Source organism: Bradyrhizobium sp. CCBAU 51627 (genome assembly GCF_028128765.1).
Classification (GTDB): Bacteria; Pseudomonadota; Alphaproteobacteria; order Rhizobiales; family Xanthobacteraceae; genus Bradyrhizobium.
In genome coordinates this window covers 1082790-1198132 of record NZ_LBJG01000024.1, presented here as the reverse complement: position 1 = coordinate 1198132, position 115343 = coordinate 1082790, and the positions used below count along the sequence as shown (strand labels likewise).

Genomic DNA, 115343 nt, shown 5'->3' with positions numbered 1-115343 from the left:
GGGTTTCTTTTTTGTTTTGTGATTTCAGTACTGGCAGCAATCCCGACTATGAACAACTAGACCTAAGCCCAATTTGCCACAGCGGAGTTATGCCGCAGCCAGCCTAGCTTGGCGGCGGTCGCATGCGCAACCCGGCGCCCGCTTCCCCGAGGGAGCGAGCGCTTATGTCGCATCGCCGAAGGGTGTTAACCTTTGCGCTGCGCCACCATGAACAGCCGCCGGAACGGAAACAGGGTCTGCCCCGCTGCATTCTTCGGATAGGCCTTTGCAACCCGCATCCCATAGGCCGCTTCGAACGCGACCTTCTCGTCGCCCTCGAGCACGTCGAGATAGCGCGTCAGCCAGGTGCCCTTGGTCCATTCCTTCACGGGATTTTCGCCTTCCAGCACCTGAAGATATTCGGTCTCCCAGATGTCGATATTCCCGGACAGCGGCGCGAGCACGTCGTGATAGAAGGCCGGTCCCTCGACCGGCGGCGGGGTGACGAGATGCTCGAGCTTGGAGCGCCACGGTCCGTCCAGGGCGGTCTCGCCGATCAGGACATGCGATGGTGCCAGGAAATTGCGCGGCATCTGCACGGCAAGTATCCCGCCTGGTGCGACCTTCTCCATGACCGACGGAAACAGTGCCGCATGATTGGGCAGCCAGTGCAGTGCGGCATTGGAATAGACGATGTCGTATTGCTTCGCGGGATGCCAATGGCCGAGATCTTCATGTGACCATTCCACATCGGGCGCGGCTTTGCGCCCGGCGGCAACCATTTCGGCCGAGCCCTCGACACCGGTCACCGCGGCCGAGGGCCAGCGCTCCTTGACCAGCTTGGTGACATTGCCGGCGCCGGCGCCAAGATCAGCGATCGTGCGGGGACCGATATCGGGAATCCGCATCAACAGGTCGACCGCGGGCCGGAGCCGGTGGCCGGAGAATTTCAGATATTGCTGCGGATCCCAGACCATTGGTCGAGCCTTTTCTTTTTGGTGTTTCCTTCACAGTCGCTCTTGGTTACCACTGCTCGTCCCGCCCAGGCAATTCGCAAAGCCGGCGAGAGGGACGGGAAACGAAAGCAAAAAGCAAGAACCACGAAGAGAGCGTGCAACCATGGACCTCGGCCTCAAATCGAAAACCGCTGTCGTCACCGGAGCGAGCATCGGCATCGGCCGTGCCATCGCCAAGGGCCTGGCGGCCGAAGGCGTCCGCGTCGTCGGCGTGGCGCGCCGCACCGACCTGCTGGCCGAGCTGGTGAAGGAGGTCGGAGGCGACCTGATCACCCCGTTCGAGCAGGACGTGATGGCCAAGGACGCCGCGGACAGGATCGCCGCCTTCGCGCTGAAGGAGCTCGGCCATGTCGACATTCTCATCAATAATGCCGGTGGCAGCCGCCCCCTCCCCGTCGATGCGCCCGACAGCAAATGGGACGAGGCGATCGCGCTCAACTTCACCAGCTACCGCCGCATCGCGCATGCGCTGTTGCCGCAGATGATCGAACGCAAATGGGGGCGCATCGTCAACATCACCGGCAAGTCCGAGCCGGAAGGCCTCAACGCCGCCTTCGCGGCGAAGGCTGCCGTTCACGCCTGGGCCAAGGGCTTGTCGCGCGAGATCGGCGAGCACGGCATCACCATCAACTGCATCCCGCCTGGCCGCATCATGAGCGAGCAGATCCGCCGCAACTATCCGCCTGACTATCGCGAGCGTTTCGCGGAGGAAGAGATTCCGGTCGGCTATTGGGGCGAACCCGAGGATCTGGCCGCACTCGCGGTATTCCTGGCCTCGCCGGTGGCGCGCTACATCACGGGGACGGTGATCCCGGTGGATGGAGGACTGAGAAGGTATCAGTTCTAGAGACTTCGTCTCCGGTCGGACCGGTGGAGCGCAACCCATCGAGAGTATCCCATATAAACGTGATGGGCTTCGCAAGTGCCCTGCCCAACCTACGGGCTGACGTGTCGCCGATCGGGCAACGTCCGCCCCTTTGGGAGCGAACGAGCCCGTCTCTCGTCGCAAGGAGCGATGCAGGGAAGCTGAGTTCTACACGATCACAAAGTTCGATGCGTGCAATTGGCTGATCGCGGTATCGACGAAATCGATGGACCCCGCGTTAGGCGCAATGCCCAGGGCCAGCACGGTTCCGCCATGACCATCGCCCTTGAGCGCGTTCATGATGTCGGCGACGGAGTGGTAATTGCCCACGCCGCTTGCAAGATCGACGACGCCGTGCAGGTCATTCCCGAATCCGGAGATCGTATCGATCTGGGTGCCGGAGTTGATCGAGATGGTCAGACCCGTGCTGTGATCGTCGATATTGACATGGGCAACACCATTGATGATCGCCTGGTTGCCGAACCCGACAAAATTGAACTGGTCTGATCCGCCATTGGCCGTCATGACGTCGAGGCCAATCTGGTTTGTCACGGTCGCCTGAGAGCCATTGAGGACCACGTGGTTGCCGACCCCACCCAGTGTGATCGTATCGTGGCCGGCGCCCGCGACGACGCTGTCCGCTCCGTTGCCGGCGATGACAGTGTTTGTTCCTGAACCGACGGAGATCTGGTTGACCATCCCGCCGAGATTCACGGTGTTGTTGCCATCGCCGAGCGTGACACTATTGGCGCCGCCTCCGCCCGTGACGAGGTCGTTTCCATTTCCAAGTATGACCGTGTTGCCAAACCCGGACAGCGTCACCTGGTCGTTGCCGTTGCCGGCTGTCGTTGTGCTGGCGCCGTCACCCGGGTGGACAACATTGTTGCCGTTGCCCAGCGTGATGAAGTCTCCGTATCCACCGGCGTCGATGATGTTGTTGCCGTTCCCGAGCGTCATCATGGTAGCGCCCGTCGATCCCGTCACCGTGATGTTGCCGTCGCCACCTGTTACGCGGTTGCCGAACCCCTCCAGATGGACGGCGCTGTCGCCGCTCGACACGTCAACCGTCCCGTACAGCCCGGCATAGATCGTGTCGTCGCCGCCATTACTGTGGATGATGTTGAACATGCCATAGGCGTGGATGATGTCGTTGCCCGTCGTGCCCTGAATGGTCGCATAGCCGGACGCCGGGCCGTTGATCACAGTGGGACCGGCCTGATGTGTGTCTATGACGGACGTGTCGATGTCGCTGACGCTCAAGCCAACGCTGCTGGTGTCGCTCAGCTTGAACGTGGTCGTCGCGCTGCCGTCGCCGTGAGGCGAGGCGACGAAGGTGAGGTCGTGCAGCTCGGCGGTGAGCTGGCCAGCACTGGTCGCCGCAAGTTCGTAGGTTCCGCTTCCGAGCGAGATCAATCCTGCCCCCGACAGGATACCAGCCGCGCCCGCAAGAGTGATGATCAGGCTATCCGTTGCCGCTGCGTTCGGATCTGCGATCGTGACGGTTGCGAACGGATTGATCGCAGCCTCGTTGCTGATGGTCTGCCCGGATATCGCGCCCGCGATGGACGGCAGAGCCGCGGCCGTCAGCAGAATGCCGCCGGAGCTGTCTTGCACGATGCCGAAGTGCGTGACCGAGGTATCCGCCAGTGCGAAGATCTCGCTGGCCATGCCGTTGCTGACCGTGAGCTTCGAGCCGGATATAGTCGCGGTTGCACCGGTGGTATAGGCCAGTCCGGAAAGATCGATCCGGTCGCCGAGCGAGACGCCCTTGATCTGGCTGGCAAAGGTCGCCGGCCCCGAAACCAGCTTCTGCTCGAGCTTGAGTGTGCCTTGCCCGGAGAAGGTGATCGCGTCGTCGGAGATCGCGCCGGCCTTGAGATCGAGCGTGCCGCCAGCGAGCGTGGTCGCGCCGGCAATGCCGCCGGTCTCGACGAGTTCTGTGGCGCCAAGGTGAATCGTCGAAGCGTTCGCGGTGCCCTGATCAAGCACGTCGAGCGTGCCGCCGTTCAGGGTCGTGAAGGTAACGATGCCGCCGTCCGAGACGGAAAGGCTTCCTGAGTTGAGGATTGTCCCGCTCGCCGCGCTGGCATCGACCGCCGGTTGGCTTGGGTCGTTCGTGGGGTCCGGTGTCGATCCTGAAACAGTCATCACGCCACCGTTGATGATGGCGTCCTTGGCAATCCCCGCCGCGGTCAGGTGCAATTGGCCACCGCTGCCGACAACGGCCGCATCGACTTCGCTCCTGATGACGACGCCGTATGGTCCCCCGGACGAATAATAGATGGTCTCTCCCGAAGCGTTGATGACACCGCCCGAATTGACGACGGTGTCGCTGGCGCGGCCTCCATGGGTGACATTCTGGACCCCGCCGGCATTGACGGTAGTTGACGTCGCAATGCCAGTATCGACGTCCTGCTCGCCGCCATGATTGACGGTGGTGTGATCGGCCCGTCCTGGCCCCGGCTCATCGTGCACATAAAGGCCGGTGATATGCTGAACGCCGCCCATGTTGATGGTGGTGTAGCTCGCGGTGGACTGAAGCCCCACGTCTTGTTCGCCGCCATTGATGATCGTGTGGCTGGCGATTCCGCTCAACTCGTACTCGCCTACGACTTGCTTGCCGCCGGCCAATATCGTCGTATTCGTGGCCGTGCCGAACACCTTGAACACGATGCCATCCGACACCGTGAAGTCGTTTTCCGTGTAGCCGTAGTCGACGACAAACGTTGCGCCACTCTGGAACGTGATGTTCGATAACGTCGCGCCGGCTTCAGCGACCAGAGTTCCGCCTGCCGAGACAATGCTGTTATCGAGGATACCGCCGTGCAGAACGTCCAGCTTCACCCCGCTTGCAACGGTAAATCCGTTTTCAATCGCGCCGTCACCGATTTCGAAGGTGCTGCCCGCGTTGAAGACCGTCCCGGAAAAATGGGCGTTGCCCAGCACGATGAAAACGCCGAATTGATTGACGATTGTATTGGTCGCCGTCGCGCCGGCAGCCAGCTGCATCGTGCCATAATTGACTGTCGTGCCGGTCGCGGTGCCACCTGTACCTACGTTCAGCCTGCCGAAGTTTTGCAGCACTGTTCCTGATACCGATGCTCCGTTCGAGACCGTCAGCAGCCCAAAGCCTTCGACGGTGGTGCCAGTCGCCATGCTGGCGTCGACGGCCGGCTGACCGGGAACATTGGCAAACGGGTCCGGTATCGATCCCGAGACAGTCATTGTGCCGCCGTTGACGGTTGCGTTCACTGCAGTCCCGCCGCCGGTGACGTTGAATTTGCCTCCGTAGTTGATGGTTGCACCGGTCGCCACGCTCGGGATAACCGGCGGCGGATATACGGGGGCGATTTCTATGGTTTCGCCCGAAACGTTGAGGACACCGCCGGACATGACAATAGTGCCGCTGGCGCTGCCGCCGTGCGTCACGTTCTGGACGCCGCCGGAATTGACAGTCGTCGCCGTTGCGGTGCCCGTATCGAGGTCCTGCTCACCGCCGCTATTGATCGTGGTGTGATCGGCAGCGCCGGGCGTCGGACCTTCATGGGCGAATTCGCCAGTGACCCGCTGCACGCCGCCCGCGTTGATGGTGGTATAGCTGGCGACGCCATCGAGGATGACGTCCTGCTCTCCGCCATCGATGAGGGTGTGGGTTGCCGTGCTTGTTCCGAAAGATCCGCCGACCGTCTGCAAGCCGCCAGTCAGGATCGTCGTGCTGTCGACGGAAGCGCCGTAACTGACGTCCATCGTGTCGCCATTGTGGAGGGTGACTCCACTGGCGGGAGGAACAACCGTCATATGAATGCTCCGCGTTTGGTGCCTTGAAAATCAAACGAGCAAAGCAAAATCATGCGAAGGTTATTCAACCTAAAACTGCAGTAGTTCAGAATGCCTGTCAAGCAGCTGAAGTCTTTCACCGAAATTTTGAACGGATGCTCGCGCGATTGCAGCTATTGAAAAACGTGACGTGTATGCGGGTGCATATTGCTGGATGAATTTATCAGCAGCGTGACGCGCCGGCGTCGCGTGAACGGGCAAGATTGGGAAAGGTGACCGCGCCAGTGTGCGCATCGCCGCCATGTTGACATCGTGCCGGTGTTTTGCCCGACGTGTCAACTTTGCCGGGGCGACGAGGATCGGATCGGAGCGGGTCGGAAAATCCTTTGTCGATCAAGAGGCCTTCTACTGTGCATGGGGTTGTTTTCGCGCTTTGGCTTCGAGCGCGAAAGAAAAGTGCGGGAGAAAGCTCACTCGGCTTGCATGATCTCCGCGATCGCAGCGCTGCGGTCGGCGTAGAACCCTTCGGTGTTCTCGCGGACGACAACGAGATCGAAATCGCCGAGCCTGCCGGGCCGCCCGGCATAGGGCGGGCCTGATGTTGGCGTAGAGGTCGAGCCGTCTCCCGGCAGAACGACGATGTGCATGGTGATCCCCCGCAACAGCGGCAGTTGGCGCGATCATACGTCAGGCCATCGCAACAGCGCCTGCCGCTCGCGCATACAGTGCATGCAAGCGCGTGTCTGTGGAAGCCGCCGCAAGCGTAGTACATGACCTGAGATCATCGACGCCAGACCGCCGGAGCGACGCGCTGAGGCAATGACATCAACGTTACCTGCCGCAACGCGCGAGCCCGATCATCCCGTTGCCGACGGCCTGCCGGCCGAGCAGCGCCGCTGGGCGATTGCCGCGATCTTCACGGCACTGGCGATGGCCTCGCTCGACACCGCGATCGCCAACATCGCCCTGCCCGCCATTGCCGCCGACCTGCATGTCAGCCCGGAGCAGTCGGTCTGGGTGGTCAATGTCTACCAGATCGCGCTGGTCGCGACCCTGCTGCCGCTCGGGGCGCTCGGCGAGATCGTCGGGCACCAGCGCATCTATCTCGGCGGCCTCATGCTGTTCACCATCGCCTCGCTGTTCTGCGCGGTTGCGTGGTCGCTGGACAGCCTGCTGGTCGCGCGCACGCTGCAGGGCTTAGGGGCCAGCGGCATCATGAGCGTCAACACCGCACTGGTGCGCTTCGTCTATCCCGGCCGGATGCAGGGCCGCGGCTTCGGCCACAATGCGCTCGTGGTCGCGACCGCCTTCACCTTCGGGCCGTCGATTGCGTCCGCGATCCTTGCCGTCGGCCCGTGGCCATGGCTGTTCGCGGTCAACATCCCGTTCGGCCTCGTCGCAACCGGCATCGGCTTTGCGATGCTGCCGAAGACGCCACGCGCCGATCACGGTTTTGATTTCCTCGGCGCGCTGCTCGCCGCCATCTGCCTCGGCCTGTTCATCACGGGCATCGGCAGCGCCGCGCACAATCTGTCGCCGGCTCTTGTGGGCGTCGAGCTGGTCACGGCGCTCGCGCTCGGCTTCATCCTGACGCGCCGTCACGCCGCTCATCCAGCGCCGATGCTGCCGATCGATTTGTTCAGCCGCCCGATGTTCGCGCTGTCGGCGGCGACCGCGGTCTGCTCCTTCGCGGTGCAGGGCCTCGCCTTCGTCTCGCTACCGTTCTATTTCGAGGACGTGCTCGGCCGCTCGCAGGTCGAGACCGGCTTCTTCATGACGCCGTGGCCGCTGGTGGTCGGCATCATGGCCCCGATTGCGGGGCGCCTTTCCGATCGCCATCCGGTCGGTCTTCTTGGCGGAGTCGGCCTGATCCTGCTCGGCCTCGGCATGGCGCTGCTTGCGCTGCTTCCGGCAAACCCGAGCATCCCTGATATCGTCTGGAGGATCGTGATCTGCGGGATGGGGTTTGGCTTCTTCCAGGCTCCAAACATGAAGGCGATCATGTCAAGCGCGCCGCCGCACCGCGGCGGCAGCGCCTCGGGCATCGTCGCCACCGCACGCCTGACCGGACAGACGACCGGCGCAGCACTCGCCGCAGCGTGCTTTGCCCTCGCCGGCCACAACGGCGCCACCGTGGCGCTGGCGTTAGGCGCAGGCTTTGCCGTGCTCGGCAGCGTGATGAGCTTTTTGCGGCTGGCGGTGAAGTGACGCCCTACGCGAGATGCTGTGCTGCGGTCACGTCGATGGCCGCTGCCGGGATCACGGTATTGTCGTCGAGCGCGGCAAGGCGCGCGTCGATGGCATCGATGACCTTGCGCGAGAACGGGCCGAGATGGGCATAGGCCGCAATCATCTGCACCGCGATCCGCGCCGAGGAACTATCGCGCTTGGCGCAGTTCATGAAGGTCTGCCAGAGCGGTCCGCGCGCCTCGGGGATCGCGGTCACCACGCGGTGCACCGTCTCCATCGCCCCGACCCGCGCGCGGATGTCGCCCTCGGCGAGTTCGCGGCGCTGCCGCGAACGGTCGAGCAAGGTCATCAACTTGTCGACCCTCCCGGCATAGGCGGCAGGACTGTAAATCCGCTCCAGCACGTTCTTGTAGTCCATCAGGATCTCGCGCAGCGGGCGCACCGGATCGAAATTGATACCGCCGGTGCATTGGTCGCCGCCTGTGGTCGAGGCGAGATCGTGATCCGGATGCAGACGGCCTTCCTTGGCGAGACGCCGCGTGAGCTGCGTGTTCGGCAAGGCATAGAGCAGGCCGACCATGGCGACGGGAATCGCGGCCTCCTCGATGAAGCCCACCATGGCATCCGCCATCGAGACCTTCTCATTGTCGAAGCCGACGATGAAGCCGGCGGTGACGAGCATGCCGGCGGCATAGATCTTGTGGATGCTCTCCGCGATGTTGCGCCGCGTGTTCTGCTTCTTTCGCATCGCGACCAACGTCGCAGGATCCGGACTTTCGATGCCGACGAAAATGCCGAAGAAATTCGCCGCCCCCATCAGCTCCAGCAATTCGGGATCGTCAGCCAGATTGACGGAGGCTTCGGTCGACAATTCGAAGGGGTAGCCGTGCGCGCGCTGCCATTCCGCGAGCCGGGGCAGGAACTGGCGCAGCGACTTCTTGTTGCCGATGAAATTGTCGTCGACGAAGTCGAGATGGCCGCGATAGCCCATCTCGTAGAGCCGATCGAGCTCGACGAACATCTGCTCGGTCGTCTTGGTGCGCGGCACGCGCCCGTAGAGCTCGATGATGTCGCAGAACTCGCAGGTGAACGGACAGCCGCGCGAATATTGCACGCCGAGATAGAGATAGTCCTCGAATCTGAGCAGATCGAAGCGCGGCACCGGCGTCTTGGTGACATCGGCCTGGAATTTAGGCGCGGTGAAGACGCCGGAGCGCTTCCCGCTGTCCCAGGCGGCGATGAACTCGTCGATGATGCCCTCGGCTTCGCCGAGCACCTGGAAATCGGCCTTCTGGTAAATGTGGGGGCTTGACGTCGGATCGGGCCCGCCGACCACCACCGGCTTGCCCGCCGCACGACACTTGTCGATCAGCCGCAGCGTATCGGCCTGCTGCGGCAGCATGCCACCGGTGAAGATCACGTCGGCCCAGGCGAGATCCTCATCACCAAAGGGTTGCGTATTGCAGTCGATGAGCTTGACCGTCCAGCTCTCCGGCAACATCGCCGCAACGGTGATCAGCCCCAGCGGCGCGGCAGGACGCCGCACACCCATCAGCTTGCAGGACTCGCCAAAACTCCAGAAGGACTCCGCGGTGAACAGCGGATAGAGCATGAGCACGTTGCAGGGCTGCGGCACGTTCACGGAACCCCCAGGGAACTTTTCGAATGCTTTACCTCAGTGTAGCAAAGCGGCGCGGCGTTGCACCTCGGTAAAAGGGACGAACTGTCGCGCGTCGCTCGCGCCCGGACGTCGTCCCAGACCATGTCGCTGGCATTCAGGGAGATGGCGCGACCCAGTCCCGCGGCGTCGCAATTACGGCGGGGGACGATCCGCAGCTGAAGCCTTTTGTCGAACGGGGCCGACATCTTTTCATGCAGCGTGAAGGTCAACTCAACCTTGCCTGCACCAACTGCCACGACGACAACTTCGACAAGCGCCTCGCGGGCTCACCGATCACGCAAGGACAGCCGACCGGCTATCCAATCTATCGGCTGGAATGGCGAACGCTGGGATCGCTGGAGCAGCGCTTGCGAAGCTGCATGACCGGAGTTCGCGCCCAGGCCTATGGTTATGGCACGCCCGAACTGGTCGCGCTCGAGCTCTATCTGATGTCGCGAGCCCGCGGAATGCCGATGGAAACGCCGGGTGCGCGACCCTAATGCCCAAATTAGGGCTAGGCAGGCGCGGAACGGTCGCTAGTATCCCCCAAAATGAGTCACAGGGAGGGACTAAAGTGGCTGACCACAAAATCTCGCGCCGTGCGCTTCTGACGGGCACTGCCGCAGCTGGCGCGCTCGGCCTGACAGGATTGCCGGCGCGCGCCGAGGTGAACTGGAAGAAGTACGCCGGGACCAAGCTGGAGGTGATCCTCGCCAAGGGACCGCGCGGCGATAATCTGCAGAAATACGTCAAGGAATTCACCGAGCTCACCGGGATCCAGGTCGAATCCGAGCAGATCCCCGAGCAGCAGCAGCGGCAGAAATGCGTGATCGAGCTGACCTCGGGGCGGCCGAGCTTCGACGTCGTCCATCTCAGCTATCACGTGCAGAAGCGGCAATTCGAGAAGGCCGGCTGGCTCGCCGACATGACGCCCTTCATGAAGGACCCGACGCTGACAGCGCCTGATCTTGTCGAGAGCGATTTCTCGGCCGCCGGCCTACAATACGCCAAGAACGACAAGGGACAAATGTTGTCGCTGCCCTGGTCCGTCGACTATTTCATCCTCTACTACAACAAGGAGTTGTTCCAGAAGAAGGGCGTCGCCGTTCCGAAGACGCTCGATGAAATGGTCGCCGTTGCCGAAAAGCTCACCGATCCGAAGGAAGGCACCTTCGGCTTCGTCGGACGCGGCCTGCGCAATGCCAATATGACATTGTGGACCAACTTCTTCCTCGACTATGGCGGCGAATTCCTCGACGCCAAGGGCAACATCCTGACCGATGGCCCGGAGGCTATCGCCGCGACCAAGCTCTACCAGACGCTGCTGACGAAGGTCGCGCCGCCCGGCGTGGCCGGCTTCAACTGGATGGAGTCCATGGCCTCATTCACGCAAGGACGCTCGGCGATGTGGATCGACGGCGTCGGCTGGGCGCCGCCGCTCGAGGATCCCGCCGCCTCGCGCGTGGTCGGCAAGGTCGGCTACACCGTCGTGCCCGCCGGACCGAAAGGACAATATTCGGCGACCTACGGTGACGGCGTCGGCATTCCAGCCGCCAGCAAGAACAAGGAAGCCGCCTACCTGCTGTGCCAGTGGATGGTCTCGAAGCAGCAAGGCGCCCGGCTGCTGCAAGCCGGCGGCGGCGTGCCGTTCCGCAACTCGATCCTGAACGATCCCGAAATCCAGAAGGGCGTGAAGATGCCCAAGGAATGGCTGCAATCGGTGATCGATTCCGCCAAGATCAGCAAGCTCGGCCTTCCCGTGGTGATCCCGGTCGCAGAATTCCGCGACATCGTCGGCGCGGCGCTCACAGCTACACTGTCGGGTGCCGATCCTGCCACCGAGTTGAAGAAGGCCAACGATCAGTTCAGGCCGATCCTGGAGCGCAGCGAAAAGGCGTGAGTGCGTTGACACAATCTGCTCCGGCCGCGGCACAGTCTGATGTCGCGCCGGAGAAGGAATTGCGGCCGCCGTCCTACTGGCCGTTCGTGGTGCCGGCGCTGGTCGTCGTGCTCGCGATCATCATCTTCCCGTGGGTCTTCACCATCTGGATGAGCCTGAACGAGTGGAAAGTCGGCTCGCCGACCACCTTCGTCGGGTTCTCCAACTATCTGCGATTGACCAGCGATCCCCGCTTCATCGAAGCGATCGGGCATACCCTCGTCTATACCGTGCTTTCCGTGCTGTTGCCGCTCGTGTTCGGCACGTTCGCGGCTGTGGTCTTTCACCAGAAGTTCGCCGGCCGTGGCTTCCTGCGCGGCATCTTCATCATGCCGATGATGGCAACGCCGGTGGCGATCGCGCTGGTCTGGACCATGATGTTCCACCCGCAGCTCGGCGTGCTGAACTATCTGCTGTCGCTGGTGGGTATCCCCGCGCAGCTCTGGGTGTTTCATCCGGCAACGGTGATCCCCTCGCTGGTGCTCGTCGAGACCTGGCAATGGACGCCGCTGGTGATGCTGATCGTGCTTGGCGGGCTCGCCGCGATCCCGACCGAGCCCTATGAGAGCGCGCAGATCGACGGCGCCAGCCTGTGGCAGGTCTTCCGCTTCATCACCCTGCCGCTGATCATGCCATTCCTGTTTATCGCAGGCATGATCCGCATGATCGACGCTGTGAAGAGCTTCGACATCATCTTCGCGATCACGCAAGGTGGACCGGGCTCGGCATCCGAGACGATCAACATCTATCTCTACAGCGTCGCCTTCACCTATTACGACCTCGGCTACGGTTCGGCGATCGCGGTGGTGTTCTTCCTCCTGATCGTCGCCCTCGCGGCTCTGATGCTCTACATGCGCCAGCGCATGCTGTGGAGCGAGATCGCGAGCGACGCATGACCGCGAAGCAAATCATCAGCAGGATCAGCCTGTGGTTCGCGGTGCTCGTCATCGTGTCGCCGGCCATCCTGTTCTTCCTCTGGATGCTGTCGCTGTCGCTCAAATTCGAGGTCGACAACGCCGCCTACCCGCCGGTGTTCATCCCTGAGCACGTCGCCTGGAAGAACTATGCCGACGTGCTCGCCTCAAACCGCTTCGTAACCTATTTCTTCAACAGCCTGATCGTTACCGGGGGCGCGACCGCGCTTGCGCTGATGGTTGGCGTTCCCGCCGGCTACGGCATCGCACGCATGGCCGCGCACAAATCCGCGATCGTCATCCTGATCGCCCGAATCACACCCGGCCTGTCCTATTTGATCCCGCTGTTCCTGCTGTTCCAGTGGCTCGGCCTGCTCGGCACGCTGGTGCCGCAGATCATCATCCATCTCGTGGTGACGGTGCCGATCGTGATCTGGATCATGATCGGCTATTTCGAAACGACGCCGCTGGAGCTGGAGGAAGCCGCACTCATTGACGGGGCAGGCCGCTGGCAGGTGTTCCGGCACGTCGCGCTGCCGATCGCAAAGCCCGGCATCGCGGTTGCTTTCATCCTGTCCGTGATCTTCTCCTGGAACAATTTTGTGTTCGGCATCGTGCTGGCGGGACGCGAGACCCGCACCCTGCCCGTCGCCGTCTACAATATGATCTCGTTCGACCAGCTGAGCTGGGGCCCGCTGGCCGCCGCCGCGCTGATCGTCACCCTCCCGGTGCTGCTGCTCACGGTGTTCGCCCAGCGACAGATCGTGGCTGGGCTCACGGCCGGGGCCGTCAAGGGCGGGTAGTCACAGCGTAAATGAAATGGCCGGGCCAAACAATGTGGCCCGGCCATTTGTTCATATTGGCCTACTCCGCCGGCGCGGCGCGCATCTCCGGATGCGCGGCATAATGTTCGCTGGCGCCGACCTTACTAGCGGCGAACAGGCCCGCCGCCATCACGGCGTAGGCGAACGCCACGGCGGGCGTCACACCAAAGCCGCCGCCGATACCGACCGCCTCGCCGTGCATGAAGCCAAAATAAGTCAGCACGGCTCCGACGAGCGCGAAGGCCGACGCCTTCTCGAAATCACGCTCGATGACGAAGACGCCGATTGCGCCCAGGATGAGGCCGGCGAGGATGGAGCCGCCGCCCATCACTTCGAGACCATGATAGAACACACCCTGCTGCGGCAGCGCGGCGATCGCGGCAGCCTTGACGGCGTCGGCCTTGTCGGCGGCGAGGCCGCCGACGCTGGTCGCGGCCATCATGGTCGAGCCAAGCATGGTGTCGATCTGGAGCTTGGCCCAGGCGGCGAGGTGCGGCGTCAGCGCCAGCACGATCGCGGGCGCGTGCTTGACCGGCGTGGTCTGGAACGCCTGCGCGCCGATCAGCATGCCGATATAGAGCAGGATCGGCGAAATCGCGACGACAGGCACCAAGGCCAGCAGCACCGAGATGATGCCGAACCAGGCCAGCACCACCACCATGATGCCGGTCGCGGCCGAATAACCGATGCGACCGCCCATCGCCTTCCAGCCGGGATGACCGATATAGACGGCGTTGATGAAGGGATTGCCCATCAGGCAGCCGATCAGGCTGACGACGCCGTCTGCGGTGAGCACGCGCGTGGTCGGATATTCGTCGCCGGCCGCCTCCGCACTCTCGACATTGTCCATAGCCTCGACGAGGTCATAAATGCCGAACGGAATGGCGGTGACGAGGATGACGCCGAGGAATTCAAAGCCCGAGAAGACGTAGCCCACGGCGGGAAGCGGCACCGAGAAGCCGAAATTGGCGAACGCGGCGCCGACACCCGCGACGCTCAACCCGCCAAGACCAAGCCCGAACAGGTTCGAGCCCCACGCGATGATCATGCCGGCCGCGATGGCAACGAGCCCCGCGGGAATGCCGCGCCAATATTTCACGCCGCCGAACCAGCTCACCAGGATGATGGCAAAGCAGACCAGACCGATCTGCGGCGTCATGTACATCTCCAGCGCAGGCCGCATCGAGATGAAGGTGACGGAGACGCCGGCAAGCGTGCCAAGCAGGGCCGCGCGCGGCGTGATCTTGCGGATGAACGGCGCGATGAAGCCGCCGATCATCAGGATGAAGCTCTGGAAGAACACCCAGACGAGGCCCGCCGACCAGCCCTTCATGGGGTCGCCGGTCTTCAGCGTGATCGGCAGCATGATCACGAAAGTGACGATGAACATGTGCGGTACGCTGACGCCCGACGGCAGCGCGCAGACATCGCTGCGGCCAGTCTTTTTCGCGAGCCGATAGGCGAGGTAAGCGTAATAGAAGGTCGAGAGGCACATCATCAGCCCGAGCGCGGGCAGGATGCGGCCGAACACGAGACTGTCCGGCATCTTCAACACGAAGCGCAGCAGGCCCGTGAGCACCAGCATGTTGACGAGGATGTTGGTCCCGAAGCCGAAAAACGCGTTCCAGTCGCCCGATGTCCATAGCGCCGGCTTGAACTCGGACTTGCCGGCCGTCCCCGTCAATGTGCTCATGATAGTACCCCTGTGTGGTCTAAACCTTCATTGCCTCCAAGACTGCGGCTGAGGTTGCGACCCAGCCGAAGATGCCGCCTTGGGCCTTGATCATCTTCAGGCCCATCTCGTGAAATTCGGGGAAGTAGGATGCGCAGCCGTCCGAGATGACGACGCAGCGATAGCCGCGGTCATTGGCCTCGCGCACGGTGGTGTTGACGCACACTTCGGTGGTGACGCCGCACACGAGCAGATTCTCGATGCCGTATTTCTCCAGCACATCGGTCAGTTCGGTGGCGTAGAACGCACCCTTGCCAGGCTTGTCGATCACGACCTCGCTGTCGAGCGGATAGAGCTCGGGGATGATGTCGTGGCCGGCCTCGCCACGAATGAGGATGCGGCCCATCGGACCGGGATCGCCGATCCGCAAAGACGGCGCGCCGCGCTCGACTTTCGCTGGTGGCGCATCGGAGAGATCGGGCAGATGGCCTTCGCGGGTATGGATCACCAGCATGCCGGTGTCGCGCGCGGCCTTCAGCACCGCGCCGATCGGCTTTACCGCACGCGCGAGCTGGCTGACGTCGTTGCCGAGCGTCTCGCCGAAGCCGCCGGGCTCCATGAAGTCGCGCTGCATGTCGATGATCACGAGCGCGGTCGACGACCAATCGAGCTTGATCGGCTCAGGCTCGGCGCTGATGACGCCCTGTGTCGGCTTGGTTGAGTTCAACATGACGCAGGCCCCCGCGAGAACTCTCTTTGCACGGAGTTCTGCAAGCGCCGTGCCATTGTGTACAATTGCGGTCGAGCGTGGGCGGCGAGAGAATTCGCAGCACACTCAAAATGTTACGATGGAGATGGCTGTCTGCTTATTCCCTGTGCGACGGCTTGGCGACGGGCACTTGCACAAAGGATGAGCGGCTTCAGTGGTCATTCCGGAGTGCGACAAAGTCGGGGGCCCGGAATCCATCAGGCAGCAAAACGCGTGGTGAAATGGATTCCGGGTGCGCGCTACGCGCGCCCCGGCATGATGGCTGTGGTGTTACCGTCCCGCCCCATAGAGTCGCCGATGCTCCTCTTCATACGGCGCATAGGAATCCTTCAGCGTCGCCATGTTGAGCAGCATCGTCGCGACCAACGCGCCCGCCTTGTCGAACACGCGCGTCTTCACCCAGGCGCTCTCGGTCCGGCGGCTGCCCGACAACGCGACCACCTCGCGCTCGATCTCGTACTCCTCGTCGACGAAGATCGGTCCCCTCAACAGCCTGATCTCCTGGTCGGCAAACAGGCCGACCGCCGGCCCCTTCGCGGGCAGCGGATCGTCCTTGGAGCGGTATTGGAACAGCACGCTCAACATCTCCATCGGGATGATCGCTTTGCCCCACGGATTGTCAGCGCCGGAATAGTAAGGGGAGTTCTCGGTGATGACGGCCAGTTTCTGCCGCAGCGAGAACGGATAGAGGTCCCCCATGTTCTGGTCGAACGCCATCCGCACCGTTTGCCGCTTGCTGGTGCGAGCCACCTGCACGTCGCGCAGGATGACGGGATTGGCAAGCGGCTTAAGTTCGGTGAGGCGCGTCTCGAGCGCTGTGGCCGCGCCTGGATCGCCGACTGAGGCCGTGCCACGCAGCACCTCGGTGCCGTCGCGCTTCACCATCTGGATTTGGCACTGGCGCGTTCCGGGCAAAGGTTTTGACAGGATCGCCTGCACCTCCTCGCCCTCATAGCAGACGCTGCGGTAGTGCGCGGAGAGACAGCCGCTCTCGAACCAGGCCTGTCCCCACAGCCGCGCGCCGAGCGGGGCGAACTGGCTAAAATGCGTGGGACCTTCGATGGTGCCGCCCTTGAAGCCGAGCTTCTGCGCGGTGACATCGTCGTGGATCGACGCATGCGCGTCGTAAACCTGCGCGTGCAGCATCTGGTGCGGCTGACGCCACGGGCCGATCAGTGCCTCGGCGGTTTCGGTGATGTCGGTATCGAACGCTCTTGCAGTCATGGGCTCCTCCACAGGCAGCCATGACTAGCAGGCCCGCCACGGATGCGGCCAGCGATATTGACTTCGGTGCTCCATGCTTTTGACTGCCAGCATCCGCTTCGCAGGTCGCCCCACTTTCCGCGGCGCAAAATTCCCACCGGTCACGACGACGAGGACTCCTGAAATGACGCTGTTGCAGGTCGAGCTGGATGATAAATACCGGCTCGAATCGAAGCGGATCTTCCTGTCCGGGACGCAGGCCCTGGTTCGCCTGCCCATGTTGCAGCGCGAACGCGACCGGCTCCGGGGGCTCAACACCGGCGGCTTCATCTCCGGCTATCGCGGTTCCCCGCTCGGCATGTACGACCACGCGCTGTGGCGCGCCAAGTCGCACCTTCAGCAGCACGACATCGCCTTTGTGCCCGGCTTGAATGAGGACCTTGCCGCAACTGCAGTCTGGGGCAGCCAGCAGGTCGGCCTGTTTCCCGGCGCCAAGGTCGATGGCGTGTTCGGCATCTGGTACGGCAAGGGCCCCGGCGTCGACCGCTCGGTCGATGCGCTCAAGCATGCCAATGCGGCCGGCACCTCCTTGAACGGCGGCGTGCTGGCGCTCGCCGGCGACGACCATGGCTGCCAATCCTCGACGCTCGCGCATCAGAGCGAGCAGGTGTTCGCCGCGGCGCTGATTCCCGTGATCAATCCGGCAACACTGCAGGACTATCTCGACCTCGGCCTCTACGGTTTTGCGCTGTCGCGCTTCTCCGGCTGCTGGGTCGGCTTCAAGGCGATCAGCGAAACCGTAGAGAGCTCGGCTTCCATCTACAGCGACCCTGAGCGCATCCAGATCAAGCTGCCCGAGGATTTCGAGATGCCGCCCGGCGGCCTCAACATCCGCTGGCCCGATCCGCCGCTGGAGGCCGAGCGACGCCTGTTCGGCCCGAAGATGGAAGCGGTGCAGGCTTTTGCCCGCGCCAACCAGCTCGACCGCATCGTGCTCGATTCCAAGCCGGCCCGGCTCGGCATCGTCGCGACCGGCAAGGCCTATCTCGATCTGCGCCAGGCGCTCGCCGATCTCGGCATTACCGATCAGGACGCGCAGGATCTGGGCTTGCGCATCTACAAGGTGGCCCTCACCTGGCCGCTGGAGGAAAGCGGCGCCAGGCGTTTCGCCGAAGGCCTTCGGGACGTGCTGGTGGTCGAGGAGAAGCGCGGCTTCATCGAAGACCAGCTCATGCGCGTCCTCTACAACATCGATGCGTCGAAGCGTCCGACCGTCACCGGAAAACGCGACGAGCGCGGTGCGCCACTGCTGCCGAGCGAGGGCGAACTGACGCCGACCATCGTTGCTGGCGCGCTCGTGGCACGCTTGCGCAAGCTCGGCCACCACAGCCCGGTGCTGGAGCAGCGCCTCGCCCGGCTCGAGGCGTTCGACGAACCCGTCACGTCAAGTGCGCCGATCAAGCTCGCGCGCACGCCGTTCTTCTGCTCCGGCTGTCCGCACAACACCTCGACACGCGTGCCCGAGGGCAGCCGCGCCATGGCCGGCATCGGCTGCCACGGCATGGCCCTGAGCATGCCGACCCGCCGCACCGATCTGATCTCGCATATGGGCGCCGAGGGCGTGAACTGGATCGGCCAGTCGCCCTTCACCACCGAGAAACACATCTTCCAGAACCTCGGCGACGGCACCTACACCCATTCCGGCCTGCTTGCGCTGCGCGCCGCTTCCGCCGCGGGCATCAACATCACCTACAAGATCCTCTACAACGATGCCGTCGCGATGACGGGCGGGCAGCCCGCAGAGGGCAGTTTCAATGTCGCGCAGATCGCACACCAGGTCTGGGCCGAAGGCGTCAAGCGGCTCGCGATCGTCTCCGACGATCCGGGCAAATATCCTGACGGCAATTACTTCCCGCAGGGCGCGACCATCCATCATCGCCGCGAGCTCGACGCCGTGCAGCGCGAGCTGCGCGACATCAAGGGCCTCACCGTCATCATCTACGACCAGACCTGCGCCGCGGAAAAACGCCGGCGTCGCAAGCGCGGGCTCTATCCCGATCCCGCCAAGCGCGCCTTCATCAATGAGCTCGTCTGCGAAGGCTGCGGCGATTGCTCGCAGGCCTCCAACTGCGTCTCGGTGCAGCCTCTGGAGACCGAGTTCGGCCGCAAGCGTCAGATCGATCAGTCGAACTGCAACAAGGACTTTTCCTGCGTCGAAGGCTTTTGCCCGAGTTTTGTGACGGTGCATGGCGGCAGTCTGAAGCGGATGAAAACATCGGGGGTGGATTCCGGCCAACTGTTCGCCGACTTGCCGCTGCCGCCCGCGCGTGAGCTGGACAGCCCCTACAGCATCCTCGTCACCGGCATCGGCGGCACCGGCGTCATTACCATCGGCGCGCTGCTCGGCATGGCCGCCCATGTCGACGGCCGCGGCTGCTCGGCGCTGGACTTCACCGGCCTGTCGCAGAAGAACGGCGCGGTGATGAGCCATGTGCGCATTGCGCCGAAACCGGAGGATATCTCGGCCGTCCGCATCACCACAGGCGGCGCCGACGTCATCCTCGGCTGCGACATGATCGTCTCGGCGGGCCCCGCCGCACTCAGCCGCGCCGAGCGCGGGCTGACCAAGGCCTATATCAACGCCGATCTGCAGCCCACCGCCAGCTTCGTGCAAAATCCTGATATCGATTTCGAGATGGGCACGATGCAGACCGTGCTGCGCGACGCCGTCGGCGACAAGAATCTCGACATCATCGACGCGACGGGTATTGCTGCGGCGCTCATGGGCGATAGCATCGCGACCAATCCCTTCATGCTCGGCTTCGCCTTCCAGAATGGTGCGATCCCGCTGTCACTGGAGGCGCTGCTCCGCGCCATCGAGATCAACGGCGCCGCGATCGAGATGAACAAGCTCGCCTTCACCTGGGGCCGCCTCGCCGCCCACGACATGTCGCGGGTGCGCAGCGTGCTCCAATTCAAGAGCCGGGCCTCCGCGCCGACCAGGTCGCTCGACGACATCATCGCGACCCGCGCCGAGTTCCTGACCGGCTATCAGGACAAGGCCTATGCCGACCGCTATCTCGAGGCCATCGCCAAGGTGCGGAAGGCAGAAGCGACTGCCTCGCCCACATCCACGGAGCTGACCGAGGCGGTCGCGAAGAACCTGTTCAAGCTGATGTCCTACAAGGACGAATACGAAGTGGCGCGGCTCTACACCGACGGCAGCTTTGCGAAGAAAGTGTCGGAGAAGTTCGATGGCGACTTTACGCTGAAGTACCATCTGGCCCCGCCGATCTTTGCAAAACGCGACAAAAAGACGGGGCGGCTTCAGAAGCAGGAGTTCGGCGGCTGGATGATCCATGCCTTCCGCGTGCTGGCCAAGCTGAAATTCCTGCGCGGCGGCGCGTTCGATCCGTTCGGCCGCACCGAGGAACGGCGGACCGAGCGGAAGCTGATCGCGGATTATCTCGCCATGATCGATCAGCGGATCGCCGGGCTGAAGGCGGAGCAAATTCCGCTGCTGGCCAGGCTCGCGCGCGTGCCGGAGACGATCCGCGGATTCGGCCACGTCAAGGAAGCCAACGTCAAGCTGGCGGCAGCGGAGACGGCGCGGCTGGAGGCCGAACTTGAGAATAGCCGCTTTGCCGCAGCGGCGGAGTAATGGTTAGGGCCACACTCTCTCCACGTCGTTGCGAGGAGCTCGCGACAAAATTGCGTAGCAATTTTGCGCTGAAGCGACAAAGCAATCCAGGACTGCCTCCGTGGAAAGATTCTGGATTGCTCGCTCGCAATGGCGGAAGCCGCTGATAAAGCTTACCACTACGAGGAAGCGTTCGCTGCGGCAGCAGACATCACCACCGCCCCCTCTGCCAGGTGCCGTCCCGCAATATACCCGAACGTCAGTGCCGGCCCGAGCATGATTCCCGGCCCCGGATAATTCCCATTCAGGATCGAGCCCATGTCGTTGCCACACGCGTAGAGTCCCGCGATCGGCGAGCCGTCCTCACGCAGCACGCGCGCCTGCGCGTCGACCTTCATGCCGATCGCGGTACCGAGATCGGCCGGATAGATCCGCATCGCGAAGAACGGCGCACTGACAATCGGCGCAACGCAGGGGTTGGGCCTGTGGCTGATATCACCGAGGTAGCGCTGGTAGATGGTGCTGCCACGGCCGAATTCGGGATCGCGCCCCTCTTTCGCACCGGAATTGTAACTCGCAATCGTCGCTGTGAGCACAGCCGGCTTGATGCCGATCCTGGCCGCAAGCCCCGCGAAGTCAGGCGCCTCGATCAGCTCGCCAGCCGCCACAAAGCGCCGGATATTGCGCGTGAACGGCTTGATACGGCCGAGCCCGTAAGTCCAGAGGAACTGTCGATCGCAGATCAGATGGAACGGCCGGTCCGGCTCACCATCGCGATCGCGCAGCATGGCGAGCACGAACTCATGGTACGGCAGCGCTTCATTGACGAAACGACGCCCCGCGGCGTCGACGGCGATCACGCCGGGCTTGGCGCGATCGGTCATATGCGGAAAGACGCCACGGCTGCCGTCAGCGCGCCGGAACAGAGAGGCTGGCACCCAATAGGCCGGGCTCGTCGCATCTGTAGTGAGGGCAGCTCCGCTTGCGATCGCAAGACGAATGCCGTCGCCCGTACCTGATTTATTGGTGGCTGAGACCGACCGAGCCGCCGCAGGGAAAAATCGCTTGCGCAAAATTGCATCGTGCGAAAAGCCACCGGTTGCGAGCACCACACCACGGCGCGCCCCGATCAGGCGATCGCGTGAGCCATCACGAATAATGACGCCGCTGACGCGATCGCCCTGCATCGACAAATCCGCGACGTCGGCACTGAAGAGGATTTCGACCTGCCTCGCCAGCAACGACGCGTAGAGCTGCGCAGCAAGCGCATTGCCGAGATGCACCGTCGTGCCGCGCGGACTATGCAGCCGCTGCAGCGCGTATTCGGAAACGAGCCGCGCCGCGCGTAGGGTCGAGCGCAATGATCTTCCGATCCGGCGCAGATGCGGGATGTCGAGACGGTTGACCATCATCCCGCCGAGCAGCGTAGATTCCGGCAACGGTGCGCGCAGCCGCGCGAAAGCTTGACCCAGCCGCGAGCCGTCGAACGCAGCCGGCTCCAGTACGCGCCCGCCGGATGTAGCTCCCAGCCGCTCCGGATAGTGGTCCGGATGGGCCTTCACCGGCTGAAGGCGCACTTCCGTCTTGGCCTCGAGATAGGCGATCGCCTCCGGCCCGCGCGCAAGAAAGGCCGCGCGCAAGCCCGCATTGGCGGACTCGGGCACCGTGCTTGACAGATACTGGACGGCATCAGTGATGCTGTCGGAGAGCCCGGCTTCCCTCATCTTGGAATTGGCGGGAATCCAGACCTGGCCGTCCGACCACGCCGTGGTGCCGCCGACGACGGCGGTCTTCTCGATCACCAGCACGCGCAGGCCTTCGGCGGCCGCGACGGCCGCAGCCGTCATGCCGCCGGCGCCGGCACCGATGACAATGACGTCGTAGATCTGATGCGCCGGCATCATGCGGCGGGGGTCCGGAGGCGAGGCATGACACTGTCATACCCCGCCTCGCCGGCCCAGCGCTAGCGCTGCGGCTTCCGCTCTACGGGGCCGATGTCAACCGCTCGCAGCCGGCCGAGCCGCAGCACGTCCATGGCGAGCCGCCGGCCGATCCGGTCGCGGTCGAGCACGCGGATCAGATCGTCCACGCCGTTAATGTCGACGCCGTCCAGCTTGATCACAACATCGCCGGGCAACAGGCCCGCCTTGGCCGCGGGTCCCTCAGGCTCGATCTGCATCAACAGCGCGCCCATCTTGTTCTCGACGCCGGCCAGCACCGCATGCCGCCGCGGAATCGGCGCGGTCTGCCCGGCAACGCCGATGAAGGCACGGCGGACGTAACCGTGCCGGATGATCTCCGACAGCACGAATTGCGCGGTGTTGCTGGCGACCGCAAAGCAGATGCCTTGCGCACCATTGATGATCGCCGTGTTGATGCCGATCACCTCGGCATTCGACGACACCAGCGGCCCGCCGGAATTGCCGGGATTGAGCGCCGCGTCGGTCTGGATCACGTCCTCGATGGTGCGGCCGCTGACCGAGCGGATCGAGCGCCCGAGCGCCGAAACCACGCCGGCGGTCACGGTCGATTCAAAACCGAGCGGATTGCCGATCGCGATCACGAGTTGGCCGCGCCGCAAACTCTTGGAATTGCCGAGCGCGGCATAGGGCAGATCGCGCACGCCGTTAGCGCGCAGCAGCGCCAGATCCGTGTCCGGATCGACACCGAGCACCCGGGCGTCGCCGACATGGCCCTCGACGTCGCGCAGCCGAATCTCCTTGGCCGAGCCAACCACGTGGCTATTGGTGAGCACGAGGCCATCAGGCGAGATCACGATGCCCGAGCCGAGCCCGCCGCGCTCGCGACCGTTCGGCACCTTTGGTCCGGTCTCGACGCGCACGACGGCGGGACCGACGCGGTCGGTCACATCGATCACGGCCTTGGAATAGGCGTCCAGCAACGCCCGATCATCGACCGGCGCAGATTCTGTCGTTCCCGATGACGGTGCGTCATCGACGATATCCGAAGTGAAATCCAGCATGGCAAAAGTCCTTGAGGCTCACACAGATGGTGGCCTGTTCCATCGGGCGCAAGGTGCCTGCCGGGAGCACAAGGCTGGACTACCCAATTGGCTAGGGCGCGCGCCGCAGCGTGCCGCCCCTTGCCTTGACCGGGTCGAGCAGCGCCCAGTCACCATCCGGGAGCACATGACCCTTGGGGAACGGCGCGCGCAGCTCGAGCCCGAGCGAGCGCAGCACGCGGTCGTCGCGGTAGTAGCATTGCAGGACCACGCGAACGAGCGTTGCCGCGGCCGCGCCGCCATTCTTGCGAAACTCCTGCGCCACAGCATCGCGCTTCGTCGCGTCGAGCTCGGCGAGCGGCCCGCCGGCCAGCCGCACCAGATGGTCGAGCGCCGCCGAGACCAGTCTGATGTCGCGACCGAGCGTCGCCAACATATCGGCCTGGATCGCGGCATCGTCGGCGCCGGGCACCTTGTACTCGTCGCTGGCGGGCACGATCATCGCGGCGATGGTGCGGAGGTCGTCGCGTTGAGCGCGCGTGAGTTGAAGGCTTTCGGACATAGCGGCCTCAGTCGAACAGATTGGCCAGACGCTGCTTCATCTGATCGGCGATGTAGAGCGCAAGGGCCTGGATGGTGGAGGTCGGATTCACACCGCCCGAGGTGACGAAGATGCTCCCGTCAACGATGAAGAGATTCTTGACGTCGTGCGTGCGGCCCCATTCATTGACGACGGATTTTTTTGGGTCGATGCCCATCCGCGCAGTGCCGAGCAAATGCCAGCCGCCCCACGGGATCGGCGAGTTGATGCAGATGTCGGTCGCGCCCGCCATTTCCAGCACCTCGCGGCCGCGAGCGAGCGCATGGTCCATCATTTTCTGGCTGTTCTCGCTGATCGTGTAGTCGATCTTGGGCGCGGGGATACCATGGCTGTCCTTCAGCACGGGATCGAGCGTGACCCGGTTGTGCTCCTCTGGCAGATCCTCGCAGATCGCGGAGAACCCGAGCCGGTGGCCATTGAGCTTGCGGAAGACGCGATGATGATCTTCGCCCCACGGCAGAATGCCCTTCTGCTCGCTGACGACAGCCTCGAACACCGGCCCGGCGCCGCGCACGAACTGGACCCCATAGCCGCGCACGAAGCCGCGCGACAGATCCGTGTCGTACCACTGCTTGCTCCACAGGCAGGTCGGCGGCGCGCGATTGCTGTCGGTCGGCTCCTTCACATAACCGTAGATCTGCGCGTAAGGGTGGAACATCAGGTTCTTGCCGACGAGACCGGATGAGTTGGCAAGACCATTTGGAAAGCGGTCGGATTTCGAATTGAGCAGCAGCCGCGGCGTGCCGACGCCGTTGCAGGCGATGATGACGACATGCGCCGGCTGGAACTGTTCGACACCATCCTTGTCGTAGTAGACCACGCCGGAGGCCATGCCGTTCTCGTCGGTGGTGATCTCGCGCACCCGGCAGTGCGTGCGCAGCTCGGCGCCGGCGCGGATCGCATGCGGCCAATAGGTGATGTCGGTGGAAGACTTCGCACCTTGTGCGCAGGCCGGCGTGCAATGGCCGAGATTGATGCAGCGCGCGCGGCCCTCATAGTCCATGGTGGCGACCGTCGTGTCCGACGGCCACCAGTGCCAGCCGAGCTTGTTCATGGCCTTGCCGATGATCGCGCCGGACAATCCCAGCGGCTGCTGCGGCATCGGCGGATGCGTCAGCGGCGAGAGCGGATCGCCTGACAGGCCCGACGTGCCCATCATCCGGTCGTTCTCTTCGTAGAAGGGCGTCAGCGCGTCGTAGTCGACCGGCCAGTCGTCGGCGACGCCATCAAGCGTCTTCACCTTGAAATCGGAGGGGTGCAGCCGCGGCCAGTGGGCGGTGTACATCACGGTCGAGCCGCCGACGGCGTTATAGTTCACGACCTTGATCGGGGAATTGTCGTCGTTAACAGGATAGTCCTCGGGACGGCCGCGAACGTTGGGGCTCGACGACCACTCGCCGAAGAACTTGGCTTCCCAGTCGCGGCCGGTGCTGGGATATTCGGCGGGGTTCATCCAGCCGCCCTGCTCGAGACAGAGGATGTGCATCTTGGTTTCGGCCAACGACCATGCGACCGCCGCGCCCGAAGCGCCGGCGCCGATGATCAGGACGTCCACGGGGTCCTTTATCAAAGCTTCTTCCTCCCGCCCTCGCCGCTTTCCGGGCGATTCGGCCATCACGGCTTGCAAAGCCGCAGAACGATAGGGGCAGACTGGCCAGCGAGTAAAGGCTTGCGGGCGAATGTCGTACTTCGCACAGCGCAGACCATTGGTCTTGCGACTGCCGGATGCTAGGAACGAGGGGCAAGAGCAATCGATAGCGAGAAGTTATGTCCTTCGAGAATTCATTTGCCGTCGCCCGCGCCTGCGCACTTTTTATGTTGCTCGCTCTGCCCGGACTTCTGGGGACTTCAAATCCCGCCACCGCGCTGACGGCGGCCGCGACGGTCCGGGACGCCAATTCGATCCAGCTCGGCGACGTCACCTATCGGCTCGACGGCGTCGACGCGCCCGAGCTGGACCAGATCTGCATCGACGACCATGCCGATCCCTGGACCTGCGGCATCGAGGCCCGCGACCAACTCGCCAAACTGATCGGTGGAAAGCCGGTGCGTTGCGACGATGTCGGTCCCGAGAAAAACTTTGGCAAGCGCCATCGCGCGATCTGCACGGTCGAGGGGGACAAGGTTTCGTTGAATGAGCGACTGGTCAGGCTGGGCTTTGCCATCGCGCGCGAGCCCCTCAAGGCCAACGTGAAGCCCGCCGCCGCCGAGGCCAAGACCGCATCGGCCGGCATCTGGAAGGGTTGCTTTGTTGCACCGCAAGAATTCCGCACCGGCAAGAAGGACGGCGCATTGCTGGGCGCCGCCTGCCGCGCCGATCGCGACAAGGAGATTCGCGCGGTGCTGTTTCCGGAGGAGCTGACGGCGCCACCCAACTGCGCCATCAAGGGCAAGCTCGCGGTGCGCGCGCGTGTCACCGGCAATATCGGCATCTATCATCTGCGCGGCTGCCCGAGCTACGCCGCTACCACCAAGCCGGACCGCTGGTTCTGCTCGGAGGACGACGCCCAGGCCTCAGGCTTCCGCAAGGCCTATAATTGCCGCCGGCCAAAGTGAACCAGCGGCTTCACTCACCCGTGAGTGGTAGTCCGAGACCGTATTGATCCGGAATTGAACTGAAACGGGAGTTGCTGCACCTATATGTGTACGCAAGCGCTTCGCGCGAGCGTTTCCTTGGCGGCAATTCGGCCTCGGTCCGATTGCTTTGCTCGGGCGTTTCCTCCCTAGACTTGGGCCGCTTGCCACAAACAAGCGGCTCTTCTTTTTTGTGCTGATCTAGCTGTGCATCCGAATGAACTGATCCATCGGCGGCATGTTTTGGTTGAGATGCGCCATGATCCAGACGGTACCACCGACCACCAGAAAGACGATCAGCAGGCCGAAAGCCAGCGCCAGCACGTTGTTGGTGTTATCAGGCCCCGTCGTGATGTGCAGGAAGAAGACGAGATGCACACCCATCTGCGCGATCGCGAGCACGATCAGCGCAACGGGAATCGAGGGCTGCCAGACCAGATTGGTGCCCGCGATGAAGAACGAGGTCGCGGTGAGCAGCAGCGCAAGGCCGAGACCGACCACATAGCCGAGAATGCGCTCGCCGACGCTGTGTTGCTCTTCTTCGCCCGGCGCGAGGTCGTGTTCGACATGCATGTGCGTCTGATCGCTCATGCGCCACCTCCAAGCAGGTAGACGACGGAAAACACGCCGACCCAGATGATGTCGAGCGCGTGCCAGAACAGCGCAAAGCACATCATCCGGCGCAGGACGTCGGCGCGAAAGCCCTTGGCGAAGACCTGGGCCATCATGGTGAGGAGCCACAGCACGCCGGCAGAGACGTGCAGGCCGTGACAACCGACCAGCGAAAAGAAGGCGGTCAGGAAAGCGCTGCGCGAGGGGCCGTAACCGCGGGCAACGAGGTCGGCAAACTCCCTGAACTCGATGGCGAGGAAGATCAGCCCAAGCACGCAGGTCACGGCCATGCCGAGATAGAACCAGAACCGGTTGCGGACATCGGCCGCGATGCTCGCCATGCCGCAAGTAAAACTCGAGAGCAGCAGGCAGATTGTCTCGATCGCGACGTTGCGCTGCTCGAAGATCTCCGATCCCTTGGGCCCACCAGCGGTCTGGCCAGACAGCACCGCGTAGGCCGCAAAGAAGCAGGAGAACATCACGATGTCGGAGAGCAGGAATACCCAGAAGCCGTAAGCGGTGACGATCCGCTTCGGCGCGGGCCCGGGGTGCTCGGCGGCGCGGCCGATGTGATGGGGATCGGCATGCGCGTGGGCTACTGTTGCGGTCATCGACATCAGACAGCTCCCGCCATGCTGACGAGGCTGCGCCGCTCCTCGATATTGATGCGATCGATCCGTTCGACCTCTGCCGCCGGAATGACGTACTCATCATGGTCGCGCCAGGCGAACACGACGAAGGTCGCGAACGCGCCGACGCCGCCAAGGATGACCATCCACCAGATGTGCCAGATCAGCGCAAAGCCCATGACGGTGGCAAAGAACGCGCAGACGAACCCGGTCGGCGAGTTCCTGGGCATCTCGATGTCCTGATATTCCGGCCCTGGATGGTCCCCGAGCTGCTGCTCCTTCGCATGCTGCTTCAGCGCCCAATAGGCATCCTCGCCACGGACATCGGGATAGAAGGCGAAGTTAAAGACGGGTGGGGGGGACGAGGTCGCCCATTCGAGCGAACGGCCGTCCCAGGGGTCTCCGGTGCGGTCGCGCAACGCGTCGCGATTCCTGACACTGACCACGACTTGCGTGATCTGCGCGAGCACGCCGATCGTCAGCAACAACATGCCGAACGCGGCCACCAGCATCCAGGGTCGCCACTCCGCGACATCGTAATGCTGCATGCGCCGGGTCATGCCCAACATGCCCACGATGTAGAGCGGCATGAAGGTGACCCAGAAGCCGACAAAGGTGAACCAGAATCCCACCTTGCCCCAGCGTTCGTCGAGACGGAAGCCGAACGCCTTTGGGAACCAGTACTCGAAGCCAGCGAAAGCCGCAAATAGCACGCCGCCGATGATGACATTGTGAAAGTGCGCGACCAGAAACATGCTGTTGTGGAGCATGAAGTCGGCCGGCGGCACCGCCACCAGGACGCCTGTCAGCCCACCGATGATGAAGGTCACCATGAAGCCGACAGACCACAGCATCGGCGTCGCGAAGCGGATCCGGCCACCATACATCGTGAACAGCCAGTTGTAGATTTTCACCCCGGTCGGCACTGCGATAATCATGCTGGCAATGCCGAAGATGGCGTTGACGTCTGGGCCGGCTCCCATCGTGAAGAAGTGATGCAGCCAGACCATGAAGGAGATGATGCAGATCGCCATGGTCGCGAGCACCATGGAGCGATAGCCGAACAGCGGCTTGCTGGAGAAGGTCGACACCACCTCGGAGTAGATGCCGAAGGCCGGCAGCACCAGGATGTAGACCTCCGGATGTCCCCAGGCCCAGATCAGGTTCATGAACATCATCACGTTGCCGCCGGCCTCATTGGTGAAAAAGTGGAAGCCGAGGTAACGGTCGAGCAGCAGCATCGCGAGCGTTGCAGTGAGAATCGGAAACGCCGCGACGATCAAAAGGTTCGAGGCCAGCGTCGTCCAGCAGAACATCGGCATGCGCAGATAATTCATGCCCTTGGTGCGCAGCTTCAGGACAGTTGTGACCAGATTGATGCCTGCGACCAGCGTTCCGACGCCGGAGATCTGCAGCGACCAGGCGTAATAATCGACGCCGACACCGGGCGAATAGGACAGCTCCGACAGCGGCGGGAAGGCGAGCCAGCCCGTGCGGGCGAACTCGCCGATCACCAGCGACAGATTGACAAGCAGCGCGCCGGTCGCAGTCAGCCAGAAGCCGACGGAATTGAGCGTTGGGAAAGCCACGTCGCGCACCCCGAGCTGAAGCGGCACGACGAGGTTCATCAGCCCGATCACGAACGGCATCGCCACGAAGAAGATCATGATGGTGCCGTGCGCCGAGAAAATCTGGTTGTAGTGTTCCGGCGGCAGATACCCCTGCGACTGATAGGCGATCGCCTGCTGGATCCGCATCATGATGGCGTCGCTGCCGCCGCGCAGCAGCATCACCGAGGCCAGCAGGATGTACATCGCGCCGATCCGCTTGTGATCGACGCTGGTGATCCATTCGTGCCAGAGATAGGGCAGATGCCCCTTCACCACGACCCAGATCAGCACGGCGAGGATCCCTGCCAGCACAACGCCACCTGCGATGAGCGGAATGGGCTGATCGAACGGGATGGCCGACCAGTCGAGCTTACCGAGCATCGTGGCCTCCACTCTGCGACCGGCCGGCTTCGGATGCGAGCTGCGGCCCTGGCCCTGGGGGAATGTGCTGGGTCGCGATCAGGTCGAACAGACGCGGATCTTCCAGGCGATAGGTCGGCCTGCCCTTCTCGATGCCCTGCTGCATCAGCTTCTTGTAGCTATCCTCGTTCAGCACAGCGTCGGTCTTCGCCGTGGTCGCAACCCAGTCCGGAAATGACAGTGGCGAGATCACGTTGACGTCGAACATCATGTCCGGAAAGCCGTCGCCGGAGAAGTGCGCCGACAAACCCTTGAGCTTCCCCTCATTGTCGGCGCGCAGGTTCAGCTTCGTCACCATGCCGTTCATGGTGTAGATCATGCTGCCGAGCTGCGGGATGAAGAACGTGTTCATCACGCTCGACGACGTCAGCTGGATGTTCAGCTCGGCTCCCGCCGGCACCGTCAGCATATTGACGGTGGCAATGCGCTGGTCCGGATAGATGAAGAGCCACTTCCAATCGAGCGAGACCGCCTGGATGCGCACCGGGCTGCCGGTGCCCGGCACGGGTGCTGCGGGATCGAGCTGGTGTGAGCCGATCCAGGCGACACCGCCGAGAAGGATGACGGTCAGCGCTGGAATCGCCCACACCACCATCTCGACGCGACCGGAATAGACGAAATCTGGCTGAAAGTTCGCTTTCGGGTTGGATGCGCGAAACCAGAACGCAAAGGCCAGGATTGCGACAATGGTCGGCACCACGATCGCCAGCATGATGAAGACGGAATCGACCAAAATGGTGCTGTTGGCCGCAGCCACGGGGCCTTGTGGATCGAGCAGATTCATCGGCAAGCCACTGGCGGTTGGAAGCCCCGGGCGACAGCCTAACGTGGAGAAAGGCTCCGCAACAAACGCGATCACGTGAAGACGGTTCCTAGAGCTGGTAGACCGACCGGCCCCAATCTCGCCGGCGGCATGCAAATTCATGCGATGTCAATGACATGAGCGCGGAGCGCCCGGCCTTCTCACCCTCGCCCCGTGTTGCTATCGTTGCGAAAAACAACGGGGATGAAACGAGGTACTCCAGCAGTACCCGATCCCGGGAGTGGACTAGCATGCGCTTGCAGGACAAGATTGCGATCGTCGTGGGTGCCGGCCAGAGCCCCGGCGAAGGCATGGGCAATGGCCGCGCCACCGCGCTGACCTTTGCGCGCGAGGGCGCGAAGGTGCTGTGCGTCGACCATCATCTGGAATCAGCGCAGGAGACCGTGAACCTGATCGCGGCGACAAAAGGCACCGCCGCAGCTTTCAGAGCCGACGTGACCAAGTCAGGCGACATCAAGGCGATGGTCGCCGACGCCAAATCGCGCTGGGGCCGCATCGACGTGCTGCACAACAATGTCGGCGTCAGCCTGTCCGGCGGCGATGCCGAACTGCTGGAAATCACCGAGGAGGCGTTCGACCGTGTCGTCGCCATCAATCTGAAAAGCTGTATCCTCGCGGCGAAAGAGGTGATCCCGATCATGCGCGCGCAGAAGAGCGGCGCCATTATCAACATCTCGTCGATGGCGGCGATCATCACCTATCCCTACGTCGCCTACAAGGCGACAAAGTCGGCGATGATCGCTTTCACCGAACAGCTCGCTTATCAGAACGCCGAATACGGCATCCGCGCCAATGTCATCCTGCCCGGCCTGATGAACACCCCGATGGCCGTCGACACCCGCGCCCGCGAGTGGCACAAGACCCGCGCCGAGGTCGAAGCCGAACGCGACAGCAAGGTGCCGCTGCGCAAGAAGATGGGTACCGGCTGGGACGTCGCGAATGCCGCGCTGTTCCTCGCGTCGGACGAGGCGAACTTCATTACGGGGGTGACGCTGCCGGTCGATGGCGGGGCGAGCGTGAGGCGGGGCTAGCGCATTCTTCTCCTTCTCCCCGCTTGCGGACAGAGGCGAAAGGGCTCGTTCAGTGCGAATACGTCACCCGCCAGACCGTGCCGCCAGTATCCTCCGAAATCAGCAGCGATCCATCCCTGGCAACTGCGATGCCGACCGGCCGTCCCCAGACCTGCGCGTCGTTCACGACAAAGCCGGTGACGAAATCCTCGTACTCGCCGGTTGGCTTGCCATCCTTCATCTTGATACGGATTACCTTATAGCCGGTGCGCTTCGACCTGTTCCAGGAGCCGTGCTCGGCGGCGAAGGCGTCACCCTGGTATTCAGATGGAAATTGTGTGCCCTGATAGAAGGTCATGCCGAGCGAGGCCGAATGCGGCTGCACCAGCACGTCCGGCACCGTCACCTTGTCCTTTAGATCCGGTCGTGCACCGGCGTGACGCGGATCTTCGTTGTTGCCGATATAGAACCAGGGCCAGCCGTAGAAGGCGCCTTCCTTCACGCTCGTGACGTAGTCGGGCACGAGATCATCGCCGAGGCCATCGCGTTCGTTGGTCGAGCACCAGGGCCGCCCGGTCTGCGGCTGGATCGCGAGGCCGACGCAGTTGCGAATGCCGGTGGCATAGAGCTTGCGGTCCTTGCCCTCGGGATTGAAGCTGAGCACCGCGGCACGCTCCGCCTCATAGCCCCAGGACGCGCCAAGGGCTTGCGTGCGCGACCAGGTCTCGAGGCCGCCGGGCGGGCTTCCCATACCTTCGGCGACATTGCTGGCGGAGCCGACCGACACCAGCATGCGCTTGCCGTCGGGCGTGAACACGATATCGCGGGTGGAATGGCCCGATCCGTGCGCAAGGTTCGCCACCACGATTTCAGGCTTACCCGACGCCTTCAGGTCGCCGACGCGATAGGGAAAGCGGGCGACGTTGCCGGCATTGGAGACATAGATCCATTGCGGATTGTCGCCGTTCGGAAAGAAAGCGATTCCAAACGGGCGGTTGAGACCGCTGGCAAAGACCTCGTTGGTCGCAACCTTGGCTCCGCCCTCCTCGAGGCGCAGCACGCGAACGCGCCCAGGTCCAGTCTCGGCAACGAAGATGTCGCCGTTCGGCGCGACGCGCAGCACGCGTGCGTCGGACAAGCCATCAACCAAAAGCTCGCTCTTGAATCCCTCCGGCACAAGCGGCGTGGCGCCACCACGCGCCGTCACACGCGTGGGGTTGGAGACCGAACGCGAGGCGCCGGGCATCGGCAAGTCCTGCGGTCGGATCAGCCTGATTGTACCGGGCTTGTCCGCATGCCAGTCGCCAAAAGCGTCCTTTCCTTGCAGCACGGGATCCGCTTGCGCGCCAACGCAAACAACCCACAGCCATGCGGCCAGCGCAATGTGCGGAACACGAGATATCACGTTGCCTTCCTCCCGGACTTGGCCTGCCGTATCCCACGTCAGCTCATGCCCGCACGATGTGCATTTGCTGCGACCCATCGTACTGGAAAACGGCGCGGATCGGTGCAACACATTGTAGGGACTCGACCGCCGGTTGCGGTCATCAAAGTTGCGGCATCTGCGTCGCGATTGATGGGGTGATCATGTGGGGATCAATCGTATCGGAATGGGCGAGCCTGCTGCTGCGCTGGCTGCACGTGGTGGCCGCGATCGCCTGGATCGGCAGCTCGTTCTATTTCATCGCCCTCGACCTCAGCCTCAACCCCAGGGGCGATCTGCCAGATGGAGTGCAGGGTGAGGCCTGGCAGGTCCATGGCGGCGGCTTCTACCGGATCATGAAATATCTGGTCGCACCGACCCGGATGCCGGACGAACTGACATGGTTCAAGTGGGAGGCCTATACGACCTGGCTATCCGGCTTCGCGCTGATGGTGGTGGTGTATTATCTCGACGCCGATCTGTTCCTGATCGATAGATCGATCCTCGACCTCACGCCGGTTCAGGCTGGATTGTTCAGCCTCTGCAGCCTCGCGCTGGCCTGGTTGCTTTACGAAGCCGCCTGCCGCACTGGCCTCGCGCAGCGCGAGCTGCCCTTCGCCGTCGGCGGCTATCTGTTCCTGGTCGCCCTCACATACGCCTTCACCCATGTGCTGAGCGGCCGCGGTGCCTTCAACCAGATCGCCGCGATCATCGGCACCATCATGGTCGCCAACGTCTTCGCCGTGATCATCCCGAACCAGAAGAAGATCGTCGCAAGCCTGATCGCCGGAGAGGCGCCCGACCCGAAGCTCGGCAAGACCAGCAAGGAACGCTCGGTTCACAACAACTATCTGACGCTGCCGGTCGTCGTGCTGATGATCAGCAACCATTATCCCCTGCTCTACGCCACGCGCTTCAACTGGATCATCGTTGCGATCGTGCTGGCGCTGGGGCCGGTGATCCGCCATTTCTTCAACGAGGGCCATGCCGGGCGCAAATCGCCGTGGTGGATGTGGGGCGTCGCGGCAGCAGGCGCGATCGCGATCCTCTTCCTCTCCGCTGCCGGTCCGCGCGAGATCAAGGCAGGCGCGCTCTCGACACAACCGACCCTCGCCAATGTCGAGGAGATCGTGATGTCCCGCTGCAGCATGTGCCACGCGGCCGAGCCGGTCTGGGATGGGATCGTGACGGCACCGAAGGGAATTCTGCTCGATGCGCCCGAGCACATCCATCGCAACATCCGCCTGATCGGCCGCGTCGCGGCCTGGTCCAATGCGATGCCGCCGGGCAATATCACCGAAATGACCAGCGAGGAGCGCGCCGTCCTCGCCGCCTATATCAGCGGGCAGGATCGCTGATCATAGTGCGCCGACGTCGCGCTCTGCGGAATGAAATTCCTGATCTCCCCTCGATTTGAAAATGACTTGAGCGCCTATCCGTCGTAGACAGGACCGGCGGCCGTGGGCCGTCCAAAGTCAGTTCGCAATTGCCGGGGAAATCACAGTGGCCCTCAAGAACGTCATCGGTATCGACCACGCCGTGGTCATGGTGAAAGATCTCGATAGCGCTGCCGAAAACTATCGCCAGCTCGGCTTCACGCTCTCGCCGCGCGGCACTCACAGCGCGCATATGGGCACCGGCAACTACACCATCATGTTCGATCCCGATTATATGGAGCTGCTCGGCGTGCTGGTCGCAACCGAGCACAACGCGCCGGCGCGCGCCTTTGTCGAGCGGCAGGGCGAGGGCATCGAACGCATCGCCTTCACCGCGATCGATTCTGCTGAAGGCGCCGAAGAGATCCGCGCACGCGGCTTCGCGCCGATCGGCCCGACCGATTTCGAGCGGCCGGTGAGGCTGCCCGATGGCACGGTCTCGGCCGCCAAATTCCGCACCTTCATGTGGCCGACAGCCGAAGCACCGGGCGGCGTGCGCATCTTCGCCTGCCAACACAAGACGCGCGAGACGGTGTGGATTCCAGAATTGATGACCCACGCCAATGCGGCGAAGCGGATCAGCGAGGTGCTGATCGCAACACCCGAGCCCGCGAAGGAAGCGGCGCATCTGGCGCGGCTGATCGATCGCGATCCGAAAGCGGAGGACAACGGCGCGGTAACGGTGGCCTCGGGCGGCGACCGCGCGGCCTTCGTCTATCTGACGCTGGAGCAACTCAGCAAACGCTATCCCGGCGTGCCGCTCACCGGCCTCTCCGAACGCGGCGGCGCGGCGCTGGTGCTCGTCAGCGGCGATCTCGCGGCGACGGCGAAGGTACTCGGCTCCGCGGGTTTGCGCAGTGAAGCTGCGATCGTCGTGCCTCCCGCCAAGGCCAACGGTACCCTGCTCGCCTTCATTGCCGGCTGATACAACCCAATTCCTAGACGTGCCTTCGCCGAACTCCTGCACCCGCTGCGGTTCCCCCGGAAACGCGGGAGCCATTTCGCGTTCCTGCGGCGGAACACCGTACTGACACCGGCGCTCTTCCAAGATCGCAGCTTCGCCGCAATTGCGGTTAAGAAGTCCTTTCACCGGCGTGCCGCTGGTCGTTCTCCCACAGTTCGAGGACTCTTACCGAGATGCGATTTCTCGTCGCGGCTTGCGCTGCGTTCCTGATTCTGATGTGCGACGTCAGCTCTCCGCCGGCCCAAAGTCCCTATTTCGACAGCGCGACACCAAAGTCCGATCGCGCGCCCTCGCTGGTTCCCCTCGTCGAAATGTTCCTCGCAAGCGTGCAGGCGATCGAGCTCGCCAATGCGCGCGCGTCGTACGAGGAGACCATCGAGCCGCCCCCCGTGCTCGAAACGGCCGAACAGGCTCCGGCTTCACCGACCGAGCAATTCTGCCGCGCTCTCAAGGAAGCGGCCGAGGCAAGCGGCATTCCCGTGCCGTTCTTCGCCCGCCTGCTCTGGCAAGAGAGCCGCTTCAAATCCAACGAGGTCAGCCAGGCCGGTGCGCAAGGAGTTGCGCAATTCATGCCGGAGACCGCCGCAGAGGTCGGGCTCGATGATCCCTTCGACCCCATGAAGGCGCTGCCCGCGTCGGCGAAGTTCCTGCGCAAGCTCCGCGACGATTTCGGCAATCTCGGCCTTGCCGCGGCCGCTTACAACGCCGGCCCCGGCCGGATCCAGAAATGGCTCGCCAGGGAGAGCGACTTGCCGCGCGAGACGCGCGACTATGTCCGCATCATCACCGGCACCAGGGCCGAGGACTGGATCGAACGCTCGGACGCCCTCGCGATCCGGATCGACCTGCCGCGCGAGGCGCCTTGTGAAGGTGTTGGCAGCCTGTCCAAGAGCAAGGACGTCGCCTGGGTGCCCGCGAATCTTGCGCCTTCGACCGTCACCATCATCCGCAGGGCCGAGCAATTGGCTGCGCGGCTCTCGGCAAACCGAGCCCGCAAGCGTCTCGTTGCCCTGCTCCACAAGGGCGCAGCATCCCACGGCAAGGCACGCAGCATGATCGCGGCCCGCGCGAAAGGAGCAAAGACGCACGCCATCCGAGTCGCGGCACGCGAGTCGAACTGATAAACAGACTGAAAGAACCCCGCCTGCACGGAATCTTGCGATGCCATCGAGAAGCGCCGGCATCCTTGCCTATCGAAAACGCCGCATATGCGAGGTGCTCCTCGTCCATCCCGGAGGACCTTTCTGGCGCAACAAGGATCTTGGCGCGTGGTCGATTCCCAAAGGCGAATATGTCGAGGACGAGGACGCCGAGGTTGCAGCACGCCGAGAGTTTGCCGAAGAACTCGGATTTGAAGTATTGGTGCCGCTGACCTTGCTCGGTCAGGTCAAACAGCGCGGCGGGAAAATCGTCACCGCCTTCGCAGCCGAGCTGGACGTCGAGGTAGCCGGCATCCATAGCAACACATTTGAGATCGAATGGCCGCCCCGGAGCGGCAACCGGCAGTGTTTCCCGGAGGTCGACCGCGCCGAATGGTTTACACTCGCGCAGGCGTACGAGAAGATCAACGAAGGACAACGACCGCTGCTCGACCTGCTGGCACAGCTGGGCCGCAGCGGAAAGGCACCTTGATCTTCCCGGGCGCCGCCCGTAGCGCCATCCTCCAGATCAAATTCCGAAAACAACCTCATGCACAGTAGCGCAGTCCTGTCGAAACAAGGACTTACGCAAAGGCAACTACGGAATTCCAGAATACCGGTTGACCCGTCGGGCAAAACAGGAGCATGATGGCATCATCGCGAGTTCGGCCATCGCCACGCCACGTCCGGTCATGGACGCCTCGGCCCGGCCGCGCGAAAACGCCTCATCGACATCTGACAATCTCAACCGCCGCACGGCAGGTGCGCGATCGGCTTTGCTCGCCGCGAGCCATTGCGCCTGCGCCCGGAAGGACACATCGCATGACGACATCCCTGACGCATCACGAGACAGCGATCGCGGCCAGCGCTCCCGCCGCGATCATCGCAAGCCCGAAGGTCAAGCTCCGCCGCAGCCGCATCGTGATCGAGCATCCCGATACGCGCGCCGGCGAAAAGCTGTTGGCCGAGGCACTCGGCGCCGTCGATCGCGATGCGCTGCATGGCCTGCTCAGCCAGTTGGTCAAGGCCAGCGCGGTTGCGCGCAAGCCGGACCAGGGCAATCTGTCGTTCATGGTCTCGATGCTGAAGAGCATCGCACCAAAGGATTCGCTCGAAGCCATGCTGGCGGCGCAGATAGTGAGCATCCACGTCGCGTCGATGCGCTGCGCCTGTCGTCTCGCCTGCACTGACGACGTGCCGCAGCAGGAGAGCCTCACGCGCGCACTGACCCGGCTGGCTCGCACCTACGCAGCGCAGATGGAGGCGCTGAACCGGCATCGCAGCAACGGCGCCTGCGCGATCACTGTGCAGAACCTGTCAGTGCAGGACGGCGGCAAGGCGGTCGTCGGCCATTTCACCCAGCACGCGAATCTGATCGCGGCGCAGCCGGGACTGGCGGAAGCGGTCACACCGTGAGCCACACCCGCAACACCGGTCCCATGCGGGCAAGCGCGCGCTGCGGCGCCCGGACGCGCAATGGTGAAACCTGCCGCGCGCCGGCACTGCGCGGCAAAACACGCTGCCGCATGCATGGCGGCACCGCGGGATCAGGAGCGCCAGTTGGGAACGGCAATGCCGTCAAGCACGGCTATTTCACCAGCGAGGCCATCGACGAACGCAAGTTCGTTCGCGCGATACTGATCCAATCGGAGACTTTTCTGCGCGAACTGCCCGCGGGATCGCTGACAAACTGCAACCCCGACGTGAGCGGAACACCAGAGAGCGCACCGGGAACGGATTCACCTCTTCCGCGCTTAACAAATGCTGGGAAGTGAGGTGCAATCATGGCCCAATCGAAGCCGATCCGGCCGATCGCCATCGTCGTCGAGGATGACGACATTCAGCGCGAAATGCTTACGATGCTGCTCGAGGACAACAACTTCGACGTGCTCCAGTGCGAGGACGCCGAAACAGCTGCTCTGGCCGTGAAGGCACGGCACCCGTCCCTGATCGTCACCGACATCAGCCTGGTCGGGAAGATGAATGGCGTCGATCTCGCACACTTTGCCCAACAGCAGAACGCCGGCATACGGATCATCGTGATCTCGGGTCGTCCGCTGCCCCGGCCCCTGCCGCCCGGGGCAAGGTTCATCATCAAGCCGGTCTATCCGACGGCACTGCTCGCAGAGGCTGCGCAATAGCAGCGGTCTGCTGCCGCGCATCCTCGCAAGCTCACCGTTGAACCCAGCCACTGGCAATCGCGCTGGCCCAGCTCGGCATGCCCTTGTCGCGCGCGAGTGCAGCCATGGCCGTGCCGTCGTAGGGCACGTAGCGCATCGTCGCGGACCAGCCTGCGCGGGTCCGCTCCAGAATTGCGTAGCAGGCCTGGGGCGCGCCGACCTCGACGACATAGGGAACGGGCGTCCGCCCATCGTAACCGGGCAGCCCGACGCTGCCGGGATTGACGATCATGCGCCCGTCCCTCAGGCGGACCACACGCGGGATATGCGTGTGTCCGCAGAGAATCAGTTCTGCGGCGATGCCTGCAGCGCCAGCTTCAATCATGGCGACCGAACTGGCGCGGACGCTGCCGTCGGCAGCGACGTGATCGAGCCAGAAGGCCGCATCGTCCTTCGGAGATGCATGGCAGAGAAACACGTTCTCGCGATAGACGAGCGTCGGCGGCATGCCGGCCATCCAGTCGAAATGCCTGCGCTCCAGCTGCCGGAAATCGCTCCTCGCCGATTGCCCGCCCCGCCAGAGCTCGACGAGAATGCGATCCTGGTCGCCCTGCACCGATGGAAAGCCCCGCTCCATCAGCAGGTCCGCAGTCCTGACGGCCTCGAGCGGGCCGCTGACGTGATCGCCGAGATTGACGATTTCACTGACGCCGAGCTCGGCGATGTCGGCGAGCACGGCTTCAAGCGCCGGGCAATTGCCATGGATGTCCGCGATCGCAGCAAATTTCATCTCGCCCTCCCCATGCGGGACGACCGACGATGCTCTTGTTGCGGGAGGATGCAGGACTGGCCATTCGCTTTAGCTGCATTTTGAGAAGCGCCCGCAAGCTGAGTGTCAAATCGGCGCCGTGTGGAAACGTAGCACCGCCTTGATGGCGCGAGCAAGTGACGGCTTCGACGGCTCCGGCACTAGCCCGAAAGCGCCGTGCCGCTGATCGCGGCACAGCGCGGCAGTTCACGCTGCTGCATGCATGGATGACGCACGGAGGTTTCTGAACCAGTGCAAGCAAGTTGGCGCACGAGATGCGGGTCGAGATCACCGTCGTCAGCAAGCCGCCCTTCCCGGATGACCGCGTCTTGCCGCCTCGACGCAGGGTGATGGGCCGGAAGTGAAAGAGGCCGCCAGCTGAGGCGGCCTCCCATTCGCGAGCAGCTCGGAAAACGGGCTCAGAACGGCGGCTGTCCCGGGCCCGATCCCGGGCCAAACGGGCCGCGCAGGTTGCCCGGTCCCTGCAAGCCGCCAAAGATGAGTCCGCCGACCCATAGGGCGGCGTCCTTGATGGCGCCGCCGATGGCGCGGAGGGCGTCGCCGAGCCAGTTGCCGCCGACGACCGCTTCAAGCTCCGCGTCGTTCAGTTCGATGATGTCCGGGTTGGCCTGTTTCAGGTTCAGCATTGTGGTCGCTCCTCTCGATGTGTGATGGAACGGTTTGAACGTGTGGTTCTCAGCGGTGGAAGATGCCGCCAGGCAGCCAGGGGTTCGGGCCGGGGGGCTGCTGCGTCGTGATCTTTCCATTCACAATCCACGGCCCGATGCAGCCTCCATCATTGAAGAAGCCGCCGCACACGGATTCCAGTTCACGGTCGTCCAGCTCTCTGCGGTCTTGATTGCTGCGCTCGGTCATTTGCGTCTCCCGCTGTGAAGGAAGGGGCCATCCCCTCTCATCTGGTGGTCGCAGGAGTACCGCGGGCGGTCTGGTTGGACTGTGATGCCCCTCACAGAGGCAAGCGGCTGCCTTTTTTGCTCGAATTGATGGCCAGTTTCGCACCTGCTGCTGCGTTTCCAGAGCCTGCAGATATCGATTGAGACGGCCGTCAGAGCAATTGCCGCTGCGCAAACGCCGCAAAAGCACCAGCAGCGGCGATCAACTCCTCGAACGTCCCGCTTTCGACGATCTTGCCGTCGACCAGCACGATGATCCGGTCCGCCGTCTTGACGGTGCTCAGCCGGTGAGCAATGACGACCCGGGTGACGTTCAGATTTTCCAACGCATCACTGACGATGGCCTGGGATCGATTGTCGAGCGAGCTCGTCGCCTCGTCGAACAGCAGGACGCGTGGGCGTCGCGCGATGGCACGCGCGATCATGATGCGCTGACGTTGCCCTCCGGAAAGCGTACTGACACCTTCGGATATCTGGGTCAGCATCCCCATCGGCATCGCCTTGATGTCCTCTTCAATTCCGGCAAGCCGGGCGGCTTCCCACACCTGGTCGAGCGAAAGCCGCAGTCCACCGCAGATATTCTCATAGATGTTCCCGTTCGCGAGCCGGGCGCTCTGCAGGACGACGCCGAGCTGGCGCCGCAAAGCACTCAGATCCAGCGTCTCGATTGATTTCCCGTCGTAGAACACCGCGCCCGATTCCGGCCGCTCGAATCCCAGCAGGAGCCGGAACAAGGATGATTTGCCGCTTCCCGATGGACCGACGATCGCGACGTATTCGCCTGGCGCTATCTTCAACGAGACATTGTCGAGCACCAGAGGGCCGCTCGACAGATAGCGGAAGGAGACGCGCGCGAGCTCGATCGAGCCGGACAGTTCTCCCGGCGCCTTGCGGTCGTCCGAAACCTCGGTCAGGCTCGCAATCAGAGGCCGCAACCGAAGCAGCGGCGGGATCGCAATCAGCGCCTCGCTGACACCGCCGGCCCAGGAGCCGACGGCGCCCATCGATTGCCCGAAGGCGGAAAAGAACGCGAAGAACGTGCCGAGATCCGTGAGCAGGTTGCTGTTCGAATAGGATGCGTAGGCAAAGATGATCAGCGTCGCGATCGTCGGAAAGGCCGCCTCGAACGCGCCCAGGCCGTTGCTGGCAATTTGCGAGGACACGAAATACTGCTTTTGCGTCGCGAACTGCTTCGACCAGATTCCGAGCGCGCGCCCGGTCGCCCCCGATACCCGCAACTTGCCGACACCCGTCAGCAACTGCAGGACGAATCCGCTGACCTTGCCCTGCTGATTGAAGTGCTTGTTCTCGTAATACAACCGCAGCAGGTTGGTGGAGATGATGGCGGCTGCCCTGACCAATGTCAGCCCGATCGCCAGCAACGCCAGCTTCGGGCTGTAGTAGACCATCAGGCCGAGGCTGAAGATACAGAACAGGCCGGCGATCATGCCCCGCAATGCGTGGCCCGTCAGGGCACGCCGCGCGGCGTCGATGCCCATTGCGCGGTCGACCAGCTCGCCCGCCGTGAATTCCCGAAAGATCGCGGTCGGCAGCCTGAGCAGGCGATCGATCATCGCCGACTGCAATCGCCAGTCGATCATCGCTTCCATGCGAAGCATGACCAGACCCTGCATGACCTGGACGCTGGCAACCGCCAGTGCCGTCAGGCCGAGCGCGAGAGCGCAGAAAACGAGCTGATCGAGCTCCGATCTCGGAATGATCGAGCTGATCAGCAGATTGGTGACAAAGGGCGTCACCAGCGACAGAAGTCCGATCACCACGACCGCCAGAGCGATGCGCAGACCGCTGCCGCGCGCATAACGCAGGGAAAATTGCAGAAGGTCCCGAAACTTAAGGACGCGTGACGGTAACGGCGGATAGAACGTCGCCGCTTCCGGAGCGATCTGCGCCGCCACCGCGCGATCGACCGGCAGGCGCGCTTTCGTCAGCGGATCGATCATGATGTAGCCGCGGCGCGGCTCGTAGACCAGAGCGACCGGTTCGCGCTTCTCGCCGAACCAGCCGACCAGCGGACCGGCATCGGTTCGCCACCAGCCCGACCGGAGCAGGACCTGCCGCAGTCGCAGACGGGCATCGAGTGCAATTCGCGTCAGTCCAGCGAATTCCTGCCGGCTGCTGTCGACGCGGCTGGAGATCGTTATCGGCGCGCGCATCGCGCTTCCGACCAGCTGGCAGGCGCCGGCCAGCCGGTCGGAATACGATGCGTCGACTGCATCATGATCGAACCGTCGCCCGATGATGCCGGAGAGGCGATCAAAGGCTTCGACGGACTGCGAGGTCGCGAGAGCGTTCCGACTCGCCAGACGTTCGCTCTCTCCCACTCCTTCATGAGCCAGAATGCGCTGGACGCAGGCCACGAAGCTTTGGTGGAACTGATCGATTGCCGGCCAGATCGAGGCCGGCGTAACGCCGCTTGTGACTCCGCCACACCCTTGCGCGCCCGCCTCGACCCACAGGCCGCCGGTGAGCGGCAGCGGCTGACTTCCCGCCGCGTAGGAAGCGCCAGCGCCCATCAGCCTGAGGTCGCCGCGCTCCACGGTCAGCCAAAGCAGCCCGCGCATGGGTCCCCTGACGCACTGATTTGCACGCAACTGCGCTTCGCCCTCCGGCAGTTCGTCCATCTGCCACAGCGGCGCAGGTCCGGCGACGAAACGCGCCATGCGTTCGATCCAGCGCGTGGCCTGAGCTGCCGACGTCAGATCCGTCCTGGAGCGCGCAGATGTTCGCGTGCCGTCGGTACCCACCGCGATGAAGCTCACGCCGCGACCTGCAGGGGCCACGAGCGCCGGGAGATCGGGGACGACATCGCCGCTTTCGATCCGAAACAAATGGTGTCTGCGCCCGTATTCGCCACCGTCGACATCGACGGCGAAGACGTCGAGATAACCGGCGACCACCTCCAGCACATGGCCGTGGTGATCGAGCAGGATGGGCCTGCGACCATCGAGCGTCATGTCGAACGGAAGCTCCGCCGGGACGAGCCTCGCGCACGACAAGATGTTTTCAGCCGAACGGGTCATTGCTGGGACACCAGCCTTGCATATTCGCCGTCGAGAGCCAGCAGGCTCTCGTGTGTCCCGCGCTCGACGACCTTTCCCTGACGCAACACGAGGATCTCGTCGCAATCCCTGATCGTGCTCAGACGATGCGCGATGATGATGCAGGTGCAGCCGGATCGGCGCAGATTATCGTCAATCGCCTTCTCGGTGATCGGATCGAGCGCAGCCGTGGCTTCATCGAGAACGATGACCGAGGGGCGGCCGACGAGAGCGCGCGCGATCTCGATGCGCTGACGCTGCCCGCCGCTGAAATTCGTCCCTCCCTCGCTGACGTAAGTCTCGTAATTGCCGGCCCTGATGGCGATCTCATCCTGGATCTGCCCGTCTTGCAGCGCCCTCGTCAGATCGACGTCCGGCGTCGTCCGGTCCCAAAGGGTGAGATTGTCGCGCACCGTGCCCTCGAACAGGAAGATATCCTGGTCGACATAGGCGATGGAGTTGGCGAGGATCTCGGGCGGAACGTCCCCAAGCGGGACGCCGTCGATCAGGATATCTCCAGCCCACGGCTTGTTGAGGCCGCAAATCAGGCGACCCAGCGTCGATTTACCGCTTCCGGACGCGCCGACAAGCGCCACGCGCGATCCCGGACTGACAGCGACGGAAAGGTCCGCGATCAGGGGAGCCTCGAGCAGCGAATAGCCGAACTGCACGTTCCTCAGTTCGAGGCCTCCGGCGAGCTTGGCGGGGAATGGCCTGTCGGCTCTACCCGTCTTCGGCTTGTCACCGAGCGGATAATTGTAGACGTCTTCAAGGCGGTCGAGCGCGCCCCTGATCACTTGAAAGCCGCTGGCCTGATTGACCAGCGCAGCGACGGGCTCCGAGAAGCTTGCCATCAGCGCCTGGAAGGCAACGAGGCTGCCGAGCGTCAGCGAACCTTCAATCACCCGCAAACCCCCAAGGACGAGAATCGCCGTCATGGTCAGTCCGGAGATCAGGGTCGGGATCATGTCGAGCAAGATCGAAGACGACGCAAGGTCGCGCTCTGCATTGAGAAGCTTGGCCTGAACGCCGGACCATTGTCCGAAAGCCTCGTCCTCGAGCCCGCTTGCCTTGATCGTTTCGATGCTCCTGACGATGCTGATCACCGCTCCCAGCGACTTTCCGCGTTCTTGCGAGAGCCCGCGACTGAGGTCCTCCCGCCGCCGGTGAGACAGGCGCAGGCACAGGACGTTGAGCAGCGACAGGGCGATGCAGATCGCGGCGAGCCACTGATCGTAGACCGCCATCGCGAACGCAAAGAACACGACGGAGGTGAGGTTGAGCGCGTTCGTGGCAATGCCGCCTGCAAGCAGCCGGGCAATCTGCTCGTTGGCCGCAACGCGCGTCGCGATATCGCCGGCGTGGCGCTGGGTGAAGAATTCCATCGGCAATGCCATCACCCGCCAGAGGAACCGACTGATCATCACGACCGACAGCTTCGTCTGCAGCCGCAGCAGCAGGGATTGCTGGAGCAGCACCAGAATTGTGCGGATCAGCGCGGTTGCGGCCATGCCGACCAGGAGCGGGCGCAACCATCCATCCAGATGCTGAATGAGAATGTCGTCGATGAAGATCTTCGAAAAGCTCGCGGCGACGAGACCGGGAAGAACCATGACGAAGCTGAGCAGGACGAGCAGCCAGACAGCGGCCTTCGATCCGCGCAGCTCACGGATGAGCAGGCGCAGTCCTCCAGGCTTGCTTCCTTGCGCGACGAAGCCCGAGGTCGGCTCCATGACGAGCACGACGCCGGTAAAGCTCCTGTCGAGTTCGTCCAATCCGACCCGCCTTCGCCCGATGGCCGGGTCGTTGATGTAGGCGAACTTTCCGTCGAGCCCCTCGAGAACGACGAAATGATTGAGGTTCCAGTGAATGATGCACGGCGTCGGCGTCGCGCGCAGCGTCGAGACCTCTTGCCGAAAGCCTTTTGCGGACAGGCCGAAGCGCCGCGCCGCCCTGACGACATTGCTCGCCTTGCTGCCGTCGCGCGACACGCCGCATTCGACGCGTAACTGCTCGAGCGGCACCCACCGGCCATAATGAGCCAGCACCATGGCGAGACAGGCCGCGCCGCATTCCGCCGCCTCCATCTGCAGGACGGTAGGTGTTTTCTTGACTCCCGGAGCAGGCTTGGCAGGACTATCCATCGATCCCGGTCAGCTTCCTGATGAGAGGAACAACAAGATCCAGCGGACGCCGGTTTCGGGTGGTGATTTCGGCCTGGACCAGCGTGCCGCTGGTCAGATGAACCTGCGGCCCCTTGCCGACAGCCCATCGATAGCCGCTCGTCGTCGTGTCGTCCCGCTCGAGGGACACGGCGACGGCGTAGGGCGCGCCGTCGTGAGAGAACACCTTGACCAGCTGGTCGTTGTGGAGCACCGCAGTCATGCCCTGCGGCGTGACGGGAAAATCCGACACGCTGGACACGGTCCCGATCATCGTGCCGAACTCCTCGCGCTTGACAGTGCTGGGCGCGAGGCGCACCTGCGAGCCCAGCTTGACGCTCTTGCCCTGCTCGGCAGGGATATAGACCATCGCCTCGAGCTTCGAGCCCTCGTCTTCAATCAGGACGACCGGAGTGCCGACCGCGAGCACCGAACCGGTCGATATCTTGATCTCGACCACTCGCCCTGCGATCGGACTGAGAATCTGCGAATTTCGACCCAGCGTTCCGGCGAGTGCCTGCATCTCACGGCGCGCATTGTTGGCGGCGAACTCGGCCTGCTGCAATTCATGCTCGCGCTGGGTTTCGAGATCGGATTTCTGTGCGTGCAGCTTGAGGATCTCGTTTTGCGAATCCATCCGGCGCTGCTGCGCCTCGGTCAACTCGAGCCGGCGATCATCCAGCGTCTTCCGCGTGGTCAGCCCTTTGGCCATGAGCTGCTCGAGATTCCTCACGTCGACATCCAGGGACTGAACGCGCTGCCCGGTCGCTTCGATGACCTTGTTGAAGGCGGCCTCGAGCTTTTCGAAATTCGAGGCCTTGGCCGCGAGCTCCGACCTGACCTTGGCAGCCATGTCGTCATGCTCGCGCTGACGCTCTTTGTAGGTCTCCACCGCATTTGCGTACTTCTGCTCGATGTCGGTCTGCGAGATCTGGGCAATCAACTGCCCGCGTTCGACATGATCGCCGACGGAAACGCCGAGCGAAGCGAGCCGTCCCTCCGCGGCAGAGACTGCATCGACGACACGTCCGCTGCCGACCAGAATTCCCTGTCCCGACACGCGCGAGGGAATCCGGCCGTAAACTCCCCAGATCAGCGCCGCAACGAGTGCGACCGTGACGACGGCGGCCAGGATCCAGTCGGCCGGCTTGGTGATCGCGACGAGATGGTCGAGCTCTTCCGGAGATGCCGCGCGCTGCAACGCGCTGGCACGAAAAATCTGTTCGGGACCGTCGGCCATGCTTCAAGTCTCCGCGAATGCTTTCGGCACAATCACTTTCTGTTTTTCAAAAATCAGCTTGGAACTTCCGGAGTATAGCCCGATGATACATACGAGCCAATTTTCCCACAACGGGTCGCGACCAATGCTTGCGTCTGAGGTAGCCGCCGGCGAAAATGCGATTGAGCGATCTGTCGTGCGGCGCTAAGCTATTGGCGATGGCGACTGCCGGCGGATGTTTCGAGCGCGTCAAATGAGATCGCAACCGGATCACGTGACACCTGCCGCGGCAGCTCGTGCGGTTGCAACTCGGCTGGCGTTGCAATGCCTGGGGGTGCTGCTCGCGACGAATATGTGCATGGCCGGAATCCTCAGTCCCGCCGACTTGAAGCGAGTCGAAGATCTCAGGCCAATGTTCGGAGGCTTGATGGCGGACCTCGTCCAAACCTCCCAACGGACCGATATCCCCCCTGCGGATGCAAATTGCGTCAAGGCGACGGTTCAAAATCTGGTCGAGATTTCGCAAGAGCTGTCCAGTTTCGAATATCTGATCACGATCGAGAAGGAGTTGACGAGCGTCGGCGACAACGACCCCACTCGCGATGTGGTGAAATTTGCCATCGAGCAGTCGACCAATATCCTGACGAGCCAGCGCAAAAAGATCGCGCAACTTCCCGATCAGTGCGCGAGGTCGGCTCTGGCTTTGGCCAAGTCCCAGCAAGCCGTGCAGGTCATCGACGCGACGACCGGGATATTGAGTTCCATTCGCTCCCGGCTTTGAGGCGTCTGCGCGCGAGCCGCAATCTCTTCAGCGATATTCTCGAGAATTGCCCCCTGTCCCGCGACGCAATTCGCCCTGCGGCGGTTCCTGTGATTCGTATCACAGTCCAACCAGACCGCCCGCGGTACTCCTGCGACCACCAGATGAGAGGGGATGGCCCCTTCCTTCACAGCGGGAGACGCAAATGACCGAGCGCAGCAATCAAGACCGCAGAGAGCTGGACGACCGTGAACTGGAATCCGTGTGCGGCGGCTTCTTCAATGATGGAGGCTGCATCGGGCCGTGGATTGTGAATGGAAAGATCACGACGCAGCAGCCCCCCGGCCCGAACCCCTGGCTGCCTGGCGGCATCTTCCACCGCTGAGAACCACACGTTCAAACCGTTCCATCACACATCGAGAGGAGCGACCACAATGCTGAACCTGAAGCAGGCCAACCCGGACATCATCGAACTGAACGACGCGGAGCTTGAAGCGGTCGTCGGCGGCAACTGGCTCGGCGACGCCCTCCGCGCCATCGGCGGCGCCATCAAGGACGCCGCCCTGTGGGTCGGCGGACTCATCTTTGGCGGCTTGCAGGGACCGGGCAACCTGCGCGGCCCGTTTGGCCCGGGGTCGGGCCCGGGACAGCCGCCGTTCTGAGCCCGTTTTCCGAGCTGCTCGCGAATGGGAGGCCGCCTCAGCTGGCGGCCTCTTTCACTTCCGGCCCATCACCCTGCGTCGAGGCGGCACGGCTTGTCCGGATCAAATGGCTCGCAAGACGGGAACTTCCCGCGCTTGTGCCGCTTTGGTTGGCTACGGAAAGAGCTCGCCATGAACGCAGAGACGGAACTGAAATTCCGGATTGCGCCGCGACAGATGTCCTCAGTGTTGAGGGATCACGGCTTGCGCGGGCGCCGCCGCGACCGGTCCGAGCAAACGCTCGTGTCGACCTACTTCGATACGACCAAGCACAAGCTCAGGCACCACGGCCTGACGCTGCGGGTGCGCAGGATGGACGGCCGCTATTTGCAAACCGTCAAGGCTGGCGGGACGGCGATACGGCGCGGCGAATGGGAGCATGAGGTTTCCAGTGCAAGCCCTGACCTCAAGAAGACGGAAGATACGCCTCTACGGCGGCTTGCGACCGCGAAACTTCCGCGCAAGCTGAAACCGGTTTTCCAGACCGACATTCATCGCACGGCGCAGGCGCAACGAGTCGGGAACAGCGAGATCGAACTCGCGCTCGATCGCGGCCGGATCCGTGCAGGGCGCCGGTCGCGACCCGTCTCCGAGCTCGAGCTGGAATTGAAGTCCGGGCGCATCGCAGATCTGTTCCACCTGGCGCGGCGACTCGAGCGCAGCACGGAGGCCGAGCTCGACCTGCGTTCGAAATCCGAACGAGGCTTCGGGCTGGTCGCGGGAGGCGGCGGCAGCGCACAGCACGCCGAACCGATCGCGCTGGAGACCACGCTGTCTCCGCGCGAGGCGTTTTCCATCATCGCACATTCGACGCTGCGGCAGATCACGGCGAACGCCGATCCGGTGCGCGCGATGGACTCCGAAGGTGTCCATCAGATGCGTGTCGGCTTGCGGCGGTTGCGGGCCGCGATCTCCCTCTTCAAGGAGGTGCTGCCGCGCGCGAGCACTGCGCGGATCAAGAGCGAGCTCAAATGGCTCACGAACGAGCTTGCGCCGGCGCGCGAGATCGACGTGTTTCTGACGGAGAGCATCGCGCCGGTTTCCGGCCAGGACATCCCGAAGCGCGGCGTTCGCGCGATCCGCAGAAGATTTGCCCAGCAGAGAGCGGAGGCCTTCGTCCGCGCCCGTAACGCAATCGGGTCTGCGCGGTACCGCCGCATGCTGATTGACCTCGTTGAGTGGATCGAAACCGGACGTCCTCGCGCCGACGACGACCGATCGATCGCGGCCTATGCCGCCGAGGCGCTCGGGCGGCGGATCAGGAAGGCGCGGAAGCAGGGCAAGCAATTGACCCGCCTCGATCCGAGCCAGCGCCACAAGCTGCGAATCCGGATCAAGAAAATCCGCTATGCCATCGATTTCTTCGCGAGCCTCTATCGCGACCGCGATCAGGGGACGCTCGATTCTCTGTCCGATCGCCTGAAGCGGATTCAATCCGCGCTGGGATCGCTCAACGACTTCATGGCACATCGCGAGCTGGCAAGGGAGGCGGCGCTTACGGCGCCCCCGGCCAACCGCCGCGCGCAGGCTTTTGCATCGGGGTTCATCGTCGGCCAGGAGCGCAAGGCAACTCACGACCTGCTGAAAGGTGCCGCGAAAGAACTGCATCGGCTGCACCGGCTGAGCATCGCGCCGGGCAAATGATCCTGGAGAAGCAGCATGGGATGGGTTGGCACCTGGCGAAACCAATTCGGCTCGATCTTGCGCATCATCAGCGATGCTGAGGGCCGCGTCGAAGGCACGTTCGAGACCGCGCTCGAGGACAGCGGCTTCTATGGACAAACGGTGCACGTCACCGGATTTCACAGGGGCAATTGCATCGGCTTTGTCGCCGTGGGTTCGTCCGCCGCGGGCGACCGTGTCGTGTCCTACACGGGATTGCTACGCCACGGCAGAATGGAGACGGCCTGGTTCGTGGTCGCCGACCAGGCCCTGAGCGCCGCCAGGGAGGGCGATCCCGCAAAGCTCAAGCCGCTGAACTGGTGGCGCGCCGTGACCACCAATGTCGACACCTTCGAGCGGACCTAAACGCATTGAGATTTGGATCAATCGTCATCGCGCCTTGGGTTGTTGTTTGCGCTTGGTCGTTTCGGAAGATCGCGGTGCACCTTTCCGGACCACGGGACGTCCGGCCCGGTCGGACTTGTCGAGCCGGCCAAGACCTTCCCAACGAGAGGTCTAGGTGCCGCCCGATCCTCGCACCATTGTTGTCGCTGGCGCGCGCACGCTCTCGACGTTGCTACGCTGCAACGTGGCCCGCCTCTCGGCGATGGCGTTGCTCAACAGCTCAAGCACCAGGCTGAATGCCGCGAGCTCCTCTTCCTCGATCGTGCCGTCGTCGTAGCACGTGAGTGTTTCACGGATGATCCCGTCGGCCTCGCGCTGGAGGGTCAGAAGCTCCTGGTTGGACTCCGCGGTCCGCGCGCTCGATACCATGGCCAGGATTCTCTTGCGATGGCTGGTGTTTTCCTCCCTTTCATCGCGGTTCAGGTAGCGGCGCAACCAGGCGGCGGCCGAGCCGATACCGGAGAGAAGCAGCAGCCCGAACCAGAAATAATCGCCGTAGCGGTCGAGAAAGGTGCGTTCGTTGCCATCGATCACGGCCGCCGCTCCGCGATGGACCGGCAACTCGGTGTCTTTCTCGAGGTCCGGCTTGCTGATGTGAGCGGCGCCGGGGACCTGCCTCGCGATCGCCTGACGAACGGCAAAGAGCTCGCGAAAGAATGTGGCCACGGTGGTTTCCGACAGGGCCTTTCTCGCCACGATGAGATGGCTGACGCTGACCGTCTCGACCTTGTCATCCGGCCAGGCTGGATCCGCATTGAAGACGCTGGGCGGAATCTCCTCGGACTCGTAGCGGGGATGCTTCAAGGCGATCGCTTCCGAGGTGTCGACGGCGAGAAACTTCGGCTCGCCTCGCAGGCGCGCCGTCGCAGCGATCGCGTCCGACGTGATCTTGCTGTCGAGCGGACCGACCGCCATGAATGCATCGAGATGACGATCGCGCCCCAACTCCTCGAGTTGATCCGTGCCGAAGTGCGTGACCACGATCTTGTCCGCGTTCACCCCTGAGGCGCTCAGGATGATCCGCAACAATGCGGCATTCGCCGGGGTCTTCCCGATGATGCCGACATGATGCCCTGCCAGATCGGCAACCTCCTTGATTTTCGGCGTCGGCTTTTTCTTCGATTTCTTGGCCGCAAGCCCGGAGGGCGCCCACAGCACGACGAAGTTCTTGCGCACGACCGCGACTTGCTGCGCCTCGGCAGGCATCTCCAGGTCGCCGCGGCCAACGGCGAGGTCGGCCTTGCCGGCTCCAAGCAGGGCAAGGGACTGCGTCGCCCCCTCGGTCCTGACCGGCGACAGCCTGACCGTTCGGCTCTCGGCAGCGAAGGCATCGGCCATCGCCTGGATGACCTTGTCGTCGTCGCTGCCCGGCGGTCCGACGGCGATCCGGAGCGTGGCCGGCCGCAAGGCGTAATAGAGTGCCCCCGACGCGGCGCCAAAGACAAGAAATCCAACCGCGAGAACCAGCAAGAAGGAATTGCTTCTTCTCCGCGCTCGGCGGGCCGCGTCACTGGCCGTCTGGCTTGTACCCTCGGACAAAGACATTGCCGCTGCCAATCGCAGATCCGGAGCGTCTGCCATCATACCACGTTTTCCCGAGAACAACGTCTTGACCGCCGGGCCGGTTCATCGGCCCGAGGCCTGAAATGGACCGAGTTCGCCGGAGGTCGGCCGCGCCGGAACGGCGCGCAAACCCTTGCCGGCGTGATCTGTCCCCAGCTCTGGCCCGCCCTGCGCCGACGCCTCCCTCCGGCTGTTGGCACGGGCCGTTCCATCGTGTAACGGCACGAAAAAGCTTGTTGGGACGGGACGCTGATGAGTGCGCTTGCCACGGAAGAAGCGGGACATGGCACCCGCGCCCTGATCTTTGCGCTGCTCGCGCTCGCCTGCGGGCACATGCTCTCGACCTTGCTGCGCACGATCCCGGCGCTCAGCCTCGATCTGATGGCTGCGGATTTCCAGGTGCAGCCGCAGGCGCTGGCGAGCCTCACCTCGGTCTATCATTTCGCCTTTGCGGCCTCGCAGATCCCGGTCGGCGCGGCGATGGACCGCTTCGGCGTGCGGCCGGTGTCGCTGAGCCTGCTCGCAGGCACCGTGATCGGCGCGATCGCCTCGGGCTTTGCGACGGGGCCTTCGAGCTTTGCCTTCGGGCAGTTGCTGCTCGGCGTTGCCACCTCCGGCATGCTGATGTGCCCGATGACGTTAGCTGCCAAGCAATTGTCGGCGGCACGCTTCGGGCTGTGGTCCGGCGCGATCCTCTCGATCGGCAATATCGGCATGCTGTTGTCCTCGAGCCCGCTCGCCTTCGTGGTCGATCAATACGGCTGGCGCGCCGGATTCTGGATCGCGGCAGCTGGCGGCGTCATGGTGGCGCTCGCGGTGTTCGCGCTGGTGCCGAACCAGCCGGCCGAGCACAAGGACGACTCCTCGCCGTTATCGCAGATGATCGAGGTGCTCAGGCTCGGGCTGTCGCGGCCCTTGCGCGGCCTCATCGCGTTGGCGCTGGTGTCGCTCGCGACATCGCTGGTGCTGCGCGGGCTGTGGGGCGGACCGTGGCTGATGCAGATCAAGGGACTGACGCGGGTCGAGGCCGGCAACCAGCTCGGCGCCTATACGCTGGCGATGATCGCAGGTCCCCTGTGCATGGGCATGGTCGACCGCAGGATCGGCCGCCGCAGGAAGCTTGTGGCCGCCGCGCACACGCTGGCGGCGCTGCTGGTCGCGCTGATGGCGTTAGGGGCTCCGCACTATGCGGTTGCATGGCTGTTCGGCGTGGCGGTCATGCCGCCGCAATACGACCTGACGCTATTCGTCCTGATCGGGCTTTCGACCTCGGCCCAGCCGCTGCTGTTCGGCATGTGCCGGCAGCTCGTCGACGCGCACGTCGCGGGCAAGGCACTGGCGGCCGTGAACCTCGCCTTCTTCCTCGGTACCGCCTTGATGCAGTCGCTCACCGGCGCGGTCGCCGCGTTCGCAGGATTGCCGGCGGTGCTGCTGTTCATGGCGGCGGCCTTGCTCGTCGGGGTGATGATCTTTCTGGCCTGCACGCGGGCCTCCTGATGAGGCGGCATCCCGCGCCACGGAACAAACAAAAGCCGCATCGGTTGGCCATGGAGCATGACCATCTCGTTTTTCGAGGGGCGAGATTGCCAAGCTGCTTTCGCCTCGCATTGTTTCGTGATCCGAATGGCCACAGCAATTGTATCCGAAACAGGCAAGCTTATTGCACCCAGGAGCGGCAAGAGGCTTTCCGAGGAGCGGCGCGTAAGCCTTCTCGTTCTCTGCGGCCTCGCGCTGGTGATCGGGGTCTTGACCGGGCTGGGCGCCGTCCTGTTTCGAGCCCTGATCGGGTTGGTTCACAATCTGTCCTACAATGGCCGATTGAGCTTCGTGTATGACGCCAATGTCAGCGAAGGCGCCAGCCGCTTCGGGGACTTCGTCTTTTTTGCGCCGATCATTGGCGGGTTGATCGTCGTCTTTCTCGTCAGGCGCTTTGCGCCGGAGGCCAAAGGCCACGGCGTCCCCGAGGTCATGGATGCAATCTTTTACAAGCGGGGCAACATTCGCGGTACCGTGGCGGTGATCAAGGCGCTGGCCTCTGCAATATCGATCGGCAGCGGGGCCGCAGTCGGACGCGAAGGTCCGATCATCCAGATCGGCTCGGCGCTGGGCTCGGCCTTCTCGCAATTCATCGGGCTCTCGACCCGGCAGAAGATCACGCTACTGTCCGCCGGCGCCGGTGCAGGCATCGCCGCGACCTTCAACACGCCGCTCGGCGGTGTTCTTTTCGCCCTCGAAATCCTTTTGCCGGAGGTGTCCAACCGCACCTTCCTTCCCGTCGTGGTGGCCACGGGCGCCGCGACGACGATCGGGCGCATCCTGATCGGCCCCGATCCCGCCTTTGCCGTACCCGACGTCCAATTCCCGATGGTCGCCTCGTTCAACATCCAGGAGGCGATCGCATTCGTCCTGCTCGGATCGGCATGCGGCGTGGCGGCCTGGGCCTTTATCCGCGTGCTCGTCTTCATGGAGGACGGATTTCCGAGACTGACGCAGAACGAGTACATCCAGAACATTCTCGGCATGTCCGTGATCGGCCTGATGATGGTGGGCCTCACCCGCACCTTCGGACACTCCTACATCGACGGCGTCGGCTATTCGGTCATCCAGGATATCCTCGACCACAGGATGACCGCGGCCGGCCTGCTTGCGCTGCTGTTTGCGCTCAAGCTCGTCGCAACGACCGTAAGCCTCGGCTGCGGCGCCTCGGGCGGCATCTTCTCCCCCTCGCTCTATCTCGGCGCCACGCTCGGCGCCGCCTTCGCGGCCGCGACCAGTTCGATCTTGCCGCATTCCGGCGTGACGCCGTCATCCGCCGCCATCGTCGGAATGGCGGCGATGGTCGGAGCCGGAACCGGCGGGGTGATGACAGCGATTGTCATGGTGTTCGAGATGACCCGCGACTACGCCATCATCGTCCCCGTGATCGTCGCGGTCGCGCTGGCTGCCGGGATACGGCGCGCGCTCGTCAACGAAACGATCTACACTGTCAAGCTGCGCCATCGCGGGCATCGCATTCCGAAGGAACGGCACATCAATCTCTACCTGGTCAAGCAGGCCCAGGACATCATGGAGCACCGTTTCATCGTGGCCAGGGCGGGCACGACGCTGAAGCAGGCCATGACCGAGGAAGACACGGACGACGCCCGCGCCATCGTGGTCGAACGGGACGGCAGGATCGTGGGACTCATCCCGCCGCGGTCGGGTCTGTGGGCCGAGTCCCACACCAACCCCGATCTTCTGGTCGAACGCTTCGCCGAACGGCGGCTCGTCATTTGCCGGGATCAGGACCTGCTGAGCCTTGTTCTTGCGCGGTTGCGCCGTCACCGTGCCGGTGCGGCAATCGTGTTTCACGGCGGCTCACGCCCGCGCGTGAACGACATCGTCGGCATCGTCACCAAGCGCGTGATCGCCGATGCCGTCATCGGTAGCTATGAGGACTGATCCGCATGCGCCGGCGCAAATCGATCCCGCGGAACGCGTGCAGCGCGCCCGGGATTTCCGACCGGCATGGTGTCAATAGTCCGGCCTCGCTCCGTGCGCAGACCCGGTCGACGGATGCCCGGGACCCAGCGTCGCCAGATAGGCAATGATGTCATGGCGCGACGGCGCATCGAGGACGCGCACCGGCATTCTCGCTCCCGGCACCAGCCGTTGCGGGCCGGCAAGCCATTCGTCGAGCTTGTCGCCGGTCCAACTGACATGGGCCGCCTTCAGCGCCGGTGAATAGTCGTAGCCGGCGACGGAGCCGGCCGGACGTCCGACCACCCCGGCCAGTTCAGGGCCGGTCATGTTCCGGTCGAGCGCATGGCAGGCGCTGCAGCGCTGGCTGAAGAGCTCCTGGCCGTGGGCGACATCCGGCGGCGCGCCGGCAAGAAAGCGCGACAGATTCTTCGCCTCGGACGGGCTCACCGAGCGGCCCATGGTATAGCTCAGCGTGATGGTGTCGACGTGTTCGGTGTCGGCGTCCTTGCCGAAGGCCGGATCGACATAGAACACGACCGGCATGTCCACCTTCTGATGCGGGTCAAGCCGTTCCTCATTGAAGCAGAAGCACTGAATCTTGTTGAAGTAGATTCCGCTCGTCTCCGGCGTGACATTAAACGTGGCATGTCCGACGGTCGGCGCGTCACCGAGATTCTCGGCGCTGAAGAACACGAGCTTCTGCTCGCCGAGATGAACCTGCACGGAACGCTGCTCCGGCGCGAACCGCCACGGCAGCCCGGGGGCGACGTTGGCATCGAACGCCACCGTTACCGTGCGTTGAGAACTGGTGGTCGGATCGGAATAAGCTCTTTGCGTCGTCCCGCCATAGCCGGTTGCGCCGCAAAATACGCGATAGAGCACCGGCGAATAAGCGACCAGACCGGTCATGACGCCGAGAGCGACGAAACAAGGGATCACGACGTTCAAATGCTTCCGATAACCCGGTTCCATCGCCCCCCCCGAACAAAGCTGCATCGCGATAACCCCATTAATGCTGCTCCGCCAGAAGGACGAGCCGCCTTTCGTCGGGTTTGACGATGTTGTGATCCGGGATTAGAGCCGAGAATCTCCGCATCGCCCATGACTCAAGGGCATTTGCTGCAACTGGATGAGACGGAGCGCTGGCATGAGCCCTGCAAATACTGTCTATGACGAGCACCAAGGCCGCGTGGCGACAATCACGACGATTGCGATCGAGGCGAACGCCGTCACGCGTGACGAGAGCGGGGCCGAGACCAACCCGACCAACGATCAGGATGCGGAGAAGGTGGTATACGCCAAGGCATTCCAAGCCTGGGCGGAAGGCAAGATCGGTGGAAACGCCGAAGACATCTTCGAAACAGTTCAGGAAGTTCTCGATAGCTAGGAATCGCACGGCTGTTTCCCTGGGCGCAGGCACTCACTGCCTCAGGCCTTGCGCCGCGACGTGCCGCAGGGGATGCTGGCGCGTATCGTGCACCGGGGAAATGAGTCCATGCCCATCGACACCAAGGCCGCCACCGACCGTCTCATGCGCTTCCTCGCCGTGGAAGGCGTCACCGGACAGGAGGCGGCGATCGGGCGTGAGCTGACGGCCGCGCTTAGGGAGAGCGGCGTGCCGGCCAAGGCGATCCGGCTCGACGATGCCAACACTCGCATTCCCGTGCCGACCGAGACCGGCAACCTCATCGTCGACCTGCCCGGCCGCGGCGCGCTGCACAACCAGCCGCGGATCATGTTCATGACCCACATGGATACCGTGCCGCTCTGCGCCGGCGCCAAGCCGAAGAAATCCGGCCGCAAGATCGTCAACGAGGCCAAGACCGCGCTCGGCGGCGACAACCGCTGCGGCTGCGGCGTGCTGGTGACGCTGGCCGCCGAGCTCGAAAAGCAGAAGCTCGACCATCCGCCGATCACGCTGCTGTTCTGCGTGCGCGAGGAGAGCGGGCTCTATGGCGCGCGCCATGTGAAGCTGGACGAGCTGGGCTCGCCGGCGATGGCCTTCAACTATGACGGCGGCTCGGCCTCCAACGTCGTGATCGGCGCTGTCGGCGCCGACCGCTGGACCGTCGAGATTTTTGGACGTGCCTCGCATGCCGGCGTCGCGCCCGAGCGCGGCATCTCCTCGACCATGATCATGGCGCTGGCGCTCGCCGACGTGAAGGCCGGCGGCTGGTTCGGCAAGGTGGTGAAGGGCAAGGGTGCGAGCGCGCGGCAGGGCACCAGCAATGTCGGCCCGGTCACCGGCGGCGAGGGCCGGCCCGCGGGCGATGCCACCAACGTCGTCACCGACTACGTGCATGTGCGCGGCGAATGCCGCAGCCATGACGGGAAATTCTTCAAGGAGATCACCAAAGCCTACAAGGCCGCGTTCGAGAAAGCGGCGAAGAAGGTGACGAATGCGCAAGGCAAATCCGGCAAGGTCAAGTTCAAGGCGGAGACCGACTATTATCCGTTCCGCATGAAGGAGAGCCTGCCCGTCGTCAAACGCGCGATCGAGGCGGTGTCCTCCGTCGGTGGCACGCCGAACGTGCGCGCCGCCAATGGCGGCCTGGATGCCAACTGGATGGTCCGCCACGGCATTCCGACGGTGACCTTCGGCGCGGGGCAGAACGAAGCGCACACCATCGACGAGTGGATCAATCTCGACGAATACGACCGCGCGTGCGCACTTGCGTTGCAGCTCGCGACGATGCGGTGAGCTGCCCTGCGCGGCCCGCACTTGCCGGGTGGTGCTCATGGGCCTAGCCTGCAACAAAAAAGCAGGGAGGCCACATGCCACGCATCGCAAATATCGAATCCGCCCTCTACCGGATTCCCCTCCCCGTCACGCTCTCCGACTCCACCCATGGCGACATGTCGGCGTTCGAGCTGATCACCTGCCGCGTCCGCGACGCCGAGGGTGCCGAGGGTGTCGGCTACACCTACACGGTCGGGCGCAATGGCGGCGCGGTCGCCGACATCCTCAAGCGCGAGATTCCGCCGCTGGTCGAGGGCCGCGAGGCCGACGATACCGAAGCGATCTGGCATCATGTCTGGTGGGGCCTGCATTACGGCGGCCGAGGCGGACCTTCGGTGCTGGCGCTGTCCGCGCTCGATATCGCGTTATGGGACCTCAAGGCGCGGCGCGCCGAATCGCCGCTGTACCAACTGCTCGGCGGCTTCGACGCGCGCGTGCCGTGCTATGCCGGCGGCATCGACCTCGATCTCTCGGTCGAGGCGCTGCTCAAGCAGACCGACGGCAATCTCGCCAAGGGTTTTCGCGCCATCAAGATGAAGGTCGGCCGGCCCGATCTCAAATCCGACGTCGCACGCGTCGCGGCGATGCGAAACCATCTCGGCGACGGCTTTCCGCTGATGGCGGATGCCAACATGAAATGGACGGTGGAGGAAGCGATCCGCGGCGCCCGCGCGTTCGCGCCTTACGATCTGACCTGGCTGGAAGAGCCCATCATTCCAGACGATGTCGCAGGCCATGCCCGTATCATGCAGGCCGGCGGCGTGCCGATCGCGGCGGGCGAGAATTTGCGCTCGCTGTGGGAGTTCAAGAACTACATCGCATCGGGCGCTGTGTCCTATCCCGAGCCTGACGTCACCAATTGCGGCGGCGTTTCCGCCTTCATGAAGGTTGCGCGGCTGGCGGAGGCCTTCAACCTGCCGGTCACAAGCCACGGCGCCCACGACATCACCGTGCATCTGCTCGCGGCCTGCGCGAACCGGTCGTATCTGGAGGCGCACGGCTTCGGGCTGGACACATACATCACGCATCCGCTGGTGCTCGAGGACGGCAAGGCGATCGCGCCGGACCGTCCCGGCCACGGCATCTGCTTCGACTGGAAGGGGCTGGCGAAGCTGGCGGCGTAGGGCGTATCCACAGCCGGCAGGTGCGCCCCCTCTCCCGCTTGCTTGCGGGAGAGCTGAAGTGGAGCGCGCGGCGCGGTCAATCTGTCCAGCAACATCGAACTCTTTAATGCACGCGAGGCATTCCCTAAGGCGGGATGCACCGCGCGGATAATCCGCTATGGTGACCACCAGCCATCACCATTCGAGAGAGCCGCGCCTTGACCCCCGAACTGCACAAGAAACTGACCGCGTGGCGCCAGCATCTGCATGCCCATCCCGAACTGTCCTTGCAGGAGAAGGCGACCGCCGCCTTCGTGCAGGAGCGCCTCACCGAGCTCGGCATTCCCTTCGAGGCCGGCATCGGCGGCCACGGCGTGGTCGCGACGCTGACGCGCGGGTCGGCGCAAGCGCGCGTGGGCCTGCGCGCCGACATGGATGCGCTGCCGATCACCGAGGACACCGGTCTGCCCTACGCCTCGACGGCATCAGGCGTGATGCACGCTTGCGGGCATGACGGACACACTGCCTCGCTGCTTGGCGCCGCCGCACTGCTTGCGGCGGACGGCAGCTGGAGCGGCACCGTCGATTTCATCTTCCAGCCGGCCGAGGAGGGTTTCGGCGGCTCACGCGCGATGGTCGCGGCCGGCCTGTTCGAACGCTTCCCGATGGACCGGGTGTTCGGCTTCCACAACTGGCCGGGCCTGGACGCCGGCACCATCGCGGTCCATGACGACGTGGTGATGGCATCAGGCGGACGCCTCACCATCACCATCGAGGGTCACGCGGGACATGCCGGGATGCCGCATCTGACCCGCGATCCCATGGTCGCGGCCGGCCATCTGATCGTGGCACTGCAAGGAATCGTGTCGCGCAGCGTCGATCCGCTCGACACCGCCGTGCTCTCGCTGTGCACGATCGAGGGCGGTACCGCGCCCAATCAGGTCGCGGGCAAGGTCGTGATCCGCGGCACGCTGCGGCATCACCGCAACGAGGTGAAGGAGATCATCCTCAAGCGGATCGGCGAGATCTGCGCCGGCATCGCCACGAGCTTCGACGTGAAGGTCACGCCTGATATCGTCATGGGCGTCGGCGTCGTCATCAACTCGCCTGATGAAGCCGGCTTCGCGCGCATGGCCGCGGACAAGGTGCGCGCGCCGGTGCGGCGTGATCTCGCACCCAGCATGGCGGGTGAAGATTTCGCGTTCTACCTTCGGCATCGCCCAGGCGCGTTCGTCTGGATCGGCAACGGGCCTCTGCGCGATGGCGCCGAGCTGCACGGCCCGCGCTATGATTTCAACGACGCCATCCTCCCCGTGGCATCGAGCTGGATGGCCGAGGTCGCCAAGACCGCGCTGTCAGCGAACTGACCGGGACGCGCCGGCCCCGGACCTCGTTGCCTCGCATCGACGAGACCGGTTCCTTCCGGCAACCTTCCGAACAAGCTGCCTCAATGACGGCCTGCGGGAGCAATTCCCGGGCGGCCTCACCGTGCGCTTGACGCACCGCGCCCGAGCAGGTCTAATAGCAATTGACAACAATTGTTCGCATTCCGAACATTTCTCGTCGGGCCAAAGCGGGCTCACAACACCGCGCCCGGCGCCACCAGAGGAAACGTCACCGATGCAAGCCCTGCTCAACGGCGAAAGCACGCTCATCGTCACGATGATCGTCGCCTATATCGCCTTCACCTCCTGGCTCACCTACAAGCTGCGCAGCCGCACCAGCGATCAGTTCATGACTGCCTCCCGCGCGATGCCGGCCATGGTGGTCGGCGTGCTGTTGATGAGCGAATTCGTCGGCGCCAAATCGACGGTCGGCACGGCGCAGGAGGCGTTCCAGTCGGGCATGGCGGCCGGTTGGGCCGTGCTCGGCGCCTCCATCGGCTTCCTGCTGTTCGGCCTCTTGATGGTGAAGAAGCTCTACAATTCAGGCGAATACACCATCTCGGCGGCGATCGCGCAGAAATACGGCAAGTCGACCATGCTCACCGTGTCGGTGATCATGATCTACGCGCTGCTGCTGGTGAATGTCGGCAACTACGTCAGCGGCGCCGCCGCCATCGCCACCGCGCTCCATGTCAGCCTGCCGGTTGCGATGTGCATCATCGCCGTGGTCTCGACCTTCTATTACGTGTTCGGCGGATTGAAGGGCGTTGCCTGGGTCACGATCCTGCACAGCGCCTTCAAGGTCGTCGGCGTCATCATCATCTTCGCGGTCGCGATGTCGCTGACCGGCGGCATTGCGCCGATGCAGGCCAAGCTGCCCGCCTACTATTTCAGCTGGGACGGCAAGATCGGTTTTGCCACCATCTTCGCCTGGACCTTCGGCACGGTCGGCGCGATCTTCTCGACCCAGTTCATCGTGCAGGCGATCGCCTCGACGCCGAGCGCCGACGACGCCCGCAAGGCGACCTTCTATGCCGCAGCGTTCTGCCTGCCGCTGGGCTTCCTGCTCGCGCTGATCGGCGTCGCCGCCAAATTCCTCTATCCCGATATGAAGAGCCTCTACGCGTTGCCGGTGTTCCTGGAAAAGATGCCGCCGCTGGCCTCGGCCTTCGTGACGACCTCGCTGGTCGCCTCGATCTTCGTCAGCGTCTGCACGGTCGCGCTCGCGATCGCCTCGCTCGTGGTGCGCGACTTCTACGTGCCGTACTGGAGGCCGACTCCGGAGCGCGAATTGAAGATGACGCGCGTGTTTTCGATCGTGATCGCCATCGTGCCGCTGGTCTTCTTCTTCTTCATTCCGGAGATCCTGAAACTGTCGTTCTTCACGCGCGCGCTGCGGCTGTCGATCACGATGGTGGCGATGATGAGCTTCTATCTGCCGCTGTTCGCCAGCAACCGCGGCGCCACCGCCGGCCTGATCGGCGCGGCGGTCTCGACCACGGTCTGGTACCTGCTCGGCAATCCCTTCGGCATCGACAACATGTACATCGCCGCGGTGACGCCGCTGGTCGTGATGGCAATCGAGCGCCTGGTAATGGGCCAGGCACCGGCCGCACCGCAGGCCGCACAGCCAAATGCATTCGTTGAGAGGACTTCGACATGACCACCGACCTCGAGATCACGGCCGACGGTGTCGTTCGCGCAGCGGCCGGCGATCCCGACCGGTTCGACGCCTTCATGCCCTCGCCTTGCGTGCAGAACCATGCCGCCAATCTGATGCCGCTCGCCAATGGCGATCTCGCCTGCGTGTGGTTCGGCGGCACGCAGGAGGGGATGTCCGATATCTCGGTTTATTTCTCGCGGCTTCCGCGCGGCACGACGCGATGGTCGCCGGCGGAGAAGCTGTCCGAAGATCCCAGCCGGTCTGAGCAGAACCCGGTGCTGTTCCCCGCCCCCGACGGCACGCTGTGGCTGATGTGGACGGCGCAACTGGCAGGCAACCAGGACACCGCGCTGATCCGCCGCCGCCTCTCGCGTGACCACGGCAGGAGCTGGGGCCCGATCGAGACGCTGTTCCCTGAATATCGCGGCCGCGGCACCTTCATCCGCCAGCCGATCGTGGTGCTCGACAACGGCGACTGGCTGCTGCCCGTGTTCTACTGCCACAGCACGCCGGGCAAGAAGTGGAATGGCGACGAGGACACCAGCGCTGTCAAGATCTCGTCCGATGCCGGCACCACGTGGCGCGACGTCGATGTCCCCGGCAGCCGCGGCTGCGTGCATATGTGCATCGTGCGTCTCGACGACGGCTCGCTGCTGGCAATGTATCGCAGCCGCTGGGCCGACAACATCTATCAGAGCCGCTCGACCGATCACGGCCGCACCTGGTCGGCGCCTGAAGCGACCGCGCTGCCCAACAACAACTCCTCGATCCAGCTGACGCGGCTCGGCAACGGCCACCTCGCGCTGGTCTTCAACGATTCCAGCGCCAAGGACGCAACCGGCCGCAGGCTCTCGCTCTATGACGAGATCGATGACGACCTTCCGCCCGTGCTCGCCGGTGGCGCCCGCAAGGCAGACGGCCGCACCGCGTTCTGGGGCGCGCCGCGGGCGCCGATGACGCTGGCGATCTCGACCGACGGCGGACGGACTTGGGCCACGCGCGACGTCGAGACCGGCGACGGCTATTGCATGACCAACAATTCGCGCGACCAGACCAATCGCGAGCTGTCCTACCCCTCCGTCAAGCAGACCGCCGACGGCGCGATCCACGTGGCCTTCACCTTCCACCGCCGCGCCATCAAATATGTGCGTGTGAGCGAGACGTGGGTGACGCGGGGTTGAGCGCATGGACAACCAGCCGCACGCGCTCGTCACGGGCGCCAGTTCGGGCATCGGCGCGGCGGTCGTGAAGCGGCTGTTGCGTGATGGCTGGCGCGTCACCGGCGTCAGCCGCCGGCCTGCGCCATTCGACCATCCGGGCTTCGAACATCTCTCGCTCGACCTCGGAAAGGTCGACACCATCGCGAACGCCGTCGCCGATCTCGCCCCGACCGCGCTGGTTCATGCCGCCGGCCTGCTGAAGGTCGCTCCGCTCGGATCGCTCGATCATGACGACGGCGCTGCGATGTGGCGGCTGCATGTCGACGTCGCCGAGCGTCTCGCCGACGCGTTGGCGCCGCGCCTGCCGCAAGCCGGCCGCATCATCTTCATCGGCAGCCGCACCGCATCGGGCGCCGCCGGCCGTGGGCAATATGCCGCGACGAAGGCGGCGCTGGTCGCGCTGGCGCGGTCCTGGGCGAGCGAGCTCGCACCGCGCGGCATCACGGTCAACGTCGTCGCGCCCGCCGCGACCGAAACGCCGATGCTGAAGGACCCGACGCGCGCCACCGTCGCACCGAAGCTGCCGCCGATCGGCCGCTTCATTCAACCGGAGGAAGTCGCGGCCGCGGTGGCCTTCCTGCTCTCGGCGGACGCCGCCGCCATTACCGGGCAGCAACTCGTCATCTGCGGCGGCAGCTCGCTTTGAGCTCGGGCCGAAAACGCTCTAGCTGAGGGCCGGCGGCGGGCTGAACTCGGAGGGCCGGTCGAACCGCGCGATCCGTTTGTCCAGACGCCACAGCTCGATGCGGTGGACCAGCACGAGCGCCGCGGCCTGGCGCTTGGCATCCTCGTCGTCGCCGCAAACGAGATTGATGCAACCGAACACATGGCCGTCCGGATCGATCTGGAAGGCGCGGTAGTGTTTGACGGATTGCATCATGACCCTCCATGCCGTCTGTTGCCTGGCGCACTCAGCAAATCGGTCAGGTTGGAAGCCACCTCGTTCTGCTTGGCGCGCCTCAGCAGGCTCTCGCGCTCCTTGCCGGGCGGCATCCCGCGGGCGCGCTCCCTGGCAATGTCTGCGAATGCCATCAGTCGCTCCTGGAGCGATTGCGTCTGTTTCCTTCGATTACGTTTGGCCGTCATCAGATACCTGCGAGACTTGTGGTCGAAAGAGCTGGCTCCGGCGGGGAGGTCTTGCGCCGGAGCCCTGGTCTTGCCGGCTGCAAGCGAACCGGCAAGGTTTGTAGCTTCAGGCACGAAGTAAGTTCCGGCATTTCCATAGGTTAACAACGCGGATTTTTGTACGGGGGCGCGGGGATGACAGCAAGGCCGCTGCCCGCCGATCAGCCGCGCCGGTACAGTTGCAGATATCCGGGTGAAAACAGCGCCGCGCTCTTGAGCGCATCCAGATCCAGGATCGTGAGCATCCGCTCCCGCAGCGTGATCAGCCCGGCGGCCCGGAGTTCCTGGATCGTGCGGTTGAGGTGGACGACGGAAAGTCCCGTGGCGTCGGCCAGATCCATCTGCGTCACCGGAAAATTGCACGAATTTCCGTCGACCAGACCGACCGGGCGAAGCCGCTCGTAAATCTCGCAGAACAGGTGAGCGACCTTCTCCAGGGCGGCGCGCCGCCCCAGGTTGATGGCCCATTCGCGTTGAATTGCGTTATTCAGCGCCGTCTCGCACAGGAACGCTTCGGCCAGCGTGCGCTCACTTTCGATGAGCTTTTCGAAACGGGGGCGCTTGATTTCGGCGTACGCAACCGGCGTTGCCGTCGTGATCGAATGGTCGATGGCGGGCAGGAGATAGGCGTAGGCGTCACAGGTCTCGCCGGGCAGGATGAAGTTGACGATCTGCCGCCGGCCATCCTCGAGCGTCTTGTGCCGGAACAGCCAGCCCGAGAGCACGATCCGGACACTGTCGATCGGATCGCCTTCCACGGTCAGATCTTCCCCCGGACCGGCGCGAAACAGGGCCTCGAGAATGGTCTGCTCGAGCGCCGCAGCTGCATCCTCGGACAAAGGCCGCAACACATTGAAGCGACGAATGACCGCGTGAGCCAGACCTCCTTCGTTGCCGTGGGAGCGCATCAGCCGTCCATCTAAGGCGTATGAAAGGTTCGCTTGGTGAGTGGAATTGCAATCTGGCACTGAAACCCCGAGGGGTCGAAGGACATCGTGGTGTGCCCCTTGAGATCAAACGCCAGGGTACGTTCCAAAAGCTCCGAGCCAAAACCTTTCCGCGCCGGCTGCACGACGGGCGGTCCGCCTCGCTCGCGCCAGTCGAACAGCAATTGCGGCTGATCGGAGCCTTCGTCGATGTGCCACGAGATTTCGAGGCGGCCCGACGGGTGTCCAAGCGCCCCGTATTTGAGCGCGTTGGTCGCGAGTTCGTGGATCGCCAGCGCGAAGGTCTCGGCGGCCTTGGGCTGGAAGCGGACCGCGGGGCCGGACACGCGCATCTGCTCGCCCTCGCGGGCGTTGTAGGCGAGCAGCTCCTCGACGACGAGATATTCGAGATCGACGCCGCCTTCGGGATCGCGCGTCACCAGCGCCTGGGTACGTGCAAAGGCGTTCAGGCGACCGTCGAGATGGGCCGAATAGTCCTCGACCGTGGAGCTCGTCTCGGCCGAGCGGCGGGCGATCGAGCGCACCACGCCCAGCGTGTTGCGCACGCGGTGCTGAAGCTCGGCCAGCAGAAGCCGCTGCCGTTCCTCGGCGCGCGTGATCGCGGTGACGTCGACGAAGGTGATGACCACGCCGGCGATGAAATTGTCGATGCTGCGATACGGCAGGATGCGGACGATGTAGCGCGTGCCGCTGTCCGGCGCGGTCAGCTCGCGCTCGGCGCTGGCAAGCGTGCGCAACACGCGGCGGACATCGTCATAGAGCTCCTCGATCGGGATGCGCGCCTTGATGTGCGCGATCGGGCGCCCGGTATCGGTCTCGACCAGATGCAGGATCTGGGTGATCGCCGGCGTGAAGTTCATCACGCGCAGATCGTTGTCCAGGAAGACGGTCGCGATCTGCGTGCTTTCAAGGAAATTCTTCAGGTCGCTGGTGGCGCGCGTCAGCTCCTGAACGCGATGCGCCAGCTCGCCATTGACGGTGGTCAGCTCCTCGTTGACCGACTGCAACTCCTCGCGCGAGGTCTCCAGCTCCTCATTGGCCGATTGCAGCTCTTCGTTGAGGGACTGGTACTCCTCGTTCGAGGATTTCAGCTCCTCGTTGGTGCTTTCCAGCTCCTCGATGGTTGCCTGGAGGCGCTCGCGGGTCGCGCGCAAATCGCTTTCGAGCCGCTCGACATGCTCGGTTCGCACCAGGCTGCCTGGATTGCTGTCGCTTTCTTGCGGCCCGCGCGCGGGACCGTCCTTGAACAGGACGACGAAATTGCGGTGGCCGTCCGCACCCTCCTGGATCGGCTCTACGGTGATGTCGACGAGCACCCGATGGCCGTTGACGCCGAGCTGGACCTGCTCGGCATGCGCGGATCCGCCGGTCTCGGCCGCGCGGCTGAGCGCCGTGCGCAATTCCAGCCGGAGGTCGCGGTGCACGAGCTGAAGCAGGTCGAGCGAAGCTGCCCCCGCCGTCGGCTCGATATAGCGGCCGGTGCGCCCGGAAAAATGCAGGATGTGGAAGTTGTCGTCCGTGATCACATAGGCCGGGGCATAGCGCTCGGCGATCCGCTGGGCGCGGCGCTCCAACCCGACATCGGGCCCGAACGAACGAACCGGCGGCAGCTCGACCGGAACGCGGCCCGCCGCGGTCGAGATCGGGAATTCCGGCGGCAGCCGCGTGCCCGTATCCAGTTTCTTGAAGATGCGGGCGCGGCGATCGACCGGCGCAAACAGCTTGGGATGCCGCGTCACGTTCTCGGAATTGCCGAGAAACAGAAACCGGTCCGGCAGCAGCGCAAAATGAAACAGCGGGATGACGCGGTTCTGCAGCTCGGCGTTCAGATAGATCAGCAGATTGCGGCAGGAGACCAGGTCGAGCTTCGAGAACGGGGCGTCCTTGATCACGTTGTGCTGGGAGAAGATGCACATCTCCCTGAGTTCCTTGACCACGCAATAGGTATCGCCTTCACGTACGAACCAGCGCGCCAGGCGCTCGGCGGTCATGTCCTGCTCGATGTTGGTGCGGTAACGGCCGACGCGCGCGGCCGCAAGCGCGCGGCCATCGATGTCGGTCGCGAAGATCTGGACCTGCGGGGCGGAATCCAGCCTCGCCATATGCTCCCGCAGCAGGATGCCGATCGAATAGGCTTCCTCGCCCGTGGCGCAGCCGAGCGCCCAGACGCGAACCTGCTGTCCCGCTCCCTTGTTCTCGAAGATCTTCGGAATGATCTGGCTCTCGAGCACCTCGAACTCGCGCTTGTCGCGAAAGAACTCGGTGACGCCGATCAGGAGATCGTTGAAGAGGTGCTGGGCCTCGTCCTTGTCGTTTCGGAGGAAGTCGACATAGGACGCGATCTCCTCGATCTGCACCACCTGCATGCGGCGCTGAACGCGGCGCAGAAACGTGTTCTGCTTGTAGCCGCGGAAATCGTTGCCGGTCTTGTTGCGCAGGATGTCGGCGATGCGCGACAGCGATGTGGCGGCGGCCGCCAGCACCTCGTCAAAACCCTGCTTCTCCTCCAGGCGCCGCAGATGGCGCGCATAGACCTGGATATGTTCGGGGATCTCCTCGGGCGCCAGCACATAGTCGGCGATGGCGGCCGGCTTGCTGCTGTCGGCGAGATGCTCGGACTCGTCGCCGTCGATTTTCTCGGCGATCGCGAGGCCGCCATGGTCCTTCAGCGTCGCCGCGCCCAGCGTCCCATCGCCGTCGGTCCCGTTCAGCAACACGCCAATGGATTGCTCGGCGCGCTCTTCCGCGAGCGAGACCAGGAAGCTGTCGATGGTTGCCCGCTCGCCGGGCCCCTGCTCCGCCTTGCGCACTGCGAAACGACCGCCCTGGATCGTGGTGATCATCGCCCTCGGGCTGAGGTAGATGGTCCCGCCTTCGATCGCCGCCCCGTCGCCGGGCTCGGAAAGGCGGGCTCCCTCGGCGCGCCGAATGAGGGCCCTGAGCCGCTCGTCCGCAAGCGCCTCGCGGTGCTGAAGCACCAGCACGAGCGTCTGGTCGTTGCCAAGAGCAAGCTTGCCGAAGAAGCGCTCGATGCTGTCGACGGCGCCGGCAGAAGCACCCACCCCGATGATCAACGGCGCCCTGGCCTGACGCTCCCCATCTCCCGGCGCGTTGGCGACTTCATCCATAATGGCCGTTACTCTCGTTGTCCGGAATCCCTGGAATGCAGCCGTCTGCAGATAGCAGAAAACCAGGCTATCCCAACAGCTAAATGGCGGAAATGGCTCCGTGTTCCGCCTGCAGATGAGTCCATGAGATGACGGGAAGCTGACCGGCTCCCCGGACAGACGGGCGTCAGGACGCCGCGGGCGGCGTCGAATCGACCTCTTGCCGAAGGTAGTTGACGCGCTCGGCGATCAGGGTGCGATGCCGCTCCCATTCCACCAGCGTCTGCCGAAGCAGGTCCACCAGCCTCTCCGCCTGGCGCGCGTCATGTCCAGAAGCCCGAAGCTCGCGCACCCGGTCTTCCTGATCGTGAATCCGCCGCCAGCCCTCGTCGATATCGGCATCGGCCTTCACCAGAAGGCGCTGCTCGGCGTGCAGCTGCTCGGTCCGCTCGGCAAGGGAGATGGCCATGTTGAGCGCCTACTTACGCCTCGCGCGGGCGGATCGCCGGATCGAAGGATTGTAGCACGACGCGCCGGATCATATCCGCATATTCGTGATATTCGGCAGCGCGCTTGTCGTACATTTCGGCGACCGCAGGCCGGCCGCTCCGTCGTCCGTCATCCGCCATGCGCTGCACCAGCTCGGCGCGCTCTTCGATGATCCGCAGCGCCACCCGCAGAGCCTCATCGACTTGCCCTTCCTGCTCCTTGGCGAGCGCGTCGGCGGTATAGGCATGACCGACCTGACAGCGAAACCGCATGGGCTGACCACGTTTCACCGCGGACAGCACCCCGCCGCAACTGGGACAAGTCAGAGCCGCGGGATCTGCGATCGTGGCAAGGCTGGCCGATCCGATCCTTTCGCCGGCTGCGATTTCGACTTCCAGGCGGATATCGGGGGCGACCGGCAGCGCGGTCCCCGGCGCCTCCTGCGCGAGATCGGACAGCACGTCGCCGAGCCTTGGGGCCGGGACGCAGAGATCGGGGATCGTCGCTCCCAGGGCGCGCCGCGGCATCTCCGGCGAAATCGCGTCAGCAGGGTCCTGGACCAGTGCCATTCCGCCACAGCGCTTGATGGCATGGAGCCCGGCGGCGCCATCGGACAGCAGACCGCTCAGGACGATCCCGATGACGCGGGGACCGTGATGCACCGCAGCCGACCGGAACAGGGCGTCGATGGCCGGCCGAACCATGTTCTCGCGCGGGCCGCGGCCGAGCTGAATGTGATTTCCCGACAGCAGAAGATGATGGTCCGGAGCCGCCAGATAGACATGACCGCGCTCGAAGGCCATGCCGTCGACCGCCTGATGCACCGGAAGCCTTCCAGCGGCCGCGGCCACCGTCGACAGGATACCGATGCCCTGAGCCGGAATGTGCAGGACGATGAAGATGGCGGCCGGCAAATCGAGCGGAAGCGCGGCCAGTATATGCTTCAGCGGCGCAGTGGCGCCGGCGGAGCCCCCGATCACAATGATATCGCGGTTGCTCATGGGGAACCCACCATTGCATGCTTCGTTTGTACCAAGGCGGCCCTTCGCCGTATTGTTCCTATGCTTTTCGGCCGCTGGAGGAGACAGGGTGATATCGGAAACGTTGTCACGTGAGCGTGCGCCTCTGTCCGGACGCCGGGTTCTCGTCGTCGAGGATGAATATTTCCTCGCTGACGACATCAGCCGCGTGCTGCGATCGGTTGGCGCCGATGTTGCCGGACCGGTCGGTGAAGTCGAGGACGCGCTGCGCATCCTCCATGACGGCTCGGTGCTCGACGGCGCCGTGCTCGACGTGAACCTTCGCAGCGAAATGGTGTTTCCCATTGCGCAGGAGCTCAGGGCGCGCCATGTGCCGTTCGTGTTCACGACGGGCTATGACCCGGTCAGCATCGCACCTGAATTCCAGGACGTCTTGCTCTGGGAAAAGCCGATCGACGTTGCGGCCATGATCCGCGGGCTCGGCAGGCTGATCGGCCCACGCCAGATTTGACGCGCTTCGTTTGCCCGAAGGTTTCGGGCCTGCCTAGAGCAACCTGCTCCAGGTCAGCCACGCGGCGACGGCGATGCAGATGAAGATGGCGAGAAATGGCAGCCCGATACGCAGGGCCGAGGCCGCCCTGCCCGCTAGCTCAACATCATCCATATGATCGCCCCGAGCATAATGAGAAAGCCCGTGATCGCCGTGCCGACGAATACTTTTTCGACGCGATCCATTGCCGTCGTAGCCCCGGTCCCGGAACAATTGTGGCTTGTCCAGGTGTTTTCCGCATTAGGCTATGTGAATCGGTCGGGCGATAACGCCTGATTGCGTGACGCGATCACGCTTCGTCCAGAAGCTCCAGCAGCTCCTCGACCCGGTCGAATGGGGCATGGCGCAGCGGTGCGTGATAGACGACGCGATCGCCGTCGCGTTGCAGCGACTTCCCTTTGGATTTCCGCAACCGTCCCGGCAGGAACGTTGCAGCCACCGCGCTTTGGCCGACGTCGAGACGAATGATGCCTCTGCGCTTGCAATCCAGCCGCAGTCGCGCAGCCGCAAAGAAATCGCGGGCCGCCTGCGGCAATGGTCCGAAGCGACGCGAGGTCTCCTCCTCGAGATCCTCGAGTTCGTCGTCGCTGGCGCAGCGCGCCGCACGGGCGTAGAGTTCCAGCCGCACCGGCGCGGATTGCACATAGCTCGGAGGCAGCATGTCCGCGACCGGCAGATTGAGGTCGGGCACCCACACCACGGACCTGCCGTCGTCGACCTTCTCCGAGGCCATCTTCAAGAGGTGGCTGTAGAGCACGGGGCCGAACACCTGGACGTGACCGGATTGCTGCTCCGAGAACAGATCGCCCGCGCCGCGGAGATCGAGGTCGCGCTCGCTGATGGCAAAGCCCGCGCCCGGCCGGCTGAACTCCTCCAGCACCGCCAGCCGCTTCTCGGATTGCCCCGACGCCGACTCGGTCAAGAGATAGGCGAAGGCGCGGATGCCGCCGCGGCCGACGCGACCGCGGAGCTGATGCAGTTGGGCCAGGCCAAAATTTTCGGGCCAGCAGACCACGATGGTGTTGGCGCGCGGGATATCGAGGCCGCTCTCCACGATGTTTGTTGCGAGCAGCACGTCGGCCTTGCCTTCGACGAAGGTCATCATGCGCTCGTCGATCTCGTCCGCCGGCAATTTGCCATGCAGACAAATGATCTTGAGATCGGGCGCCACCGCCTGCACGCGCGCCAGCATGGGCTCGAGATCGTGGATTCGCGGGCATATCAGGAAGCTCTGTCCGTGCCGACGCTGCTCGCGCAGCAGCGCCGAGGCAATCGCGGCGTCCGACAGCGGCGCGATCTTGGTCGCGACCGGCAAGCGGTGAACGGGCGGCGACGCAATGACGCTGAGATCCCTGAAGCCGGCAAGACCCGCGGCGAGCGTGCGCGGAATCGGCGTGGCGCTCATCCAGAGCGTATGCGCATTCTTGGCCAATCCGGACAGCTTTGCCTTCTCGGCGGCGCCGAAATGCTGCTCCTCATCGATGATCACGAGGCCGAGATCATCGAACTTCACGTCCTTCGAGGTCAGCGCTTGCGTGCCGACCACCACCTTGATCCGGCCGCTGCGCAAGCCTTCCTTGGTCTCTCGCAGTTCCGCGGCCGACGTGGCGCGCGACAGGCTGCCGACCTCGATATCAAGAGGCGCAAAGCGCTTGCGGAAGGTCGCGACGTGCTGCCTCGCCAGCACGGTCGTCGGCACCGCGATCGCCACCTGCTTGCCCGACAGCACCACGGCGGCGGCCGCGCGCAGCGCCACCTCGGTCTTGCCGAAGCCGACGTCGCCGCAGATCACCCGGTCCATGGGATGGCCGGATGCAAGATCATCCAGCACGTCGTTGATGGCCTTGGCCTGGTCGATGGTCGTGAAATAGGGGAAGCGCGCGACGAATTTTTCGTAAGGCGCCCCCGGCGGGACCAGCTTTGCCGCCTTGCGCCGCTTGCGCTGGCTGATGTGCCTTGCAAGCACCTTGCCGGCGGCCTGGATCTCCTGTTCGGCCTCACCGCGGCGGGCCCACCATGTGCTGCCATCCGCCTTGTCGAGCGCGAGCTTGCCGCGCTCCGTCGAGTACGGCCACATCAACGCCAGATCAGGCAGCGGCACCAGGACAGCGTCGTCGCCGGCGAAGGACAGCCTGACCATCTCGCGCATCGCGCCGCCGCCGGTATTGACGGTCTGCAGACCGTCGAGCACGCAGATGCCGCGCTGGAGATGCACGACGACCGTGCCCTGCTCCGGCACGTCGGCATGGTCGAAGGCGGCGCCCCAGCTTCGCGCCATCGGCTGCGGGTGATGCGCACGGCTTCCGAGCACGTCGCTCGCGGTCAGGACGACGGCAGGCTTCTTGCCTGGAATGACAAAGCCGGCGTCGAGATCGGCCAGCAGCGCCACGTCGCGTTGGCGCGCGCTCTCGACCTCGTCCCAATTCCCGACGCGTTCCGCCTTGACGCCGCTCATCCGCTCCATCACGCGCAGATCTTCCTCCAACGCCGCGACGAAGATCAGGCGCGAACCTGCGCGCCTGACATCCTCGACGAAGGCGCGCAGCGCTTTCCTTGACGAAGTCAGCTTGGAGAATTCGGGCGTCGGCTGGAACGGCGCGCTGCGCGGCAGCACTTTCATGCCGCGGACCGCCTGCTTCCAGTCGCTCCGCCCGAGATATTCGCGCTCTCGGTCCGAGCGGCCGGCGGCCTCCTCGATCGTGCTCAGCCAGGCATCGGCATGCACGGGAGCACCGGCATCGGCGATCCACTTGGCTTTTCCGCAGTAATCGAACAGCGTCGCGCGCCTGGCCCGCGGACCTGACATGGCTGTTCGTTCCGACATGGGATCGACGAGAAGCTCCCTGGTCTCGAAGATGATGTCGTGTTCTTGCGGGTCGAACGCCACGATCCGCTTGATGGCGCGCGCCGAATGCTCCACCCGGAACGGCCCCAACGCGCCTGCGGGAAAGATCTCGAAGGTCTGGCCGTGAAACAGGGCGCCGCCCGGATAATCCGGCTCGTCGTCGAGATCATAGCCCAGCTCTTCCAGACGGACGCTGAGCTCGGCTTCCGAAAACGTGCCACCGACCTTCAGGCTCGTGTTCAGGCGCAACAGGTTCGTCGGGAGCGGCAAGCGCTCCATGACGGCTTCCGCGGTCGAGATGAGAAAGATCGGCTGCCTGGATCTTGCAAGACGCCGCAGCACCGAAGCTCTGCGGCCTGCGATCTCGCGCGAGGGCTCCAATTGATCGAACGGCAAGGTGTTCAGCCGCGGAAACACCAGGACCTCGCAGGAGGGGTCGAGCGCATGAATGACGCTGCCGAGCCGCTCCGCCCTGTTCTCGTTCTCGGCGAGGAATACGACGCCGCTGCGGCCAGAGTCCTTCCATTGCGCCAGCAGATGCAGCGCCATCATTCCGAGCGGCGACGACGACGAGATCGCAGCGCGCTGCGGGCTCTTGCTCGGTTTCGGGGGAGACTTGCTTGGTATGCGCCTGCTGCTCGGGCTCTTTGTAGAACTCTTGGCGAGCGAGCGCTTCTTGGGCGAACTCTTGACCGGCGAGTTCTTGGCTGCTGGCCGCACTTTCCTGGAATGACGCACGTGAATCCGTTTCTGGTCGTAAGCGGTCGTCAATGCCTGCGCAGCCGAGCTCTTGTTGATTCGACCGCGGACATGCATATGGGACGAGGCGCACGAACATGCGCCTCCCATAAACCTCATACGACACAAAGGTCGTCGGCCAACGCAAAAGCGCGAGGACAGGCCGCCAGTCGTCTAGCAGACGCGCCGGCCCATTTCCACTCTTGTCTCGATGCAGCGACTAAATGATACCGCCCTGCCGGAGCGCTGCAATTGCAGCAGCGTCATAGCCAAGTTCCGCCAGCACGGAATCAGTATGCTCGCCGAGTGTCGGCGGACGTGCCGCAATCTCTCCCGGCGTTTCCGACAGGCGGATGGCGGCGCGGGCCACCGGTGCCTGTTTCGGCAAGCCGGGATAATCGATCTCGTGGAGAAATCCTGCGGCGCGGATGTGCGGATGATCCAGCGCCTGCTGCGGGCTCAAAACCGGTCCGGTGGGAATCATCGCCTCGCCGAGCGTGTCGACCGCCTCCTGCGTGGTGCGCTCGGCGCACCAGCGCGCCATCCGCTCGCTGATGATGGCACCGTTGTTGCCGCGGCTGATATCGTCGGCAAAGCGCGGATCGTTCAGCCAAAGCTCCTCTTCGCCCATCAGCCTTGCCCAGCGCTTGAACAGCGGATGGCCCGTGACCTGGCACAGCACCCAGCCGTCCCTGGTGCGATAGATATCCGCAGGCGCCGCGGTCTGGCCGAGATTCCCTGATGGCGCCCGGTTGACGTTGATGACGGCCTGCTCGATCAGTGTGGCATTGGTGAAGGACAGGGCGGTTGCCAGCAGCGCGCCCTCGACGATTTGCCCGCGTCCGGATTTGCCGCGCTCGATCAGTGCGGCGAGCGTGCCGAACGCGCAGTGCAGCGCGGTGCCGAAATCGACCCAGTTCACCGCCGCGCGATAGGGCGGATTGCCGGCGCCGGTCATGTAGACCGAGCCCGACATCACCTGCCCGACGCCGTCGAAGCCGACGCGGTCGGACCAGGGTCCCGGCCCGCCGAAGGCGGTTGCCGTGGTCAGGATGATGTCCGGCCTGATCGCCTTCAGCTGCTCGTAATCGAGTTTCATTGCGCGCAAGGTCTGCGGCGGCAAATTGGCAACCACGACATCAGCGGTCGCGATCAGCTTGCGCATCACCTCCTGCCCCTCCGCCGTCATTGGATCGAGCGTGATGCACTTCTTGTTGCGGTTGACCTGGAGGAACAGTGCGCCCTCGCCGCCTTCACCGACCGGCGCCACGAAACGGTCCTCGCTGCCGTCGCGCTTTTCGACGCGGATGACCTCGGCACCGAACTCGGCCAGCAATGTCGCGCAATAGGGCCCTGCGATATAGCGCCCGAAATCGAGGACACGCACGCCTTCCAGAACTCCCCCCATCGACCTCATTCCTCCAGCATTTCCGGTCAGATTACAGGGAATGAGTGCCGCGGCAAGGTGGCAGCACATGCAACGCTCTGCCTTGCAAGATGTGATCGGCCAGGCGTTTCGGCCGGCGGAAATTCTGCTCTAGTATGGATCATCCGCCCTCCAGCCAGAGGCACGTCCATGCCGCAACAATTCGATCGATCCGCAGAAGATCTCGGCAACGCCATCCATTTCGAGCACGTCAACATCCAGGTTCCTGACCAGCGCCTCGCCACGCTATTTTATGTCACCGGCCTCGGGTTGACCCGCGATCCCTACCTCATGGTGTCCGACACCAACATGTGGATCAACGTCGGTCGCAGCCAGTTTCATCTCCCCAGCGGCAAGGCGCAGGTGCTGCGCGGCCGCACCGGCCTCGTCATCGAGGGACGCGAGGCGCTGCTGGCGCGACTGGCCTCGGTTGCGAAGAAGCTCGAAGGCACCGCCTTCGCCTACGCCGAGCACAACGACTATGTCGAAGCGACCTGCCCGTGGGGCAACCGCCTGCGCATCCACGATCCGGACGCGGCGCGCTTCGGCCGCATCACGCTCGGAATCCCCTATGTCGAGTTCGACGTGCCGGCCGGATCGGCCCAGGCGATCTGCGCGTTCTATCCTGACATCATGGGCATGCCGGCGGCCTTGCGCAACGGCGACGACAAGGTGGCGGCGGTGAAGACCGGCCGCGACCAGCATCTCTTGTTCCGCGAGACCGACCGGCAGCAAGCAGGCTATGACGGCCACCATGTGCAGATGTACATCACCGATTTCTCCGGCCCTTACCGCAAGCTGCTGGCGCGCGAGCTGATCTCCCGCGAGGACAACCAGTACCAATACCGCTTCTGCGACATCATCGATCTCGACACCGGCAAGCCTGTCTTCACCGTCGAGCACGAGGTGCGTAGCGCGACGCATCCGATGTTCATGCGGCCGATGGTCAACCGCAATCCCCTGGTCAACAATCGTAACTACGCGTTCGGCCACGATCAGGCGTCGTGGGCGATGGGGCCGGATCAATACGACGGATAACAGAGCGCCCGGCTCGGGTGCCGCGCACTACTCGCCCGCGTCATCGCCGTCCAGGCGAAGGTGAATGCGACCGTCTTTCCGTTCAGGCACGGCCGACGGGTCCACTCACCTTCTGTCCACCACGCACTCCGCACCATCGATGACGTACGCCGCGTGACGAAAATCCCTGATCGTGGCGAGCTTGTCGGCGGACCAGTTCAGCAGCATGAAATATTTCGGCCGCCCGTTCGGCTCGTTCGGGTCGAACACCAGGATCGCCGGACGTCCCTCCACCTGTCCGGTCACCAGGTGCCAGTCGCTGACCTTCGCGTAATTGCCGAAATATTTCGACACCTCGGTCTTGCCGTTCATCCTCTTCCGGTTGACCAAATCGAGCCTGACGTCGTCTGCGATCATGGCTCGGATGGCGTCGAAGTCGCGGGCATTGAAATGGCTAACATAGGTATTGAGCCTCCTGCGATCGGCTTCCGACAAGCGAGACTGCGGCGCGTCGTCCGGCTCCTCCGCGAGTTCGCGGAGCTGCGTGCGCCCACGATGCAGCGCGGCTTTCACCGCCGGCAGGCTGAAATCCATGATGTCGCAGACCTCGGCAAGCGAGCAGCCGAGCACGTCCATCAGGATCACGCTGGATCGCTGCGACACCGGCAGCCGCATGAAGGTGCGCAAGCTGGTCGCAGCGATCTGACGACTTTCCAGATCATCGAGCTGGTCGGCAATCATCTCCACCTCCTCAGCCGAATGCAGCGCCTCCTGCCGGTTGCGGCGGCGCAGGAAATCCAGCGCAGTGTTGTGCGCGATACGGAACAGCCAGCCCTCCGGATTGATGACGGGCGTGGCCGATCGCAGCGCGTCCATCGCCTTGATCAGGGCGTCCTGAAGCACGTCCTCACCGTCGATGACCGAGCCGACCATGCGCGCGCAGTAGCGATGGAGCTTCGGTCTTATCTCCCCCATCAGGGCCTCGATATCGATGGTGGCCAGGGGGTCTGGCGCCATTGTTCCTGCTCCTCGCCTGTTCAGGCCTTTTCCAGCATACGGTAGTTGCCGACGACTTTCACATCACGAACCAGCGGCGGCTCGGCGCAGCGGTCGCGGATTCCGTCCTGGAATGCCTGAAACGCCCTGAGCTTCGGGATTGGGCTGGAGCCGTCCGCGGCGGAGGTCTCGACGAAATGGATGAAGGTGTCGTCCTCCAGCCGCAGCGTCAGATAGCGAACGCCGTCAGGGCCGGCCGCCTTCAACTCCGCAAACACTGCCGAAACCAGTTCAGCATTCCTGTCGGCCAGCTCCGGCTTGGCCTTGTATCTGATCAAAGTCCTTCTCATCGCACGCTCCTTGCTTTTGCCGCGACCGAGAGCGCGTCATCGCGCCCCATCGTTCTGCTCGAGCATGATCTTCCCGAAAACCGGTGTCGACTTTCCCGGATCGCACTCGAGCGAATGACCGCTTCAGCTCCCCAAGGACGTTTGCCGGCCGCCGAAGGATTCGCCTCTCAGAAAATTATTTCCGGGCGCATCCTTTGCGCCTCCGACCTCGTCTAGCCCGCAGAACGCGCTGCGACAGGGTGGCGCGACGCACGGAGAGAGGGCGATGCAGACCCCGACCAATCGCGCCGAGCAGAACTGGGTGCTTGGCGTCACCTCGCTGGCATCCTTCATGATGGCGCTGGACGCCATGATCATTACAACGGCATTCGCGGCCATCCGCGGCGAATTCGGCAGCCAGGTCGAGACGCTGCAATGGACCGTCAACGCCTTCAACCTGACGTTCGCCGTGCTGCTGCTGACCGGCGCCGCGCTCGGCGACCGCTTCGGGCGCCGCCGCATGTTCGCAGCCGGGATTGCCCTGTTCGTCGTGGCATCGGCAGCCTGCGCGCTCGCAGGCAGCGCCACCGCACTGATTGCCGCCCGCGCGCTGCAAGGCGCCGGCGCCGCGCTGGTGATGCCGCTCGCGATGGCGATCCTGAGTGGCACGTTCGGCCGAGAAGAGCGCGCCCGCGCACTCGGCATTTTCAGCAGCATCACCGGATGCGCGCTGATCATAGGCCCCGCCATCGGCGGCTTTATCACCGAACACCTCGGCTGGCGCTGGGTCTTCTGGATCAACCTGCCCATCGGCCTGATCGCGATCGCCCTGGTGCTGCGACGGTTGCGCGAGAGCTTCGGACCGGCCGCCACACTGGACCTCCCCGGACTGACGCTCGTCGCCCTCGCGGCGCTGGCGCTGGTCTGGAGCCTGTTGCGCGGCAACGTTGTGGGATGGGCGAGCGCCGAGGTCGTGGGCGTGCTGATGTCAGGTCTGGCGCTGGCAATCTGCTTCGTGTTCTGGGAATTGCGCGCGGCCGCGCCGATGGTGCCGATGCGGCTGTTTGCATCGCGCGCGCTCGCCTCCGGGATGTCCGCAAGCGTGCTGTTCTACGCGGCGATGTATGGCGTGTTGTTCCTGCTGCCGCAATTCCTGCAGACCACGCTGGGCTTCGACGCCTTCGGCGCCGGACTTCGCCTGCTGCCCTGGACCGCGACACTATTCGTCACCGCCCCGATCGCCGGCGCAGTCGTCAACAGGTTCGGCGAGCGGCCGCTGGTGGTGACGGGATTGCTGATGCAGGCGATCGGCCTTGGCTGGATCGCCGAGATCGCGAGTCCCGCAGTTCACTACTCCGCGCTGGTCGCGCCGCTGGTGCTGGCAGGCGTCGGCGTCTCGATGGCGATGCCAGCGGCGCAGAACGCCATCCTGAGCTCGGTGGCTGTGGCCGAAATGGGCAAGGCGTCCGGCGTCTTCAACATGGGCCGCTTTCTCGGCGGCATGTTCGGGATCGCCGCGCTGGTGGCGACCTTCTCGGCCAACGGTGCGGTCGATTCGGCCGCGCATTTCGAGAGCGGATTTGCTGCGGCGATGAGCCTTGCCGCAACGCTGTCGTTGGCCGGCGCAATTGCGGGATTTTTCCTGCCGGCACGGCGCCCCCTCGCCACCGCAACGGCGCCGCAGGATGCGTGACGCTCACAACGGTGGAGTTTCGCTCCTGGCCGATCGGCCAATGGCCGTCGCCCCGGGGGGCTCGAGGTGATCAGGGCCTTCGACCTCGCGATTCTTCCGGCCCAGTTGTATCATTCGGTATGAGCGAATCCGACCCCACCGGAGGCGATGCGACCCGCGTTCGCAAGATCATCCATATCGACATGGATGCCTTCTATGCATCCGTGGAGCAGCGCGACAATCCGGAGCTGCGCGGCAAGCCCGTTGCGGTCGGTGGTTCGGCCGAGCGCGGCGTGGTCGCGGCGGCAAGCTACGAGGCGCGCAAATTCGGTGTTCGCTCCGCGATGCCATCGGTCACCGCCAAGCGGCAATGTCCGGACCTGGTCTTCGTGAAGCCGCGTTTCGAGGTCTACAAGGCGATCAGCCGGCAGATCCGCGAGATCTTTGCCGAACACACTGATATCATCGAGCCATTGTCCCTCGACGAGGCCTATCTCGATGTGACCGAAAACCTGCAGGGCATCGAGCTCGCCCGAGACATCGCGCGGCTGATCCGCGAGAAGATCAAGGCCGAGACCGGCCTCAATGCATCGGCGGGCATTTCCTACAATAAGTTCCTGGCGAAGCTCGCCTCCGATCACCGCAAGCCCAACGGCCAGTTCGTGATCTCGCCGGAGATGGGGCCCGCCTTCGTCGAGACGCTGCCCGTCGGCAAGTTCCACGGGATCGGACCGGCGACCAGTGCGAAGATGAACGCGCTTGGCCTGTTCACCGGTCTCGACATCCGCAACCAGACGCTCGAGTTCATGAACGCCAACTTCGGCAAGTCGGGCGCCTATTATTACTGGATCTCGCGCGGCGTCGACGAACGGCCGGTGCGCGCCAACCGGATTCGCAAGTCCATCGGCGCCGAGACCACGTTCTCGGCCGATCTGGCCGAATTCGACGCGCTCGTTGCCAGGCTTCGACCTCTTGTCGAGAAGGTCTGGCGTCATTGCGAGACGACGGGCAGCCGAGGCCGCACCGTCACCTTGAAGATCAAGTTTGCCGATTTCGAGATCATCACGCGCAGCAGGTCCGCGCTGGCGCCGGTCACGGGCCGAGACGAGCTAGAGCGCCTCGCCTGCGGCTTGCTCGAAGTCGAGATGCCGCTGCCGAAGCGGGTCAGGCTGCTCGGCGTATCGCTGTCTTCCCTCCAGGCCGGCAACGATGTGGAACCGCAACTGACGCTGGGGATTTGAGGGACGCCGCGCGCCGACCGCGATCAGGCCGCAATGTCTTCCGCGCTGCCCTGTCCCTCGTCGCGCTTTGCATTGATCAGGTTGAGCAAGTGCGCGGCCGCGCGGGCGTCGCAGAGCGCGCGATGGTGGTCTTTCAGCTCGATATTGTAGGCACGGGTGAGCTTGCCGAGACCGTAAGACCGGTGACCTGGGTAATGCCGGCGCATGCCTGCACAGGTGCAGAATTTTGGAAAGCGGAAGCGCCGTTCGAGGCGCTCGTATTCCGCGGCGATGAAGCCATAATCGAAGTTGACGTTGTGGGCGACGAAAATGCCGTCGCCCATGAATTGCATGAAGCTGTCAGCGATTTCTGCGAATAACGGCGCGCTCCGCACCATGTCGTTGGTGATGCCTGTCAACGCGACAATCTTGGCCGGGATCGACCGCTGGGGATTGAGCAGCGAATGCCACTCCGCCACGATCTCATGATTGCGGATCCTGACGGCGCCGATCTCGGTGATGCGATCGCCCCCGGTCCAGCCGCCGGTGGTCTCGATGTCCACGACGACATAATCCTGGTCCGGATCGAAACGGAAGTCGGCGCGGCCGATCTCCGCGGGAATGCCGGCGTTATCGAGCTGGCGAAGCCGCGTCAGCTGGTTGCGCCTGATGACGTCGCCCTCGGCCTTCACTTCCATGAACGAGACGGCACCATTGGCCACGAGCATGAGATCGGGAAAACCATCGCGCATGGCGCGATAGTCTTCGCACATCATGCGAAGCATGGTGGCAAGACCGGCAGCATTGGCGCCGGCAAGCAGCGCCCGGAGCGCAGCCATATCGACATGGTCCCAGGCGAACACGCCGTTCGGCTTTCCCCATTTCGCCGCGACGATCCGCAGGATCTGGGGGAGCGCGGCGTTCGACGCAACGGCCTCGAGCTTCGCCTCGATCTGCGGAGAGAACATCAGCGCAAAGGTTCTGTCCTTCAGGCAATGCGGCATCCAGTCGAAGCCGCTGTGCAGCTGCCCGGATTCGAACAGCTCGTCCCAGAACAGCAATCCGAACAGGCAATGCCAGAGCGTATTTTCGGCGTGGAAGACCTCGAGGCCTTGCCGGCGCAAGACGCCCGCAATGCCGGCCTCCGGACGACCGCGCCAGATATCGTCGACCCTGAGCGTCCGCCCCGCGCGCAGCAGCTCGGTGCACAGTCCCGTCCGGCGCCCATCGAACTTGCGGGCATAGAAATCGCTTGCGAAGACGAATTCGTCGTCACTTGCGGGATCGTCGATCATACGGCGCAGCAGAGCTTCGGCGGCGTCCCTGTCGCCTTCCGCATAAAGCAAGCGCGCGAGGCGCTCGTGGCATTCGGCGGAGAAGCCGGCGCGGTAGAGCTGGATCGCGAGCGCGGCCTCCCCCTTCTTTTCAAAATGCAGACCCGCCTTGTGCGCCGCGCGGCTTCTCAGATCGCCCGCGTAGTCCGTCGGACAGAGCGGGCCGCCGAGAATGCCGGCAACGGAGTCGCGATAGACCTCGTCGGATTTGGTCTCGAGGCGGCGCAGCAGGCGGGCGTAGTGGAAGCAGGCCCTCGCTTCATCCGCGTCGGCAAACCGGGCGCTGAAATCCGCCTGGTCGTTGGTGCGCAGGATGCCGAGGTCGCGCAACGCGAAGTTCTTGAGGTTGTGCTCAGTCTTGCCAAAGTAGAGGTACAGCAGAAACTCCAGCGGCTCGGTGTCACCGAGTGCGATGAACGCATCACCACCGCAGTGCCGGAATGCAGTGCCAAACGACAAATGAGCGAGACAATACTCCGCCAGCTTGCCCTTCGACCACGACGCCCGGACATCGCTCATGCCGGCCGCCTTCGCACCATCGAACAGTACCGGCTTGGCGAGGCACGCCACGAACGCAGCGTAATCCTTTTCGACCAGGCTTCGAACATGAGCGGAGGCAGCAAGCTCCCCCAGCGCGCCGACCGGGTCCGCGATCTCCGTGTACTTGAACGTCGACGGATTGAAGACCGTGCCGTTCCGATTGACCATTCGGATGAACAGGCACTGGGCGTCTTTCGACAGCGACGAGAATCGAGCGACAAACGCGTGGTGCCTTTCAGTCAGCACCGGACCGTAAGTCTCGCAAACGAAGCTCAACATCTCCCTGAAGTGGTCGTGATAGTAGTAGACCGGCAGGACTGGCAGGCTCATCAGTGCTTCGCTCTCGGCGCGGTGGAGCGAAATCCAGCTTTGGTCAAATTTGCGCGGACGGCGGAGGCGCCGGCCATCCTTGATTCATGAGCGTGCATGTTCGACATCTGTTCTTTTTCGCCCGGCAGTGTCAAGCCCGGAACTTCACGACCGAACCGCAATCCAGAGCGATCTGCATTCTCAGTGCCTACCTCCGACAGGAGCATCATCCGCGGACGGCACCGAGTTTTCGGCGGGACGACGGCTTGGCTTTTCGATCGATGTCGATCTCGGCGCGACTGCCGCCTTCAGGCCTCCGAGCTCGGAGATCGAGAGCTCCAGTTCCCAACCATACGCATCAAGGACGTCCTGAACGATGGCCAGACCCAGGCCCGCAGCGCCCCGCTCATCAAGACGGACGCCGCGTTCGAGCACGTGTGACAAGAGGGCCGGTTCGATGCCTTGGCCGTCGTCTTCGACGACAAGGGATGGCCCGCTTTCACCGGTCGTGATCCGGACACATCCTGCAGCATGGTGGGCGGCATTCTCGATCAGATTGCCGAGAACCTCCGCGAGGTCGGTCCGATCGAGCGGGACGGACAAATCGTCGCCGACAAGGTTCTCGAAACTCACGCGCCCGCCGTCGGGAGTGCGCGATACGGTCGTGACGATCGAGTCGACGAGCGGCTTCACATGGCCGGATGCTGCAGCGTTGCCTCTGCTGTGCCCGCGGACCCTGGCTCGCACGAGTTCGCGGTCAACATGGCGACCCATGGCATCGCTTACGGCTTCGATGTCTCGAGCAATGTCGCGCTCGCCCCTCTCTCGGAGGCGCGACGCATCGGCCGCAAGCGCCGCAAGCGGCGTCTTCAGTCCGTGCGCCAGGTCCGTAGCGCGACCGCGGGATCGTTCGATTTCGTATTCCTGCGCATCGATGAGCGCGTTGACTTCTTCGACAAGGGGGTGGACTTCGGCCGGGACCGAGGACGGCAGGTGGCGAATTCGCCCGGCCCTGATATCGGCCACTCCGCGGCGCAGCGCGATCAGCGGATGCAAGCCGACGCCAACCTGGATCCAGGTCGCAAGGGTCAGCACACAGCCGAGAAGGACGAGCGCAATCGAGAGATCCCTGGCGAACGCGGAGCTTGCCTCCGAAACCCTCGCCAGATCCTCAGCGACGGCAAGGCGGATGGTCACGGGCTTGCCGCCCGCAGAAAGCGTGATTGCGCGCTCGGTCACCAACACGCGCTGGCCACCAGGTCCTGCGGCTTCGTGCTGATGCGTTTCGCCGGGTGCGAGCCGATCCGCCGGCAACTCCATGGCGGAATCCCACAGCGAGCGCGAGCGAAGCAATTGTCCATGATCATCGCCGACCTGCCAGTAGAGTCCGGAAAGGGGATCGGCAAACCGTGGATCGACGGGTGTCTGCGTCAAGACCAGCTTGCCTTGGGGGTCGACGTCGATATTGGCGAGAAGCTGCTTTAGATGGACCTCGAGATCCTGGGCCAGCGTGCGCGAGACGTGGCGCTCGAAGACGACGACGAGCGCGACGCCGGAAATCCCAAGCGCAATCAGGATCGCGACGATGCCGCCGGCGACAAGTCGCAGTTTGAGCGAATGCCGGCTCATTCGGAGGCCCCGGGCACCAGATAACCGAACCCACGCCGCGTCTCGATCGCATCCGCGCCCAGCTTCTTGCGCACGCGGCCGACCAGCACCTCGAGCGTGTTCGAGTCGTGCTCCTCGCCGTGGCCGTAGACATTTTCGTCGATCTCCTGCGGCGAGACGACCCGCCCGCGATTGCGGAGAAGATGGGCGACCAGCCTGTACTCGAGCGGCGAAAGCGTGATCGGCACGCCGCGACGCGTCACCTTCATCTGTCGCTCGTCGAGCGTGATCTCTCCCGCGGTCATGATCGAGGAGCCGTGTCCCGCCGATCGCCGCACGACGGACCGCAGCCGCGCCAGCAACTCCTCCATCCGGAACGGCTTCGGCAAGTAGTCGTCCGCACCCGCATCGATGCCATCGACCCGCTCGGCCCAGCTCCCACGCGCGGTGAGGATGAGAACGGGCATGTGGCGCCCGGTGGCGCGCCAGCGCTTCAAGACCGCGAGGCCGTCCATCCCGGGCAGGCCAAGATCGAGAATGACGGCTCCGTAGTCCTCGGTATCGCCGAGAAACCAGGCGTCCTCGCCGTTCGCAACCGTTTCGACCACGTAGCCGGACGCTTCGAGCGTGCGCGTAACGTCCGACGCGATCCGCGGGTCGTCCTCGACAACAAGCACGCGCATCACTTCTCCCTGGCCCGTTCGACTTCGCCGCTCTTGGCATTGACGTGGATTTCGAACAGGCGTCCCTGGTCGTCCACAACGCGCAGCTCGTACATCCAGGCGCCGGCTTCGCGTTCGAGCTTCACACCGACGACCTCGCCCGGAAGCTTCTCCTTGACCACGTTCAGGATGTCGGCAAACGGACGGATCTCGCCGGCCTCAACGGCCTGCCGAGCATCATCGTGATCTCGCGCAAGGGACGGCGCACCGCTGCTTGCGGCCACAAGGGCAGCCGCAAGGATCAGGGTACCAATTCGGCGCAGTCCTGGACACATGAAGAAGCTCGTCATCCGGAAGATATGGATGCCAGATATCACCTGACAAATAGCTGACCTGGCTCAACAGGCGTTGGTCAGGCCGCTTCTGGCAAGTTGCCCCGCATCGCCGGCGCGTGGTGCGGCCGGCCACTGTCAGGAGAGACCTATGCGCAAGATCGCCATTCTTACCGTCGCCGCCGTGATCCTCGGGGCGGCGTCCGCCCAGGCCGGCAGCCTCGGCAAACCGTGCACGTCCGCCCCCGAGGCCCAGTGGCTGCCGATGGCTCAATTGCAGGCCAAGGTCGAGGCCCAGGGCTACAAGGTCCAGAAGGCCAAGCTCAAGAACGCCTGTGGCGAACTCTATACGCTCGACAAGAACGGCAATCGGGTGGAGCTGTTCGTGGACCCGACCAACGGCCAGATCATTGGCCAGATGTAGCCGTCCGCAAATGAGAACCGTGAGCAACACGATCGGAGCCGGCGGCGCGATGCCGCCGGCCACGGTCAAGGTCTGGGATCCGTTCGTCCGGATCTTCCACTGGTCGCTGGCGAGCCTGTTCGTTCTGGCCTACGCCACCGGCGACGAGATCGAGCGGGTGCACGTCGCGGCCGGCTACGCCATCGCCGGCTTCCTCGCGATCCGCATCGTCTGGGGTTTCGTCGGCCCGCGACATGCGCGCTTCTCGAACTTCGTTCGTCCGCCACGCGAGGTGCTCGCCTATCTTCGCGATGTCGCTCTGCTCAGGGCGCCCCGCTACATCGGACATAACCCCGCTGGCGGTGCCATGATCATCGCCCTCATTGTCGCGCTGGCCGGCACCTGTGCGACGGGCTACATGATGACGACGGATGCCTACTGGGGCTCGAAGCTGATCGAACACGTTCACGAATTCCTGGCCAACCTGACCGTCGGCCTGGTCGTGGCGCATGTCCTTGGCGTGTTGATCGCAAGCTTCGAGCATCGCGAGAACCTGGTCGCGTCCATGATCTCCGGCCGCAAGAGAGCTACTGACTAGGCAGCTCTCTTCAAAAACCCAAACTGCAACCAGGAGCGCCCTGTGCCAGCCACCCCTCACATCGAAAAGCACTTCACCGCCTCGGAAAGCGTCCGTGACGTCGTGATCGGGATGGCTGACGGCTTGACGGTCCCGTTCGCGCTGGCAGCCGGTCTTTCCGCGGCCGTTACCAACACGGACGTGATCGTCACTGCCGGGTTGGCGGAGGTTGTCGCCGGCGCCATCGCGATGGGCCTTGGCGGATATCTCGCCGCGCGCACGGACGCAGAGCATTACGCAGCTGAAGAACAGCGCGAACACCATGAAATCGATCACATGCGTGAACGGGAGATCGACGAGGTCGAGCAGATCTTCCGCGAGTATGGCATCGAGGGAGATGCGCTCAAGTCGGTTATCGGTGCGGTCGCGTCAAATCGGCAGCGATGGGTCGACTTCATGATGAGATTCGAACTGGGGCTGGAGCGTCCGGATCCGAAACGTGCCCCTATCAGCGCCGCCACGATCGGAGGCTCGTACGTGGTCGGCGGTTTGATTCCGCTGGTGCCCTACATGTTCACCCGGAACATCGGGACAGCCTTGCAGATCTCGGTGGCCGCGACCGGTGCGGCCCTGCTTTGCTTCGGGGCTGTCAAAGGACACTTCACAGGCGTCAACAAGATCAAGTCGGCGCTGCAAACGCTGCTCGTGGGCGGACTGGCCGCCGGAGCGGCGTATTGGCTCGCGCATCTGTTCGGGTAAGGGCGCACCTCCGAGCGACAAATTCCATTCGCGACATCGTTGCCGAATTTTGCTGGGCAGCAGCGTCGCCCGCCTGAGGACCGGGTTGAAGCGCGCAGGAGCAGTACGGCCTGAGGTCACGCTGAGAGCCCGGCTCGGAGCGCTTTGGAGCCGGAGACCATCACCTTCATGGGCACGAACGTTGCGGCTCCAGCAAGTCATTGTTGCAAATCCGTCACTTGCGAATGACAGAAGCTACGACGCCGGCGATTGCTGCTTGACCGCAGTTTTGAATAGGGCTGTTGAACGAAGATGAAACGGATACGTCTCGCAGGCGCAGTCGTGAGCCTCGCTCTCGCCGCGCCCAGTGCAGGCGGCGCGGCCGAGTCGTCGCCACTCAAGGCTCCAACGCCCGCCATTGCGGATTGGACCGGATTCTATCTGGGCGGCCATTTCGGATATGCCGGCGGCTCGTCGCGCTGGAGCGCGAGCAGTGCCCTGTCGACTGAGAGAGGGTCGACCGACCTGTTCAATTCCTATGATGCTTTCAAAGGCACCGGCAGCTACCTCTTCGGCGTGCAAGGCGGCTACAATCTGATGCTGCCGTCGCGCCTCGTGATGGGTTTCGAGGCCGACTTTTCCGCCCCCAACATGCTTGCGGGAGAACAAACCGTAACGTCCGTCTCTGGCGGCACGGCCAGCTATCGCGACACTGTGCTGGGCATGGGGACGGCGCGCGGCAGGCTCGGCTATGCCCTCGATCACTGGCTGTTCTATGCGACGGGGGGCTTCGCCTGGTCCTACGACCGGCTGGAGCGCACGCAACTTGCCGGCACGCCGCTGGTCGGCAATGCCGCTGTCGGAACGCTCGACACCGCGCTGACGTGGCGCCTTGGCTGGGCCGCCGGGATCGGGGCCGAGATGCCGATCGCGCCGCACTGGACGGCCAAGGCCGAATATCTTGCCTCGGGCTTCGGCGATCATCGCAAAAGCCTCGCCGCTTCGGTCGAGCAGCTCAATTCCAACCTCTCGGTCCAACGCCTCCAGCTCGGGTTGAACTATCAGCTTGGTCCCGACCCCTTGCACACCGATTTTGCCGTCAACGGCATCTCGCCTGTGGAGGCCGACAATTTCGCCGTACACGGGCAGACGACGATCGTCACCCAATATGCGCTGCCGTTTCGCGCGCCCTATGCCGGTCAGAACAGCCTCTCACCCAATCAGGTGCGGGAAACCCTCGATGCCGACCTCTTCGTCGGCTTCCGCCCCTGGGACGGCGGCGAAATCTGGATCAATCCGGAAATCGACCAGGGCTTCGGCCTCAACGGCACGTTCGGAGTGGCCGGCTTCCCAAGCGCGGAGGCGTACAAGGTGGGGGCCACCTATCCCTATGCGAGGATTCCGCGCGCATTTCTGCGGCAGACGATCGACCTCGGCGGCGAGGTGCAGAAGGTCGAGGCCGGGCCCATGCAGTTCGCAGGCTCCCAGACCGGCGATCGCCTCGTGCTCACCGTCGGCAAGTTCAGCGTCGTCGACATCTTCGACTCCAACAAATATGCGCACGACCCCCGCGGCGATTTCCTCAACTGGACGCTGGTCAACACCGGCGCATTCGACTACGCCGCGGATGCGTGGGCCTTTACCTATGGCGCCGCTGCCGAGTGGTACACCGGGCCTTGGACCTTTCGCGCCGGCGTGTTCGACGGACCCGCGGTACCGAACAGCACGAATCTCGATCCGGCCTTCGGCCAATTCCAGATGGTTGGCGAGGTCGAGCGTCGCTACGAGCTCGCGGACCAGCCCGGCAAGATCGCCGTGACCGGCTATCTGACGCGCGCACGGATCGGAAATTTCCAGGATGCCGTCGATTTCGCCAACCTGACCGGCGCGGCGCCGGACCTTTCGCTGGTGCGCACCTATACGAGCAAGCTCGGAATTGCCGGCAACATCGAGCAGCAGATCATCCCCGGTCTGGGCCTGTTCGCGCGGGCTGGCTACACGCCCGGCAAGTTGGAAGCCTACGCATTTACCGACGCCGACGCCACGCTCGCAGGCGGCGCCTCGATCTCGGGCAAATTCTGGAACAGGCCGAACGACACGCTCGGAATAGCCGGCATTCGCAACATGATTTTCGCAACGCACCAAGCCTATTTCGCCGCAGGCGGCTACAGCGCGTTGATCGGCGACGGACAGCTTCCGCATCCGGGCGCCGAGAAGATCATGGAAATATACTACACGCTTCCGATCGCGACATGGACGCTCGGCTTCGATTATCAGTTCATCACCAATCCCGCTTACAACCGCGATCGTGGACCGGTCTCGATCATCGCTACTCGGCTGCACGCACAGTTCTGATTTTCTTTTCGCCTTGCACCGCGGATTTCTGATAGGATCAATCCATTGATCGATGTCCGCTCGGTGCCGCGATGCGCAAATGGAAGCCGCACCTGCTGTCGCTGTTCGCGATCGTTTTCCTGGTGCAAGCGGCCTGCTTCCCAGGCACCGCGTTAGCGCTCGGAAGCTCCAGTTCGCACGACGGCCCCTGGAATCCCGATCATATCGATCGGCTGCCGCCCGAGGTTCGTGAGACCGTGCTCCAGAGGTGTGGCGGGCGCGCTCAAGCTCTCCATTACTTTGGGACTTATCTCAACCAATCAACGACGGTCAGGCTCCATTTCGAGAACGTGCGATGCGATGGCGATAAGGCATTCCGGAGGGGCGAGAGCTGCCTGCACGAGGAGTATGTTGCGCAGGGAAAGCACTATCGTCTTGCGAAGCGCTACTATGGCCCGTGCGACGATTGATACGAATTTCTGTGCCTCGCATGGCTTAGAAGCGGGTGCTTTGCTGCGGCCGCAGGGCGAGGATTGTCGCCAAGCTCATACAACCGATTGCGAGGACGCCGCTCAGCTGCACCATTCTTTCGCGGAGCGGGAAGAAGGGGCCCGGCCCGAACGGATGCGGCTCAGCCACCAGCCACAGCAGGATGAGAGCAGCGAGTGTCCCCCAAAATGCTCGCTTGAGATTTTGCATGTAGTCCTCGCTCACGACGATACGAGCACCAGCTTGGACTCATTGAGCAGCGCTGCATTGAGCTGACTCAAGGCTGCTTGTCATGGTGTTGCACACCTAATCAAAGCAGGCCCGGAGAGTATTCTCTTCAGCTAGTTGGCTAACGACCGCCGCCGTAACCGCCCCTGCGAGGCATACTGCGTCGTGGGGCCGCAGCTCATTCGCCCGGACTTTGCTCCAGCGCAAGCTCCTGGCTGTCGCGTCCTCCTATTTGCGAGCAAAGAAATTCTTCGGAGAAAGCCGGTGCCACTTCTGACCAAGTCGCTCATACCCCTAGTCGCCGCACTCGGGTTTGCCCTGGCGCCACTTGGCCTCGCCGCTGGACCGTACGTGCATGACGGACCACCCGCGACAGTCCAGCTTCGGCTAGACCACGGCAAGAAGTGGTCGACGGAAGATGCCCTGCGCCGCGGCATGGACGAAATCCGTATCGCTATGGCGCAATCGTTCGCGCCCATTTACAACAATGTGTTCACGCCTGCGCAATATGAAGCCCTGGCAACGCGCATCCAGACGCAGATCGACGATGTGCTCGGAAACTGCAAGCTGCCCGAGCAGGCCGACCAGCAACTTCACCTGGTCCTCGAGCAGGTCATCGAGGGTGCGGCCGATATGAAGACCGAGGTTGGCCGCGATCGGGGGACGATAAAAATCGTGCGGGCGCTTGCTCAATACGGCAAATATTTTGACCATGCAGGCTGGCAGTCGCTGGAACATTGAAATTCTATCGACGCTGGCGGCGGAAGCACCGCTCGCCGGCGCGCATTGTCCAGAAGCGTCCCGCAAGCCGAGGCCGGCTCGCCGCGAGACCTATGCTCTTCTGCCCGAATGGCTCTATTGCTGCGGGACCGAGCTCCTCGTCCCGTGCATGAATGCCAGCATTTCTTCCAAGGTCAGCTTGCCATCCTTGTTGCTGTCCATTGCCTTAAAAATTCGTTCGTGAGCTGCCTGAAACTCCGCCAATGAGACGGTACCGTCACCATCAGCATCCATCAGCGCAAACATCATCCGAAACATAATGGGTGGCCCCACCGTGTCCCTGCCCATCGTGCCACGGCCCTTCATTCCGGGGCCCATCATTCCCATCATGCCTCCGCTGCTCATCCCTTGTCGCTGTTCCGACTGGTTTGAAGAAGAATTTGTCTGAGCGGGAGTCGACATTTGGTCCTGTCCGGGATGGTGGGCCTCGTGATCGGCTGCGGACTGGCCGAGAGCGGGATAGCTCAAGGTGGCAAATAACAGCGCTATAGAAATGGTTCGGCGTCGCATGGGGCTCCTCCGGCTTCGTGTAGCGTAAGAAAGTGCTGATCCTTCCGTTCGGCCTTAGGCAATCGACGTCCAGCATGCGGGTGGGGTCTCGATCACGTTTGGGCTCTTGCGCAGCCCGACCGAAGCGCTGTGGACGCTTCACTCGAAACGAAGGTCAGTATGCATGCGGAACCACCGTCTGCGGGCCTCCTCGATAACGATGGGGCGTCCGGCCGGTTGGAGTCACCGCGCCGGGGCCGCTCTCGACGCCTGCCATTCCGTAAGCGCTGTAAGGGCCAGTCACCCGGCTTGCATGGGGAACGCTCGATTTCGGGCCGCCCTGATAGACGTGCTCATCGATGCGAAGCGAGTTCTGAGCCAAGCTGCCGTCTGTCAGGAACGCGATCACAAGTGCTCCTGCCAAAACATATCTTATGATCATGATTTTCCTCCCACGTGACCCGTGTTTGAGGAAATTCTATCGAAGCAAAGAATTCGACCCACGCACTGATGCAGATCAATGGGTCAGGAATGCTGGGCGAAACTCGATCCGACCTAGAGCGCGGCAATGTACATTCGGTGTGGACCGAACAGAACGGCCGTCGCCTACGCCGACACCGCTTCGTAGATATCCTCCTCCTGGGCTGTGTGCATGCGCACCAGTGTTTCGATCGCCTCGATCACCCGTTGAGCGTCTCGGACCAGATAGCGATCGACCTTCTCTGACGGTAGATCCTCCACGATCCGATCGAGCAGCCGGGTAAGGTGCAGAATCTCGCGATGCGCGCGGCTCATGGCGGAGAGGCCGTGACGTTCGCGGAGCACCTCAGCAAGCTTCGGATAGACGCTGTCCTCGTCCGCCCGCTCGTGCATGACAACGCTGTTCTGAACGATGTGCTGAGCATCGCCAATCAAAGCCGCGGCGGACTCGGGGGCTGCGTCATCCAGCGCATCGACGATCTTGCGCAAGCGATCGAGGTCCTTGAACAGGGCCTGATGATCGTGATGCAATGCCAACCCCTGCTCCGCGGTGATATGCGCGCTGCCCCTGGCAAAGGCCGGAGTGAGTGCCCGCAGGGCATTCACAATGACTGCAACGTCGATGACCTCCTGGACGATGGCCGCAGGCACCGGTTCAAGCCAGCCAACGGTGGCAGCCAGCATTGCCACCAATGACAAGCCCATGCCGACCACAATGCTTTGCAAGGCAATACGTCGTGCCCGCTGCGCGATGATGATCGCTTCGCTGACGCGATCGAGCCGGTCGGCCAATATCACGACATCGGCGGCCTCGGACGACGCGGTCGCGCCGCGCGCGCCGAGCGCGACCCCGATATCGGCCACGGCCAGTGCCGGGGCGTCGTTGATGCCATCGCCGACCATGATGGTCGGATGCAGCCGCTGTTCGGTGCGCACCGCCTCGACCTTGTCCGAAGGAACACGATCGGCCAGCACGGCGTCGAGGTCGAGCGCTGCACCAATGGCTTGCGCTGCCGCGGCGCGATCGCCCGTGACCATCACCATTCGCGCGATGCCCGCATCGCGCAGCAGGCGGATTGCGCGCGGCGTATCAGCCCGCAACTCGTCCGCCAGCAGCAGCGCGCCGATCGGACGGCCATCCACGGCGACGAAGACGATCAGTGCCGAGCGCCATGAAGCGCGCCGGATCGCCCGCAGCTCCCAAGGCGACGGTTCGCCATGCGAGCGAAGCAGCTCGCGCGAGCCCGCGGTGACCCGGCGCCCATCGACCAGACCGCACAAGCCGCTGCCCATGGTCTCCTTGACCTGTTCGGGTGCGCTGAGCTTGAGGCCGCGATCGAGAGCCGCGCCGACGACCGTCTTGGCAAGCACGTGATGCGAGGCCTGCTCGAGCGATGCGCCGAGCCGGAGGACCTCGTCAGGGTCCTCCCCCGGAGCAACCTCGATCGAAAGCAGCCGTGCCCCTCCGACGGTCAGGGTACCGGTCTTGTCAAACAGCACCGTGTGAGCGCGGGCCAGCGCCTCCAGCGCCCCTCCCCCCTTGGCAAGGATGCCGCGGCGAGCCGCTCGCGCCACCCCTGCAATGAAGGCGACCGGTGCGGCCAGGATCAAGGGACAAGGCGTCGCCGCCACCAGCACAGCAAGGCTGCGCGTCAGATCACCGGATATGCGCCACGCCATGAAAGCAACCGCGAGCGTCACCGGGAGAAGAATCACTGCAAAACGATCGGCCATCCGCACAAAGGGAGCCTTCGCGGTTTGCGCGGCCGTCACCATGCGCACGATGCCGGCATAGGTGCTCTCGCCGGCTGGCGCCGTCACGAGCAACTCGAAAGTCTCGCCCGCATTCAGCGAACCGGAGAGAACCGCACTGCCACGTGTCTTCTCGACCGGGATCGGCTCGCCCGTAACCGCGGATTCGTCGATGGTAGCCGCGACGGAGCCAACGATGCCGTCGACCGGCACGATCTCGCCCGCCCTTACGAGGAGCTCTTCGCCGACCAAGACTGCGTCAACCGGAACGTCCTCGATCCCGCCGTTACTATTGCGGTGCGCCTGCCGCGGTGCCCGATCGACCAGGGAGCGCAGGTCGCGTTCCGCCCGTGCGATCGCAATATCCTCCAGCACGTTGCCGCCGGAATACATCAGCGCAACCACGGCTCCTGCAAGTGGCTGGCCGAGCGCCAACGCTGCGCTCATCGACAGCAGCGCAATCGCATCCACTCCGAAGCGACCGCTCAGAAGATCCCTGACAATCGAGATCGCCAGCCCGCCGATCACGGGCGCGGTGCCGAGTTCCCACGCAAGATCCGCCAGATCGGCGCGGCCCGCTACTTCCGCGAGAAGACCCGCGGCCAATCCTGCGATTGCAATCGCAACCAGACCCCATCGCAGGACCCGCTCAAACGACATGGCTTCGTTCCATACCTACACCGGCGTCACTCTCTCACGAGAGCCGGCTCGTCGCTTGAGCAGAATCAACCAACTCTGACGAATGGCGAAAGGCAACCGAAGCCAACGAAGGAAAAAGATCATCGGCATGATGAACCAGCCGGACCGGGGTCACCGCAAGCTGGCCGCGACTGGCGGATGCTGGGCGATAAACGGAATCTGGACCACTAGGAACCGCCCCGCCTAGATTCGCCCGGCCAGCGCCCCAAACGAGCGCATCACGCGATAACCCGCCTCTTCGGCCGCGTGAAGAATGGCCCTGACGGAACGCGTATCGACCGTGCCCGCGTTGTGGTCGTAGTCGCGAGCACGGGATCGATGACGGCGGCTGCTGGGTCGCTGGATCGGCAACCAGATGGCTGATCGTATTCGTCGGCTCGTCGAAGAAGGCCTTAATGATCGGCTTCGCCATCGCCTCACTCCCATCTCGTTTCGATGCCTCGGTTCTTGACAGATATATTAGCACTTCCTAATTTAGCAACGTCTAAATAACATGTGAGTCGGATGTGCCGGCAGTCGTCTTCAACTCGCAAGGCATCGAAAATGCGGCCCAGGAAATCGCAGCCCTGTTGCGAGCCGTGGCCAACGAGCGGCGGCTGCTGATCCTTTGCAGGCTCGTGGAACTGGGAGAGGCGACCGTGAACTCCCTCGCCGATTCCGTCGGCCTGTCCCAGTCGGCGCTGTCGCAGCACCTGGGCAAGATGCGTGACGAAGGCCTGGTGACCTACCGCCGCGAAAGCCAGACCTCTTGGTACCGGATCGCCGACTCGCGCATCGAGCGGCTCTTGGCAACCCTGCACGAATTGTACTGCAAACCGACCAAACGACGTTGAACAGGAGCAGACCATGTCACTTCCGAAAATCGATCCCGCGGCCGCGCGCCGCCTCATCCAGGAGGGCGCTCTCCTCGTCGATATCCGCGAAGCAGAGGAATTTGCTCGCGAAAACATTTCAGGCGCTCACCATCTTCCGCTGTCCAGATTGAACGAAGCGAATTTGGCTGTGAAAGCCGGAAAAGCCGTGATCTTCCACTGCAAGAGCGGCGCAAGGACTTCGATGAACGCCGCTCGTCTCGCAGCGAAAGTGAACGGCGCTTGCGAAGCCTACATTCTCGACGGCGGGCTGGATGCCTGGAAGCGATCGGGACACCCCGGCTGACAGGCCAATGATACCGCCCAAGCCGGCGCGTCCGTAGGGGTCTGCAGCACGTCCTCGAAGCCAAGCCGCTGCCCCGCACGAGCCGACCTTGGAGTTTCGCAATGCATTCACTGTTGACGCAAGCCGCCCTGTCGGCGGCTTCCGGCTCTATCGTCGGCTTCTCACTCGGTCTTGTCGGCGGAGGCGGATCGATCCTCGCTGTTCCACTCCTTGTGTACGTGGTCGGTCTAAGCGATCCGCACGTGGCCATCGGTACGAGCGCGATCGCCGTGGCAGTCAACGCCGGCGCCAACCTCGGGGCACATGCTCGCAGCGGCAATGTGAAATGGCGCTGCGCCACGACATTTGCTGTCGCCGGAGTCGCCGGGGCCTACTTCGGGTCCGCACTCGGCAAGATCATGGACGGACAGCGACTGCTCGCACTTTTCGCCGTGTTGATGATTGTCGTTGGCGGACTGATGCTGCGCAACCGCGCCCACGTCGGCAACTCGGCGGTCAGCTTGTCCCGGGAGAATCTCCCGAAACTGGTCGTATCGGGTCTGGGGGTCGGTGTGCTGTCAGGGTTCTTCGGGATTGGCGGGGGCTTTCTCATCGTCCCTGCGCTCATGCTTGCGACCGGCATGCCAATGCTCAACGCCATCGGCTCGTCGCTGGTCTCGGTGACCGCATTCGGACTGACCACTGCCGCGAACTACGCCCTTTCCGGACTGATCGACTGGCAGATTGCCGTCCTCTTCGTTGGAGGGGGAATCTTTGGCGGGCTGATCGGAGCGCGGTTGGCGAAGTCGCTGGGCTCCCGCCGGGGTGCTCTGACCTCCGTCTTCGCCGGGCTGATATTCGCGGTCGCCATTTTCGTCCTGTTCCGCTATCTGTCCGCGACCTGACGGTGGACGATTTCTCAAAGCGTCGTCACGCGCTGGATCCAGAGCGATGTGTCGCAGAGCTGTGCAGCAGCTCCCCAGCCAGGCCGGTTTCGTCTGCGGGTTGCGTCCAAATGAAATCAGGGCTTACGAATATCAAACCGACACGAGAGCTCCGCTTTCCGCCGCGCGTTTGATCGCGTCGATCACTCGAAGGGTTTTCAGCCCTTCGCGCCCGCTCACCACAGGCTCGGCCGTACCGCGGATGACCCCGCAGAAATTGGCAATCTGCAGGGCGAGCGGGTCTTCCTTCTCGTGGCTAAGCCGCTCGCGCTCAATCGGCGCCCACCAGCTGGCCTTGCTTGGGTGATGCCACAGGTCGAGTTGCGGAACAGCCAGCGCTGCCCTCGTGCCGCCGATCTGGTAACAGGCCTCCTGCGTATGACTGTAGGCCGGGTTCTCACCGGCCGTGAATTCCCAGCTCCAAGGCGACTGGATGGTATCGGAGACATTGACCGTTCCCAGCGCGCCCGAGGCGAAGTGCAGGATGATCACGGCAGTTTCTTCAACTGCATTTCCACGCAGCCGATTGGATTGAGCGGCTTGTACCGCGACGATATCCCCGCACAGGTACCGCAGCAGGTCGACATCGTGGATGAGATTCAGGAAAACAGGACCCGCCCCCTTTTCGCGACGCCATGCCGCGTCGAAATAATCGTCCGGCTTGATCAGCCAGAACATGCCATGCACTGATACGATGGGGCCGAGTCGGCCGCTGTCGATCTCCGCCTTGGCGCGTTGGATCATCGGGTTATGCCGGCGATGATGGCCGGTGAGCAACGGCACGCCGGCCCGCTCGGAGGCTTCGACCAGGGCCTGTGCAGCGACGACGTCATCCGCTAATGGCTTCTCGATCAGCGCTGGAATGCGCGCTGCGATACAGTCCATGCCGTTGGCCACATGCATCTGGTTGGGCGTGGCGACAACCACCCCTTCCGGCGGAATTTCGGAGAGCATGTCCTGAAAGGACGGAAACCAGTCTACCTTCAGCGATATCGCCAACTCTCGGGCCGCAGGCGCCGGATCGACGATCGACGACAGCATCGCCTCCGGCCGTGCGAGAATATGCTCGATGTGTCGCTTTCCAATGAGACCCGCTCCCATCACCGACAGGCGGACGGGTGCACTCATAACATGCTATCCCTTCGTCTCATCAAGCAGCTTGGCCACACGACGCAAGCCGAGCAGATAACCTTGGGTGCCGAAGCCCGCGATGACCCCATCAGCTCGTTTGGAGACAAACGAGTGGTGGCGGAATTCCTCGCGCTTATGCACGTTGGAAATATGCACCTCGATCACGGTCCCCTCGAACGTGTTCAATGCATCCAGGATGGCGACCGACGTATGGGTGAAAGCCGCGGGATTCATCACGATCCCGGCAGCCGTCTCGCGCGCCTCGTGGATCCAGTCGATCAGCTCGTATTCCCTGTTGGATTGATGGAAGCGAATCTCCAGGCCAAGCTCCTTGCCCAGCGCCCGACAGTCTCGCTCCACATCCGCAAGCGTCTCGTGACCATAGATGTGGGGCTGGCGTTTGCCGAGCAAATTGAGATTTGGGCCGTTGAGGACGTAGACAAGACGACTCATAAGAGAACTCCGTTCAGTGGTGGGCAAGGATTTCGCCGAGGAACTGCCTGGTGCGGGCCTGCTGAGGATTCCGGAAGAAGGCGTCGGGCGCGCCCTCTTCGATGATCTGTCCTTCGGCCATGAAGATGACGCGATCGGCAACCTGGCGGGCAAAGCCCATCTCATGGGTGACGCAAATCATGGTCATGCCGTCATTGGCGAGGCCGATCATCGTATCGAGCACCTCCTTGACCATCTCAGGATCGAGAGCCGAGGTCGGTTCATCAAACAGCATCACCTTGGGCTGCATGCAGAGCGCGCGCGCAATCGCGACGCGCTGTTGCTGACCGCCCGAGAGCTGAGCCGGATACTTCTCGGCCTGATCGCCGATGCGCACGCGCTCGAGATATTTTCGCGCAATCGCTTCCGCCTCGGTCTTGCCGATGCGGCGCGCGCGAATGGGGGCGAGCATACAGTTCTGCAACACTGTCATATGCGGAAAGAGATTGAAGCTCTGAAAGACCATGCCGACGTCCTGACGCACGACATCGATCGCCTTGATGCTGTCGTCCAGGCGATGGCCGTTCACCACAATGCTGCCCTGCTGGATCGCCTCGAGGCGGTTGATACAGCGGATCAGCGTCGATTTGCCTGAGCCAGACGGGCCGCAGAGCACGATCTTCTCGCCCTTGCGAACGATGAGATCGATATCGCGAAGTGCTTGGTACCCGCCATACCATTTCTGGACGCCGTTCATTTCGATCAGGATCTGGTCCTGCATGCTGGTCTCCGCTGTCGGAGCGGCGGCCAACGCGGATCGCGCGTCGGCCGCTCGCGGTGGCTACTGGACTGTGAAGGGAACGCCGGGGACAGAGTCCGGGAAGACCGGCACGGGCGCCTTCATCCATTTGGCGTAGAAGCTGGCCAACTTGCCGTTCGACTTGATCTGGTCGATGAACTTGTTGGCCGTCTCGTTCCACTCCTTCTCGCCGAGACGCGTGCAGGCGCCGTTGTACAGAGCCATAAAGTGAAGCTTGGGCTCGAACCCGAGCTCCGGCTTTGCGGCGTTCAGTCGCTGCGGGTAGAAGCTGTTAGCTCCGACGGCCTGCACCTGACCGGAGAGCAGCGCCTGGATCGTGGCCGCATCATCATCGAACCTGCGGATTTCCGTGCCCGCCGGAGCACTATTGGTGACCTGGGTGTCCTGCGTGGACGACCTCGGAACCCCGATGACGTATTTGCTCATATCCGCATTGCTGTTGATCGGGGTCGCTTGGGCAGCGACAAGCGTGATCTCGTTGGCAACATATGGCTTGGAATACTGCACCGCCTTTGCGCGCTCGGGAAGCATGGCCATGGTTGCGAACAGAATGTCGACGCGGCCAGTCGTCAGCGCCGGGATACGATTGGCCACCGCCAGCGGGACGAACTCGGCCTTCACGCCGAGATAGTCAGCGAAGGCGCGGCCCATGTCGGCATCGATGCCATCCTGCTTTCCCGAGCTATCGACATAGCCCCAGGGAGGATTGTCGCCCTGAATCCCGATGACGACGACGCCCTTCTTCTTGACGTCTTCCAGAGTGCCTGCCTGCGACTTGCCTGCGACGGCGATGGCCCCCAGCGCCAGCAGCGCGATACCGAGCTGGCGACGATTAAACGAAAACGACATGAAATTCCTCCTCCTGGTGATGGCTGTATTTGACTGGGCAGGTGCGCCGTTTCCTACCTTTGATTGGCCAGGGCGAGCCTGGTCTCCATCCGACTGCCCCACCATGAAAGTGGCCAGCAGAGGATGAAATACATTGCGCCGACCACGCCGAAGACGAGCAACGGCTGGAAGGTCTGGTTCGATACGATCTGACCGGCGCGAGCGAGCTCGATGAAGCCGACGATGGCGGCGAGCGAAGTGCCCTTGATGAGCTGCACGAGATAGCCGATGGTCGCCGGCAGCGAGATGCGGATTGCCTGCGGCAGCACGATGTCGCGCATCCGGGACGAATAGTGCAGTCCGAGCGCCATCGCCGCCTCGGTCTGGCCGCGCGGCACCGCCTGGATCGCGCCGCGCCAAATCTCGCCCAGGAACGCGGAGGCATTCACGGTGAAACCGATCGCCACCGCGACGAAGGCGTCGAGCTTCAGCCCGGTGAGCGCCAATCCGTAATACACGACGAAGAGTTGCAGCAGCAGCGGAGTGCCCTGGAATATCCCGATGTAGATGCGGGTGATCCGTTCCACGCCCTTATGACCACAGGTGCGCAGCAATGCGACGGCCAACCCCACCGAGCAGCCGCCTGCGAATGCGACCAGCGTCAGCAGCACGGTCCATTGCAGCCCACGCAGCAGGAAACCGAACTCAGGAAGACCAAAATGCGGCGTCATGACCTTCCTCTCAGCGTGTCGGATAAGAGAAGAAGCGGTGAGAGACGACCGCGAAGCCCAGCATCAACAGCCAGGAGATCGCGAGATAGAGCAAGGTGACCGAGAAATAGACCTCGAAGCTACGGAATGTGTCGCTTTCGATGCGCTGCGCGACCGACGTCAATTCATAAGCCGACACCGCCGAACAGATCGACGAGGTCAGCGTCAGCATGATGAATTGACCCGTGAGCGAGGGGTAGATCGCGCGCAGCGCGGGCTTGAGCACGATGAACCGGAACACCTGCCCTTTGTGCAGTCCGAGCGCGTAGCCGGCCTCCACCTGTCCTTTGTGAATAGACTGGACCCCGCCACGGATGATCTCGATGGCGTAGGCGCCGCCATTGACACCGAGCGCGATAATGGCGGTCGCTGTCGGATTGAGCTTCAGCCCGATGAGCGGCAGGGCGAAGAACAGAAAGAAGATCTGCACCAGGAAAGGCGTGTTGCGTACGATCTCGACGAAGCCGATCACGATGGCACGCAACCAAACCGTCCCGGCATCGCGTGCCGCGACTCCCGCGACACCGATCATCATCGCGAGCGTCATGCCGGCAAGCGCCAGGCCCAAGGTACCCACGCAGCCCCACAGCAGCGCGGGCATCGCATGCCAAACCACCGAGAAATCGAGCGTGTAGCCCATCTTGCGTTTCCTCTCGGGCGTTGTGCGTGCCGCTCGCCCATCGGCTTGACGTCACCCTCCCAGGGAAGCAAACGTGGCGAAGAAGACGTCGGGATCAGGTGAGATGCCCGTGAACAGGCGGAATGCTTCGGTGCCCTGGAAGATCGCCATGCCACCGCCATCGACCGTGCGGCACCCGAGCGCACGCGCCGTGCGCAACAGTGCGGTTTCCAGCGGGAAGTAGACAATCTCAGCGACCCACAGATCGGAACGCAGCAGCTCCGTCGGCAGCGGCGTCCCCGGATATTTGTCCATGCCGATGGGCGTCGCGTTTACGATTCCGTCGGCGGCAGCGACGGCCACGGCGACATCCTGGCCTGCCTGTAAGCGCCCTTCCGCAAATCGGGGGGACAAGCTCTCGACCACACTCTGCGCCTTGGCCAGGTCGACATCGATAATGGTCAGTTCCCGCGCGCCGAGCTTCATGAGCGCGAAAGCAACCGCCGCGCCTGCGCCGCCCGCGCCGAATTGGACCACCCGACCGAGTGGTGCACCCTGCATGTTGCGGCGAAAATTCTCGGCGAAGCCGAACCAATCGGTGTTGTGACCGGTCATTCGACCGTTCCTGATGACCACGGTGTTCACGGCACCCAGCGCCTCCGCGTCAGGCGAAAGCTCGTCCAAGAGTGGAAGAATCGCCTGCTTGCAGGGATGGGTCACGTTCAACCCGTCAAAGCCCATGCGCCTTGCGGCCGTAAGCAATTCGGGCAACGCCTCCACGCCGAGCTTCAGCTCCGTCAGATCGATCTTCTTGTAGAGATAGCGGATGCCGGCGGCATCAGCGGCCGCTTCGTGCATGGCCGGCGTGCGGGACGCCGCGATGCCGCTGCCGATCAGGCCGACGAGAAAGCTGGACTTCGGATGCATGCGCGCCATCGCCCGTCAGCTCAGTGGAACGGTCAGTTCGGCGATGACCTGAGCCGTGCTCGGTCGAACGCCGCGCCACCAGGCAAAAGCTTCGGCCGCCTGCTCGACCAGCATGCCGACGCCATCGGCCAGCTTGGCTACGCCTTCGGCGCGGGCCGCTTGCAGAAAGGGGGTCAGCCCTTTGCCGTAGGCGAGTTCGTATGCCAGCTCCGCACCGCGGAAGACGTTGCCTGGAAGCGGCGGCATCTCACCGCGCAGGCTGGCCGACGTCGCGTTGACGACGACGTCATAGCCCTCGGCAAGATCGGCCAGTTCAGCATAGCCGCTGACGATGAGGGGACCACAACCGGCGAACTCTTCGGCCAATGCGATTGCTTTCGACAGCGTTCGGTTGACGAGAACCAGCTCGGACGGCTCCTGGCGCAGGAACGGCAGCAGCGCGCCACGCGCCGCGCCTCCGGCGCCGAGCATCAGGACGCGGCGGCCGGCCATCTTGACGCCGAGATTGACGGTGATGTCGCGCACGAGTCCGATCCCGTCGAAATTCTCGCCAATGATCCGATCGCCGACGAACTTCAGGCAGTTTACGGCGCCAGCTCGGTCGGCGCTCTCTGAAAGCTCGTTTGCGTAGGCGAAGGCATCGAGCTTGAACGGCGCGGTGATGTTCAGCCCCTTGGCGCCCTCGGTCCGGAATTGATCGACCCGTTCGTTGAAGCCATTGAGAGGTCCCTCGATCGCCTCATAAACGAGATCCTGTCCCGTCATCTTGGCGAATGTGCCATGGATGAGCGGGGATTTGCTGAAGCCGATTGGATTGCCAATCACCGCATAACGATCGCTCATGGCTCACTCCTGCACGGCGGCTTCGTTGTAGAGGACCCCGTCGCGCACCATCGCCTCGACGAGCTCGGCCGACAATCCCAACGACCCTGCTATGCGGCGATTGTCCTGGCCGAGCAGGGGCGCCGGAGTGCGCACCGTGGTGTCGCAGTCGGAGAAGCGGAATGGCAAGTTCGGCAACGTCACCTTGCCGAGGACGGGATGCTCCTGCTCGACCAGCATGCCACGCGCGTGGATCTGCGGATCGTTCACGACCTCTTCGATGGTCTGCACGGGAGCCGACGGCACACCTGCTTCCTCGAGCGCGGCCAGACAAGCATCCCGAGACGGCTGCGACAGCGTCCAGTTGCGCACGATGTCCATCGCTTCGGCATAATGGGCGTTGCGCGCGGCAGGCGTGGTGAAGCGTTCGTCGGACGACAAGCTGCCTCCCCCGATCAACATCGCCAATCGCCGCCACGCATCATCGACTTGCGCGGCGATGACAAGATTGCCGTCCTTGGCCGGAAAGACGCCGTAAACGGTCGAGTCCGGCTGTCCGCTGCCGGTCTGCTTTGGCAGATCGGTGCCGCTGGAGAGGAAGTAGCGCTGAACCGCATAGTCGTGCATCGAGACCATGCAGTCGTACAGCGCCAGATCGATATGCTGGCCGCGCCCGGATGAAGCGCGGCCGACCAGCGCTGCATTGATGGCAGCCACGCCGTGAATGCCGGTGTACATATCGGCCAACGGCATCCGCAGCAGCGGCGGCGCTTCACCAGGATTGCCCAGTTGCGCCAGGGCGCCCGACATCGCTTCTGCGATCAGGCCGAAGCCCGGGCGGCCGGCATACGGGCCGGTGTGGCCATAGGCGGAGACCGAACAGTAGATCAGTTTGGGATTGCGCGCCGACAGCGCCTTGTAGCCGAGCCCGAGTCGATCGAGGGCGCCGGGGCGGTAGTTCTCGATGAAGACGTCGGCCGTATCGACCAGCTTCATCATCATGTCGAGACCGCGCTTGTCGCGCAGATCGATGCACAAGCCCTGCTTGCCCATGTTCTGCTGGAGGAAGTAGCCGGATTGCCCGTCCTTGAAATAGCCATGGGCGCGGCCCGCATCGCCCTGCTTCGGACGTTCCACCTTGATGACCTCAGCACCCATCGCGGCGAGGCAGCGGCCCATGAACGGGCCTGCCAGGAAATGGCTGTAGTCGATGACGCGAATGCCTTTGAGAGGCAGGTCCTGGCGCGGCAGCTCTTGTGCGGTCATGCCTGCTCTCCCACGACGCCGGTCTTCGGGCGCATCGGAATCATCAGCCGGTGCTCGCCGAGCTGCACCACTTCGCCGCGCTGATTGATCAGTTCCGAGGGCAGCACCACGATGCCCCACCCTTCCCGCTTCGTGGTGCGCATCGAACCGACGCGAAACTTCACGTGCACAGTGTCGCCGAGCTTGATCGGCAACTTGAAATCCCACGTCCAGCCCAACGACATTCCCGGTAGGAAGCGGTAGTCGGCACGGGTCTTCAAACCGTCGGCCAGCGACAGGCCAAACAGCCCGTGCGCCACGCGCGTGCCGAATGGTGTCGTCCTGGCGTACTCCTCGTCGACATGAACAGGCGTGAAATCACCCGTCAGCTCGGCATAGGCATTCACCATCGCTTCGGTGACCGTCACCGAGGGGGTGACGCATTCGTCACCGACCCTGGCATCGTCCCAGTAGCGCTCATCGGTCATGTCGCGTCTTCCTTAGGCCCGTGGATTGATCGCTAGCGCCGCTTCCACGGCACCCGCGCTGGCTTGCAAGATTTCGACGTTCAGGCCGCCCGGCAGTTCGAGCCAGTTCGGCCCAGCGGGCAGTGCTTTGGCGCCCCATCTGGCGGCGCGAGCGAGCACACCTTCGTAATCATCGACCATGATGCCGAGATGAGCCAGACGCCCCTCCGGTCCGACAAAGTCCGGATCCTCAATCAGTTGCACGCTTCCGAGCACCCACACCTGACGTGGGCGCGCACCATCGGCGGGTTGCTCGTCGCGAATAGTGAGACCAAGCACCTCGCGAAAGAACGCGACGTGACGATCGACGTCCGCCACACGGATCGCGACGTGTTCGACATAGGCGCGGGGCAACGACATCGTCTCAGGCCTTTCCCGGATAGTCTGTGCGGGCGTATTCGAGCCCTTTGACCAACGCGACCAGGGTCGAGTTGACGGGGGTCGGCACGTTGAGCTTGGCACCCCAGCGTACGACGGAGCCGTGAATGTAATCGACCTCGGTCAGATGGCCGGACTGCAAGCTCTGCAACATCGAGGTCTTGAACTCGGGCGGCAGTCCGGCAGACGCCATCGTCCAGGCCCGGCGCGGATCGGCAATGGAGAACTTCACGCCGGCCGCCCGAGCTACCGCAATGCCCTCCGAGATTGCAGCCAGGGCGCAATCTTCCAGGATCGGCAGCGAATAAAGGCCGCCATAGGTCAGGCCGGTAACGGCAGTGATTCCTCCCCCGGCGACGTTGATAAACAACTTGTCCCACATCGTGCCCAGGATGTTGTCGCTGAGCAGCGTGAGAATGCCGGCACGATTGAACGTCTCGGAGATCCGCCGTGCACGTTCCGTCAAGCGTCCGTCGAGTTCGCCGATGATGGTTTCCTTGCCGATGACGCCGGAGCGAACATGACCGGGGCCAAGCAGCACGCCGCCAACATAGGTCTTGCCTGCCATGACCCGGTCACGACCAACTTCCTCCGACAGGATGTCCTCGTGGCCAAGACCGTTTTGAAGCGACATCACGACCGTCTGCGGTCCGATGATCGGCGCGGCCGCCCGGATCGCCTCCCGCGTGTGATAGGACTTGACCAGGACGATGACGAGGTCCGCCACGATGCCGACCTGGTCCGCGGAGGTACAGGCAGAGACCTTCACCACGGTCTCGGCGTCGCCTTCGAGCATCCGCAGGCCACTGGCATTGATTGCGTCGACATGGCCCTGAAACGGATCGATCAACCAAACCTCGGCCCCCCCGCGCGCCAGCGTGCCGCCGATGGTCGAGCCCAGGGCTCCCGCTCCGATAAAGCAGATCCTCATCCGAACGCTTCTCCCTCGCCAATCTTGGCGTTGGAAGCGTGCTAGCAGGCTGCCCTGTATTTGGATATGCTATGATCCTTATAACCATTATTGAATATCGTAATGAAGCAGCGAGACCTCCCCGAGACGACTCTGCTGGAGCCGCGCCTGCTCCGGCTCTTCGATGCATTGTTCACCACGGGCAGTGTCACCAAGGCAGCCGAGAAACTCGGTCAGAGTCAGCCGACCATCTCGATCTGGCTGGCACGCCTGCGAAAGGAACTGGACGATCCGCTCTTTATTCGGTCGGCTGAGGGAATGCTGCCGACTCCGCGAGCCGAGGCGCTCATCGGCACGGCCCGGCAGGCATTGGAGATGTTGCGACGTCTGGCGGAGCTTCGTCCTGAGTTTGATCCGGCGACTGCAAAACGCCGCTTCGTCATCTGCATGACGGATGCGAGCCACATCACGCTGCTTCCCGCCATCCTCGCCCACGTTCGCCGCGTTGCGCCGGGCATCCGCATCGAGGCGGCGCAGATCGGCGCCGACACCCCGCGGATGCTGCAATCCGGCGAGGCCGATCTGGCGCTCGGCTACATCTCGGATCTCGACGCCGGACACTTCCAGCAGGCGCTCTTTCCGCAGGATTGGGTCTGCTTGGCGAACGCAAGACATGCCCGGATCCGCGACCGCATCGCCACAAAGGATTTCAGGCGTGAAGCACACGTCCTCATTCGCTCCGGCACCGGACATCAGTTACTCGCGGACGCACTACAGGAGCAGCGGATGGTCCTTGACGTTGCGCTCGAGCTGCCGGGCTTTTTGGGGTTACCCGCAATCGTCGGGACGACCGACCTGATCGCCACCCTGCCAAGGCACATCGGCGAAACGCTGGCTCACTATTACGGACTGCGCGTGCTCGATTGCCCGCTGGCGATCGCCGGATTTACGGTCAAGCAATATTGGCACGCCCGTTTCCATCACGACCCGGCGAGCCAATGGCTGCGCGATTTATGCGCGGAGCTTTTTCAACAGCAGGAAGTGCGAGGTCTACATCGTTCCGGTCGGGCAAGGAAACGAAAGCCACGCGATTTGCAGTCGTAGTGGTCCTCGATAGCGGGCAACGACCACCGGGCGGACTGCGGCACGGCTACAATTCCGCAAAACCGCATCTCGACCGGTTGTCCGCTTCGTTCGCCGTAGCCCCCTATTCTACGATGAGGGCAAAACAGACCTTCCCGAGCAGCTTCCGCGGTATATTGTTGGAATGGAAGCCTCGGAGATAAGCCAGAATGGCCACGCCGTTTAGTTCGATTCTGGACTGAGTCTCTGTTTCCAAACGCGTCCAAAAGACCTGACTGAGACCGATCTGCTTAACGAACGAACTCAACAGCTTAAACACTGGCTGGGGCGGGAGGGATCGAACCTCCGAATGGCGGAATCAAAATCCGCTGCCTTACCGCTTGGCTACGCCCCATCAGGTGACCGAGGGAACGGCGAAGCGCCGGCACCCGCAGATTCCCTCTGGTCGCAGCCGGTCTATAGGGAGCGGCGCGGCATTTCAACCGCCCGGAGGGACAAAATACCACAGCCCGGAATGCGGCACGGCCACACCTTGTTATGATTATTGGTCCCGGCTAAAGCCCGGTGCGGTACCGTATCGCAGCCATTGAGACATCTCCCGTTTCATGGGAATACGGCGCCAAACCTGTCCTTGGGAGTGAGCCATGACCTACCGCGCACCGATCTCTGACATGCTGCTGTCGCTCAACCATGGCGCCGGGCTGAAGGCCGCCCTGGAAGCCGGCCATTACGGCGATTTCGACGGCGACATTACCGCAGCCGTGCTGGAGGAAGCCGCCAAATTCGCGACCGACGTGCTGGCGCCGCTGAACAAGGTCGGCGACGAGCACGGCATCAAGCTTGACGATGGCCAGGTCACCACCGCGCCCGGCTGGCCCGATGCCTACAAGCGCTGGACCGAGGGGGGCTGGAATGCGGTCTCGGGCCCGGAGGATTTCGGCGGCCAGGGCCTGCCGCTGGCGATCAACGCTGCCTGCACCGAGATCTGGAGCGCCGCCAACGTCGCCTTCGGTCTCTGCCCCCTGCTGACGGCATCCGCGATCGAAGCGCTCGACGCACATGGCAGCGACGAGCTGAAAAAGATCTATCTCGCAAAGCTGGTCTCCGGTGAATGGACCGGCACGATGCAGCTGACCGAGGCGCAGGCCGGGTCAGACGTCGGCGCGCTCCGCACCCGCGCCGAAAAGCAGGCCGACGGCACCTATCGCATCAAGGGGACGAAGATCTTCATCACCTATGGCGAGCACGACATGACCGACAACATCGTGCATTTCGTGCTGGCGCGTCTGCCCGACGCGCCGGCCGGCACCAAAGGGATCTCGCTCTTTCTCGTGCCGAAGTTCATGGTCAATGCCGACGGCTCGCTGGGGCAGCGCAATGACATCTTTGCCTCGGGCGTCGAGCACAAGCTCGGCATGCACGCCTCACCGACCTGCACCATGACCATGGGAGATCATGGTGGCGCCATCGGATTTCTGATCGGCGAAGAGAACCAGGGCATGCGCTGCATGTTCACCATGATGAACCAGGCCCGCCTTGGCGTCGGGCTGGAGGGCGTCGGCGTCGCCGACCGCGCCTATCAGCAGGCATTGTCCTACGCGCAGGAGCGAAAGCAGGGGCGCGCCGTCGGCAAGAAAGGCGACGGGTCGGACGCGATTTTCGTGCATCCCGACGTCAAGCGCATGCTGATGCGGATGCGGGCGCAGACAGCGGCCGCGCGCACCATCTGCTATGCGACCGCAGTCGCGCTCGACGTCTCCATGCGCGCCAAGGACCCGAAGGTGCGCGCCGATGCGGCCGCGCGCGCGGCGCTGCTGACGCCGATGGCAAAGGGCTATTCGACCGATATCGGCAACGAGGTCGCCTATCTCGGCGTGCAGGTGCATGGCGGCATGGGCTTCATCGAGGAGACCGGCGCTGCGCAGCATTATCGCGACGCGCGCATCACGGCGATCTACGAGGGCACCAACGGCATCCAGGCGATCGACCTCGTCACGCGCAAACTGGCGGCCAATGGCGGTGCGTCGGTGTGGACGCTGCTCGATGAGCTTTCCGCCACCGTCAGCCAGGTCGAGGCTTCCAACGATCCCGCCTTCGGCACCACGGGCGTGAAATTGCGCGAAGCCCTGGAGGCGCTGGCGCGCAGCAGCAAGTGGTTGCTCGAACGCGTCACGTCCGCGCCGAACGAGGCGCTGGCCGGCGCGACGCCGTATTTGCAGCAATTCGGCTCAACGCTCGGCGGCTGCTTGCTGGCCTCCGAGGCGCTTGCCGCCAAGGCTGGCGGCAATACGGACGCCGCGCGCTACGTCTCGCTGGCGCGTTTCTTCGCCGAAAACATCACCGTGCAGGCGGGTGCGCTCGAGCGCACCGTGACGGAGAGCGCAGAGTCGGTCGCGGCGGCGGACGCGGTGCTGTTGGGGTGAGGTGACCGCGCTGCTCGCCTCACATTCGGTGTCGTCCCCGCCCCCGTGCGCAATTGCGCAACCAGGCCGGGACGACACCGAATATTTGGAGCCATGCTGGCTACGAAGCTGCGAGCTTCGCCCCTCTCCCCGGTCGCCACAGCACGATGCCGGCGGCAACGACATCGAGCACCACGCAGAGCGCAAACGCCATCGAGTAATCGCTTCCCGCGCTGCGCACGAGGCCAACGATGCCGGGACCGAACGCGCTGACGATGCCGCTGATCGACGTCCCCAGCCCCATCGCGGCCGCGAAGGCCGTGCCACCGATCTCACGCTGGATGATCAGGGGCGGGAACGTGATCATGTTGCCGATCGAGAAGCCGTAAACGCCGCTGCACATGAGCAGCACGGTCGGGCTACGGCTTTGCAGGAGAACCAGCAGCGCCGCCGCCTGGCTGATCATCGACACCGCGCAGGCGAGCCGCGGATCGAGCCGGTCGACGAACATGCCAAGCGATAGCCGGCCGACCACCGCCATCGCCGCCATGATCGTGACGGCGAGGCCCGCGCTGGCGCGGCCGATCAGCGGCTCGAGAAACGTCACCTGATGAATGATGAAACCCATCTGCGCCAGCAGCGCGATCGCGATCGGCAGCACCATCGTCCAGAACGACGCATTGGCGAGCAGCTCCTTCCGCGAATGACGCGCCGGCCCGCCGCTGCGGGGCGAGCCTTCAGCTGAATTCAGCGCCGCATCGGCCGGCCAGCCGGTGAAAACGACAACCACCGGCAACACCAGCACCACCATCGCGATCGTGGTCGCCAGCATGGCCGAGCGGAAACCGATGCTGCCGCTCAGCGCCAGCAGAACCGGAACGAGGATGATGCCGCCGCAAGTGGCGCCGTTGAAGGCAAGGCTGAGCGCGAGCCCGCGCCGCCGCTCGAACCACGAATTCAGTACCGTCGCGATGACGACCGTACCCATACCAGTCCAGCCGACCGACATCAGCGTATAGGCAAGATAGAGCTGCCAGGGCGCTTGCATCAGTCCCAATAACGCTGTCGAAGCGCCAAGCGCGATCAGCCCGGACAGGATCAGCGTGCGCAGCCCAATGCGGACGAGCAGATCGTCGGTGAAAATGACGAGGACGGAGGTCAGCAGGAACGAGAAGGTGCTGGCCGCCGACACCAACGTGCCGGGCCAGCCATGGATGCGCTGAAGCTCGGCGAGATAGACGCCCTGGCCGTAAAGGCCGAAGCCGAACATGAAGAAGGCCATCAGAAAACAGGCCAGCACCACGCGCCAGCCGCGATAATGCAGCGAGGATTCGTCAGTGCCCGTTGCGGCAATCATCGATCGAATATGGGCCATATGGAACGAGACGGCCGATCGTGCCGCACAACCACCGGTTTTTCAAATGAAACATTGTAGCCGATTGTTGCAACGCGCAAAACCGCGGGAGATTTGACGAGCTTCGTCCCCCGGTTCCTCCTGACGAACGCAATCATTGGGCGGGTGTCATGCAACCGCTCACTGGGATCATGGCCGAAATGATTGAGCCACGGCATTGGCACGCCTGCCGGATCATGTAGGCTAAGTCCTGCAAGACTCGCCGATGGCAGACGCCACGGCGGCCGCGGGGAGTACTTATGCCGAACGGCAACATCATCGTCACTGAGGACCGCGCCACGCGCGTGATCACCCTGCGCCGCCCGGGCAAGAAGAACGCGATCACCCAGGACATGTATCGCGAGATGAGCCGCGCGATCGACACCGCGCAGAACAACCCTGACATCCGCTGCATGATCATCACCGGCGGCTCGGGCGTGTTCACCGCGGGCGACGACATCGACGATTTCATCAGGGCCGACGCGTCGCGTCCCGAGACGCTGTCCGATGGCGCCAGATTCCTCTACTCGCTGGCGCTCAACGCCAAGCCGATCATCGCCGCCGTCGACGGCGCCTCGATCGGCATCGGCACCGTGATGCTGTTTCACTGCGACTACGTGCTCGCCTCCAACGCCGCCACCTTCTCCGCGCCTTACATCAATCTTGGGCTGGTCCCGGTGGGCGCCGCGAGCCTCCTGATGCCGAGCACGATGGGTTACCAACGCGCCTTCGCCATGCTGGTGATGGGACGCAGCTTCACCGCCGCCGAAGCCCATGCCGCCGGGTTCGTCAACACCGTGGTGTCGCCTGGACATACCGAGGTCGAGGCCCGCAAGGTGGCGCGCGAGATCTGCCGGCTGCCGGCCGAGGCCGTCGCGACCTCGCGCAGGCTTTTGCGCGCTTCACCGGAAGACCTCACCCGGCGCATCGACCAGGAAAGCCATCTGTTCGGCGAACGACTGAAATCCGACGAGGCGATCGCGGCGTTCAATGCGTTTGCAAACAGGAAGAAGAAGTAGACGACGAGAACGTTCGTGAAATCTTCGTTCGGAACGACTAATCTTGTTTCCATGCGATCCCAACCCATCCTTGCCGCGCTTTCGCTCGCGCTCTGCGCCCTGCCCGCCGCGGCCGAGACCGCAGCCCCTGTCGAACTGCGCATTCTCGCGATCAACGATTTTCATGGCAATCTTCGTCCGCCGCCGGGCGGCATCCGCATCGCTGACCCAGAAGACAAGAGCAAGAAGGTGACGGTGGCTGCCGGCGGCGCCGAGTACATGGCGACGCTGGTGAAGCGATTGAGCGAGGGGCGCAAGAACACCATCTTCGTCGCTGCCGGCGATCTGATCGGGGCGAGCCCGTTCCTGTCGGCGATGTTTCACGACGAGCCGTCGATCGAGTCGCTCTCGATGATGGGGCTTGCGATCACATCGGTCGGCAACCATGAATTCGACGAGGGCAAGACCGAGCTGCTCAGGATGCAGAATGGCGGCTGCCATCCGGAGGACGGCTGCCAGGGGCCGCATCCTTTCACCGGGGCGAGATTCCACTATCTCGCGGCGTCCACCGTCGAGAGCGCGACAGGCAAGAGTATTTTGCCGCCCTACGAGATCAGGGAGTTCGAGGGGATCCCCGTTGCCTTCATCGGGCTGACCTTGAAGGAAACCGCCGGCATCGTTTCGCCGTCGGGCATTGCCGGTCTCGAATTCCGCGACGAGGCCGAGACCGTGAACGCGCTCGTGCCACAACTGAAGGCGCGGGGAGTCGAAGCCATCGTGGTGCTGATCCACCAGGGCGGCGAGCCCTTAGGCGACTACAATGAATGCCCGGAGATTACGGGGCCAATTGTCGATATCGTGAAGAAATTCGACCGGGCTGTCGACGTCGTCGTCAGCGGCCATACCCATCGTGCCTATGTCTGCGACATCGATGGCCGGCTCGTCACCAGCGGCGACAAATACGGCACGCTCGTCACCGCAATCGACCTCAAGCTCGATCCTGCAACCCGCGACATCATCAGCGCCAAGGGAGAGAACGTCATCGTCGCCAACGCCTCGCTTGCCAAGGATACCGAGCAGACCGCGCTGATCGACGCTTATGACAAACTCTCTGCACCGATCGCCAATCGGCCGGCCGGATCGGTGACGCAGACGTTGTCGCGCATTCCGAACGAGGCCGGCGAGAGCGCACTCGGCGACGTCATCGCCGATGCGCAGCTTGCCGCCACGAAGGATGCCAAGAATGGCAGCGCTGTCATCGCGCTTACCAATCCCGGCGGCATCCGCACCGACATCGTGCCGAAGGAAAACGGCGCGGTGTCCTTTGGCGAACTGTTCGCCAGCCAACCGTTCCGCAACCGCCTCGTGACCATGACGCTCACCGGCAGCCAATTGAAGGACATGCTGGAGCAGCAATGGCTTGATCCGAAGCGGCCGCGGATCCTTCAGGTGTCGAACGGGTTCAGCTACAGCTGGGATGCGTCCAGACCGTTCGGGGAACGTGTGATGGCCGACAAGATGACGCTCAATGGCAGGCCGCTCGAGCCGGCTACCGGCTACCGCGTCACCGTCAACGATTACCTCGCCGTCGGCGGCGACGGTTTTACCGTCGCCAAGCAGGGCACCTCGCCGCAATATGGCGGCTACGATGCCGATGCGCTGTTTGCCTTCTTTAGGGCACATGGTCCGATCGGTCCGCTGCCGCCAACCCGCATCCTGCGCGTGAATTGATCCGGATCAAACGGTGAGGCCCGGGACAACCCTTTGCCATTCCCTGGGGAACGCATAGATTGGATTTTGCATTGCGTTTTGGCGCCGGATGCGCCAAGCGACCTGAGAGTTCGTTCCCCGCGAGGCCGACCTGATGAGCACGCTTCTCCTCTCCCACAAGGCCTGCCTCGACCACGTCACGCCGGCGGGACACCCTGAAAGGCCGGACCGTCTGCGCGCGGTCGAGGAAGCGCTGTCGCATGAGCGCTTCCAGTTCCTGGTGCGCGACCTGGCGCCGGAGGGCGATCTCGACCTCGTCACGCTCTGTCACAACGAGCATTACGTCACGGAGCTTCGTCATATCGCGCCGACGAGCGGCCAAGTCTATATCGACGGCGACACCTCAATGTCCCCAGGTACCTGGGAAGCGGTGATGCGCGGCGTCGGCGGCGCGGTGGCGGCGACCGAAGCGGTGATGAACGGCGAGCATCGCAACGCCTTCGTCGCGGTGCGCCCGCCTGGCCACCACGCCGAGATCGGCAAGCCGATGGGCTTCTGCTTCTTCGACAACGTCGCGATCGCCGCGCGGCACGCGCAGCGCAAGTACGGTATCAAGCGCGCGGCCATCGTCGATTTCGACGTGCATCACGGCAACGGCACGCAGGACATCTTCTGGTCGGACCCGACCGTAATGTACTGTTCGACCCATCAGATGCCGCTGTTTCCGGGCACCGGCGCCAAAGGCGAACGTGGCGACCACGACACCATCGTGAACGCGCCGCTCGCCTCGGAAGACGGCGGGCCGGAATTCCGCTCTGCGTTCGAGAATCTGATTTTGCCGCAGCTCGAAAAGTTCAGCCCCGAGCTTCTCATCGTCTCTGCAGGCTTCGACGCGCATTACCGCGATCCCCTGGCCTCGCTGAACTTGCGCGCGGAGGACTATGCCTGGGTCACGCGCAAGCTGATGGACCTCGCCGACAAGTCCGCCGGGGGGCGCGTTGTTTCTGTGCTCGAGGGCGGCTATGACCTGCAAGGATTGAAAGAATCTGTTACGGCGCATGTCGGCGCCCTGATGGGCGCCTGACGGACCCGCCACATTAAGCCCGCAAAACTCTGCTGCTTTGCAGCAGAAGCGAATCGGGCAATCGGAAACCTATATGGCCGAAAATACCCAAATCGACGTCAGCAGGCTCACTTTCGAGCGCGCGATCGAGGAACTCGAAACAATCGTGAAGCGGCTCGAGGACGGCAAGGTGCCGCTCGAGGAATCCGTCACGATCTACGAGCGCGGCGAAGCCCTGAAGCGGCGTTGCGAGGAGCTTTTGCGCCAGGCCGAGGCGCGCGTCGACAAGATCACCACCGATGCCGGTGGCCAAGCCACCGGCATCGCGCCGCTCGACGTCCAGTAAGGGGCGGCGGCCAAAAGCGGCCCGTTTCGGGGCAGGGTCGCCTCAGTTCCCGCAAGTTCGCACCCG

General features: G+C 63.6%; 100 protein-coding genes, 1 tRNA gene and 3 pseudogenes. 48 read left to right on the top strand and 56 right to left on the bottom strand.

Features of this window, described 5'->3' with window-relative positions; translation table 11 throughout:
• Positions 1 to 185 precede the first annotated feature (185 nt).
• Positions 186 to 956, bottom strand: a complete 771-nt coding sequence (locus XH88_RS20470) for a methyltransferase domain-containing protein (protein ID WP_271670048.1) — start codon at positions 954 to 956, stop codon at positions 186 to 188.
• A 142-nt stretch (positions 957 to 1098) separates the two neighbouring features.
• Here XH88_RS20470 and XH88_RS20465 point away from each other — a divergent pair, with 142 nt between their 5' ends.
• Entirely contained in the window at positions 1099 to 1842 is a 744-nt protein-coding gene (locus tag XH88_RS20465; protein WP_271670047.1) for an SDR family NAD(P)-dependent oxidoreductase, read from the top strand.
• A gap of 186 nt (positions 1843 to 2028) precedes the next feature.
• On the opposite strand, the gene XH88_RS20460 is transcribed toward XH88_RS20465, so the two are convergent.
• Positions 2029 to 5658 (bottom strand): hypothetical protein, encoded by a 3630-nt coding sequence (locus XH88_RS20460; RefSeq protein ID WP_271670046.1) that lies wholly within the window; start codon positions 5656 to 5658, stop codon positions 2029 to 2031.
• Positions 5659 to 6140: 482 nt separating this feature from the next.
• Positions 6141 to 6321 (bottom strand): annotated as a pseudogene (locus XH88_RS20455) (isocitrate/isopropylmalate family dehydrogenase); the annotation flags it as partial.
• Between the two features lie 135 nt (positions 6322 to 6456).
• Between XH88_RS20455 and XH88_RS20450 the strand changes: the two are divergent.
• Entirely contained in the window at positions 6457 to 7845 is a 1389-nt protein-coding gene (locus XH88_RS20450) for an MFS transporter (protein WP_271670045.1), read from the top strand.
• 4 nt (positions 7846 to 7849) lie between these two features.
• On the opposite strand, the gene XH88_RS20445 is transcribed toward XH88_RS20450, so the two are convergent.
• Positions 7850 to 9469 carry a B12-binding domain-containing radical SAM protein gene (locus tag XH88_RS20445; RefSeq protein WP_271670044.1) on the bottom strand — a complete coding sequence of 540 codons (1620 nt, stop codon included), beginning with the start codon at positions 9467 to 9469 and terminating at the stop codon, positions 7850 to 7852.
• Between the two features lie 146 nt (positions 9470 to 9615).
• On the opposite strand from XH88_RS20445, the pseudogene soxA reads away from it, so the two are divergent.
• From soxA to XH88_RS20425, 4 genes and pseudogenes are all read left to right on the top strand, one after another.
• Positions 9616 to 9987: pseudogene (soxA, locus tag XH88_RS20440) on the top strand (sulfur oxidation c-type cytochrome SoxA); the annotation flags it as partial.
• Between the two features lie 74 nt (positions 9988 to 10061).
• The gene (locus XH88_RS20435; protein ID WP_271670043.1) at positions 10062 to 11387 is read left to right on the top strand and encodes an ABC transporter substrate-binding protein; all 1326 of its coding nucleotides are present in this window, start codon (positions 10062 to 10064) and stop codon (positions 11385 to 11387) included.
• The gene (locus tag XH88_RS20430) at positions 11384 to 12322 is read left to right on the top strand and encodes a carbohydrate ABC transporter permease (RefSeq protein ID WP_271670042.1); all 939 of its coding nucleotides are present in this window, start codon (positions 11384 to 11386) and stop codon (positions 12320 to 12322) included. The genes XH88_RS20435 and XH88_RS20430 overlap by 4 nt, the downstream gene beginning before the upstream one ends.
• Complete coding sequence (locus XH88_RS20425) at positions 12319 to 13143, top strand: carbohydrate ABC transporter permease (protein ID WP_271670041.1); 825 nt, start codon at positions 12319 to 12321, stop codon at positions 13141 to 13143. Before XH88_RS20430 ends, XH88_RS20425 begins: the two co-directional genes overlap by 4 nt.
• Before the next feature lie 61 nt (positions 13144 to 13204).
• Here XH88_RS20425 and XH88_RS20420 read toward each other — a convergent pair whose 3' ends face one another.
• The 3 genes from XH88_RS20420 to XH88_RS20410 all read right to left on the bottom strand — a co-directional run bounded on the left by XH88_RS20420 (position 13205) and on the right by XH88_RS20410 (position 16829).
• Complete coding sequence (locus tag XH88_RS20420; protein ID WP_271670040.1) at positions 13205 to 14857, bottom strand: regulator; 1653 nt, start codon at positions 14855 to 14857, stop codon at positions 13205 to 13207.
• A gap of 19 nt (positions 14858 to 14876) precedes the next feature.
• Positions 14877 to 15566 carry a cysteine hydrolase family protein gene (locus XH88_RS20415; RefSeq protein ID WP_271670039.1) on the bottom strand — a complete coding sequence of 230 codons (690 nt, stop codon included), beginning with the start codon at positions 15564 to 15566 and terminating at the stop codon, positions 14877 to 14879.
• Between the two features lie 309 nt (positions 15567 to 15875).
• Positions 15876 to 16829, bottom strand: a complete 954-nt coding sequence (locus tag XH88_RS20410) for a hypothetical protein (RefSeq protein WP_271670038.1) — start codon at positions 16827 to 16829, stop codon at positions 15876 to 15878.
• Positions 16830 to 16992: 163 nt separating this feature from the next.
• Between XH88_RS20410 and XH88_RS20405 the strand changes: the two genes are divergently transcribed.
• Positions 16993 to 20469, top strand: coding sequence for an indolepyruvate ferredoxin oxidoreductase family protein (locus tag XH88_RS20405; protein WP_271670037.1), 3477 nt, complete (start codon positions 16993 to 16995; stop codon positions 20467 to 20469).
• 158 nt (positions 20470 to 20627) lie between these two features.
• On the opposite strand, the gene XH88_RS20400 is transcribed toward XH88_RS20405, so the two are convergent.
• From XH88_RS20400 to XH88_RS20385, 4 genes are all read right to left on the bottom strand, one after another.
• A complete protein-coding gene (locus XH88_RS20400) occupies positions 20628 to 22352 on the bottom strand; it encodes an FAD-dependent oxidoreductase (protein WP_271670036.1) in 1725 nt (574 codons plus the stop codon).
• Positions 22353 to 22411: 59 nt separating this feature from the next.
• Positions 22412 to 23431 carry a S1C family serine protease gene (locus XH88_RS20395; RefSeq protein ID WP_271670035.1) on the bottom strand — a complete coding sequence of 340 codons (1020 nt, stop codon included), beginning with the start codon at positions 23429 to 23431 and terminating at the stop codon, positions 22412 to 22414.
• Between the two features lie 91 nt (positions 23432 to 23522).
• Entirely contained in the window at positions 23523 to 23972 is a 450-nt protein-coding gene (locus XH88_RS20390) for a hypothetical protein (protein WP_271670034.1), read from the bottom strand.
• Between the two features lie 7 nt (positions 23973 to 23979).
• Complete coding sequence (locus XH88_RS20385; RefSeq protein WP_333909259.1) at positions 23980 to 25578, bottom strand: GMC family oxidoreductase; 1599 nt, start codon at positions 25576 to 25578, stop codon at positions 23980 to 23982.
• Between the two features lie 200 nt (positions 25579 to 25778).
• Here XH88_RS20385 and XH88_RS20380 point away from each other — a divergent pair, with 200 nt between their 5' ends.
• The gene (locus XH88_RS20380) at positions 25779 to 26567 is read left to right on the top strand and encodes a thermonuclease family protein (protein ID WP_271670032.1); all 789 of its coding nucleotides are present in this window, start codon (positions 25779 to 25781) and stop codon (positions 26565 to 26567) included.
• A gap of 219 nt (positions 26568 to 26786) precedes the next feature.
• On the opposite strand, the gene cyoD is transcribed toward XH88_RS20380, so the two are convergent.
• Genes cyoD through XH88_RS20360 form a run of 4 tightly spaced genes read right to left on the bottom strand, consistent with a single transcriptional unit; the run spans position 26787 to position 30640 of the window.
• Positions 26787 to 27176, bottom strand: a complete 390-nt coding sequence (cyoD, locus tag XH88_RS20375; protein ID WP_271670031.1) for a cytochrome o ubiquinol oxidase subunit IV — start codon at positions 27174 to 27176, stop codon at positions 26787 to 26789.
• Positions 27173 to 27814, bottom strand: coding sequence for a cytochrome (ubi)quinol oxidase subunit III (locus XH88_RS20370; RefSeq protein ID WP_271670030.1), 642 nt, complete (start codon positions 27812 to 27814; stop codon positions 27173 to 27175). Before XH88_RS20370 ends, cyoD begins: the two co-directional genes overlap by 4 nt.
• The gene (cyoB, locus tag XH88_RS20365) at positions 27814 to 29817 is read right to left on the bottom strand and encodes a cytochrome o ubiquinol oxidase subunit I (RefSeq protein ID WP_271670029.1); all 2004 of its coding nucleotides are present in this window, start codon (positions 29815 to 29817) and stop codon (positions 27814 to 27816) included. Before cyoB ends, XH88_RS20370 begins: the two co-directional genes overlap by 1 nt.
• Positions 29807 to 30640 (bottom strand): cytochrome ubiquinol oxidase subunit II, encoded by an 834-nt coding sequence (locus XH88_RS20360; RefSeq protein ID WP_271670028.1) that lies wholly within the window; start codon positions 30638 to 30640, stop codon positions 29807 to 29809. Before XH88_RS20360 ends, cyoB begins: the two co-directional genes overlap by 11 nt.
• 269 nt (positions 30641 to 30909) lie before the next feature.
• Here XH88_RS20360 and XH88_RS20355 point away from each other — a divergent pair, with 269 nt between their 5' ends.
• Positions 30910 to 31710 (top strand): SDR family NAD(P)-dependent oxidoreductase, encoded by an 801-nt coding sequence (locus tag XH88_RS20355; protein WP_271670027.1) that lies wholly within the window; start codon positions 30910 to 30912, stop codon positions 31708 to 31710.
• 49 nt (positions 31711 to 31759) lie between these two features.
• Here the strand turns inward: XH88_RS20355 and XH88_RS20350 are convergent, their stop codons facing one another.
• The gene (locus XH88_RS20350) at positions 31760 to 33094 is read right to left on the bottom strand and encodes a PQQ-dependent sugar dehydrogenase (protein WP_271670026.1); all 1335 of its coding nucleotides are present in this window, start codon (positions 33092 to 33094) and stop codon (positions 31760 to 31762) included.
• A 182-nt stretch (positions 33095 to 33276) separates the two neighbouring features.
• Here XH88_RS20350 and XH88_RS20345 point away from each other — a divergent pair, with 182 nt between their 5' ends.
• The 7 genes from XH88_RS20345 (at position 33277) to XH88_RS20315 (ending at position 38792) form a co-directional block, all read left to right on the top strand.
• Entirely contained in the window at positions 33277 to 34470 is a 1194-nt protein-coding gene (locus XH88_RS20345; RefSeq protein WP_271670025.1) for a urate hydroxylase PuuD, read from the top strand.
• Positions 34471 to 34615: 145 nt separating this feature from the next.
• Positions 34616 to 35473 carry a VOC family protein gene (locus XH88_RS20340; protein ID WP_271670024.1) on the top strand — a complete coding sequence of 286 codons (858 nt, stop codon included), beginning with the start codon at positions 34616 to 34618 and terminating at the stop codon, positions 35471 to 35473.
• 212 nt (positions 35474 to 35685) lie between these two features.
• Complete coding sequence (locus tag XH88_RS20335) at positions 35686 to 36633, top strand: lytic transglycosylase domain-containing protein (protein WP_271670023.1); 948 nt, start codon at positions 35686 to 35688, stop codon at positions 36631 to 36633.
• A 40-nt stretch (positions 36634 to 36673) separates the two neighbouring features.
• A complete protein-coding gene (locus XH88_RS20330; RefSeq protein WP_271670022.1) occupies positions 36674 to 37144 on the top strand; it encodes an NUDIX domain-containing protein in 471 nt (156 codons plus the stop codon).
• A gap of 329 nt (positions 37145 to 37473) precedes the next feature.
• The gene (locus tag XH88_RS20325) at positions 37474 to 38067 is read left to right on the top strand and encodes a hypothetical protein (protein WP_271670021.1); all 594 of its coding nucleotides are present in this window, start codon (positions 37474 to 37476) and stop codon (positions 38065 to 38067) included.
• Positions 38064 to 38426, top strand: a complete 363-nt coding sequence (locus XH88_RS20320) for an HGGxSTG domain-containing protein (RefSeq protein ID WP_271670020.1) — start codon at positions 38064 to 38066, stop codon at positions 38424 to 38426. The genes XH88_RS20325 and XH88_RS20320 overlap by 4 nt, the downstream gene beginning before the upstream one ends.
• A 9-nt stretch (positions 38427 to 38435) precedes the next feature.
• The gene (locus XH88_RS20315) at positions 38436 to 38792 is read left to right on the top strand and encodes a response regulator (protein WP_271670019.1); all 357 of its coding nucleotides are present in this window, start codon (positions 38436 to 38438) and stop codon (positions 38790 to 38792) included.
• Between the two features lie 31 nt (positions 38793 to 38823).
• Here XH88_RS20315 and XH88_RS20310 read toward each other — a convergent pair whose 3' ends face one another.
• From XH88_RS20310 to XH88_RS20285, 6 genes are all read right to left on the bottom strand, one after another.
• Positions 38824 to 39561 carry a metallophosphoesterase family protein gene (locus XH88_RS20310; protein ID WP_271670018.1) on the bottom strand — a complete coding sequence of 246 codons (738 nt, stop codon included), beginning with the start codon at positions 39559 to 39561 and terminating at the stop codon, positions 38824 to 38826.
• A gap of 437 nt (positions 39562 to 39998) precedes the next feature.
• The gene (locus XH88_RS20305; RefSeq protein ID WP_271670012.1) at positions 39999 to 40226 is read right to left on the bottom strand and encodes a hypothetical protein; all 228 of its coding nucleotides are present in this window, start codon (positions 40224 to 40226) and stop codon (positions 39999 to 40001) included.
• A 49-nt stretch (positions 40227 to 40275) separates the two neighbouring features.
• Positions 40276 to 40455 (bottom strand): hypothetical protein, encoded by a 180-nt coding sequence (locus XH88_RS20300; protein WP_271670013.1) that lies wholly within the window; start codon positions 40453 to 40455, stop codon positions 40276 to 40278.
• 190 nt (positions 40456 to 40645) lie between these two features.
• A complete protein-coding gene (locus tag XH88_RS20295; RefSeq protein ID WP_271670017.1) occupies positions 40646 to 43534 on the bottom strand; it encodes an NHLP bacteriocin export ABC transporter permease/ATPase subunit in 2889 nt (962 codons plus the stop codon).
• Complete coding sequence (locus tag XH88_RS20290; protein ID WP_271670016.1) at positions 43531 to 45696, bottom strand: NHLP family bacteriocin export ABC transporter peptidase/permease/ATPase subunit; 2166 nt, start codon at positions 45694 to 45696, stop codon at positions 43531 to 43533. The genes XH88_RS20295 and XH88_RS20290 overlap by 4 nt, the downstream gene beginning before the upstream one ends.
• Entirely contained in the window at positions 45689 to 46954 is a 1266-nt protein-coding gene (locus XH88_RS20285; RefSeq protein ID WP_271670015.1) for an NHLP bacteriocin system secretion protein, read from the bottom strand. The genes XH88_RS20290 and XH88_RS20285 overlap by 8 nt, the downstream gene beginning before the upstream one ends.
• A gap of 232 nt (positions 46955 to 47186) precedes the next feature.
• Between XH88_RS20285 and XH88_RS20280 the strand changes: the two genes are divergently transcribed.
• From XH88_RS20280 to XH88_RS20260, 5 genes are all read left to right on the top strand, one after another.
• On the top strand, positions 47187 to 47714 hold the full coding sequence (locus XH88_RS20280; RefSeq protein WP_271670014.1) for a hypothetical protein: 528 nt from the start codon (positions 47187 to 47189) through the stop codon (positions 47712 to 47714).
• Positions 47715 to 47898: 184 nt separating this feature from the next.
• Positions 47899 to 48078: a hypothetical protein gene (locus tag XH88_RS20275; protein ID WP_271670013.1), complete on the top strand. Its 180-nt coding sequence runs from the start codon at positions 47899 to 47901 to the stop codon at positions 48076 to 48078.
• Positions 48079 to 48127: 49 nt separating this feature from the next.
• Positions 48128 to 48355 carry a hypothetical protein gene (locus XH88_RS20270; protein ID WP_271670012.1) on the top strand — a complete coding sequence of 76 codons (228 nt, stop codon included), beginning with the start codon at positions 48128 to 48130 and terminating at the stop codon, positions 48353 to 48355.
• Between the two features lie 171 nt (positions 48356 to 48526).
• Positions 48527 to 50038, top strand: coding sequence for a CYTH and CHAD domain-containing protein (locus tag XH88_RS20265; RefSeq protein WP_271670011.1), 1512 nt, complete (start codon positions 48527 to 48529; stop codon positions 50036 to 50038).
• 15 nt (positions 50039 to 50053) lie between these two features.
• Positions 50054 to 50422 carry an avidin/streptavidin family protein gene (locus XH88_RS20260; protein ID WP_271670010.1) on the top strand — a complete coding sequence of 123 codons (369 nt, stop codon included), beginning with the start codon at positions 50054 to 50056 and terminating at the stop codon, positions 50420 to 50422.
• A 150-nt stretch (positions 50423 to 50572) separates the two neighbouring features.
• Here XH88_RS20260 and XH88_RS20255 read toward each other — a convergent pair whose 3' ends face one another.
• On the bottom strand, positions 50573 to 52006 hold the full coding sequence (locus XH88_RS20255) for a TAXI family TRAP transporter solute-binding subunit (RefSeq protein ID WP_271670009.1): 1434 nt from the start codon (positions 52004 to 52006) through the stop codon (positions 50573 to 50575).
• Between the two features lie 270 nt (positions 52007 to 52276).
• Between XH88_RS20255 and XH88_RS20250 the strand changes: the two genes are divergently transcribed.
• Positions 52277 to 53521: an MFS transporter gene (locus tag XH88_RS20250; RefSeq protein WP_271670008.1), complete on the top strand. Its 1245-nt coding sequence runs from the start codon at positions 52277 to 52279 to the stop codon at positions 53519 to 53521.
• Positions 53522 to 53647: 126 nt separating this feature from the next.
• A complete protein-coding gene (locus XH88_RS20245) occupies positions 53648 to 55465 on the top strand; it encodes a chloride channel protein (RefSeq protein WP_271670007.1) in 1818 nt (605 codons plus the stop codon).
• A gap of 72 nt (positions 55466 to 55537) precedes the next feature.
• Here XH88_RS20245 and XH88_RS20240 read toward each other — a convergent pair whose 3' ends face one another.
• Positions 55538 to 56458, bottom strand: coding sequence for a cytochrome c oxidase assembly protein (locus tag XH88_RS20240; protein ID WP_271670006.1), 921 nt, complete (start codon positions 56456 to 56458; stop codon positions 55538 to 55540).
• A gap of 175 nt (positions 56459 to 56633) precedes the next feature.
• Here XH88_RS20240 and XH88_RS20235 point away from each other — a divergent pair, with 175 nt between their 5' ends.
• From XH88_RS20235 to XH88_RS20205, 7 genes are all read left to right on the top strand, one after another.
• Complete coding sequence (locus tag XH88_RS20235) at positions 56634 to 56873, top strand: hypothetical protein (protein ID WP_271670005.1); 240 nt, start codon at positions 56634 to 56636, stop codon at positions 56871 to 56873.
• Between the two features lie 108 nt (positions 56874 to 56981).
• Positions 56982 to 58187, top strand: a complete 1206-nt coding sequence (locus XH88_RS20230; RefSeq protein ID WP_271670004.1) for a M20/M25/M40 family metallo-hydrolase — start codon at positions 56982 to 56984, stop codon at positions 58185 to 58187.
• A 74-nt stretch (positions 58188 to 58261) separates the two neighbouring features.
• The gene (locus XH88_RS20225) at positions 58262 to 59350 is read left to right on the top strand and encodes a mandelate racemase/muconate lactonizing enzyme family protein (RefSeq protein ID WP_271670003.1); all 1089 of its coding nucleotides are present in this window, start codon (positions 58262 to 58264) and stop codon (positions 59348 to 59350) included.
• Positions 59351 to 59547: 197 nt separating this feature from the next.
• The gene (locus tag XH88_RS20220; protein WP_271670002.1) at positions 59548 to 60696 is read left to right on the top strand and encodes an amidohydrolase; all 1149 of its coding nucleotides are present in this window, start codon (positions 59548 to 59550) and stop codon (positions 60694 to 60696) included.
• A gap of 253 nt (positions 60697 to 60949) precedes the next feature.
• Complete coding sequence (locus XH88_RS20215; protein WP_271670001.1) at positions 60950 to 62377, top strand: sodium:solute symporter family protein; 1428 nt, start codon at positions 60950 to 60952, stop codon at positions 62375 to 62377.
• The gene (locus XH88_RS20210; protein ID WP_271670000.1) at positions 62374 to 63558 is read left to right on the top strand and encodes a sialidase family protein; all 1185 of its coding nucleotides are present in this window, start codon (positions 62374 to 62376) and stop codon (positions 63556 to 63558) included. Before XH88_RS20215 ends, XH88_RS20210 begins: the two co-directional genes overlap by 4 nt.
• 4 nt (positions 63559 to 63562) lie before the next feature.
• The gene (locus XH88_RS20205) at positions 63563 to 64243 is read left to right on the top strand and encodes an SDR family NAD(P)-dependent oxidoreductase (protein ID WP_271669999.1); all 681 of its coding nucleotides are present in this window, start codon (positions 63563 to 63565) and stop codon (positions 64241 to 64243) included.
• An 18-nt stretch (positions 64244 to 64261) separates the two neighbouring features.
• Here the strand turns inward: XH88_RS20205 and XH88_RS20200 are convergent, their stop codons facing one another.
• The 6 genes from XH88_RS20200 to XH88_RS20175 all read right to left on the bottom strand — a co-directional run bounded on the left by XH88_RS20200 (position 64262) and on the right by XH88_RS20175 (position 70266).
• On the bottom strand, positions 64262 to 64474 hold the full coding sequence (locus XH88_RS20200) for a hypothetical protein (protein ID WP_271669998.1): 213 nt from the start codon (positions 64472 to 64474) through the stop codon (positions 64262 to 64264).
• Positions 64474 to 64629, bottom strand: coding sequence for a hypothetical protein (locus XH88_RS20195; RefSeq protein WP_442868458.1), 156 nt, complete (start codon positions 64627 to 64629; stop codon positions 64474 to 64476). The genes XH88_RS20200 and XH88_RS20195 overlap by 1 nt, the downstream gene beginning before the upstream one ends.
• A gap of 254 nt (positions 64630 to 64883) precedes the next feature.
• Complete coding sequence (locus tag XH88_RS20190; RefSeq protein WP_271669996.1) at positions 64884 to 65630, bottom strand: Crp/Fnr family transcriptional regulator; 747 nt, start codon at positions 65628 to 65630, stop codon at positions 64884 to 64886.
• Between the two features lie 11 nt (positions 65631 to 65641).
• Complete coding sequence (locus XH88_RS20185; protein ID WP_271669995.1) at positions 65642 to 68797, bottom strand: CheR family methyltransferase; 3156 nt, start codon at positions 68795 to 68797, stop codon at positions 65642 to 65644.
• A gap of 166 nt (positions 68798 to 68963) precedes the next feature.
• Complete coding sequence (locus XH88_RS20180; RefSeq protein WP_271669994.1) at positions 68964 to 69245, bottom strand: hypothetical protein; 282 nt, start codon at positions 69243 to 69245, stop codon at positions 68964 to 68966.
• A gap of 13 nt (positions 69246 to 69258) precedes the next feature.
• The gene (locus tag XH88_RS20175; RefSeq protein ID WP_271669993.1) at positions 69259 to 70266 is read right to left on the bottom strand and encodes a chemotaxis protein CheB; all 1008 of its coding nucleotides are present in this window, start codon (positions 70264 to 70266) and stop codon (positions 69259 to 69261) included.
• Between the two features lie 88 nt (positions 70267 to 70354).
• Here XH88_RS20175 and XH88_RS20170 point away from each other — a divergent pair, with 88 nt between their 5' ends.
• Positions 70355 to 70756, top strand: a complete 402-nt coding sequence (locus XH88_RS20170) for a response regulator (protein WP_271669992.1) — start codon at positions 70355 to 70357, stop codon at positions 70754 to 70756.
• A gap of 328 nt (positions 70757 to 71084) precedes the next feature.
• Here the strand turns inward: XH88_RS20170 and XH88_RS20165 are convergent, their stop codons facing one another.
• A complete protein-coding gene (locus XH88_RS20165) occupies positions 71085 to 74456 on the bottom strand; it encodes a DEAD/DEAH box helicase (RefSeq protein WP_442868457.1) in 3372 nt (1123 codons plus the stop codon).
• 142 nt (positions 74457 to 74598) lie between these two features.
• Positions 74599 to 75786 carry a CaiB/BaiF CoA transferase family protein gene (locus XH88_RS20160; protein WP_271669990.1) on the bottom strand — a complete coding sequence of 396 codons (1188 nt, stop codon included), beginning with the start codon at positions 75784 to 75786 and terminating at the stop codon, positions 74599 to 74601.
• 168 nt (positions 75787 to 75954) lie between these two features.
• On the opposite strand from XH88_RS20160, the gene XH88_RS20155 reads away from it, so the two are divergent.
• Positions 75955 to 76842, top strand: coding sequence for a hypothetical protein (locus XH88_RS20155; protein ID WP_271669989.1), 888 nt, complete (start codon positions 75955 to 75957; stop codon positions 76840 to 76842).
• A 105-nt stretch (positions 76843 to 76947) separates the two neighbouring features.
• On the opposite strand, the gene XH88_RS20150 is transcribed toward XH88_RS20155, so the two are convergent.
• Both XH88_RS20150 and XH88_RS20145 read right to left on the bottom strand, forming a co-directional pair.
• Positions 76948 to 77838: an RNA polymerase sigma factor gene (locus tag XH88_RS20150; RefSeq protein WP_271669988.1), complete on the bottom strand. Its 891-nt coding sequence runs from the start codon at positions 77836 to 77838 to the stop codon at positions 76948 to 76950.
• A 20-nt stretch (positions 77839 to 77858) separates the two neighbouring features.
• Positions 77859 to 78167, bottom strand: a complete 309-nt coding sequence (locus XH88_RS20145) for a hypothetical protein (RefSeq protein ID WP_271669987.1) — start codon at positions 78165 to 78167, stop codon at positions 77859 to 77861.
• Between the two features lie 265 nt (positions 78168 to 78432).
• Between XH88_RS20145 and XH88_RS20140 the strand changes: the two genes are divergently transcribed.
• Positions 78433 to 79839, top strand: a complete 1407-nt coding sequence (locus tag XH88_RS20140; protein WP_271669986.1) for a DHA2 family efflux MFS transporter permease subunit — start codon at positions 78433 to 78435, stop codon at positions 79837 to 79839.
• Positions 79840 to 79958: 119 nt separating this feature from the next.
• Positions 79959 to 81059, top strand: a complete 1101-nt coding sequence (gene dinB, locus XH88_RS20135; protein ID WP_271669985.1) for a DNA polymerase IV — start codon at positions 79959 to 79961, stop codon at positions 81057 to 81059.
• A gap of 23 nt (positions 81060 to 81082) precedes the next feature.
• On the opposite strand, the gene XH88_RS20130 is transcribed toward dinB, so the two are convergent.
• From XH88_RS20130 to XH88_RS20115, 4 genes are all read right to left on the bottom strand, one after another.
• Positions 81083 to 83242: an exonuclease domain-containing protein gene (locus tag XH88_RS20130; protein ID WP_271669984.1), complete on the bottom strand. Its 2160-nt coding sequence runs from the start codon at positions 83240 to 83242 to the stop codon at positions 81083 to 81085.
• A gap of 180 nt (positions 83243 to 83422) precedes the next feature.
• Positions 83423 to 84850 (bottom strand): sensor histidine kinase, encoded by a 1428-nt coding sequence (locus XH88_RS20125; RefSeq protein WP_271669983.1) that lies wholly within the window; start codon positions 84848 to 84850, stop codon positions 83423 to 83425.
• Positions 84847 to 85512, bottom strand: coding sequence for a response regulator transcription factor (locus XH88_RS20120; protein ID WP_271669982.1), 666 nt, complete (start codon positions 85510 to 85512; stop codon positions 84847 to 84849). Before XH88_RS20120 ends, XH88_RS20125 begins: the two co-directional genes overlap by 4 nt.
• Positions 85512 to 85826 carry a PepSY domain-containing protein gene (locus XH88_RS20115; RefSeq protein ID WP_271669981.1) on the bottom strand — a complete coding sequence of 105 codons (315 nt, stop codon included), beginning with the start codon at positions 85824 to 85826 and terminating at the stop codon, positions 85512 to 85514. The genes XH88_RS20120 and XH88_RS20115 overlap by 1 nt, the downstream gene beginning before the upstream one ends.
• A gap of 148 nt (positions 85827 to 85974) precedes the next feature.
• On the opposite strand from XH88_RS20115, the gene XH88_RS20110 reads away from it, so the two are divergent.
• The 4 genes from XH88_RS20110 (at position 85975) to XH88_RS20095 (ending at position 89896) form a co-directional block, all read left to right on the top strand.
• Positions 85975 to 86247, top strand: coding sequence for a PepSY domain-containing protein (locus tag XH88_RS20110; protein WP_271669980.1), 273 nt, complete (start codon positions 85975 to 85977; stop codon positions 86245 to 86247).
• A 10-nt stretch (positions 86248 to 86257) separates the two neighbouring features.
• On the top strand, positions 86258 to 86824 hold the full coding sequence (locus tag XH88_RS20105; protein WP_271669979.1) for a cytochrome b/b6 domain-containing protein: 567 nt from the start codon (positions 86258 to 86260) through the stop codon (positions 86822 to 86824).
• Between the two features lie 42 nt (positions 86825 to 86866).
• Positions 86867 to 87562 carry a VIT1/CCC1 transporter family protein gene (locus XH88_RS20100; RefSeq protein ID WP_271669978.1) on the top strand — a complete coding sequence of 232 codons (696 nt, stop codon included), beginning with the start codon at positions 86867 to 86869 and terminating at the stop codon, positions 87560 to 87562.
• A gap of 291 nt (positions 87563 to 87853) precedes the next feature.
• Positions 87854 to 89896: a carbohydrate porin gene (locus XH88_RS20095; RefSeq protein ID WP_271669977.1), complete on the top strand. Its 2043-nt coding sequence runs from the start codon at positions 87854 to 87856 to the stop codon at positions 89894 to 89896.
• 474 nt (positions 89897 to 90370) lie between these two features.
• On the opposite strand, the gene XH88_RS20090 is transcribed toward XH88_RS20095, so the two are convergent.
• Positions 90371 to 90574 carry a hypothetical protein gene (locus XH88_RS20090; protein ID WP_271669976.1) on the bottom strand — a complete coding sequence of 68 codons (204 nt, stop codon included), beginning with the start codon at positions 90572 to 90574 and terminating at the stop codon, positions 90371 to 90373.
• Between the two features lie 282 nt (positions 90575 to 90856).
• Between XH88_RS20090 and XH88_RS20085 the strand changes: the two genes are divergently transcribed.
• Entirely contained in the window at positions 90857 to 91333 is a 477-nt protein-coding gene (locus XH88_RS20085) for a hypothetical protein (protein WP_271669975.1), read from the top strand.
• A 114-nt stretch (positions 91334 to 91447) separates the two neighbouring features.
• Here the strand turns inward: XH88_RS20085 and XH88_RS20080 are convergent, their stop codons facing one another.
• The 3 genes and pseudogenes from XH88_RS20080 to XH88_RS20070 all read right to left on the bottom strand — a co-directional run.
• On the bottom strand, positions 91448 to 91882 hold the full coding sequence (locus tag XH88_RS20080; RefSeq protein ID WP_271669974.1) for an EF-hand domain-containing protein: 435 nt from the start codon (positions 91880 to 91882) through the stop codon (positions 91448 to 91450).
• Positions 91883 to 92467: 585 nt separating this feature from the next.
• Complete coding sequence (locus XH88_RS20075) at positions 92468 to 94753, bottom strand: heavy metal translocating P-type ATPase (RefSeq protein ID WP_271669973.1); 2286 nt, start codon at positions 94751 to 94753, stop codon at positions 92468 to 92470.
• A 258-nt stretch (positions 94754 to 95011) separates the two neighbouring features.
• Positions 95012 to 95204 (bottom strand): annotated as a pseudogene (locus tag XH88_RS20070) (MBL fold metallo-hydrolase); the annotation flags it as partial.
• Positions 95205 to 95298: 94 nt separating this feature from the next.
• Between XH88_RS20070 and XH88_RS20065 the strand changes: the two are divergent.
• The 3 genes from XH88_RS20065 (at position 95299) to XH88_RS20055 (ending at position 96834) form a co-directional block, all read left to right on the top strand.
• Positions 95299 to 95625, top strand: coding sequence for an ArsR/SmtB family transcription factor (locus XH88_RS20065; RefSeq protein WP_271669972.1), 327 nt, complete (start codon positions 95299 to 95301; stop codon positions 95623 to 95625).
• Between the two features lie 13 nt (positions 95626 to 95638).
• Positions 95639 to 95950, top strand: coding sequence for a rhodanese-like domain-containing protein (locus tag XH88_RS20060; RefSeq protein ID WP_271669971.1), 312 nt, complete (start codon positions 95639 to 95641; stop codon positions 95948 to 95950).
• A gap of 101 nt (positions 95951 to 96051) precedes the next feature.
• Complete coding sequence (locus tag XH88_RS20055) at positions 96052 to 96834, top strand: sulfite exporter TauE/SafE family protein (protein ID WP_271669970.1); 783 nt, start codon at positions 96052 to 96054, stop codon at positions 96832 to 96834.
• A gap of 132 nt (positions 96835 to 96966) precedes the next feature.
• On the opposite strand, the gene XH88_RS20050 is transcribed toward XH88_RS20055, so the two are convergent.
• Genes XH88_RS20050 through XH88_RS19995 form a run of 12 tightly spaced genes read right to left on the bottom strand, consistent with a single transcriptional unit; the run spans position 96967 to position 106303 of the window.
• The gene (locus XH88_RS20050) at positions 96967 to 98001 is read right to left on the bottom strand and encodes a Gfo/Idh/MocA family protein (protein WP_271669969.1); all 1035 of its coding nucleotides are present in this window, start codon (positions 97999 to 98001) and stop codon (positions 96967 to 96969) included.
• Positions 98002 to 98007: 6 nt separating this feature from the next.
• Positions 98008 to 98457 carry a type II 3-dehydroquinate dehydratase gene (gene aroQ, locus XH88_RS20045; protein ID WP_271670399.1) on the bottom strand — a complete coding sequence of 150 codons (450 nt, stop codon included), beginning with the start codon at positions 98455 to 98457 and terminating at the stop codon, positions 98008 to 98010.
• A gap of 13 nt (positions 98458 to 98470) precedes the next feature.
• Positions 98471 to 99217, bottom strand: coding sequence for an amino acid ABC transporter ATP-binding protein (locus XH88_RS20040; protein WP_271669968.1), 747 nt, complete (start codon positions 99215 to 99217; stop codon positions 98471 to 98473).
• Positions 99218 to 99277: 60 nt separating this feature from the next.
• Positions 99278 to 100105: a transporter substrate-binding domain-containing protein gene (locus XH88_RS20035; protein WP_271669967.1), complete on the bottom strand. Its 828-nt coding sequence runs from the start codon at positions 100103 to 100105 to the stop codon at positions 99278 to 99280.
• A 53-nt stretch (positions 100106 to 100158) separates the two neighbouring features.
• Positions 100159 to 100815, bottom strand: a complete 657-nt coding sequence (locus XH88_RS20030; protein ID WP_271669966.1) for an amino acid ABC transporter permease — start codon at positions 100813 to 100815, stop codon at positions 100159 to 100161.
• A gap of 10 nt (positions 100816 to 100825) precedes the next feature.
• Positions 100826 to 101494, bottom strand: a complete 669-nt coding sequence (locus XH88_RS20025; protein WP_271669965.1) for an amino acid ABC transporter permease — start codon at positions 101492 to 101494, stop codon at positions 100826 to 100828.
• Between the two features lie 51 nt (positions 101495 to 101545).
• Positions 101546 to 102400 carry a shikimate dehydrogenase gene (locus XH88_RS20020; protein ID WP_271669964.1) on the bottom strand — a complete coding sequence of 285 codons (855 nt, stop codon included), beginning with the start codon at positions 102398 to 102400 and terminating at the stop codon, positions 101546 to 101548.
• A gap of 15 nt (positions 102401 to 102415) precedes the next feature.
• Positions 102416 to 103243 (bottom strand): shikimate dehydrogenase, encoded by an 828-nt coding sequence (gene aroE, locus XH88_RS20015; protein WP_271669963.1) that lies wholly within the window; start codon positions 103241 to 103243, stop codon positions 102416 to 102418.
• A 3-nt stretch (positions 103244 to 103246) separates the two neighbouring features.
• Entirely contained in the window at positions 103247 to 104488 is a 1242-nt protein-coding gene (locus XH88_RS20010; protein WP_271669962.1) for a CaiB/BaiF CoA transferase family protein, read from the bottom strand.
• The gene (locus XH88_RS20005; RefSeq protein WP_271669961.1) at positions 104485 to 104955 is read right to left on the bottom strand and encodes a MaoC family dehydratase; all 471 of its coding nucleotides are present in this window, start codon (positions 104953 to 104955) and stop codon (positions 104485 to 104487) included. The genes XH88_RS20010 and XH88_RS20005 overlap by 4 nt, the downstream gene beginning before the upstream one ends.
• A 12-nt stretch (positions 104956 to 104967) precedes the next feature.
• Positions 104968 to 105354: a VOC family protein gene (locus XH88_RS20000; RefSeq protein WP_271669960.1), complete on the bottom strand. Its 387-nt coding sequence runs from the start codon at positions 105352 to 105354 to the stop codon at positions 104968 to 104970.
• Positions 105355 to 105358: 4 nt separating this feature from the next.
• Positions 105359 to 106303, bottom strand: coding sequence for a ketopantoate reductase family protein (locus tag XH88_RS19995; protein WP_271669959.1), 945 nt, complete (start codon positions 106301 to 106303; stop codon positions 105359 to 105361).
• Positions 106304 to 106405: 102 nt separating this feature from the next.
• On the opposite strand from XH88_RS19995, the gene XH88_RS19990 reads away from it, so the two are divergent.
• The gene (locus XH88_RS19990; RefSeq protein ID WP_271669958.1) at positions 106406 to 107386 is read left to right on the top strand and encodes a LysR family transcriptional regulator; all 981 of its coding nucleotides are present in this window, start codon (positions 106406 to 106408) and stop codon (positions 107384 to 107386) included.
• A gap of 298 nt (positions 107387 to 107684) precedes the next feature.
• Here XH88_RS19990 and XH88_RS19985 read toward each other — a convergent pair.
• Positions 107685 to 107759: transfer RNA gene (locus tag XH88_RS19985), tRNA-Gln, on the bottom strand.
• Positions 107760 to 108009: 250 nt separating this feature from the next.
• Between XH88_RS19985 and XH88_RS19980 the strand changes: the two genes are divergently transcribed.
• Positions 108010 to 109788: an acyl-CoA dehydrogenase gene (locus XH88_RS19980; RefSeq protein WP_271669957.1), complete on the top strand. Its 1779-nt coding sequence runs from the start codon at positions 108010 to 108012 to the stop codon at positions 109786 to 109788.
• A 100-nt stretch (positions 109789 to 109888) separates the two neighbouring features.
• Here XH88_RS19980 and XH88_RS19975 read toward each other — a convergent pair whose 3' ends face one another.
• The gene (locus XH88_RS19975; protein ID WP_271669956.1) at positions 109889 to 111124 is read right to left on the bottom strand and encodes an MFS transporter; all 1236 of its coding nucleotides are present in this window, start codon (positions 111122 to 111124) and stop codon (positions 109889 to 109891) included.
• A 296-nt stretch (positions 111125 to 111420) separates the two neighbouring features.
• On the opposite strand from XH88_RS19975, the gene XH88_RS19970 reads away from it, so the two are divergent.
• From XH88_RS19970 to XH88_RS19955, 4 genes are all read left to right on the top strand, one after another.
• Positions 111421 to 112179, top strand: coding sequence for an enoyl-CoA hydratase-related protein (locus XH88_RS19970; protein WP_271669955.1), 759 nt, complete (start codon positions 111421 to 111423; stop codon positions 112177 to 112179).
• Between the two features lie 51 nt (positions 112180 to 112230).
• Positions 112231 to 113889, top strand: coding sequence for a bifunctional metallophosphatase/5'-nucleotidase (locus XH88_RS19965; protein WP_271669954.1), 1659 nt, complete (start codon positions 112231 to 112233; stop codon positions 113887 to 113889).
• 133 nt (positions 113890 to 114022) lie between these two features.
• The gene (locus XH88_RS19960; RefSeq protein ID WP_271669953.1) at positions 114023 to 114952 is read left to right on the top strand and encodes a histone deacetylase family protein; all 930 of its coding nucleotides are present in this window, start codon (positions 114023 to 114025) and stop codon (positions 114950 to 114952) included.
• A gap of 73 nt (positions 114953 to 115025) precedes the next feature.
• Positions 115026 to 115277 carry an exodeoxyribonuclease VII small subunit gene (locus tag XH88_RS19955; protein ID WP_271669952.1) on the top strand — a complete coding sequence of 84 codons (252 nt, stop codon included), beginning with the start codon at positions 115026 to 115028 and terminating at the stop codon, positions 115275 to 115277.
• Positions 115278 to 115343 lie beyond the last annotated feature (66 nt).

Bases quoted from the DNA above. Each gene is read 5' to 3' on its own strand.
- XH88_RS20470 (WP_271670048.1), bottom strand. From the start codon at position 956: ATGGTCTGGGATCCGCAGCAATATCTGAAATTCTCCGGCCACCGGCTC.
- XH88_RS20465 (WP_271670047.1), top strand. From the start codon at position 1,099: ATGGACCTCGGCCTCAAATCGAAAACCGCTGTCGTCACCGGAGCGAGC.
- XH88_RS20460 (WP_271670046.1), bottom strand. From the start codon at position 5,658: ATGACGGTTGTTCCTCCCGCCAGTGGAGTCACCCTCCACAATGGCGAC.
- XH88_RS20450 (WP_271670045.1), top strand. From the start codon at position 6,457: ATGACATCAACGTTACCTGCCGCAACGCGCGAGCCCGATCATCCCGTT.
- XH88_RS20425 (WP_271670041.1), top strand. From the start codon at position 12,319: ATGACCGCGAAGCAAATCATCAGCAGGATCAGCCTGTGGTTCGCGGTG.
- XH88_RS20420 (WP_271670040.1), bottom strand. From the start codon at position 14,857: ATGAGCACATTGACGGGGACGGCCGGCAAGTCCGAGTTCAAGCCGGCG.
- XH88_RS20415 (WP_271670039.1), bottom strand. From the start codon at position 15,566: ATGTTGAACTCAACCAAGCCGACACAGGGCGTCATCAGCGCCGAGCCT.
- XH88_RS20410 (WP_271670038.1), bottom strand. From the start codon at position 16,829: ATGACTGCAAGAGCGTTCGATACCGACATCACCGAAACCGCCGAGGCA.
- XH88_RS20405 (WP_271670037.1), top strand. From the start codon at position 16,993: ATGACGCTGTTGCAGGTCGAGCTGGATGATAAATACCGGCTCGAATCG.
- XH88_RS20400 (WP_271670036.1), bottom strand. From the start codon at position 22,352: ATGATGCCGGCGCATCAGATCTACGACGTCATTGTCATCGGTGCCGGC.
- XH88_RS20395 (WP_271670035.1), bottom strand. From the start codon at position 23,431: ATGCTGGATTTCACTTCGGATATCGTCGATGACGCACCGTCATCGGGA.
- XH88_RS20390 (WP_271670034.1), bottom strand. From the start codon at position 23,972: ATGTCCGAAAGCCTTCAACTCACGCGCGCTCAACGCGACGACCTCCGC.
- XH88_RS20380 (WP_271670032.1), top strand. From the start codon at position 25,779: ATGTCCTTCGAGAATTCATTTGCCGTCGCCCGCGCCTGCGCACTTTTT.
- cyoD (WP_271670031.1), bottom strand. From the start codon at position 27,176: ATGAGCGATCAGACGCACATGCATGTCGAACACGACCTCGCGCCGGGC.
- XH88_RS20370 (WP_271670030.1), bottom strand. From the start codon at position 27,814: ATGTCGATGACCGCAACAGTAGCCCACGCGCATGCCGATCCCCATCAC.
- cyoB (WP_271670029.1), bottom strand. From the start codon at position 29,817: ATGCTCGGTAAGCTCGACTGGTCGGCCATCCCGTTCGATCAGCCCATT.
- XH88_RS20360 (WP_271670028.1), bottom strand. From the start codon at position 30,640: ATGAATCTGCTCGATCCACAAGGCCCCGTGGCTGCGGCCAACAGCACC.
- XH88_RS20355 (WP_271670027.1), top strand. From the start codon at position 30,910: ATGCGCTTGCAGGACAAGATTGCGATCGTCGTGGGTGCCGGCCAGAGC.
- XH88_RS20345 (WP_271670025.1), top strand. From the start codon at position 33,277: ATGTGGGGATCAATCGTATCGGAATGGGCGAGCCTGCTGCTGCGCTGG.
- XH88_RS20335 (WP_271670023.1), top strand. From the start codon at position 35,686: ATGCGATTTCTCGTCGCGGCTTGCGCTGCGTTCCTGATTCTGATGTGC.
- XH88_RS20330 (WP_271670022.1), top strand. From the start codon at position 36,674: ATGCCATCGAGAAGCGCCGGCATCCTTGCCTATCGAAAACGCCGCATA.
- XH88_RS20325 (WP_271670021.1), top strand. From the start codon at position 37,474: ATGACGACATCCCTGACGCATCACGAGACAGCGATCGCGGCCAGCGCT.
- XH88_RS20315 (WP_271670019.1), top strand. From the start codon at position 38,436: ATGGCCCAATCGAAGCCGATCCGGCCGATCGCCATCGTCGTCGAGGAT.
- XH88_RS20310 (WP_271670018.1), bottom strand. From the start codon at position 39,561: ATGAAATTTGCTGCGATCGCGGACATCCATGGCAATTGCCCGGCGCTT.
- XH88_RS20305 (WP_271670012.1), bottom strand. From the start codon at position 40,226: ATGCTGAACCTGAAACAGGCCAACCCGGACATCATCGAACTGAACGAC.
- XH88_RS20300 (WP_271670013.1), bottom strand. From the start codon at position 40,455: ATGACCGAGCGCAGCAATCAAGACCGCAGAGAGCTGGACGACCGTGAA.
- XH88_RS20295 (WP_271670017.1), bottom strand. From the start codon at position 43,534: ATGACCCGTTCGGCTGAAAACATCTTGTCGTGCGCGAGGCTCGTCCCG.
- XH88_RS20290 (WP_271670016.1), bottom strand. From the start codon at position 45,696: ATGGATAGTCCTGCCAAGCCTGCTCCGGGAGTCAAGAAAACACCTACC.
- XH88_RS20285 (WP_271670015.1), bottom strand. From the start codon at position 46,954: ATGGCCGACGGTCCCGAACAGATTTTTCGTGCCAGCGCGTTGCAGCGC.
- XH88_RS20280 (WP_271670014.1), top strand. From the start codon at position 47,187: ATGAGATCGCAACCGGATCACGTGACACCTGCCGCGGCAGCTCGTGCG.
- XH88_RS20275 (WP_271670013.1), top strand. From the start codon at position 47,899: ATGACCGAGCGCAGCAATCAAGACCGCAGAGAGCTGGACGACCGTGAA.
- XH88_RS20270 (WP_271670012.1), top strand. From the start codon at position 48,128: ATGCTGAACCTGAAGCAGGCCAACCCGGACATCATCGAACTGAACGAC.
- XH88_RS20265 (WP_271670011.1), top strand. From the start codon at position 48,527: ATGAACGCAGAGACGGAACTGAAATTCCGGATTGCGCCGCGACAGATG.
- XH88_RS20260 (WP_271670010.1), top strand. From the start codon at position 50,054: ATGGGATGGGTTGGCACCTGGCGAAACCAATTCGGCTCGATCTTGCGC.
- XH88_RS20255 (WP_271670009.1), bottom strand. From the start codon at position 52,006: ATGTCTTTGTCCGAGGGTACAAGCCAGACGGCCAGTGACGCGGCCCGC.
- XH88_RS20250 (WP_271670008.1), top strand. From the start codon at position 52,277: ATGAGTGCGCTTGCCACGGAAGAAGCGGGACATGGCACCCGCGCCCTG.
- XH88_RS20245 (WP_271670007.1), top strand. From the start codon at position 53,648: ATGGCCACAGCAATTGTATCCGAAACAGGCAAGCTTATTGCACCCAGG.
- XH88_RS20240 (WP_271670006.1), bottom strand. From the start codon at position 56,458: ATGGAACCGGGTTATCGGAAGCATTTGAACGTCGTGATCCCTTGTTTC.
- XH88_RS20235 (WP_271670005.1), top strand. From the start codon at position 56,634: ATGAGCCCTGCAAATACTGTCTATGACGAGCACCAAGGCCGCGTGGCG.
- XH88_RS20230 (WP_271670004.1), top strand. From the start codon at position 56,982: ATGCCCATCGACACCAAGGCCGCCACCGACCGTCTCATGCGCTTCCTC.
- XH88_RS20225 (WP_271670003.1), top strand. From the start codon at position 58,262: ATGCCACGCATCGCAAATATCGAATCCGCCCTCTACCGGATTCCCCTC.
- XH88_RS20215 (WP_271670001.1), top strand. From the start codon at position 60,950: ATGCAAGCCCTGCTCAACGGCGAAAGCACGCTCATCGTCACGATGATC.
- XH88_RS20210 (WP_271670000.1), top strand. From the start codon at position 62,374: ATGACCACCGACCTCGAGATCACGGCCGACGGTGTCGTTCGCGCAGCG.
- XH88_RS20205 (WP_271669999.1), top strand. From the start codon at position 63,563: ATGGACAACCAGCCGCACGCGCTCGTCACGGGCGCCAGTTCGGGCATC.
- XH88_RS20200 (WP_271669998.1), bottom strand. From the start codon at position 64,474: ATGCAATCCGTCAAACACTACCGCGCCTTCCAGATCGATCCGGACGGC.
- XH88_RS20195 (WP_442868458.1), bottom strand. From the start codon at position 64,629: ATGGCATTCGCAGACATTGCCAGGGAGCGCGCCCGCGGGATGCCGCCC.
- XH88_RS20190 (WP_271669996.1), bottom strand. From the start codon at position 65,630: ATGCGCTCCCACGGCAACGAAGGAGGTCTGGCTCACGCGGTCATTCGT.
- XH88_RS20185 (WP_271669995.1), bottom strand. From the start codon at position 68,797: ATGGATGAAGTCGCCAACGCGCCGGGAGATGGGGAGCGTCAGGCCAGG.
- XH88_RS20180 (WP_271669994.1), bottom strand. From the start codon at position 69,245: ATGGCCATCTCCCTTGCCGAGCGGACCGAGCAGCTGCACGCCGAGCAG.
- XH88_RS20175 (WP_271669993.1), bottom strand. From the start codon at position 70,266: ATGAGCAACCGCGATATCATTGTGATCGGGGGCTCCGCCGGCGCCACT.
- XH88_RS20165 (WP_442868457.1), bottom strand. From the start codon at position 74,456: ATGCATGTCCGCGGTCGAATCAACAAGAGCTCGGCTGCGCAGGCATTG.
- XH88_RS20160 (WP_271669990.1), bottom strand. From the start codon at position 75,786: ATGGGGGGAGTTCTGGAAGGCGTGCGTGTCCTCGATTTCGGGCGCTAT.
- XH88_RS20155 (WP_271669989.1), top strand. From the start codon at position 75,955: ATGCCGCAACAATTCGATCGATCCGCAGAAGATCTCGGCAACGCCATC.
- XH88_RS20150 (WP_271669988.1), bottom strand. From the start codon at position 77,838: ATGGCGCCAGACCCCCTGGCCACCATCGATATCGAGGCCCTGATGGGG.
- XH88_RS20145 (WP_271669987.1), bottom strand. From the start codon at position 78,167: ATGAGAAGGACTTTGATCAGATACAAGGCCAAGCCGGAGCTGGCCGAC.
- XH88_RS20140 (WP_271669986.1), top strand. From the start codon at position 78,433: ATGCAGACCCCGACCAATCGCGCCGAGCAGAACTGGGTGCTTGGCGTC.
- dinB (WP_271669985.1), top strand. From the start codon at position 79,959: ATGAGCGAATCCGACCCCACCGGAGGCGATGCGACCCGCGTTCGCAAG.
- XH88_RS20130 (WP_271669984.1), bottom strand. From the start codon at position 83,242: ATGAGCCTGCCAGTCCTGCCGGTCTACTACTATCACGACCACTTCAGG.
- XH88_RS20125 (WP_271669983.1), bottom strand. From the start codon at position 84,850: ATGAGCCGGCATTCGCTCAAACTGCGACTTGTCGCCGGCGGCATCGTC.
- XH88_RS20120 (WP_271669982.1), bottom strand. From the start codon at position 85,512: ATGCGCGTGCTTGTTGTCGAGGACGACCCGCGGATCGCGTCGGACGTT.
- XH88_RS20115 (WP_271669981.1), bottom strand. From the start codon at position 85,826: ATGTGTCCAGGACTGCGCCGAATTGGTACCCTGATCCTTGCGGCTGCC.
- XH88_RS20110 (WP_271669980.1), top strand. From the start codon at position 85,975: ATGCGCAAGATCGCCATTCTTACCGTCGCCGCCGTGATCCTCGGGGCG.
- XH88_RS20105 (WP_271669979.1), top strand. From the start codon at position 86,258: ATGAGAACCGTGAGCAACACGATCGGAGCCGGCGGCGCGATGCCGCCG.
- XH88_RS20095 (WP_271669977.1), top strand. From the start codon at position 87,854: ATGAAACGGATACGTCTCGCAGGCGCAGTCGTGAGCCTCGCTCTCGCC.
- XH88_RS20090 (WP_271669976.1), bottom strand. From the start codon at position 90,574: ATGCAAAATCTCAAGCGAGCATTTTGGGGGACACTCGCTGCTCTCATC.
- XH88_RS20080 (WP_271669974.1), bottom strand. From the start codon at position 91,882: ATGCGACGCCGAACCATTTCTATAGCGCTGTTATTTGCCACCTTGAGC.
- XH88_RS20075 (WP_271669973.1), bottom strand. From the start codon at position 94,753: ATGTCGTTTGAGCGGGTCCTGCGATGGGGTCTGGTTGCGATTGCAATC.
- XH88_RS20060 (WP_271669971.1), top strand. From the start codon at position 95,639: ATGTCACTTCCGAAAATCGATCCCGCGGCCGCGCGCCGCCTCATCCAG.
- XH88_RS20055 (WP_271669970.1), top strand. From the start codon at position 96,052: ATGCATTCACTGTTGACGCAAGCCGCCCTGTCGGCGGCTTCCGGCTCT.
- XH88_RS20050 (WP_271669969.1), bottom strand. From the start codon at position 98,001: ATGAGTGCACCCGTCCGCCTGTCGGTGATGGGAGCGGGTCTCATTGGA.
- aroQ (WP_271670399.1), bottom strand. From the start codon at position 98,457: ATGAGTCGTCTTGTCTACGTCCTCAACGGCCCAAATCTCAATTTGCTC.
- XH88_RS20040 (WP_271669968.1), bottom strand. From the start codon at position 99,217: ATGCAGGACCAGATCCTGATCGAAATGAACGGCGTCCAGAAATGGTAT.
- XH88_RS20035 (WP_271669967.1), bottom strand. From the start codon at position 100,105: ATGTCGTTTTCGTTTAATCGTCGCCAGCTCGGTATCGCGCTGCTGGCG.
- XH88_RS20030 (WP_271669966.1), bottom strand. From the start codon at position 100,815: ATGACGCCGCATTTTGGTCTTCCTGAGTTCGGTTTCCTGCTGCGTGGG.
- XH88_RS20025 (WP_271669965.1), bottom strand. From the start codon at position 101,494: ATGGGCTACACGCTCGATTTCTCGGTGGTTTGGCATGCGATGCCCGCG.
- XH88_RS20020 (WP_271669964.1), bottom strand. From the start codon at position 102,400: ATGCATCCGAAGTCCAGCTTTCTCGTCGGCCTGATCGGCAGCGGCATC.
- aroE (WP_271669963.1), bottom strand. From the start codon at position 103,243: ATGAGCGATCGTTATGCGGTGATTGGCAATCCAATCGGCTTCAGCAAA.
- XH88_RS20010 (WP_271669962.1), bottom strand. From the start codon at position 104,488: ATGACCGCACAAGAGCTGCCGCGCCAGGACCTGCCTCTCAAAGGCATT.
- XH88_RS20005 (WP_271669961.1), bottom strand. From the start codon at position 104,955: ATGACCGATGAGCGCTACTGGGACGATGCCAGGGTCGGTGACGAATGC.
- XH88_RS20000 (WP_271669960.1), bottom strand. From the start codon at position 105,354: ATGTCGTTGCCCCGCGCCTATGTCGAACACGTCGCGATCCGTGTGGCG.
- XH88_RS19995 (WP_271669959.1), bottom strand. From the start codon at position 106,303: ATGAGGATCTGCTTTATCGGAGCGGGAGCCCTGGGCTCGACCATCGGC.
- XH88_RS19990 (WP_271669958.1), top strand. From the start codon at position 106,406: ATGAAGCAGCGAGACCTCCCCGAGACGACTCTGCTGGAGCCGCGCCTG.
- XH88_RS19980 (WP_271669957.1), top strand. From the start codon at position 108,010: ATGACCTACCGCGCACCGATCTCTGACATGCTGCTGTCGCTCAACCAT.
- XH88_RS19975 (WP_271669956.1), bottom strand. From the start codon at position 111,124: ATGATTGCCGCAACGGGCACTGACGAATCCTCGCTGCATTATCGCGGC.
- XH88_RS19970 (WP_271669955.1), top strand. From the start codon at position 111,421: ATGCCGAACGGCAACATCATCGTCACTGAGGACCGCGCCACGCGCGTG.
- XH88_RS19965 (WP_271669954.1), top strand. From the start codon at position 112,231: ATGCGATCCCAACCCATCCTTGCCGCGCTTTCGCTCGCGCTCTGCGCC.
- XH88_RS19960 (WP_271669953.1), top strand. From the start codon at position 114,023: ATGAGCACGCTTCTCCTCTCCCACAAGGCCTGCCTCGACCACGTCACG.
- XH88_RS19955 (WP_271669952.1), top strand. From the start codon at position 115,026: ATGGCCGAAAATACCCAAATCGACGTCAGCAGGCTCACTTTCGAGCGC.